The organism is Lysinibacillus sp. FSL P2-0066, from assembly GCF_037969495.1.
GTDB classification, from domain to species: domain Bacteria; phylum Bacillota; class Bacilli; order Bacillales_A; family Planococcaceae; genus Lysinibacillus; species Lysinibacillus boronitolerans.
In genome coordinates, this window is record NZ_CP150202.1 from 3,750,814 (window position 1) to 3,866,156 (window position 115,343).

At 37.8% G+C, this 115,343-nt stretch carries 114 protein-coding genes, 16 tRNA genes, 3 rRNA genes and 1 riboswitch (1 of these 134 running past the window's edge); of the genes, 39 read left to right on the forward strand and 94 right to left on the reverse strand.

Going from position 1 to position 115,343, the window contains the following annotated elements; genetic code table 11:
• The 3 genes from MKZ14_RS18610 to MKZ14_RS18620 all read right to left on the reverse strand — a co-directional run.
• On the reverse strand, positions 1 to 497 hold the 5' portion of the coding sequence (locus MKZ14_RS18610) for a ribonuclease H family protein (protein WP_036075878.1). Its footprint begins 166 nt before the window's first position; only the first 497 of its 663 coding nucleotides appear in the window; it begins with the start codon at positions 495 to 497; its stop codon lies beyond the left edge, outside the window.
• Positions 498 to 638: 141 nt separating this feature from the next.
• Positions 639 to 986 carry a YlbF family regulator gene (locus MKZ14_RS18615; RefSeq protein ID WP_004230811.1) on the reverse strand — a complete coding sequence of 116 codons (348 nt, stop codon included), beginning with the start codon at positions 984 to 986 and terminating at the stop codon, positions 639 to 641.
• A gap of 15 nt (positions 987 to 1,001) precedes the next feature.
• Positions 1,002 to 2,144 carry a DUF445 family protein gene (locus tag MKZ14_RS18620; RefSeq protein WP_333006809.1) on the reverse strand — a complete coding sequence of 381 codons (1,143 nt, stop codon included), beginning with the start codon at positions 2,142 to 2,144 and terminating at the stop codon, positions 1,002 to 1,004.
• Positions 2,145 to 2,351: 207 nt separating this feature from the next.
• Here MKZ14_RS18620 and MKZ14_RS18625 point away from each other — a divergent pair, with 207 nt between their 5' ends.
• The 4 genes from MKZ14_RS18625 to MKZ14_RS18640 all read left to right on the forward strand — a co-directional run bounded on the left by MKZ14_RS18625 (position 2,352) and on the right by MKZ14_RS18640 (position 5,957).
• The gene (locus MKZ14_RS18625; protein ID WP_016992127.1) at positions 2,352 to 2,555 is read left to right on the forward strand and encodes a YheE family protein; all 204 of its coding nucleotides are present in this window, start codon (positions 2,352 to 2,354) and stop codon (positions 2,553 to 2,555) included.
• A 171-nt stretch (positions 2,556 to 2,726) separates the two neighbouring features.
• Positions 2,727 to 3,143 carry a hypothetical protein gene (locus tag MKZ14_RS18630; RefSeq protein ID WP_016992128.1) on the forward strand — a complete coding sequence of 139 codons (417 nt, stop codon included), beginning with the start codon at positions 2,727 to 2,729 and terminating at the stop codon, positions 3,141 to 3,143.
• Positions 3,144 to 3,571: 428 nt separating this feature from the next.
• Entirely contained in the window at positions 3,572 to 4,891 is a 1,320-nt protein-coding gene (locus MKZ14_RS18635) for a hemolysin family protein (RefSeq protein ID WP_016992129.1), read from the forward strand.
• Between the two features lie 190 nt (positions 4,892 to 5,081).
• On the forward strand, positions 5,082 to 5,957 hold the full coding sequence (locus MKZ14_RS18640) for a cation diffusion facilitator family transporter (RefSeq protein ID WP_312124346.1): 876 nt from the start codon (positions 5,082 to 5,084) through the stop codon (positions 5,955 to 5,957).
• A gap of 44 nt (positions 5,958 to 6,001) precedes the next feature.
• Here the strand turns inward: MKZ14_RS18640 and MKZ14_RS18645 are convergent, their stop codons facing one another.
• Both MKZ14_RS18645 and MKZ14_RS18650 read right to left on the reverse strand, forming a co-directional pair.
• A complete protein-coding gene (locus tag MKZ14_RS18645) occupies positions 6,002 to 6,739 on the reverse strand; it encodes an effector binding domain-containing protein (protein ID WP_312124345.1) in 738 nt (245 codons plus the stop codon).
• 65 nt (positions 6,740 to 6,804) lie between these two features.
• A complete protein-coding gene (locus MKZ14_RS18650; RefSeq protein ID WP_333006806.1) occupies positions 6,805 to 7,731 on the reverse strand; it encodes a YafY family protein in 927 nt (308 codons plus the stop codon).
• A 556-nt stretch (positions 7,732 to 8,287) separates the two neighbouring features.
• Here MKZ14_RS18650 and MKZ14_RS18655 point away from each other — a divergent pair.
• Positions 8,288 to 9,409, forward strand: a complete 1,122-nt coding sequence (locus MKZ14_RS18655; RefSeq protein ID WP_016992132.1) for a response regulator — start codon at positions 8,288 to 8,290, stop codon at positions 9,407 to 9,409.
• Positions 9,410 to 9,457: 48 nt separating this feature from the next.
• Here MKZ14_RS18655 and MKZ14_RS18660 read toward each other — a convergent pair whose 3' ends face one another.
• Both MKZ14_RS18660 and MKZ14_RS18665 read right to left on the reverse strand, forming a co-directional pair.
• On the reverse strand, positions 9,458 to 10,105 hold the full coding sequence (locus tag MKZ14_RS18660; protein ID WP_016992133.1) for a response regulator transcription factor: 648 nt from the start codon (positions 10,103 to 10,105) through the stop codon (positions 9,458 to 9,460).
• Positions 10,106 to 10,117: 12 nt separating this feature from the next.
• The gene (locus MKZ14_RS18665; protein ID WP_036075884.1) at positions 10,118 to 11,233 is read right to left on the reverse strand and encodes a GAF domain-containing sensor histidine kinase; all 1,116 of its coding nucleotides are present in this window, start codon (positions 11,231 to 11,233) and stop codon (positions 10,118 to 10,120) included.
• Positions 11,234 to 11,421: 188 nt separating this feature from the next.
• On the opposite strand from MKZ14_RS18665, the gene MKZ14_RS18670 reads away from it, so the two are divergent.
• Both MKZ14_RS18670 and MKZ14_RS18675 read left to right on the forward strand, forming a co-directional pair.
• On the forward strand, positions 11,422 to 11,847 hold the full coding sequence (locus tag MKZ14_RS18670; RefSeq protein ID WP_016992134.1) for a disulfide oxidoreductase: 426 nt from the start codon (positions 11,422 to 11,424) through the stop codon (positions 11,845 to 11,847).
• Positions 11,848 to 11,901: 54 nt separating this feature from the next.
• On the forward strand, positions 11,902 to 12,741 hold the full coding sequence (locus tag MKZ14_RS18675) for an RluA family pseudouridine synthase (protein ID WP_339280331.1): 840 nt from the start codon (positions 11,902 to 11,904) through the stop codon (positions 12,739 to 12,741).
• 42 nt (positions 12,742 to 12,783) lie between these two features.
• Here MKZ14_RS18675 and MKZ14_RS18680 read toward each other — a convergent pair whose 3' ends face one another.
• Both MKZ14_RS18680 and MKZ14_RS18685 read right to left on the reverse strand, forming a co-directional pair.
• Entirely contained in the window at positions 12,784 to 13,614 is an 831-nt protein-coding gene (locus MKZ14_RS18680) for an aldo/keto reductase (protein ID WP_016992136.1), read from the reverse strand.
• Between the two features lie 77 nt (positions 13,615 to 13,691).
• Positions 13,692 to 13,862 (reverse strand): hypothetical protein, encoded by a 171-nt coding sequence (locus MKZ14_RS18685; RefSeq protein ID WP_004230831.1) that lies wholly within the window; start codon positions 13,860 to 13,862, stop codon positions 13,692 to 13,694.
• A gap of 391 nt (positions 13,863 to 14,253) precedes the next feature.
• Here MKZ14_RS18685 and MKZ14_RS18690 point away from each other — a divergent pair, with 391 nt between their 5' ends.
• A complete protein-coding gene (locus MKZ14_RS18690; protein WP_339280332.1) occupies positions 14,254 to 15,099 on the forward strand; it encodes a VOC family protein in 846 nt (281 codons plus the stop codon).
• Positions 15,100 to 15,135: 36 nt separating this feature from the next.
• Here MKZ14_RS18690 and trmL read toward each other — a convergent pair whose 3' ends face one another.
• Complete coding sequence (trmL, locus tag MKZ14_RS18695; RefSeq protein ID WP_016993721.1) at positions 15,136 to 15,609, reverse strand: tRNA (uridine(34)/cytosine(34)/5-carboxymethylaminomethyluridine(34)-2'-O)-methyltransferase TrmL; 474 nt, start codon at positions 15,607 to 15,609, stop codon at positions 15,136 to 15,138.
• 156 nt (positions 15,610 to 15,765) lie between these two features.
• Entirely contained in the window at positions 15,766 to 16,896 is a 1,131-nt protein-coding gene (gene queG, locus MKZ14_RS18700; protein ID WP_258859072.1) for a tRNA epoxyqueuosine(34) reductase QueG, read from the reverse strand.
• Between the two features lie 59 nt (positions 16,897 to 16,955).
• Between queG and MKZ14_RS18705 the strand changes: the two genes are divergently transcribed.
• The 3 genes from MKZ14_RS18705 to MKZ14_RS18715 all read left to right on the forward strand — a co-directional run bounded on the left by MKZ14_RS18705 (position 16,956) and on the right by MKZ14_RS18715 (position 20,053).
• On the forward strand, positions 16,956 to 17,645 hold the full coding sequence (locus MKZ14_RS18705) for a phenylalanine--tRNA ligase beta subunit-related protein (protein WP_339280333.1): 690 nt from the start codon (positions 16,956 to 16,958) through the stop codon (positions 17,643 to 17,645).
• Between the two features lie 15 nt (positions 17,646 to 17,660).
• Positions 17,661 to 18,170 carry a hypothetical protein gene (locus tag MKZ14_RS18710; RefSeq protein WP_016993723.1) on the forward strand — a complete coding sequence of 170 codons (510 nt, stop codon included), beginning with the start codon at positions 17,661 to 17,663 and terminating at the stop codon, positions 18,168 to 18,170.
• A gap of 296 nt (positions 18,171 to 18,466) precedes the next feature.
• A complete protein-coding gene (locus MKZ14_RS18715) occupies positions 18,467 to 20,053 on the forward strand; it encodes a catalase (protein WP_339280334.1) in 1,587 nt (528 codons plus the stop codon).
• Between the two features lie 353 nt (positions 20,054 to 20,406).
• Here MKZ14_RS18715 and MKZ14_RS18720 read toward each other — a convergent pair whose 3' ends face one another.
• Both MKZ14_RS18720 and MKZ14_RS18725 read right to left on the reverse strand, forming a co-directional pair.
• A complete protein-coding gene (locus MKZ14_RS18720; RefSeq protein ID WP_339280335.1) occupies positions 20,407 to 20,808 on the reverse strand; it encodes a cytidine deaminase in 402 nt (133 codons plus the stop codon).
• 15 nt (positions 20,809 to 20,823) lie between these two features.
• Complete coding sequence (locus tag MKZ14_RS18725; RefSeq protein WP_036075895.1) at positions 20,824 to 21,732, reverse strand: LD-carboxypeptidase; 909 nt, start codon at positions 21,730 to 21,732, stop codon at positions 20,824 to 20,826.
• A gap of 121 nt (positions 21,733 to 21,853) precedes the next feature.
• On the opposite strand from MKZ14_RS18725, the gene MKZ14_RS18730 reads away from it, so the two are divergent.
• On the forward strand, positions 21,854 to 22,753 hold the full coding sequence (locus MKZ14_RS18730; RefSeq protein WP_339280336.1) for a DMT family transporter: 900 nt from the start codon (positions 21,854 to 21,856) through the stop codon (positions 22,751 to 22,753).
• A gap of 20 nt (positions 22,754 to 22,773) precedes the next feature.
• On the opposite strand, the gene nagB is transcribed toward MKZ14_RS18730, so the two are convergent.
• A complete protein-coding gene (gene nagB, locus MKZ14_RS18735; RefSeq protein WP_333006776.1) occupies positions 22,774 to 23,487 on the reverse strand; it encodes a glucosamine-6-phosphate deaminase in 714 nt (237 codons plus the stop codon).
• A gap of 186 nt (positions 23,488 to 23,673) precedes the next feature.
• Between nagB and MKZ14_RS18740 the strand changes: the two genes are divergently transcribed.
• Positions 23,674 to 24,420 (forward strand): arylamine N-acetyltransferase, encoded by a 747-nt coding sequence (locus MKZ14_RS18740; protein ID WP_016992093.1) that lies wholly within the window; start codon positions 23,674 to 23,676, stop codon positions 24,418 to 24,420.
• A 40-nt stretch (positions 24,421 to 24,460) separates the two neighbouring features.
• Here MKZ14_RS18740 and MKZ14_RS18745 read toward each other — a convergent pair whose 3' ends face one another.
• Complete coding sequence (locus MKZ14_RS18745; protein ID WP_036075897.1) at positions 24,461 to 25,546, reverse strand: S-layer homology domain-containing protein; 1,086 nt, start codon at positions 25,544 to 25,546, stop codon at positions 24,461 to 24,463.
• Positions 25,547 to 25,628: 82 nt separating this feature from the next.
• Positions 25,629 to 25,988 carry a VOC family protein gene (locus tag MKZ14_RS18750; RefSeq protein ID WP_016992092.1) on the reverse strand — a complete coding sequence of 120 codons (360 nt, stop codon included), beginning with the start codon at positions 25,986 to 25,988 and terminating at the stop codon, positions 25,629 to 25,631.
• 181 nt (positions 25,989 to 26,169) lie between these two features.
• On the opposite strand from MKZ14_RS18750, the gene MKZ14_RS18755 reads away from it, so the two are divergent.
• Genes MKZ14_RS18755 through MKZ14_RS18765 form a run of 3 tightly spaced genes read left to right on the forward strand, consistent with a single transcriptional unit; the run spans position 26,170 to position 28,289 of the window.
• Entirely contained in the window at positions 26,170 to 26,766 is a 597-nt protein-coding gene (locus tag MKZ14_RS18755) for a TetR family transcriptional regulator C-terminal domain-containing protein (RefSeq protein WP_339280337.1), read from the forward strand.
• A complete protein-coding gene (locus MKZ14_RS18760; protein WP_339280338.1) occupies positions 26,767 to 27,477 on the forward strand; it encodes an SGNH/GDSL hydrolase family protein in 711 nt (236 codons plus the stop codon).
• 2 nt (positions 27,478 to 27,479) lie between these two features.
• Entirely contained in the window at positions 27,480 to 28,289 is an 810-nt protein-coding gene (locus MKZ14_RS18765) for an SDR family oxidoreductase (RefSeq protein ID WP_016992089.1), read from the forward strand.
• A 40-nt stretch (positions 28,290 to 28,329) separates the two neighbouring features.
• Here the strand turns inward: MKZ14_RS18765 and MKZ14_RS18770 are convergent, their stop codons facing one another.
• The 3 genes from MKZ14_RS18770 to MKZ14_RS18780 form a co-directional block, all read right to left on the reverse strand.
• On the reverse strand, positions 28,330 to 29,004 hold the full coding sequence (locus MKZ14_RS18770; protein ID WP_339280339.1) for an ABC transporter ATP-binding protein: 675 nt from the start codon (positions 29,002 to 29,004) through the stop codon (positions 28,330 to 28,332).
• 2 nt (positions 29,005 to 29,006) lie between these two features.
• On the reverse strand, positions 29,007 to 30,038 hold the full coding sequence (locus tag MKZ14_RS18775; protein WP_339280340.1) for an ABC transporter permease: 1,032 nt from the start codon (positions 30,036 to 30,038) through the stop codon (positions 29,007 to 29,009).
• A gap of 743 nt (positions 30,039 to 30,781) precedes the next feature.
• Positions 30,782 to 31,225 carry a hypothetical protein gene (locus MKZ14_RS18780; protein ID WP_333006782.1) on the reverse strand — a complete coding sequence of 148 codons (444 nt, stop codon included), beginning with the start codon at positions 31,223 to 31,225 and terminating at the stop codon, positions 30,782 to 30,784.
• Positions 31,226 to 31,519: 294 nt separating this feature from the next.
• Between MKZ14_RS18780 and MKZ14_RS18785 the strand changes: the two genes are divergently transcribed.
• Positions 31,520 to 31,816, forward strand: a complete 297-nt coding sequence (locus tag MKZ14_RS18785; RefSeq protein ID WP_333006784.1) for a hypothetical protein — start codon at positions 31,520 to 31,522, stop codon at positions 31,814 to 31,816.
• A 446-nt stretch (positions 31,817 to 32,262) separates the two neighbouring features.
• Here MKZ14_RS18785 and MKZ14_RS18790 read toward each other — a convergent pair whose 3' ends face one another.
• The 6 genes from MKZ14_RS18790 to MKZ14_RS18815 all read right to left on the reverse strand — a co-directional run bounded on the left by MKZ14_RS18790 (position 32,263) and on the right by MKZ14_RS18815 (position 34,820).
• The gene (locus MKZ14_RS18790; protein ID WP_333006786.1) at positions 32,263 to 32,553 is read right to left on the reverse strand and encodes a hypothetical protein; all 291 of its coding nucleotides are present in this window, start codon (positions 32,551 to 32,553) and stop codon (positions 32,263 to 32,265) included.
• A 216-nt stretch (positions 32,554 to 32,769) separates the two neighbouring features.
• Positions 32,770 to 33,429, reverse strand: a complete 660-nt coding sequence (locus MKZ14_RS18795) for a hypothetical protein (RefSeq protein ID WP_333006788.1) — start codon at positions 33,427 to 33,429, stop codon at positions 32,770 to 32,772.
• A complete protein-coding gene (locus MKZ14_RS18800) occupies positions 33,429 to 33,659 on the reverse strand; it encodes a hypothetical protein (protein ID WP_333006789.1) in 231 nt (76 codons plus the stop codon). The genes MKZ14_RS18795 and MKZ14_RS18800 overlap by 1 nt, the downstream gene beginning before the upstream one ends.
• Positions 33,660 to 33,712: 53 nt before the next feature.
• Positions 33,713 to 34,168, reverse strand: a complete 456-nt coding sequence (locus tag MKZ14_RS18805; protein ID WP_333006790.1) for a phBC6A51 family helix-turn-helix protein — start codon at positions 34,166 to 34,168, stop codon at positions 33,713 to 33,715.
• Between the two features lie 15 nt (positions 34,169 to 34,183).
• The gene (locus MKZ14_RS18810) at positions 34,184 to 34,573 is read right to left on the reverse strand and encodes a hypothetical protein (RefSeq protein WP_333006791.1); all 390 of its coding nucleotides are present in this window, start codon (positions 34,571 to 34,573) and stop codon (positions 34,184 to 34,186) included.
• Positions 34,542 to 34,820 (reverse strand): helix-turn-helix transcriptional regulator, encoded by a 279-nt coding sequence (locus MKZ14_RS18815; protein ID WP_333006792.1) that lies wholly within the window; start codon positions 34,818 to 34,820, stop codon positions 34,542 to 34,544. Before MKZ14_RS18815 ends, MKZ14_RS18810 begins: the two co-directional genes overlap by 32 nt.
• 323 nt (positions 34,821 to 35,143) lie before the next feature.
• Here MKZ14_RS18815 and MKZ14_RS18820 point away from each other — a divergent pair, with 323 nt between their 5' ends.
• Positions 35,144 to 35,590 carry a hypothetical protein gene (locus MKZ14_RS18820; RefSeq protein ID WP_333006793.1) on the forward strand — a complete coding sequence of 149 codons (447 nt, stop codon included), beginning with the start codon at positions 35,144 to 35,146 and terminating at the stop codon, positions 35,588 to 35,590.
• A gap of 505 nt (positions 35,591 to 36,095) precedes the next feature.
• Here MKZ14_RS18820 and MKZ14_RS18825 read toward each other — a convergent pair.
• Together MKZ14_RS18825 and MKZ14_RS18830 are read right to left on the reverse strand one after the other, a co-directional pair.
• Entirely contained in the window at positions 36,096 to 36,599 is a 504-nt protein-coding gene (locus tag MKZ14_RS18825) for a hypothetical protein (RefSeq protein WP_333006795.1), read from the reverse strand.
• 240 nt (positions 36,600 to 36,839) lie between these two features.
• A complete protein-coding gene (locus tag MKZ14_RS18830; RefSeq protein WP_333006796.1) occupies positions 36,840 to 37,127 on the reverse strand; it encodes a hypothetical protein in 288 nt (95 codons plus the stop codon).
• Positions 37,128 to 37,374: 247 nt separating this feature from the next.
• Between MKZ14_RS18830 and MKZ14_RS18835 the strand changes: the two genes are divergently transcribed.
• The 3 genes from MKZ14_RS18835 (at position 37,375) to MKZ14_RS18845 (ending at position 40,127) form a co-directional block, all read left to right on the forward strand.
• On the forward strand, positions 37,375 to 37,941 hold the full coding sequence (locus MKZ14_RS18835; RefSeq protein ID WP_333006797.1) for a site-specific integrase: 567 nt from the start codon (positions 37,375 to 37,377) through the stop codon (positions 37,939 to 37,941).
• A gap of 682 nt (positions 37,942 to 38,623) precedes the next feature.
• Positions 38,624 to 39,889: a hypothetical protein gene (locus MKZ14_RS18840; protein WP_333006798.1), complete on the forward strand. Its 1,266-nt coding sequence runs from the start codon at positions 38,624 to 38,626 to the stop codon at positions 39,887 to 39,889.
• Between the two features lies 1 nt (position 39,890).
• Positions 39,891 to 40,127 (forward strand): hypothetical protein, encoded by a 237-nt coding sequence (locus MKZ14_RS18845; RefSeq protein ID WP_333006800.1) that lies wholly within the window; start codon positions 39,891 to 39,893, stop codon positions 40,125 to 40,127.
• Positions 40,128 to 40,311: 184 nt separating this feature from the next.
• Here the strand turns inward: MKZ14_RS18845 and MKZ14_RS18850 are convergent, their stop codons facing one another.
• The 22 genes from MKZ14_RS18850 to MKZ14_RS18955 form a co-directional block, all read right to left on the reverse strand.
• Positions 40,312 to 40,539, reverse strand: a complete 228-nt coding sequence (locus MKZ14_RS18850; RefSeq protein WP_339280341.1) for a hypothetical protein — start codon at positions 40,537 to 40,539, stop codon at positions 40,312 to 40,314.
• 856 nt (positions 40,540 to 41,395) lie between these two features.
• Entirely contained in the window at positions 41,396 to 42,382 is a 987-nt protein-coding gene (locus MKZ14_RS18855; protein WP_333006998.1) for a tyrosine-type recombinase/integrase, read from the reverse strand.
• A gap of 168 nt (positions 42,383 to 42,550) precedes the next feature.
• Positions 42,551 to 42,631: transfer RNA gene (locus MKZ14_RS18860), tRNA-Leu, on the reverse strand.
• Between the two features lie 47 nt (positions 42,632 to 42,678).
• Positions 42,679 to 42,752, reverse strand: a tRNA-Cys gene (locus tag MKZ14_RS18865).
• Between the two features lie 8 nt (positions 42,753 to 42,760).
• Positions 42,761 to 42,835, reverse strand: a tRNA-Gly gene (locus tag MKZ14_RS18870).
• A 5-nt stretch (positions 42,836 to 42,840) separates the two neighbouring features.
• A tRNA-Gln gene (locus MKZ14_RS18875) sits at positions 42,841 to 42,915 on the reverse strand.
• A 4-nt stretch (positions 42,916 to 42,919) separates the two neighbouring features.
• Positions 42,920 to 42,995: transfer RNA gene (locus MKZ14_RS18880), tRNA-His, on the reverse strand.
• Between the two features lie 35 nt (positions 42,996 to 43,030).
• Positions 43,031 to 43,106, reverse strand: a tRNA-His gene (locus tag MKZ14_RS18885).
• Positions 43,107 to 43,118: 12 nt separating this feature from the next.
• A tRNA-Trp gene (locus MKZ14_RS18890) sits at positions 43,119 to 43,192 on the reverse strand.
• 13 nt (positions 43,193 to 43,205) lie between these two features.
• Positions 43,206 to 43,289: transfer RNA gene (locus tag MKZ14_RS18895), tRNA-Tyr, on the reverse strand.
• A gap of 9 nt (positions 43,290 to 43,298) precedes the next feature.
• Positions 43,299 to 43,374 (reverse strand) — tRNA-Thr (locus tag MKZ14_RS18900).
• Positions 43,375 to 43,386: 12 nt separating this feature from the next.
• A tRNA-Phe gene (locus MKZ14_RS18905) sits at positions 43,387 to 43,459 on the reverse strand.
• A 15-nt stretch (positions 43,460 to 43,474) separates the two neighbouring features.
• Positions 43,475 to 43,550 (reverse strand) — tRNA-Asp (locus tag MKZ14_RS18910).
• Positions 43,551 to 43,553: 3 nt separating this feature from the next.
• Positions 43,554 to 43,628 (reverse strand) — tRNA-Met (locus MKZ14_RS18915).
• A 26-nt stretch (positions 43,629 to 43,654) separates the two neighbouring features.
• A tRNA-Val gene (locus MKZ14_RS18920) sits at positions 43,655 to 43,730 on the reverse strand.
• A 15-nt stretch (positions 43,731 to 43,745) separates the two neighbouring features.
• A tRNA-Glu gene (locus MKZ14_RS18925) sits at positions 43,746 to 43,820 on the reverse strand.
• A 24-nt stretch (positions 43,821 to 43,844) separates the two neighbouring features.
• Positions 43,845 to 43,936: transfer RNA gene (locus tag MKZ14_RS18930), tRNA-Ser, on the reverse strand.
• Positions 43,937 to 43,941: 5 nt separating this feature from the next.
• Positions 43,942 to 44,018: transfer RNA gene (locus MKZ14_RS18935), tRNA-Asn, on the reverse strand.
• A gap of 16 nt (positions 44,019 to 44,034) precedes the next feature.
• Positions 44,035 to 44,150 (reverse strand): 5S ribosomal RNA (gene rrf / locus MKZ14_RS18940).
• Between the two features lie 112 nt (positions 44,151 to 44,262).
• Positions 44,263 to 47,190 (reverse strand): 23S ribosomal RNA (locus tag MKZ14_RS18945).
• Positions 47,191 to 47,372: 182 nt separating this feature from the next.
• Positions 47,373 to 48,925: ribosomal RNA gene (locus tag MKZ14_RS18950) — 16S ribosomal RNA — on the reverse strand.
• The 16S, 23S and 5S rRNA genes sit together here with 16 tRNA genes alongside, the layout of an rRNA operon.
• 351 nt (positions 48,926 to 49,276) lie before the next feature.
• A complete protein-coding gene (locus tag MKZ14_RS18955; protein ID WP_036077012.1) occupies positions 49,277 to 50,164 on the reverse strand; it encodes a nucleotidyltransferase-like protein in 888 nt (295 codons plus the stop codon).
• 148 nt (positions 50,165 to 50,312) lie between these two features.
• On the opposite strand from MKZ14_RS18955, the gene MKZ14_RS18960 reads away from it, so the two are divergent.
• Positions 50,313 to 50,666, forward strand: coding sequence for a YgzB family protein (locus tag MKZ14_RS18960; protein ID WP_036077010.1), 354 nt, complete (start codon positions 50,313 to 50,315; stop codon positions 50,664 to 50,666).
• Between the two features lie 22 nt (positions 50,667 to 50,688).
• On the opposite strand, the gene perR is transcribed toward MKZ14_RS18960, so the two are convergent.
• The 3 genes from perR to bcp form a co-directional block, all read right to left on the reverse strand.
• The gene (gene perR / locus MKZ14_RS18965; RefSeq protein WP_016994016.1) at positions 50,689 to 51,132 is read right to left on the reverse strand and encodes a peroxide-responsive transcriptional repressor PerR; all 444 of its coding nucleotides are present in this window, start codon (positions 51,130 to 51,132) and stop codon (positions 50,689 to 50,691) included.
• A gap of 120 nt (positions 51,133 to 51,252) precedes the next feature.
• Positions 51,253 to 52,197, reverse strand: a complete 945-nt coding sequence (locus MKZ14_RS18970) for a D-2-hydroxyacid dehydrogenase (protein ID WP_036077007.1) — start codon at positions 52,195 to 52,197, stop codon at positions 51,253 to 51,255.
• Positions 52,194 to 52,670: a thioredoxin-dependent thiol peroxidase gene (gene bcp, locus MKZ14_RS18975; protein WP_036077006.1), complete on the reverse strand. Its 477-nt coding sequence runs from the start codon at positions 52,668 to 52,670 to the stop codon at positions 52,194 to 52,196. The genes MKZ14_RS18970 and bcp overlap by 4 nt, the downstream gene beginning before the upstream one ends.
• Positions 52,671 to 52,799: 129 nt before the next feature.
• On the opposite strand from bcp, the gene MKZ14_RS18980 reads away from it, so the two are divergent.
• A complete protein-coding gene (locus tag MKZ14_RS18980; protein WP_036077004.1) occupies positions 52,800 to 54,086 on the forward strand; it encodes a glutamate-1-semialdehyde 2,1-aminomutase in 1,287 nt (428 codons plus the stop codon).
• Between the two features lie 135 nt (positions 54,087 to 54,221).
• Positions 54,222 to 55,310 (forward strand): aromatic acid exporter family protein, encoded by a 1,089-nt coding sequence (locus MKZ14_RS18985; RefSeq protein ID WP_016994014.1) that lies wholly within the window; start codon positions 54,222 to 54,224, stop codon positions 55,308 to 55,310.
• A gap of 126 nt (positions 55,311 to 55,436) precedes the next feature.
• On the opposite strand, the gene MKZ14_RS18990 is transcribed toward MKZ14_RS18985, so the two are convergent.
• The 18 genes from MKZ14_RS18990 to mutY form a co-directional block, all read right to left on the reverse strand.
• On the reverse strand, positions 55,437 to 56,471 hold the full coding sequence (locus MKZ14_RS18990; RefSeq protein WP_333004894.1) for a toxic anion resistance protein: 1,035 nt from the start codon (positions 56,469 to 56,471) through the stop codon (positions 55,437 to 55,439).
• A gap of 22 nt (positions 56,472 to 56,493) precedes the next feature.
• A complete protein-coding gene (locus tag MKZ14_RS18995) occupies positions 56,494 to 58,125 on the reverse strand; it encodes a YceG family protein (RefSeq protein WP_333004896.1) in 1,632 nt (543 codons plus the stop codon).
• Positions 58,126 to 58,221: 96 nt separating this feature from the next.
• Positions 58,222 to 59,034 carry an HAD family hydrolase gene (locus MKZ14_RS19000; RefSeq protein WP_333004897.1) on the reverse strand — a complete coding sequence of 271 codons (813 nt, stop codon included), beginning with the start codon at positions 59,032 to 59,034 and terminating at the stop codon, positions 58,222 to 58,224.
• Positions 59,035 to 59,045: 11 nt separating this feature from the next.
• On the reverse strand, positions 59,046 to 60,146 hold the full coding sequence (locus MKZ14_RS19005) for a cysteine protease StiP family protein (RefSeq protein WP_339280342.1): 1,101 nt from the start codon (positions 60,144 to 60,146) through the stop codon (positions 59,046 to 59,048).
• The gene (locus tag MKZ14_RS19010) at positions 60,143 to 61,501 is read right to left on the reverse strand and encodes a phosphoribosyltransferase family protein (protein ID WP_333004900.1); all 1,359 of its coding nucleotides are present in this window, start codon (positions 61,499 to 61,501) and stop codon (positions 60,143 to 60,145) included. Before MKZ14_RS19010 ends, MKZ14_RS19005 begins: the two co-directional genes overlap by 4 nt.
• Positions 61,482 to 62,675: an HpcH/HpaI aldolase/citrate lyase family protein gene (locus MKZ14_RS19015; protein ID WP_333004901.1), complete on the reverse strand. Its 1,194-nt coding sequence runs from the start codon at positions 62,673 to 62,675 to the stop codon at positions 61,482 to 61,484. Before MKZ14_RS19015 ends, MKZ14_RS19010 begins: the two co-directional genes overlap by 20 nt.
• A gap of 334 nt (positions 62,676 to 63,009) precedes the next feature.
• A complete protein-coding gene (locus tag MKZ14_RS19020) occupies positions 63,010 to 63,585 on the reverse strand; it encodes a TerD family protein (RefSeq protein ID WP_016994007.1) in 576 nt (191 codons plus the stop codon).
• Positions 63,586 to 63,619: 34 nt separating this feature from the next.
• The gene (locus MKZ14_RS19025) at positions 63,620 to 64,201 is read right to left on the reverse strand and encodes a TerD family protein (protein ID WP_016994006.1); all 582 of its coding nucleotides are present in this window, start codon (positions 64,199 to 64,201) and stop codon (positions 63,620 to 63,622) included.
• Positions 64,202 to 64,231: 30 nt separating this feature from the next.
• The gene (locus MKZ14_RS19030) at positions 64,232 to 64,849 is read right to left on the reverse strand and encodes a TerD family protein (protein WP_016994005.1); all 618 of its coding nucleotides are present in this window, start codon (positions 64,847 to 64,849) and stop codon (positions 64,232 to 64,234) included.
• A 278-nt stretch (positions 64,850 to 65,127) separates the two neighbouring features.
• Entirely contained in the window at positions 65,128 to 66,024 is an 897-nt protein-coding gene (gene nikC, locus MKZ14_RS19035; RefSeq protein WP_258860939.1) for a nickel transporter permease, read from the reverse strand.
• Between the two features lie 12 nt (positions 66,025 to 66,036).
• Positions 66,037 to 67,041, reverse strand: coding sequence for an ABC transporter permease (locus tag MKZ14_RS19040; RefSeq protein WP_004230491.1), 1,005 nt, complete (start codon positions 67,039 to 67,041; stop codon positions 66,037 to 66,039).
• A gap of 230 nt (positions 67,042 to 67,271) precedes the next feature.
• A complete protein-coding gene (locus tag MKZ14_RS19045; RefSeq protein WP_016995059.1) occupies positions 67,272 to 68,888 on the reverse strand; it encodes an ABC transporter substrate-binding protein in 1,617 nt (538 codons plus the stop codon).
• Between the two features lie 30 nt (positions 68,889 to 68,918).
• On the reverse strand, positions 68,919 to 69,899 hold the full coding sequence (locus tag MKZ14_RS19050; RefSeq protein WP_112116672.1) for a dipeptide ABC transporter ATP-binding protein: 981 nt from the start codon (positions 69,897 to 69,899) through the stop codon (positions 68,919 to 68,921).
• Complete coding sequence (locus MKZ14_RS19055; RefSeq protein WP_333004906.1) at positions 69,874 to 70,887, reverse strand: ABC transporter ATP-binding protein; 1,014 nt, start codon at positions 70,885 to 70,887, stop codon at positions 69,874 to 69,876. The genes MKZ14_RS19050 and MKZ14_RS19055 overlap by 26 nt, the downstream gene beginning before the upstream one ends.
• Before the next feature lie 297 nt (positions 70,888 to 71,184).
• The gene (locus MKZ14_RS19060) at positions 71,185 to 72,930 is read right to left on the reverse strand and encodes an ABC transporter ATP-binding protein (RefSeq protein ID WP_036076981.1); all 1,746 of its coding nucleotides are present in this window, start codon (positions 72,928 to 72,930) and stop codon (positions 71,185 to 71,187) included.
• A gap of 179 nt (positions 72,931 to 73,109) precedes the next feature.
• Entirely contained in the window at positions 73,110 to 73,661 is a 552-nt protein-coding gene (locus tag MKZ14_RS19065) for a DUF402 domain-containing protein (RefSeq protein ID WP_016995055.1), read from the reverse strand.
• A gap of 318 nt (positions 73,662 to 73,979) precedes the next feature.
• Positions 73,980 to 74,156, reverse strand: a complete 177-nt coding sequence (locus MKZ14_RS19070; protein ID WP_008173504.1) for a gamma-type small acid-soluble spore protein — start codon at positions 74,154 to 74,156, stop codon at positions 73,980 to 73,982.
• An 80-nt stretch (positions 74,157 to 74,236) separates the two neighbouring features.
• Positions 74,237 to 75,286 (reverse strand): A/G-specific adenine glycosylase, encoded by a 1,050-nt coding sequence (mutY, locus tag MKZ14_RS19075; protein WP_258860024.1) that lies wholly within the window; start codon positions 75,284 to 75,286, stop codon positions 74,237 to 74,239.
• Between the two features lie 199 nt (positions 75,287 to 75,485).
• On the opposite strand from mutY, the gene MKZ14_RS19080 reads away from it, so the two are divergent.
• A complete protein-coding gene (locus tag MKZ14_RS19080; RefSeq protein WP_016995053.1) occupies positions 75,486 to 76,472 on the forward strand; it encodes a metal-dependent hydrolase in 987 nt (328 codons plus the stop codon).
• A gap of 35 nt (positions 76,473 to 76,507) precedes the next feature.
• Here MKZ14_RS19080 and MKZ14_RS19085 read toward each other — a convergent pair whose 3' ends face one another.
• The 3 genes from MKZ14_RS19085 to recX are packed head-to-tail and all read right to left on the reverse strand — an operon-like array spanning position 76,508 to position 77,907.
• Positions 76,508 to 76,777 (reverse strand): YfhJ family protein, encoded by a 270-nt coding sequence (locus MKZ14_RS19085; protein WP_016995383.1) that lies wholly within the window; start codon positions 76,775 to 76,777, stop codon positions 76,508 to 76,510.
• Positions 76,778 to 77,107 (reverse strand): YfhH family protein, encoded by a 330-nt coding sequence (locus MKZ14_RS19090; RefSeq protein ID WP_036076977.1) that lies wholly within the window; start codon positions 77,105 to 77,107, stop codon positions 76,778 to 76,780.
• On the reverse strand, positions 77,104 to 77,907 hold the full coding sequence (gene recX, locus MKZ14_RS19095) for a recombination regulator RecX (protein ID WP_036076974.1): 804 nt from the start codon (positions 77,905 to 77,907) through the stop codon (positions 77,104 to 77,106). Before recX ends, MKZ14_RS19090 begins: the two co-directional genes overlap by 4 nt.
• A 205-nt stretch (positions 77,908 to 78,112) precedes the next feature.
• Here recX and MKZ14_RS19100 point away from each other — a divergent pair, with 205 nt between their 5' ends.
• The 3 genes from MKZ14_RS19100 to rlmD all read left to right on the forward strand — a co-directional run bounded on the left by MKZ14_RS19100 (position 78,113) and on the right by rlmD (position 81,331).
• The gene (locus tag MKZ14_RS19100) at positions 78,113 to 79,021 is read left to right on the forward strand and encodes a TIGR01777 family oxidoreductase (protein ID WP_258860026.1); all 909 of its coding nucleotides are present in this window, start codon (positions 78,113 to 78,115) and stop codon (positions 79,019 to 79,021) included.
• 68 nt (positions 79,022 to 79,089) lie between these two features.
• Positions 79,090 to 79,914, forward strand: a complete 825-nt coding sequence (locus tag MKZ14_RS19105) for a polysaccharide deacetylase family protein (RefSeq protein WP_016995377.1) — start codon at positions 79,090 to 79,092, stop codon at positions 79,912 to 79,914.
• Between the two features lie 37 nt (positions 79,915 to 79,951).
• Complete coding sequence (gene rlmD, locus MKZ14_RS19110) at positions 79,952 to 81,331, forward strand: 23S rRNA (uracil(1939)-C(5))-methyltransferase RlmD (RefSeq protein ID WP_016995376.1); 1,380 nt, start codon at positions 79,952 to 79,954, stop codon at positions 81,329 to 81,331.
• Between the two features lie 325 nt (positions 81,332 to 81,656).
• On the opposite strand, the gene MKZ14_RS19115 is transcribed toward rlmD, so the two are convergent.
• Entirely contained in the window at positions 81,657 to 82,292 is a 636-nt protein-coding gene (locus tag MKZ14_RS19115; RefSeq protein WP_036076970.1) for a hypothetical protein, read from the reverse strand.
• A 238-nt stretch (positions 82,293 to 82,530) separates the two neighbouring features.
• Positions 82,531 to 83,715 (reverse strand): MFS transporter, encoded by a 1,185-nt coding sequence (locus tag MKZ14_RS19120; protein WP_258860028.1) that lies wholly within the window; start codon positions 83,713 to 83,715, stop codon positions 82,531 to 82,533.
• Between the two features lie 373 nt (positions 83,716 to 84,088).
• On the opposite strand from MKZ14_RS19120, the gene MKZ14_RS19125 reads away from it, so the two are divergent.
• Positions 84,089 to 84,274, forward strand: a complete 186-nt coding sequence (locus MKZ14_RS19125) for an SE1561 family protein (RefSeq protein ID WP_016995373.1) — start codon at positions 84,089 to 84,091, stop codon at positions 84,272 to 84,274.
• A gap of 40 nt (positions 84,275 to 84,314) precedes the next feature.
• Here MKZ14_RS19125 and MKZ14_RS19130 read toward each other — a convergent pair whose 3' ends face one another.
• Entirely contained in the window at positions 84,315 to 85,115 is an 801-nt protein-coding gene (locus MKZ14_RS19130) for a YwqG family protein (protein WP_333004919.1), read from the reverse strand.
• 187 nt (positions 85,116 to 85,302) lie between these two features.
• Between MKZ14_RS19130 and MKZ14_RS19135 the strand changes: the two genes are divergently transcribed.
• Together MKZ14_RS19135 and MKZ14_RS19140 are read left to right on the forward strand one after the other, a co-directional pair.
• Positions 85,303 to 86,841 carry a fumarate hydratase gene (locus tag MKZ14_RS19135; protein ID WP_016995371.1) on the forward strand — a complete coding sequence of 513 codons (1,539 nt, stop codon included), beginning with the start codon at positions 85,303 to 85,305 and terminating at the stop codon, positions 86,839 to 86,841.
• Between the two features lie 272 nt (positions 86,842 to 87,113).
• Complete coding sequence (locus MKZ14_RS19140) at positions 87,114 to 89,018, forward strand: heavy metal translocating P-type ATPase (protein ID WP_016995370.1); 1,905 nt, start codon at positions 87,114 to 87,116, stop codon at positions 89,016 to 89,018.
• A gap of 246 nt (positions 89,019 to 89,264) precedes the next feature.
• On the opposite strand, the gene MKZ14_RS19145 is transcribed toward MKZ14_RS19140, so the two are convergent.
• On the reverse strand, positions 89,265 to 90,182 hold the full coding sequence (locus MKZ14_RS19145; protein WP_016995369.1) for a YihY/virulence factor BrkB family protein: 918 nt from the start codon (positions 90,180 to 90,182) through the stop codon (positions 89,265 to 89,267).
• A 22-nt stretch (positions 90,183 to 90,204) separates the two neighbouring features.
• On the reverse strand, positions 90,205 to 90,531 hold the full coding sequence (locus MKZ14_RS19150; protein ID WP_339280343.1) for a YtxH domain-containing protein: 327 nt from the start codon (positions 90,529 to 90,531) through the stop codon (positions 90,205 to 90,207).
• Positions 90,532 to 90,708: 177 nt separating this feature from the next.
• Here MKZ14_RS19150 and MKZ14_RS19155 point away from each other — a divergent pair, with 177 nt between their 5' ends.
• Positions 90,709 to 90,930 carry a DUF1128 domain-containing protein gene (locus MKZ14_RS19155; RefSeq protein WP_016995366.1) on the forward strand — a complete coding sequence of 74 codons (222 nt, stop codon included), beginning with the start codon at positions 90,709 to 90,711 and terminating at the stop codon, positions 90,928 to 90,930.
• Between the two features lie 67 nt (positions 90,931 to 90,997).
• On the opposite strand, the gene motB is transcribed toward MKZ14_RS19155, so the two are convergent.
• Positions 90,998 to 91,750, reverse strand: a complete 753-nt coding sequence (motB, locus tag MKZ14_RS19160) for a flagellar motor protein MotB (RefSeq protein WP_131521945.1) — start codon at positions 91,748 to 91,750, stop codon at positions 90,998 to 91,000.
• On the reverse strand, positions 91,734 to 92,537 hold the full coding sequence (motA, locus tag MKZ14_RS19165; RefSeq protein WP_004225583.1) for a flagellar motor stator protein MotA: 804 nt from the start codon (positions 92,535 to 92,537) through the stop codon (positions 91,734 to 91,736). Before motA ends, motB begins: the two co-directional genes overlap by 17 nt.
• A gap of 193 nt (positions 92,538 to 92,730) precedes the next feature.
• Here motA and MKZ14_RS19170 point away from each other — a divergent pair, with 193 nt between their 5' ends.
• From MKZ14_RS19170 to MKZ14_RS19180, 3 genes are all read left to right on the forward strand, one after another.
• Positions 92,731 to 93,972 carry an aminopeptidase gene (locus MKZ14_RS19170; RefSeq protein ID WP_036076957.1) on the forward strand — a complete coding sequence of 414 codons (1,242 nt, stop codon included), beginning with the start codon at positions 92,731 to 92,733 and terminating at the stop codon, positions 93,970 to 93,972.
• A 140-nt stretch (positions 93,973 to 94,112) separates the two neighbouring features.
• A complete protein-coding gene (locus MKZ14_RS19175) occupies positions 94,113 to 94,247 on the forward strand; it encodes a hypothetical protein (RefSeq protein WP_016995362.1) in 135 nt (44 codons plus the stop codon).
• A gap of 179 nt (positions 94,248 to 94,426) precedes the next feature.
• The gene (locus MKZ14_RS19180) at positions 94,427 to 94,990 is read left to right on the forward strand and encodes a carbonic anhydrase (protein WP_004225593.1); all 564 of its coding nucleotides are present in this window, start codon (positions 94,427 to 94,429) and stop codon (positions 94,988 to 94,990) included.
• A 72-nt stretch (positions 94,991 to 95,062) separates the two neighbouring features.
• On the opposite strand, the gene MKZ14_RS19185 is transcribed toward MKZ14_RS19180, so the two are convergent.
• Both MKZ14_RS19185 and MKZ14_RS19190 read right to left on the reverse strand, forming a co-directional pair.
• Entirely contained in the window at positions 95,063 to 95,650 is a 588-nt protein-coding gene (locus tag MKZ14_RS19185) for a GNAT family protein (RefSeq protein WP_016995361.1), read from the reverse strand.
• Positions 95,651 to 95,808: 158 nt separating this feature from the next.
• Complete coding sequence (locus MKZ14_RS19190; protein ID WP_036076955.1) at positions 95,809 to 96,633, reverse strand: polyphosphate kinase; 825 nt, start codon at positions 96,631 to 96,633, stop codon at positions 95,809 to 95,811.
• Positions 96,634 to 96,832: 199 nt separating this feature from the next.
• On the opposite strand from MKZ14_RS19190, the gene MKZ14_RS19195 reads away from it, so the two are divergent.
• On the forward strand, positions 96,833 to 97,546 hold the full coding sequence (locus MKZ14_RS19195; protein ID WP_333004933.1) for a hypothetical protein: 714 nt from the start codon (positions 96,833 to 96,835) through the stop codon (positions 97,544 to 97,546).
• 28 nt (positions 97,547 to 97,574) lie between these two features.
• Here the strand turns inward: MKZ14_RS19195 and map are convergent, their stop codons facing one another.
• Both map and thiT read right to left on the reverse strand, forming a co-directional pair.
• Positions 97,575 to 98,330, reverse strand: coding sequence for a type I methionyl aminopeptidase (gene map / locus MKZ14_RS19200; protein ID WP_004225600.1), 756 nt, complete (start codon positions 98,328 to 98,330; stop codon positions 97,575 to 97,577).
• A gap of 162 nt (positions 98,331 to 98,492) precedes the next feature.
• The gene (thiT, locus tag MKZ14_RS19205; protein WP_036076950.1) at positions 98,493 to 99,053 is read right to left on the reverse strand and encodes an energy-coupled thiamine transporter ThiT; all 561 of its coding nucleotides are present in this window, start codon (positions 99,051 to 99,053) and stop codon (positions 98,493 to 98,495) included.
• A 133-nt stretch (positions 99,054 to 99,186) separates the two neighbouring features.
• Positions 99,187 to 99,294, reverse strand: a riboswitch (TPP riboswitch).
• 126 nt (positions 99,295 to 99,420) lie between these two features.
• Here thiT and MKZ14_RS19210 point away from each other — a divergent pair.
• A complete protein-coding gene (locus tag MKZ14_RS19210; RefSeq protein ID WP_036076947.1) occupies positions 99,421 to 99,744 on the forward strand; it encodes a DUF4870 domain-containing protein in 324 nt (107 codons plus the stop codon).
• A gap of 55 nt (positions 99,745 to 99,799) precedes the next feature.
• A complete protein-coding gene (locus tag MKZ14_RS19215) occupies positions 99,800 to 99,922 on the forward strand; it encodes a hypothetical protein (protein ID WP_280522773.1) in 123 nt (40 codons plus the stop codon).
• 41 nt (positions 99,923 to 99,963) lie between these two features.
• Here the strand turns inward: MKZ14_RS19215 and MKZ14_RS19220 are convergent, their stop codons facing one another.
• From MKZ14_RS19220 to MKZ14_RS19260, 9 genes are all read right to left on the reverse strand, one after another.
• Entirely contained in the window at positions 99,964 to 103,044 is a 3,081-nt protein-coding gene (locus MKZ14_RS19220; protein WP_339280344.1) for an SMC family ATPase, read from the reverse strand.
• Complete coding sequence (locus MKZ14_RS19225; protein ID WP_339280345.1) at positions 103,041 to 104,198, reverse strand: exonuclease SbcCD subunit D; 1,158 nt, start codon at positions 104,196 to 104,198, stop codon at positions 103,041 to 103,043. The genes MKZ14_RS19220 and MKZ14_RS19225 overlap by 4 nt, the downstream gene beginning before the upstream one ends.
• Positions 104,199 to 104,337: 139 nt before the next feature.
• Positions 104,338 to 105,240 carry a GDSL-type esterase/lipase family protein gene (locus tag MKZ14_RS19230; protein WP_339280346.1) on the reverse strand — a complete coding sequence of 301 codons (903 nt, stop codon included), beginning with the start codon at positions 105,238 to 105,240 and terminating at the stop codon, positions 104,338 to 104,340.
• A gap of 29 nt (positions 105,241 to 105,269) precedes the next feature.
• Positions 105,270 to 106,499: an aminopeptidase gene (locus MKZ14_RS19235; protein WP_339280347.1), complete on the reverse strand. Its 1,230-nt coding sequence runs from the start codon at positions 106,497 to 106,499 to the stop codon at positions 105,270 to 105,272.
• Position 106,500: 1 nt separating this feature from the next.
• Positions 106,501 to 107,649 carry a DEAD/DEAH box helicase gene (locus MKZ14_RS19240; RefSeq protein WP_258860037.1) on the reverse strand — a complete coding sequence of 383 codons (1,149 nt, stop codon included), beginning with the start codon at positions 107,647 to 107,649 and terminating at the stop codon, positions 106,501 to 106,503.
• A gap of 213 nt (positions 107,650 to 107,862) precedes the next feature.
• Positions 107,863 to 108,564, reverse strand: a complete 702-nt coding sequence (locus tag MKZ14_RS19245) for an amino acid racemase (protein ID WP_016993481.1) — start codon at positions 108,562 to 108,564, stop codon at positions 107,863 to 107,865.
• On the reverse strand, positions 108,561 to 109,793 hold the full coding sequence (locus MKZ14_RS19250; RefSeq protein ID WP_036076939.1) for a hypothetical protein: 1,233 nt from the start codon (positions 109,791 to 109,793) through the stop codon (positions 108,561 to 108,563). The genes MKZ14_RS19245 and MKZ14_RS19250 overlap by 4 nt, the downstream gene beginning before the upstream one ends.
• A 55-nt stretch (positions 109,794 to 109,848) precedes the next feature.
• A complete protein-coding gene (locus MKZ14_RS19255) occupies positions 109,849 to 110,838 on the reverse strand; it encodes a C39 family peptidase (RefSeq protein ID WP_016993478.1) in 990 nt (329 codons plus the stop codon).
• A gap of 232 nt (positions 110,839 to 111,070) precedes the next feature.
• A complete protein-coding gene (locus MKZ14_RS19260; RefSeq protein WP_339280348.1) occupies positions 111,071 to 112,567 on the reverse strand; it encodes a long-chain fatty acid--CoA ligase in 1,497 nt (498 codons plus the stop codon).
• A gap of 244 nt (positions 112,568 to 112,811) precedes the next feature.
• Here MKZ14_RS19260 and MKZ14_RS19265 point away from each other — a divergent pair, with 244 nt between their 5' ends.
• Positions 112,812 to 113,405: a metallophosphoesterase family protein gene (locus tag MKZ14_RS19265; protein WP_048394823.1), complete on the forward strand. Its 594-nt coding sequence runs from the start codon at positions 112,812 to 112,814 to the stop codon at positions 113,403 to 113,405.
• 40 nt (positions 113,406 to 113,445) lie between these two features.
• Here the strand turns inward: MKZ14_RS19265 and MKZ14_RS19270 are convergent, their stop codons facing one another.
• On the reverse strand, positions 113,446 to 115,197 hold the full coding sequence (locus MKZ14_RS19270) for a methyl-accepting chemotaxis protein (protein ID WP_004225627.1): 1,752 nt from the start codon (positions 115,195 to 115,197) through the stop codon (positions 113,446 to 113,448).
• Positions 115,198 to 115,343 lie beyond the last annotated feature (146 nt).

The window sequence follows — 115,343 nt, forward strand, 5'->3', positions numbered from 1 at the left end:
TCCTTTTCCAATGCTGGCCATTCCCCATTTAGCTGATTGATGACCACTTGTGAATCTCCTATAATACGCACAGGCAAATGGTGGACATTTAAAAGTTCAAGCTCTACTAAGCCTAAATAAAGCGCTGCATACTCTGCCTCATTATTTGATTTCAATTCAGACGAAAAGGCATTTCTTCTTAATCGTAAAGGCTTACCATTTTGTTCGTAATAAATGGCGCAGCCTAGCCCTGCTTGCCTTGTCCCACGATCAAAACCTCCATCAAAATAGACCGTAATATTATGTGGCTCAGTATCAATTTCCTTTAAATAGGCTTTTAGCTCTTTAAGTGACCAATTTGTATCTTGCCGATCAATGCAATGTAGCGATTTTACTCTTCCCGTTCTTTCCATATCCTCTGCAAGTAATAGTGCTTGAGCTGCAGGCATTTCAGCGGAACGTAAAACGGTTGTTGCTCCTTTTGGTGTTTTATAGATCCATTCAATGATGACATGCATAGTCATAACCTCCAATACTCTTTAACTGGTACATAAAGCAAAAACGTGTACCGACCAATAGCGGATACACGTTTTCCTCTCACTTGTTATATGTGCAATTCCTAGAAAAATTATTCCCTTTTAAATTGCGATTATCACCTTTTATTGAATTCCTTCATATAAACCTTGGATAGGTTTTATTAAAATGCGATTTACTTCTTCGATTACTTTGCTTACCTTCATTTCTGCCTCAAGCATCGTTGAAATTTTTTCATTTTGCTGTGCAAGCTGTGCCGCTTTTTGTGCATAGACAAGCTCATCTTCCAAAATATCCTCACCAGCTAATTGCTTTTTCTGTAATTCGATTTGGATTTTACGGAAGTTTTTAAAGACATTTAATGCCTCTTCATCATTTTTAACAACTTCAACAGCAGCTTTTAACGCTTCAAATTCTGGAATCTTACGGAAAGTTGCTTCTAGCGCATTAATGTCATTATAAATATTAATCATTCATACAATCTCCTTTTAAATAAAGTAAACAATCAAGCCTTGCACAATCCCAATCAATCCACCAAGCACTGCACCTAATACAGTAATCATTTTAAACTCACGTTTAGAAATGCCTAATACAAGTTCCTCTAATTTCTCTACTGGGAATGAGTCTACCTGCTCTCGCACTACTTCTTGTAAGTTTAAACGTTTTAGTACATCCTCAAGTTTTTCCTCTGCCTTCACAAAAGCCTTTTCTATAACCTGTGGAATCACGGTATACTTTGCCCACTCATTTCCTTCAGGCCAATAATAAGAAATCGGTTGATTTAAACGTTCAGAGATTGCTAATTGTTCTTTCACGTACACTTGTAATTTCGATAAAATGGGGTCAAATTGAACATCTTGCAAAAAGTCCATAGCTGGTCGATCTTTGAATTTTTCCCATTCCTGTGAAAATATTTTTGTTAGTAATGTTGTTGTTCCTGGTGCTTGTAAAAACTTCACAAGCTCACGTTGAACTTTCCCAACTAGTGAAGTGGAATCACCTAAGAACATATTGATCATGCCGCCTAGAGATCCTTTGGATGATAAAAAGTCATCAATCATTGCCTTAATCGTCATTTCGCCTTCAGGTGATAAAAAATAATCCTCGCCTTTTTCTAAGATATGCTGAACCGCTACTGGAATTTTAGCATCAATCGTATTTTGGATATCCTCAGATAGCAATGTACGAATTGATTTTGTTGATAGTGTATTCTTTACTGACGAAAATTGTCCCTCTACAATTGCTTCAACCTTCTGCTCAATGGTAGCAGGCATATGTGAAAACCCGGCTAAGTTTAGCCAATCCTGAATTGTTTTGTCGTTTGTAAAGATTGTTTCTTCAACTTTTGATTGTACAAAGTGTTCTACTTTGTCTTGAATATCCTTTGAGAAAAACTTTTTTCTAAATGTTTCGGGAGTTAGTAAATAATTTACTACTGTAAGACCCAGCTGTTTCGCTAATTCATCACGTCGTTTGGGTATAAGACCGGGTGTAAACGGTAATCGCCAATTTTTAATATATATCGCTTTATATGGGCGAAAAAGCATTTTAATGGCTAAGTGATTTGTAACGCCCCCAATTGCAGCCCCAATGAAAGCCATGAAAAGTAATGTCACTATAAAATTATCCATTAGTATCCTCTCATTTCAATTGTATTCAAGATTGGCGTTTTTTGTCGCCTTCTGCACCCATTATAGCAGAGCAATGATTTTCAACGAAAGAAATACCTCTTTAGAATTTCAATGTCATCCTATTTACTTCTATGAAAAGTGAATAGTTGCAAAAATACCGTTATACTTGAATAATATGACTACATACTATAGAAACGAGGTTTGATGATGATTCAACATTTCAGTTTTAAACCACTATTTGAAAACACGCAACTACCTGGTTGGACTATTTCATTTTTTTATCAACGAGAACGATACCAAGCGGAGTATTTAAAGGACGGTACGATTGAGTGGATAGGGGCCATTCCGTCAGACGAGGAGGCTGTTAAAAAAATGATACATGAGCTTATGCTGTTTCATGTATACGATTAAAATCCGTAGTCAATTTTTCATTCTGAACCCGTATAAAAATACCTATATTTACTATAAATAGCACATCATTTAAGCTAATTATGTTGAATCATGTTGAAATTTGTATATTTTTCTTATACATTTATGATATCAGCTTAAGAGTAAATGTTTTTTATGCAGGGGGCCATTTCAATGAGTAAAGTCACACTTTCGGATGACTTAAATAGCTATAATTCAAAAGCGTTAATTCGTGTAAAAGTAAAAGAATTTTTTTCAGAATTTTCCGCTAAAATATTCGAATTAGCGGATGAAGCGGGAGCTGTTAATAGTAAGAAATTCGAGGAACTTTCTGGCTATAAAAGCGACTTTTACAATGAGTATTGCAGTCAATTAAAGGGCTTTTTTGATTCTTCTACTAGCTCTTTCGGCAAGAAATCGATTAAAACGTTCTATTTAACGTATAATAATAAGAACTATGTTCTAACACAGCAAGGCATAACTGAAAAAGCACCTGTTTCTATCGCACCGTTTACAGGTGTGATACCTTTCAAGGAAACGGTCCATGATGTTGAAAAAGCGTGTTTAAAATTACGCTTCCAGCAAGAATAAATAGGGTAAACGTTTAGAAAGGGGGAGTCTCAATGAGCATTTGAGACTCCCCCTTTACTATAAAAAATAATTCATTTAAAAAAATCCGCAAGCTAAAGCACTCTTGAGATTTTTGACGTGTCGTATTATATGAGATGCAAAATGCTTCTTTCCCTAAACAAACTATCTTTGATCTTTTTAAAGTTAGCATATAGTACTGGTAAATACAATCTTTTGGTAGTTGAATCTAGCGACTTTTTTCGCAATGCCTCTTAATAAACAAACGAAAAAATCGTTGTCAATATTTGTGTTTTTCTTTTAAATAATTTATGATTGAAACATCCAACAATTTTTTAAATCATAGGAGGTGTACACTTTGTTTACTTCCCTCATTCGGGCGGGAACAAAGGAATTATTTGGACGGAGACATATTGGAGATAACCATTAGGTTGGCGGCATTCGCCCTACTAATTATAATGACTGGATTTTTCGTTGCAACTGAATTTGCAATCGTAAAAGTGAGATCTACCCGCATTGATCAATTGCTCGCGGAAGGGCATAAAAAAGCGAAAAATGCAAAACGTGTTGTTTCAGATTTAGATGAGTACTTATCTGCCTGTCAGCTAGGTATTACCATCACTGCACTTGGTTTAGGTTGGTTAGGTGAACCTACATTTGAAATCATTTTGCACCCAGTGTTTGAATTTCTAAATTTGAATGGTAGTATTACATCTATCCTTTCATTCATACTTGCATTCTCAATCGTTACGTTTATGCATGTTGTTATTGGGGAATTGGCGCCAAAAACATTAGCCATCCAAAAAGCAGAATTTGTCACATTAAACTTTTCTGGCCCATTAATTATCTTCCACAATATTACGTATCCTATCATTAAGCTATTAAACGGCTCTGCCCGTGGTTTAACAGGTCTTTTCGGCTTAAAAATGATGTCAGAATCAGAAGTAGCTCACACAGAGGAAGAGTTGCGTATGATTTTGTCGGATAGTTTAAAAGGTGGAGAAATTAATAACTCAGAATATGAATATGTTAACAGTATTTTCGAGTTCTCAGATCGTCTTGCAAAAGAAATTATGGTTCCTCGAACTGAAATTGTCGGCATTGAAAAAGAGCTAACGATTAAAGAAGTTTTTGATTTAATGGGTGTTGAGCAATATACTCGTTATCCAATTCTGGATGGAGATAAAGATCATATTATTGGCTTAGTTAACATGAAGCATTTATTAACCGCTTACATTAAGGATTCTAAAAATGGTGATAAGCCAGTCATTGATTATATGCAACCTATTATTCGAGTGATGGAAACAACGCAAATTAACGATCTATTATTAAAAATTCAACGTGAGCGTATTCATATGGCCATTTTAATGGATGAATATGGCGGAACATCTGGTTTAGTGACGATTGAAGATATTATTGAGGAAATTGTCGGCGATATTCAAGATGAATTTGATGAAGACGAAATCCCGGAAGTACAAGAAATTGCAGAAAATCATTTTATTTTAGATGCGAAGATGCTTCTTGAAAATGTAAATGATATGCTTGGTACTGACATAGAAGATGATGATATTGATACTATCGGTGGTTGGTTCATGACGAAGCGTTTTGATGCGGTCGAAGGAGACAGTATTCAAGAGCAAGGTTTTGAATTTATCGCAAAAGAATTAGATGGTCACCATATTTTATACTTAGAAGTTCTGAAATTACCTAACAGTGATTTATCAAATGAATATGACGCAGTCATTGATTAAAATTGAATTGAATTGCCATACTCGTCGTGGTACTATTAGAAGCACGCTTGTAATCTAGGCTATAAATATGGTCTTTTCTTCACACCTTATAGAGGTGGGAGCAACGTCCGTAATAAATAGATGAAAACGACTCCCTTTTTAAAAGGGGGTCGTTTTCTAATGTCCGAAAGTTTTGCGAGGAGGAAACAAAATGGAGCTCTATACAAATTTACGTCAAGGGGAAAAAGGTGCATGGCTATCCATTGGTACATATCTAATCCTAAGCTCTGCTAAGCTTACAATAGGCTATATTGGTACATCAGAGGCACTGAAGGCAGATGGTTTAAACAACACCACTGATATCATTGCATCCATCGCGGTACTGATTGGTTTACGCATTGCCCAAAGACCACCTGATTCCAACCACCAATACGGACATTTACGTGCTGAGACTGTTGCTTCTTTAGTAGCATCGTTCATTATGCTTGTTGTTGGTCTCCAAGTATTAGTTAGTTCACTAAAAAGCTTGTGGGAGCCCACTGGTACAACACCTTCACTGTTAACTGCCTATGTAGCAATAGGTAGTGCAGTTGTGATGTATGTGGTTTACCGCTATAATTTAGCACTATCTAAAAAAATAAAAAGTGCCGCTGTTAAAGCAGCTGCCTTTGACAATCGCTCTGATGCACTTGTCAGTATAGGTACAGCCATTGGTATTTTTGGAGCCATTTTCGGCTTTCCGATCATTGATTCACTTACAGCTCTCATTGTTGCCTTTTTAATTATTAAAACAGCAGTAGAAATTTTTTGGGAAGCTGTTCAAAATCTTACAGATGCATTTGATATTGATGAAGTTGAAACGTTATCGGTGTTAATCCGTAACGTGGACGGAGTGATAGAGCTTTTAGATTTTAAAGGACGTGCACATGGCAATATGTACTTCATCGACGTAACTGTTACAGTGGATCCTTATTTAAATGTCTTTGAAAGTCATCGCATAACCGAAGAAATCGAACATACCATTATGCGTGAAAATCGCTTTTGTCAGGTTCTTGTGCATATTGAGCCACATATAATTTCTCAATAAAACGAAGATAAGTCTCCTACCAATTGAATGGTAAGAGACTTTTTTTATTTAATAGCTATATAAATATCCACTTGCGATTCATGTGGATTAGCGCATCGTTCATCATACAGTTCAAAGTCGCCTGTATATGTTCGTTCAACTTTAGAATTTGCAAACCATGCCCAAATCTCTTGCCAGGTTTGGATGACAACTTCAGGCATCGTGCCTTTATCTGATGTAAATACTAGATACTTAGCTGCTGGAATCATTTTAACTACTAAATCAGTTGGAATGTCATCATTATTTACCTCTACTCCTAGTGTAAGAGTATAATTACCATTCATATCCGTCTCATAGTCTGAATACAAACCAAAGACATGACCATTTTTTCGTTCGGCTATTTGGCCCGCAATATTTTGCTGATAAAAGTGATCCCATAATTGTGGAATTTTAGCATGCTCTGTTATTTCATTTGCATTACTTGTTTGAGTTGAAATACCTACGATGTTAAATGCGGTTAATTCAACTACTTTTGGTTCCTTCCCCTCACTTTTTCTCCATCGCTTCAAACTTGGTAAAAAGGAAGTCAACATATTACGTGCTTCGTTTTCCGGCATACCGCCGTCCTTAAGATGTGGTACACAAATTTCGATCATTCCTTCTACTGTTAACTGGGGTTGTTTAAACTTGCCTCCCTCGTAACAATATATACAATACTCCAGACTTTTGTCTCCTTCTTTTTCAGTACCCAATAATGCCTCTTCTACTAAAGGCATACCACAGCTTTGACAATAGCTTTGCATCGTCATTCCACCTTTCACTTTATTTGTACTTACTATAGCAAAGGAAACCTGACAACTGTCTGTCATCAATTATCTAGATTTTTATATAATTGAACAATTTCTAAAGCTCGATTTTGGATTATATCTCTTATATAAGGTGGTTCCATAATTTTAATGCGATGCCCAAAGCTTAACAAGAAGCCATAAAGCCATTCATCTTCGGGTATAGATATATAAATCATGGATCGTTCATGGTCTATATGCTCTGCACCAAAGGATTCCTCCACCAATGTTGTAATGTCTTTATCAAAAGAAATGACTAAATCGACTACGTTTTGCGGTTGATGCCATTCTTTACCCCAAGGGAGTTCACTTAAATTCACTTCCTTACGCTCAAAGGTAGAATCAACTTGAAGCAAATGTTTCATTCTCGCAAGCTTAAATAAACGAAAGTCCTTTCTTAATGTACAATAGCCATACAAATACCATATCTTCCCTTTTTGAACAATTGTATGTGGTTCGACTATTCTGCTTGTTTGCTCACCATAAGTAGTAGAATAATGAAACCTTATACAACGCTTACTCTGTATTGCTGTCTTGAGCGTCGTAATATGCTCTTTAAAGAGAGCGTTTGGTCCCCATGGACTAAGATCCACGAATAGATGGTCCATCGATTGTTTTACATGATCATCCGCAATACTCGTTATTTTCTCAAGCACTGCTTCAGCGTGGGAATCTTCATAGGTAGTCAAAGCACTTTTAATCGCGATAGAAAGTGATGTGAGCTCATCCTTCGTCAACACTTGTTTATCAACACGATAGCCATCGATTAAACTAATGCCACCGTTTACGCCTTGCTGACTAATAACAGGTACACCAGCACAGCTCAGTGTTTCAATATCTCGATAAATTGTACGAATTGACACATTAAATAGCTCTGCTAATTCTTGTGCCTTAACTTTTTTTCGGTTGATTAAAGTCATTGTCATTGTGAGAAGACGCTCTAATTTCATGGTAAAATCTCCTTTCATGCTATCCCATTATTCCTATATATACCTTCTATTTTAATTAACAACCTATCTTTTTAAGTATTTTTTAAGTACTTTTTGAGTATTTTTTAAGACAAATGTACTATAATAACGCCTAATTATTGTTACAACAATTATACTATTTTAACAATAAAAGAAAAAACAAGGCTTTTACTCCTATACATCTTATATTCCCAATACTATGTTGTTTCATTTTTGTATAAGAATAGTTTGATTTTAACGCCTAAACAATTATTTCAATTCTCTTAACACAACATAAAAAACTTTTATCTTCTATATAATGAACGGCGAACTTTCTTTGAATGGATTTGACAAGATATGACAACACATATCAGGATTCATTGACTCTCACCCGTGAAAGAACTACCACATAAATTGCTTTTTTCTAGTATCAAATTTTTAATAGAAAAGTTGAGTGATTTTCACTTTTCTTGCCCTTCACTATATATAGGAAGCCTCTTCACCCAAAATGAACTAGAGTTTAATGTTTTTAATTTAATTGTATAAAGGAGAGTTTGATGTGATTCGAGCCGTTTTAATAGACAATGAACCTTTAGCTTTACACTATTTTCAAAATAAACTACATGCCTTTCAACAAATACAGGTGATTCAAACCTTTACAAGCGTAGAAGTATTTCTGAATGAACTGCCATCTATGGAGTTTGAGGCTATCTTTTTAGAGGTAAAACTTCAAGAATTATCAGGACTTGAGGTTGCTGATATTATCAAAACCGAGCGTCCACAAGTCAGTGTTATTTTCATTACCGCCTATCATGAATTTGCATTACAAGCCTATGAAATTGGCAGTCTCGACTATGTATTAAAGCCTATTAGTCATGCACGTTTAGAAAAAACAGTAGCACGTATTGAGCATGAATTTTCTATTCAGCAAATGCTTCAACAGGCTTCACAAACTGTATTAAATGTCCAATGCTTCAATCAATTTGCCGTCTATAGTAACAATAGTTTAGTGGCGTTTAAAACAGAAAAGACGAAAGAATTGTTTGCTTATTTTATTTTGCATCCAAATATACCAATTCATCGAGATTATTTAATTGAAATTCTATGGCCAGATTTAGATTATGTACGAGCCAAATCAAATCTTCATACAGCTCTATCTTATTTAAGGAAAACGCTAAATACAATTGGCTATGAAAACTGTATTGTCTTTTCAAATAAATACTATATCTTCGAAAAGCCAAATATTGTATGTGATTTATACGACTTTCAAAAACTTCATGAAGATTTTTCACGACTCGAAATTCCCTCTATTTCTTTGATTAATCAATGTCTTTCAATTTATAAGAATGGCTTATTTGTTTTTGATGATTATGAATGGGCAACTGCCTATAAAGATAAATTAATGAAATCATACATAGAGCTATTAGAAAAAGGGTTTCAAACAACGATTTTTTCAGATACGGAAAGAGCTATGGAATTTTTACATGCATTAATAGAATATGATCCCTATAATGAACAAAAGCTTGAGCACTATTTATATACGTTAATACAGGCAGGACTTCATGAACAGGCGCTCAAAATTTTCCAAACATATAAGCAAAAACTAGAGGAAGATTTAGCACTATCACCAAGCTCTACATTATTAGAGATATCCAAAAAATTATTTGCTCAACATAAATAATGTAAAAAACGGCGAGTGCTACTATGTGAGTAGAAGCTCGCCGTTTTTTTACATACCGCTACCCTCAGTTAGCCCGTGCTTAACAGCATACAGCGCTGCCTGGGTACGGTCTTGGACTTGTAGCTTTGTAAAAATATTTGAAATATGGGTTTTCACCGTTTTTTCTGTGACAAAGAGTGAGGATGCAATTTCCCGATTACTCTTTCCTTTTGTAAGTTCTGCTAGCACATCCTGTTCACGAGGTGTCAGCGGATTTAATAAATGAGGTGCATTCTGTGACTCCTGGCGATCCATTTCAAGCGTGGTCGTTGCTTCAGGATGCAAGGTGTTTTCGCCACGCATAATACGACGAATGGATAAAACCAATTCATCTGGCTCAATATCTTTTAACTGATAGCCTGCCGCTCCTGCCTCCATAGCTGGAATCACATGATCTCGATCAGAAAAGCTAGTAAGCATTAAAATTTCTATTTGCGGAAACTTCGCTTTGATGCGTCTCGTCGCCTGTATGCCATCCATTTCAGGCATTACTAAATCCATTAAGATAATATCTGGTTGGATGCTTTCAGCTAGTGCTACAGCCTCGTGCCCATTTTTTGCCTCTCCAACAACTTCAATATCCTTTTGTGTCTTTAAGAAAAACAGTAGTCCTCTACGCACCACGTGATGATCGTCTGCAATTAATACACGTATCATGTCCTCTCCCCCTTAATATGGCAAGCGGATTAGCAACTCCGTACCTTTACCAATTTCACTTACCCAGTCGGCAGTTCCACCCACTGATTTTGCACGATCCTTAATAGATTGTAAGCCCATTGAAAGCAACTTTGTATTGTTGTCAATGACAAAGCCTCGTCCCTCATCACGAATAACCAACAAAATATCTGTCGATGTAACAGTAATATACAATGCTGCCTCTAATACACCTGCATGGCGACGTACATTATTTAACGCCTCTTGAGCTACACGAAATAATGTTTCTTCAATGCGTGAGGGAAATTGCAATACGCCTGAAACTGTTACATGTAGTTTTAAGCCAAGCATTTCGGCATATACTTTAATGGCCTCAAGCAAACCATTTTCTAACCCTTTAGGCCGCAATTGCCAAATTAGCGCACGCATCTCTGTAAGTGCGTCTTGTGTTAAATGCTGAATCTCTTTAAACGTTTCTTTCACTTCACAATCATCCGTCATTTCAATACCAGCTCTGGCAGTTAACGTAACTGAGAATAGTAGTTGATTGACTGAATCGTGTAAATCACGAGCTAGACGATTACGCTCCTTCACAAGTGCCATTTCCTGCTCCTGTTTTGTCAGTAAAATTCGCTTAATAGCTGAACCCATCTGAAAGGCAACTGATTCTAATAAAGCAAGCTCCTCCTCTGAAAAGCGCACTGTATCCTTAGATGCGACATTTAATACCCCAAAACGTTCTTGTCCAGATTGAAGAGGTACTGTCGCATGATGTGTGATTCCTTCATGATCCCCAACATTAGCGGCTATGGCACTTTCAATACGCTGACACTCGATAATATTAGAGGCTTTTTTTAGCTCTTCATTACGATAACGCGATACACACCAACAACCACCCTTTTTTAAATAATGGCAATTGTTATATTCCAATGCCTCTGGTAAATTTTCATGGACAACAAGTTCTGAGCGCCCCTTTGCATCAATAAAAAAAATCCAGCCTGTTTCAAAATTTGTGCCATTTAAAAATTTAATGAGTGCACCCTTTAGCATTGTGACAATTTCAGTTTCTTCATTTAATAGTTCAGCAATTTCTTTTAAAATACTGATATTGGAATGCTCATTCTCCCTCACGAAAACACCTCTTCTTTAGCATTACTATTGTTAATGATACCATTAAGCTATTGAAGGCGTCTGCTTCCACCGTTCATACTTTAGACTGAAATTCATCGCATACCTTATTTTGTGTAAGTTGATTTACATATAAAACTAGAACCACTATAATCGAACAAGGACATGGTTTTATGAAGGGAAGATTGGATATGTCTAAAAAAGAGGAAAATGGCTTATTATTTATTTGGATTGTTTCTGCTATAGCAACATTAGGTTCATTATATTTTTCTGAAATTCGTCATTATGAACCTTGTAAATTATGTTGGATTCAACGTATTTTTATGTATCCAATTGTTATTATGACGACAGTAGCATTTATTCAAAAAAATGCGCGTATTGCTGTCACAACAGCTGTCTTTTCTGTGATTGGCGGCTGTATTTCACTTTACCATTATGGAATTCAAAAGCTTAGCTTTTTAGCTGAAAATGCTCCTTCCTGTGGCGCAGTTTCCTGTACAGGACAATACATTAACTGGTTAGGCTTTATTACTATTCCGTTTTTAGCATTAACTGCATTTATTTTAATCGCAGGGGCAAGCTTTTATTTAATTAAAGCTGCTAAAGCTGCAAAATAATCGAAAGACCGTGTTCTACCTTTGGAATACGGTTTTTTCTACGGAGGAAGATCTATGTTTCATTATGAAATCGCTGAAGATAACTTAAGTGTGGAAGAATTGCTACGTAACCAGTGGCGACTTGGTAAAAAGCTCGTACATGAATTGCGTATGGCCAAAGCCATCACATTGGCAAATGATGAGCTGATTCAATGGAATACACCTTTACAAGCTGGAACAATAATCAAATTTACGTTTCCTGTTCCAACATCTAGCTACAAACCAACACCTGTATGTGCTATTGATGTAGTCTATGAGGACGACCATTGTTTAATCGTATCAAAGCCAAAAGGTATGGCAACACATCCTAATGATGCTCGAGATACACATACATGTATGAACCATGTCATGGCACATATCAAAGAACAAGGTGGCATTTATGCTGAACATGTTCATCGTCTTGATAAAGGGACACAGGGCTTATTACTAGTAGCAAAGCACCCTTTAGCAAAGTCCATTTTCGATCGAATGATTGAGGAAAAAACCATTATTCGTACGTATGCAGCAGAGGTGCAAGGTAACTTACGAACGTCTTCTGGAACGATTGCTGAACCAATTGGCAAAGACCGACACCATGCCACAAGACGTGTTGTGTCCAAAACTGGACAGCATGCTGTAACACACTATGAAGTGGTGGCGCGTTACAAAAATTCCTGTGTCGTTCATCTCATACTTGAGACTGGGCGAACACATCAGATCCGTGTGCATTTAGCCTATATTGGCCATCCAATTATTGGGGATACAATGTATGGTGCACGAGAAACAGTAAGTGATGACTACGAACTACATGCCATTCAATTAGAATTTGACCATCCTTTTTTAAATAAACGTATTATCGTCAAGGACGAGCAATAAGAAAAATCCCGCCTCTATTGGAGAGCGGGATTTAATCATTTTTTAAAAATCAAATTTAAAATGATCAGGATCTTGTCCAAATCGTTGGTTACGATTTAATGTTGCCATTTTCTTCATTTGTTCTTGTGTTAATTCAAAATCAAAAATTTGTGCATTTTCCTCAATCCGGCTCGGTGTTACAGATTTTGGAATAACGAGTGTATCATTTTGTAAATGCCAACGCAGCACTACTTGAGCAGGGGTTTTATTGATTTCTTTCCCAATTTCAATAATAGTAGGATCGGCAAGTACGCCACCACGCCCTAGTGGAGACCATGCAGTAACAGCAATTTGGTGTTCACTACAAAATTCGCTTAATGGCTGCTGCTGTAAATAGGGATGTATCTCCACTTGATTGACCATTGGCGCAGTATTTGCCTTTGCCAATATTTTTTCTAAATGATGCTCATGATGATTCGATACTCCTGTTGCGCGAATTAACTTTTCATCGTAAAGGCGTTCAATAGCTCGATATGTTTCTTCAAATGTTTCAGGGACAGCCCAATGAGTTAAATATAAATCTAAGTAATCCATATTTAAATTTTTTAGCGAAACCTCAAAGGCACGTAATGTTGCATCATATCCTTGGTCATTATTCCATACTTTTGTTGTAACAAAAATATCTTCACGACGAATGCCTGAATGCCGAATAGCTTCTCCTACTTCTACCTCATTACCATATAAGGAAGCTGTATCAATAGCTCGATAACCGTATTGAAGGGCTTTATCAATAGCCTGTAATGTTTCCTCACGTTCTGTCATTTTGTAAACACCTAAGCCAAAACGAGGCATTTCTACACCATTTGATAATGTTTTCGTTGATTGTAAATTCAAAAAGCACAACCCCTTTCTTTTCCTAGTACCATTATACAAAAAATTGGATTTAAGAAAAATAAAGCGGCTAGTTAATACTATTTTTTCTTCTGTTCAACATCTTCCAATTGAATTGGATCAGCGATGCGCTCATCCTCTGCAAGCTCTAGCCCATCACGTAAATGCTCCATCTGCTTGCCCAAATCTTTTAATTCCTTCATATCTCTCACCATTGTCCCATTTTCAATATTTGGCACCTTTTTTTCCATACTGATCACCTCACTTTTAGTTTTCCCGATATCAAGCTGTTTGAACCATTTCTGACATATTTTATTCTGCTATGTCGTTTCATTTTTTAAGTAGATAGGCTATACTAAAAAGAGATTTCTTTATAACATGAGGAGGGTTACTTCCATGAAATTATTATTAATCATTGGTGTAACAGTTGCTTTCTTAACAGCTATTTTCACTGCTGGATACGAAGGCGACTACAAAGCTGACAAATAATATCTCAAGAAAATCACTAAGCTTTTAGAAAAGCTTAGTGATTTTCTTTTTTTGTGGAACAATAGAAATACTTGACTTTCCTTTATTTTTAAAATAAACTAACTTACATAAAGTAACTTAATGAAAAAAGATAACTATCTGGAGGAATTCTAAATGCATTTTCATGAAAAACCTAACACGTATGTAACGAATGTTGAGATTAAAGTGAGTGATTTACAACGCTCTCTAACCTTTTATCAAGAAATTATTGGCTTTAACGTGTTACACCAAGATTCACATAAAGCTATGTTAACTGCCGATGGTGAAACAGCTCTATTAACTATTGTTCAGCCTAAAACCGTGGAAGATAAGCTTAGCATGACGACAGGACTTTATCATTTCGCCCTATTATTACCTAGTCGACGTGACTTAGCTAATGTCATTTCTCATTTTCAAGAAAAAGGTGTGTACCTTGGGGCTTCTGACCATGCTGTAAGTGAAGCACTCTATTTAAATGATCCTGATCATAATGGAATCGAGATTTATGCCGATCGTCCTGAAAGTGAATGGGCATGGCATAACAATCAGGTGCATATGGTGACAGAACCACTCAATATTCGTTCTATTTTAGAAGAGGGAGATGGAAACTGGCTTGGTCTACCTGCTGGCACAGTAATGGGCCATATTCATTTATCGGTCTCTAACTTGGCTGAAGCAGAGCAATTTTATACAAAGGGATTAGGATATGATATTGTCACACGCTACGGGTCCCAAGCATTATTTATTTCTACAGGCCGTTACCATCATCATATCGGTTTAAATACTTGGCACTCAGAGAATGCACCAAGGCTTGGAAAAAATCAAGTTGGCTTAAAAACGTTCTCATTGCGTTTAGATAACGAAGAACAAGCGGCAACGATGAAAAATAATCTTCGTGGTATAGGCGCACCAGTTACAGAAATCGTCGGAGGGTTTCAAACAGAGGATCCTGCGGGGAATGTTGTGTTATTAAAGTTTTAGTATAAAAAAGCAGTTCTCTCAGCGGAGAACTGCTTTTTAATGTAAACCTGGATATCCTTGTTGACGTAATGCCTCATAAATAACAATCGCAGCCGTATTGGACAGATTAAGTGAACGCACATGATCACTTTGTGGAATACGTAAACACATATCTCGGCGTTCATAAGCAAAGTCCTTCGGCAGACCCGTAGTTTCTTTTCCAAACATAAAATAAATATCACGATCTTGATCACTAAAATCATTTTTCGTAAATGGCTCATCACTGTATGTTTCGATTAAATAAACATCTCCATTTTTAGAGTACGCTATAAAATCCTCAAGTGAATCATGATAGACAATATTTACACTATGCCAATAATCTAAGCCCGCCCGTTTCAGCATTTTATCATCCGTTGAAAAACCTAGCGGACGAATTAAATGGAGCGATGTATTAGTACCCGCACAGGTACGGGCAATATTCCCCGTATTAGCTGGTATTTCTGGTTGATATAAAACGATATGCAATGGCATAACGACACACTTCCCTTATTAAAAAATTCTTTAAGTTGGCTCTTTAAAAAATTAACGAAGGCTTATTCTTTTGGAGCGGCTCCGCTCTCAATCAAGGAACTCCAAGCAATTGATTTCATCCCTACATTAGTTAGTCATTTGCTTCTACATCCAATGTTACTTAAAAAACTGCAAACCTTTATAAATTTCACTTAGCACCTCTTCGTCCTGCTCTGTAGCTTCTGCTTCATGTAAGGCAGTTTGTGCTGTATCCCCGCCAATCTTACCTAAAGCCCATGCTGCTGTGCCTCGAATGACAGGACGGTCATCTTTATGAAGTAGAGCAATCAAATCTGGTATGGCGGCTTCCTCTTTAAAATGAGCTAGTGCCAAGATGGCATTACGCTGAATAGGCTTTTTCCCACGCCATGAGCCTGAAACATGTCCAAACTTTGCCTTAAATTCTCGATTAGAAATCGTTAAAAGCGGTGTCAATAATGGTTTGGCTAGCTCTGGATCTGGCACAAATTCTTCATGTATCCAATTAATTTTCCCTTTATTTTTAGGACATACTGTCTGGCATGTATCACAGCCATAGAGTCGATTACCGATATGACTACGAAACTCATCTGGTAATGTTCCCTTCGTTTGAGTTAGAAAAGCAATACAGCGCTGTGCATCCAATTGTCCACCTTGAATTAATGCTCCTGTTGGACAAACATCCAAGCACAGGCGACAATCTCCACATTCATCCTCCATTGGCTTATCTGGCGCAAATGGAATATTTGTAATAAGCTCTCCTAAATACACATAGGAACCAAATTCAGGCGTTATAATTGAGCAATTTTTTCCGCTCCACCCAATGCCTGCTCGTTCAGCTACCGCACGATCTACCAGTGCTCCTGTATCAACCATTGATTCAATACGTACACCTTCGACATGTTTCTCAAGCCAAGCAGATAATAGCTTTAATCGCTCACGTAATGCTGTATGATAATCGACACCCCATGAAGCACGGCAGAAAATTCCACGTCGCGCACCCTTTTTACCAATTGGTGCATTTTGCATACGTGAAGGGTAAGCAACAGCTATTGCTATAATGCTCTCTGCTTCATCTAGTAATTGAAGGGGTTCTGTACGCTTTTCAATATCACTTTCTTCAAATCCTGATTGATAGCCGAGCTCCTGCTGGCGACGCAATCTGTTTTTTAATTCTGTAAAGGGAGCTGCAGTTGTAAAACCTATTTTATCAACACCAATGGACATCGCATATGCCACAAAATCACGTTGTAGGTCGTGTATGTTCATTTTATTTCCAACTCCTTACATGGTACAATATTAGAAATAGATAAAGTAGGTGATGTTCATTGGAAATTTCCATTAACCAAACTCTATTAACGCAACATCCCGAGCTAAAAATCGGCATTATTCATTATACCAAAATTGTTGTAGCGGAATCCCCTCAAATGATTAAAGGGCGTATGCAATTGTATCAAGAAAATCTCTTTCTTGAAATGCAGGAACTTCCTGTCACACAGCGTGAGGGTATTGCGGAATGGCGCCAAGTCTGGAAAAAGCTTGGTGCTGATCCAAATCGTTATCGCCACTCAGCAGAAAGCTTAATGCGTCGAATTAGTAAGCAAAACTATTTAACACCAATTCATTCGGGTGTTGATTTAAATAATTTCTTTTCTCTTCAATATGAAATGCCAATTGGGCTATATGATGTCGCTCAAATCAAAGGTTTTGTAGAAATTGATCTTGGTCATGATGAAATTGGTTATGAAGGTTTGAATGGGCGCTTTAACACATTAGAAAATATTCTGTATAGTCGTGATGAGGTAGGAGCATTTGGCTCACCTTTTGTTGATTCTAAACGCACAGCTGTCACAGAGGAAACAACTGATGCGTTACATATTTTTTATTTCCGCCCTTCCTTAACAAATGATGCAGCGAATGAACTGCTAGCGTCAGCTGGGAAAATGTTTAATCAAATTCATGGCGGACATTATCAAATAGCCCTTTTATCAAATGATGTACCATCTATAACACTATAAAAAGGACGTGTTTTCGTGATTAATCTTGCAGAAGCTGTTAAACTAAAAAGTATTTTAGGAAAGAAAACTCAAGAGCTAGTAAACGAACTACATCGCAGTGCCTTTGTAACAGTTGAAAAGGGACAAGCCCCTAAAACAAGTAATCGAGCACTCCCCCTTATTGAAGCTGACTTAGCCCAAGTTCGTCTAGATACTCGTACATTAGACCGCCTCGTTTACGAAGCAAACATCCAAAACACAGTAGACTTTAAAGGGCAAAAGCTAGCACTAGTAGAAGCCATCGAACTAGCAACACAACTCCGTGCCGAGGCTGATTTGTGTAAAGATTTCAGTATGCGAGAAAAAGAGAGTGTAAGATTTGGCTATGGCGAAAATACAATGTTATATGAAATCGCTTTGTATGAGCCAGATGAATACCGAGAACGAGCAACGCAACTCGAAAAGGATGCACATAAACTATCCAATCTTATCAATTCAAAAAATTACAGTATTCAAATTAATTTTGACGATTCCCGCTATTTCTAGACTCGGGGCGGTGAGACTCCAAACCGAGTTGGATGTGCTGTTTTCAAATCTAGCTTTTTTGGCTAATTAGTTAAAAACCAATAACAAGTTACCTGTTACTGTATGACCGATGACTAATGACCAACTATAAGCAATGGCCATACTCAAAACAACTTGATTCCATTTGAAAACGCCATCCAAGGCTCTCCTACATTTATGTATGGAGAGCTTTTTTATTTACTCAAAGAATAATTTGGATGACTAGTTTGCCCCATTCAAGGACAAAATGGAAGTATCTATAGGAAAGGGGTCATACTATGACACAGCAAAATGATTCAACACATGAGCAAGATATGACATTGACCAATCGACAGGGACATCCCATTACAAACAATCAAAATTTAAGAACAGTTGGTAATCGCGGTCCTGCAACACTTGAAAATTATGATTTTCTAGAGAAGATGAGCCACTTTGACAGAGAGAGAGTTCCAGAACGGGTTGTGCATGCTCGTGGTGCTGGAGCACATGGGTATTTTGAATCCTACGGTGTTGTTGGCAAAGAACCCATTTCTAAATATACACGCGCAAAAGTCTTTCAGGAAAAAGGGAAGAAAACGCCTGTCTTTGTGCGCTTTTCAACTGTTATCCATGGTGGGCACTCTCCAGAAACATTACGTGATCCCCGTGGTTTTGCAGTAAAGTTTTATACAGAGGATGGCAACTGGGATTTGGTGGGCAATAATTTAAAAATCTTCTTTATCCGCGATGCGCTGAAATTTCCAGACATGATTCATGCTTTTAAGCCTGATCCCATTACTAATATTCAAAACGTTGAACGTTTCTTTGATTTTTGTGCTAGCTCACCAGAAACCTTCCATATGGTAACATTTGTGTACTCTCCATGGGGAATTCCTGCAAATTATCGTATGATGCAGGGTTCTGGGGTTAATACGTACAAGTGGGTGAATAGTGAAGGCAAGGCAGTCCTTGTCAAATATCATTGGGAACCGCTTCAAGGAATTAAAAATTTAACACAAAAAGAAGCAGAAGAAATCCAACAGAAGAATTTCAATCATGCTACACAAGATTTATATGATGCCATCGAACGTAAAGACTTCCCTGAATGGGAGCTACATGTTCAAATTATGGAGGATGGTCCACACCCTGAGCTTGATTTTGATCCATTGGATGATACAAAGCTTTGGCCTAACGATCAATTCCCATGGTATCCAGTGGGCAAAATGGTATTAAACAAAAACCCTGAAGATTATTTTGCTGAGGTAGAACAGGCTACTTTCGGCACAGGGGTACTTGTTGATGGCTTAGACTTCTCTGATGATAAAATGTTGCAAGGTCGTACTTTCTCTTATTCTGATACACAACGCCATCGTGTAGGAGCCAACTACTTACAGCTTCCAATTAATGCACCGAAAAAACGTGTAGCAACCAATCAACATGGTGGGCAGATGATGTATAAGCGTGATTTGGCACCTGGCCAAAATCCACATATTAATTATGAGCCATCCATGTTGAATGGATTAAGGGAAGCAACACAGGCTGGTAAAGAATATACACCATTCGTTGAAGGAAACCTTGTTCGTGAATCAATTGATCGTCAAAGTAATACCAAACAGGCTGGTGAAACTTATCGTAACTTTGAACAGTGGGAGCGCGATGAACTTCTTGAAAATTTAATACGTGATCTATCGGTCTGTCATGAGGACATTCAAAACGCCATGATTGCTTTGGCAGAAGAAGCCGATGAAGAATATGGTCGCTTACTGAAGGAAGGTTTGCACAACGCTCAAAAAGACTCCTCAGCATCAAAACCACTTGGCAATATCAATGGTGATCAAGCACCTCAAGATGCAGTGAAGAAAGGACACGATGCCGAACCTTATTAACGAAGCTAAAAAAAATGATCCAGGGGGCGTCCGCTGAGCCGCTTCACTCACTTCCGTTCGCTCCAGGGTCTCATCTGCGACGCTAAATCTCCTAGGAGTGAAGCTGGCTCCGCTCCAATCAACCATTCTGCAAAGGTCTTTACTTTTTCATAGATCAAATAGCCCATTATCGGTATTTAGACCTCTCGTGGGATACGAGACAGGCAAGCCTCTAAACGGAGCGGTAGCGGAGGAAGCGGCTCGGCGCTCACACAGGAAAGCAAGTAGCCTGCAACGGAAATCCATTTCTACCTTTCAATTGACTGTTTTGCAACATTAAGAAAAGACATTACATTTTTTGTAATGTCTTTTGCTTATTGTTCATATGCCTTATACCAATGATAAGGTTGAATTTCCTTTAATGATTTAAATACCAATTCACCATCTGCATTCGTAATCGCCGCCTTTACATTCTCTCCCCAATAGAAAAGTCTTTCCTGGCAGACTCCACAGGGTGTCAGCACTACAAATTTAGATGTTTCGTCTTCCCTAGCAACACAAATCGAATGCGTAACCTTTGTATTCAATTTATGTGCCTCTAGGATGGCACCTGTTTCCATACATAATTCAGTAGCAGCATTCATGACCTCTGGTGCGACACTTGTTAAAATTTGCCCATCTGCGGTATATAAAGCTGCGGCTCCTCCCCATCCAGAGGGGTATCTTTTTTCTGCTAATGCTACCGCTGCTTCATAAAGTTTTCTTTCTATATTCATCTTACTTACGTCTCCTTATTCCTCATGCACGCCTGGTAATAGCCTCAACATCTTTTCCTGTGCATCTAAAATAGCCTCTGTTCCTAATGGAATGGCAATATTCGTTGTTTCATGTCCAATTTTAAATCCTGCCACGACTGGAATCCCTAAATCTGCAAAATACTCCTTCATTAACGAATGAAGTGCCGCTTCATCAGATCCTGTCTGTGTAAATGAACCAATGACGACTCCTGCTAATTGCTCAAGTTTCCTTGCTTGTTTTAAATGCTGAAGCATCGAATCAATAACTGGAATTGTTTCATTTACATCCTCTATTAATAAAATCCTGCCTTCAGTCCTCACTTCAAATTTGGTACCAAGTGTGCTGACAAGACGATAGAGATTTCCTCCAATTACTTCACCACGTGCGATACCTCCAGCAATCGTTGTTAACGGAGAAATCGCCTCTGTATACTGAATTTCCATCGGAGAGAATAGCTGTAAAAACATTTTCTTTGATAAATCATCCATCTTATTAGCTGACATAAGCATTGGCCCATGAAATGTTACCATATTGGCATATTCATTAATCGCACAATGTAAATATGTAACATCAGAAAAGCCCCAGAAAATTTTAGGATTTTCTTCTATTAAGGCATAATCAATTTTTTCAGCTAATCTGGCAGAGCCATAGCCTCCCTTTACACAAAAAATGGCTTTGACTTCTGGGTTTTTTACCATCTCATGAAAATCAGCTAATCTGATTTCATCACTCCCTGCTAAATATTCATGTTTTGCATGAATCGTTTCACCCACAATATAGCGAAGTCCCAATTCGTCTAAAAAGGCTACTGCTTCTCCTAGTTTTTCAGGCTCAACAAGACTTGAAAGCGCAACAACACCAACTAAATCTCCCTCTTGTAAACATGGTACGGTACTTTTCACAGTTATTCCTCCTCTTGTTTTCCTTATTTTAGCATAGCAAAACTTTAGAGGCATTGATTATTACTATGCTAGATGCCTATAATTAACCTTAATATTCGAACAATAAAGGAGTTATCGCATCATGAAAATTCCACCATTTATATTATTAGTACTGGCAACTCTTTTATGGGGTGGTAATTTTGTTATTGGACGTGCCGTTAGTGGAGCTATCCCTCCCCTAACACTGGCCTTTTTACGCTGGTGTGTCGCATTTATTATCTTTTTTCCCATTGCATTCCGCCAATTAAAGCGCGAATGGCCGATACTAAAAAATCATTGGTTCATTGTTATCATTCTATCGTTAACAGGTGTTACAGCATTTAACACGCTTGTTTACATTGGATTGCATTACACAACATCCATTAATGCATCGTTGATGAACTCTTCTACGCCCATAATGATTTACTTACTCTCCTTTATTTTTTTAAAGGAAAAACTATCAAAATTTCAGTTAATAGGGACCGTTTTATCTCTGAGTGGAGTTGCCTTTATTATAATGGGTGGCTCTTTTACAAGGATTGTCAATTTTACTTTCAACAAAGGGGACTTAATTGTAATCGCAGCGGTATTTTGTTGGAGCGTGTATTCATTGCTCATTAAACTGTATGCAACTCGATTACCAGGGCAGTCTACCTTTCTAGTGACGATTGGAATTGGAGCTACTGTGTTATTCCCTTTTTCTCTCTATGAAACACTGTCTAGTACTACAGCAATTCATTGGGAATGGTCAACCATTGCTGCTATTTTATATGTTGGTATTTTTGCCTCTATCATTGCTTTTCTCTGCTGGAACAGTGGTGTTATACAGCTTGGAGCGAACAAGGCAAGTATTTATTTAAATTTCATTCCTGTTTTCTCCTCCATTTTTGCCGTCCTTTTTCTTGATGAGCAATTGCATTCATTTCAGCTTATAGGTGGACTAGCGGTTGTTGCAGGAGTTATTCTATCAGGAAAAACAAATAAGCAAAGACTTCAATCCTAAGAAGTCTTCGCTTATTTTTCCTAATTCGTACCGCCATAAATTATTGTAACATTAGGATGGTTTAATAATTGGCTAGCTGGAAATTCTTCTGTAATATGACCACTTTTCAATTTTTCAATCGCTGGGAGTTTTTTTTCACCAAAGGAAATGAGGATGATTTCCTTTGCCTTCATTATGGATTGAATGCCCATTGTAATCGCATGTGTTGGTACTTCAGATGGATCATCAAAGTAAATAGCATTTTCTGTTCTTGTGGACTCTGTTAACTCCACGATATTCGTCTTGGAATCAAACGATGTGCCTGGTTCATTAAAAGCGATGTGTCCATTTACACCAATGCCAAGAAGCTGTAAATCAATGCCTCCTGCTTCTTCAATGCGCTTATCATATGCAGCACATTCTTCTGCTAAATTGGCTGCCTTCCCATTTGGCAAATGGATATTTTCCGGCTGTATATCCACAAAATTAAATAAATTCTCATGCATAAATGTAAAGTAGCTTGCTGGACTTGTTTGCTCAAGACCTACATACTCATCTAAGTTAAAGGTTTGTACTTTTTTAAAAGATAAATGGCCAGCCTGATGTCGAGCCACTAATTTCTTATACATACCTACAGGTGATCCACCAGTTGCTAAACCTAAAACACTATCAGGTTTCTCTTGTATTTGTTTGGAGAAAATAGTAGCTGCCACTTCACTAAGTTCCTCGTATGTATTCACTTCTATCCATTTCATTCTTTATACGATACCTACCTTACTATCAATATTATTAACTAATATGTATAATATTTCACTTTATAGTAGCTAATATATTAATCTTACTAGTTATTTATCTATTTTTCTATCATTTCCTACTTCATTTTATGCGTGTAATCCTAGACTATTTCGGTTATGTTATTAATAAGGAAGTGAGGCGATTGTATGAATGAACAGATTCAGCACTATTTACAGCATATTCAATTTCAAGGAACGTTAGAGCCATCTATACAGCTACTTGGACAATTACAAACTAAACATCTATTAAACATTCCCTATGAAAATTTAGATGTTGCCTTGAACCGTGGGATCTCCTTCGCTATTCCTGATTTATTTCAAAAAATAATTATTGATAAACGTGGTGGCAATTGTTTTGAACTAAATATCTTATTCAGCTGGCTCTTACGGGAGCTTGGCTTTTCTGTCACCAATCGCTATGCACAGTTTTGGCGCAACATAACGGAAAATACTCCTCCAGAGGAAATCCCCATGCATCAATTATTGTTAGTGAATGATGGTGGTCAATTCTATATCTCGGATGTAGGTGTCGGTGCCTTAGCGCCCTGTAAACCAGTGCCACTGATTGCTGGCCATCAACATCGTGAAGGTAAAGAATTATATAAAATAGATTATGATGAAGCGAATGGTTGGATGCTGTTGGAACAAGCTAAACATAGTTGGCGTTTGCTTTATAGTTTTCACGATAATGCCAATGATGCAAAATTTGCACCGCGACTTTCCAAGCAAATAAATAAAATTGCTATGATTCGAACCACTCGTGGTCGTCATACCATGATGAACAACGAATTTAGAATTTATGAAGGTCAATCCTTAACTACCTATACAACAAACACTGAGAAGGAATGGCTGCAAGCTCTACAGCGTTTTTTTCATATCTCATTACAACAATAAAGGAAAGCAAGTCCATCGGTGGCTTGCTTTCCTTTTCAGATTATTTCATTGTCCGATTGAGCAATTCAAACACAACTATGTCATTGTGTAGCTCTTTGACTAATCCTATATCATCTACAAAATAATAAGTTTTCACCACATCACTAAATTCTGACCTTTTCTCTACTATAACCACGCCCGTATATTGCACTTCACCAGCTTGTACTGTGCCATCAGTAGATTTTACAGTTACTCGTTCCCCGGCAGAAATCCCTGGATCATCTTCATGTAAAACAACACCTATTCTAAGTGGCAGTTCTATATATAAATCATAATGTGTGTTAGCTTCACTAGCAACGGCTTGACCGTATGCTCGATCATGACCATATAAAAGCTCATCAGAAATAGTTTGTCCTGTAGTTACATTTTTGACTGTCCATACATCATTTTTACCGTCGTGTTGCTGATATTGATAGTTTAAAGTATAACGCTTATTGTCACTTAAAGAATAATAGGCATACGTATATTCAAATGCGGGGTCCTTTAGCAAGTTAGGCTTTGATAGCGTCATTGCTCTTGCTAAAAACGCTGAGAAATGGGCGCGTGTAACAGGGTCATTAGGTTTAAACGAACCATTCTCATAGCCCCTTACTAAATGATTATGGGCCAGAGTTAAAATTTCTTTATAACCCGGTGTCTGCTTACTCACATCTGTAAAATAATAAGGATCTGAACCTTTTAATTGAAAGGCCCTACTTAGCACAATCGCCATTTCCCCCCTTGTAAGCGGTGCATCTGGTTGAAATTTATGGGCTGTATCAAATATACCTTTATTTTGCACAGCCGCAATTTCTTTATAAAATTTATGGGTGGTTGTTACATCTTGATAGTTTGGATTTTGTACATGGATCGTGTTTAATCCTAAAGCACGTGTTAGCATTACAGCTACCTGTGCTTTCGTAATATAATCATTCGGCTTGAACAAGTTATTCGAATACCCTTTCGCAATATCCTGTTCTACTAAATAATGAATTTCCGTCGTCAATGTATCATCCGTTAGATCGATAAAGTTGGCTGCCTGCACTTCCTTTGGTAAAATACCAATCGTTATCAGGATCAAACATACTAGCTTCAATATGTTCTTCACATTATCCCTCCTCCTTCGATTCTTTACCCATAAAGGCGTATTCATATGCTTAAAATGAAAAAAGCCTCTATTAAAAGAGACTTTATTCGTTATTTTTATATTGAATTAATCCAATCCCTATTCCAGTCGGATCGACCAAATAAGCAAGATAGAAATCATCAAACGCCATTTTGTCACGCAAAATAGTAGCACCGTTGTGTTTTGCCTGTGCAATGACTTCGTCAATTGCATCGACTTCAATTTGAATTCTTGTACCATGTGGAAAATCGCTTGGTCCTTTACCAATGCCACCATTTATTCCAGCTTTGTCTTCATTTCCAGTCATAACTGCCCAATAATCCCAATTTGGAGCTGCCACCTCCCAGCCAAACACTTTACTATAAAAAGCTGCCGCTTTCTCCGGTTCCTGACTATTTAATTCAAAGCCAATCACTCTTCCCATCCATATGCCTCCTCTTTATTTTTAGCATAAGCAAATAATTCAACAATTAATTGGAATTCCCTTCCTAAAGGCTTTAGAAATTTGACAATATTCCGAATAAAAAATTTATGTATTTAATTAGTTAGAAAATTATGTATAATTAAATTAGAACGACTGTTCAAATCATTAAAGGAGTACAACATTGAGTAAAAGACGCTATGACAGTGATAAGGCAAAGATTGAAATTATCAAACACGCCATCCAATTATTTTCTCAACATGGCTATAATCAGACATCTGTTGGTGATATTGCGAAAGCCTCTGGTTATAGTAAAGGACATATTTATTATCATTTCGAAAATAAAGAAAAGTTATTTGTGCTTTTGGCGCAGCAATCGATGAAAAATTGGCATGACAAATGGTTGCAACAAGAATCTTCATACACCACATCAACAGATAAATTGTATGGTATGGCCATGCATGTCCTCTATGAGTATCAAACACCTTTACTAAAGTCAGGTCAGGAGCTGGCATCTAATCCAAAATCAAGTCCTGATTCTATACAACAGTTATTTAATTTAGCTATTACGCCAATGAATACTTATCGAGCAATTCTTCAAGAGGGCATCGACAAAAACGAATTTATTAATGGCAATGTTGATACATGGACCATCTTACTTGGTACATGGCTAGGTGGATTATGTCAGCTCACCAATACTCAAAATTTAAAATCATTAGAACCACTCTTTCAACAGGCAATAACGATTTTCTTAAAAGAAATTAAAAAAGGTGGGATTTAAATGAAAGTAGGTTTAATAGGTGATAGCTTAACAGAAGGTCGTCCAGGCGTTTCATTTTATAATGTCTTGAAACTTCAATATCCTCATATTTCATTCGATAATCTTGGCAATCCAGGCGAGACGATTAAAAGTTTATTTACTCGCTTGGAAAAAGCACCACTCCAATCTTCCTATGATCTCCTTATTATTTGGATAGGCGTCAATGACGTCTATTCAAAATTATTAAAGATGCAAGCACAACCAGTGGCGAAGGGTCATATTGAATTCGAAGAGTACTGCCTCAAAGTAGTAGAGAAGGCACATGCCTCTTCTAAAAATGTAGTGTTAGTATCTCCAGCATTAGTAGGAGAAGATCTTCAAAATCACTCTAACAAAGAATTAAAAGACCTAACGTCCGTTATGGAGTCCATTGCATTGAAATCTGGCAACATTTATTTTGTGAATATGCAAAATATCTTTAAAGAGCATTTAGAGCATTTAGAGCATTTGGAGTGCTCAGGCTTTATTAATACGAATGTAATAAGAGTCCTACTGGATGTTTTATTTTACAAAAATCCTTTACGTATCGATAAATTATCTCAAAAAAGAGGGCTACATTTAACTTTGGATGGTGTTCATTTAAATAGTAAAGGTGCTGATTTAGTGGCACAGCAATATAGCTCTATCATTGAACTTTATAAAGACGAAGGAGACAAAATCAGGAGGTTCTAAAGATGAGAAAGGTTGCAGTTGTTACAGGTGGTGTATCAGGGATAGGAAAGGCTATTTGCCAGGAATTAATTGCTCGCCATATATTTGTCATTATTGCTGATATTCAAGAACATGAGGGTCGTATATTAGAAGCAGAGTTAAATAAGGATGCTGTTCATGCAAAATTTGTACCTTTAAATGTAACCGATTACAAAAATGTAGCTTCTGTCATTCATGATGTCTTTGAAGAATTTCACCGTATAGATTATCTGTTTAATAATGCTGGTATCGCTATGTATGGAGAGATGGGTGAAATGACTATTGAGGATTGGAAGGAAATTATGGCCATTAATTTATGGGGTGTCATTTATGGGACTCAAATAGGCTACCCACTTATGAAAAAACAAGGTTTTGGACATATCGTCAACACCTCCTCTGCTGCAGGGTTAGGGCCTTCTCCTTTTTCTACTGCATACGCCACTACCAAACATGCTGTTATAGGGCTAACAACCTCTCTACACTATGAGGCTGAGGAATTTGGGATTAAGGTGAGTACCTTATGTCCAACCTTTGTGGATACACCAATATTCGATAATGCAAAGGCGATTCATATGGATAAATCCATTATCACCCAACAATTAAAGCAGCAAAAAATGATCTCACCTCAGCGAATTGCAAAAATGGCTATAGAAGGTGTTCATCAAAATAAGCCTATCATTTGTCCAATGCCCATGCGCAAAACTCTGGATGTTGTTTTTACTATTTTTCCTTTTCTACACAAAGCGTTAATGAGAATGGTTTGTAAAGTGAGTCGTAATGCACGTTTAACCTAATATTACACAAGGCTCCCTGCTAATGGGAGCCTTGCTTATTTTATAATACGACACCATCGCTCATTTTAATAATACGATCTGTATAAGCCAACATTTCTTCGTCATGCGTCACTAATAATGTTGTTATATTTAAAGTTTTTGTTAATGTTCTTAATAACAACATAATCTCTTTTGAGCGCTGTGAATCTAAACTTGCTGTTGGCTCATCTGCAAACAATACTTTTGGTTGATGAATAATGGCACGAGCAATCGCTACACGTTGCTTCTCTCCCCCTGACAAGGAAGAAGGATAGGCAGTTTTACGATGTTCCATTCCAACTAACTCCAATAGCCGATTGACTTCATATTTCTGTTCATTCTTTTTTAATGAAGATTCAGCAACATCTAACATTAATAACAATTGCTCCTCCACTGTCAAAAATGGGACGAGATGTGCAAATTGAAAAACAAAGCCGAATTTACTTGCACGTAATTTTCGTATCTGTTCAGTGCTCATCCTAGTTAGATTTTGTTCGTCAAATAGCACTTGCCCATCTGTTGCTGGTTGTAATCCTGCTGCTATCGTTAATAATGTACTTTTCCCAGAGCCAGAAGCACCTACCAATGCTGTAATCTCTCCCTCTTTTAAAGAAAGATTGATGCCCTTTAAGATTTCCTCCTCGACTTCTCCATTCTTAAACGTTTTTCGTACTTCATCCATTGTAAATACCGTCATGATTAAGCCTCCCCTTGCTGTATTGCTTGTAACGGTTCAATTTTTTTAATTTGTATTCCTGATAATGTAGCACCGATAAAGCCTATGAGTAGGAACACAATGGATAACTGTGTTGTAGTACCCATTGATAAGGTGAATGGCATCCCCTTAGGAGCAACGACGTTGAAAAGCTGGCTAAGGCTGACTGATACAATAAGTGAAAAAATTGTAATAATAGCCATCTGTGTCCAAATCATTTTAAATAGCTTACTTGTTTTTAATCCAATCGCTTTTAAAATGCCATACAAGCCAATTTTTTGTACATTCATCATATAGAAGAAAATAGCAAACAACATCCCACTAATCACCACTAAAAACCAGATAATCATATTTAAAGATAACTGTTCCGCATTATAACTAGGGATAGTATTGAGAAATTCTTTATTGCTATAAGCTTGCAATCCCTTAATATCATTTGACTCACTATTTGGTACAAAAATTAACTGCTTATCATCTACTCGATACATCTCCTGATAAGCCTTTTCACTAATATAAGCAACGGGAGCATGGCTATATTTTTTTTGCTCTACAAAACCTTTTACAATAAACTTTCCACCGTACTGATTATTCGTTAATATATCTCCAACTTGAATTCCTTTATCTTGCAGCGAACGATCCAAAAGCACCTCGTTTTGTTGCACATTGCTAAAAAGTTTAGATTCCGTTGATGTCACAAAGGCTACACTTTGCTGTTTATCATCCTGATCGTTTAAAAAGCCCATCTGGATCGAAAATGCTACTGCCTCTTTTTCTTTACTAAAGACTTCCTGCTGGAGATTGCTATCGATTCTTGAAAGATTAAACGTGCCATCCACATCCTCAGCCATATAAAATTGTCCCTTCGGCAAATCCTTAATTAAAGCTGCATTATCCTGTGACAGACCATTTGCTAAACCCGAGATAATAAACGTTAAAAAACTAACTAGGAAGATAATGGAGCCCAAGATTAAAAACCGTACTTTATTCTTCTTCATTTCTTTCCAGGCAAGATTCATCACTAACCCCTCCATTTCTTTGATTACTCATAGCTTATAATTGTTAAATGAACAGAGCATGAACTAATCGTTAAAATGTAGGGATGATATAGAAAGCCACTCTATAAAGGCATTTTTATCCCATAGAGTGGTTTCTTTTGTGAATTTTATTTATCTTTACTTGCTAAAATCTTATTTTGTTATAGAACCTCGCCTTGAATGAATTGCTATTTTTTGATTTCTAATCACGGTCTTACTATTTTATACGAACTGTGAACTTCAATTGTTGTATGAATATAGTACCTATAATAGAAGACAAGTACACATTTATCTATTAGTTAACGTTACCACGATCATCGTGATTACATATAATATAGCTGTTGTATAGGCAACAATAAGACCCATTCAGTCTACCTCTTTTTTATCTATGTTTATATACATTCTATAATTTTTTACAATAAAAAAAGAATCCCTAATAAATCAAGGATTCTTCGTTGTAATTGATACCGGTGGTCGGGGTCGAACCGACACTCCAAAGGAACACGATTTTGAGTCGTGCCTCAAAATTATTTAATCTGTATTTAAACGTTGAGATACCGTGATATTTACGTTAATTCAACAGTAAATTGTGGTTATTACTGAAACACTTCATACGATTACTGAACTTTTTCATTATATTAATTTTCACCTTATTTTGCAAGATAATCATCAAATCCGTTTAAACTAAAGTAAAAACACCAGTTTTTCAACCAGTGCTTTTTTGACTACTTCAATTCTTTTAAACTACTATCTAAACTTTTCTGTCTTTCTAACTCTATAACCCACCAAATCAAATGTTCTTTTAACTTATCAATATCCCAAAATATATCTGCTGACATACAATATCCTTCAATAATATCTCTAGATAATCTATCATTTTCTAATTTTAAATACTCCAATAGTTCATTTAATATTAATTCACTTATTCCTGAATTTCTGTAAGTATCAATAAAGTCTATATATAGTTCATCAAAACTTCCTTTTACTTGTTTTTTATGACGTTTATGTTTCAAGTTTTTAGTCGATTCGACTTTATATTGTTCCACCTTGTCTACAAATTTAGTTTCCACTTTCGAAATCATTCTTAATAGATTTATTAGCACTACTGGTAGTTTATCAGAATCCAAAGTATTAATCTTTTTTATCCGTTCCTTAGTTATCATTTCCATATAAATTAATCACCTCACTAAAATATTATATAGGAAAAATTAGTAAACAAATTTGCTTAGTTTTATAAAGTAATTAAAATAAATGTTTACCAATACAAAATATTTAGCCTATTCAACATCACCGTAATACTTAAAAATTTTTTTCATTATTGAAAACGGCGATAAACCTTTATATATCAACACTCCAAACATTAAATTTACTATTTTTGAATATTAATATTCAAGTTTTTCCCACTTATTTATGTCATAATAGTGCATGTACTAACGAACTAAAATTCTAAAGAGGTGTATATTATGGATGAGAAACACTATGAGTTATTACTTACCATTCAGAAGGACATTGAAAAAATAAGTAATAATATTGTTGAACTAAAAGACGCTGAAGAAGTGAAGTTAAATTCAATCCAAGAAGCTGTATTTAAACGTGTTCAAGTTGAAATTGGAGAAGTTGCGGATAAATTAAAGGCTGATATTGGCTATGCAACTAAAAAATTTAATGATTTGGATATCAGTATGTTTAAAGCCACATGCTACTTAGATGAAATAGGGAAAAAGATTTTAGATTTGGAGAAAATGTTAAAAGGAGAGTAATCCACGAAGAGAAAGGCTTTACAAACTTATAGCAATATAAATCATCAGAAGCTTTCACAAATAGGGAAATGTTTTTTAGCTTAATTACGATTGAAATTTCAAAAGAAATCCACCCATCTAATTCTATATAAGAATTGGGTGGGGTGTTCAGAAATTTTGTACTTTTTTAAGTTCATCTTGTTCAACATTTAACCAAGACTATCAATTTTCTTTTCAACTTTTTCCACTTCAGCTATCTCGACTCTCACTGTCTACTCAATTAAAGCGTTTGTTCATTTTTTGTTTCATTTCTGCCATTTCAGCTTTAAATTAGGCTTTCATGTCGTCCATGCCTCCAGTAGCATGTCCATAAACGCTTTTTTAGCTTCATTATCATTCATATCAACCATTGTTAAATTCCGCCTTTCAATTAGAAGAAAAAAAGCACTCTTTCGAGTGCCTTGTTTTTACTGCTTGTCTATTACATTTAATATCATGCTGTGCTTGCCTACTTCACCAGCTAGGTAATTAATATACCCTGCATGTTTAGCTGTTTTCTGTGTGATAGTGTCAACATTTTCAACTACTCTATTGTATTCTTCCATAGAAACCTGTTTGAACTCATTTACTTCAATTTGTAGTTCTTTGATTTCCTTTTCCAAACCATCAAAGCGTTGGTGCATGTCTTGCTTCAGTTCTTTCATTTCAGCTTGCATACCTTGAAGCATTTCCATAATCTGCTTAAGTTCGTTTTCCAATACAGTTCACCCCAAATTCAATAATATCATTTTAATCTGTAAGCAAGATTGCTTAATTTTAATTATGGGATATTTTTAAATTAGAGATTTCGGTTAAAGGAAATTATCTAACTTGGGTAGTAGGAACACAACAAGGAAAAGAATACAAAAAAATCCCCTACCAGTTCATATAGCGAACTAATAGGGGTGCTTGTTTATTAATATTCAACTAGACAGTCAGCCTTGTTTCTTTCCCTTTTCTACAATGGTTTTAACATCATAGGGAACTCTACCGTAAGCTAACGCTTCATATACGGCATGTGATTCTACAAGAAGATTTACATAGCCACCGTTTGGTACAGACACCATGCTTAAAGCACCATGTGCATCTGACATATAAACTCCACGTTTTTTACCAAACTTCACTAATATACTTTGAAATTTATGTTCGGGTTCTGCAATAGCTTTATACTTATTTGACACCTCTACTAGTTTTTCAAAGTATGCAAGTTTAGCTTCCATTAATTCAAAACGTAGGTTTGAAACTGCGTCACTTTCATCAGCAACATATGCAGACTTTGCCTTTGAAAGTTCAGCAAGTACCTTTTCTATATCGTCAGTTTTGTATTCTTGGATAAGCTGAATCTCCTTTGTCAATTTCGCTTCTTTCTCTTGTAGGTTTTCAAGTGCAGACCGTTCTTTATCGAAAGTGCTTTCTGATACTTCGCCTAATAAAACCATCTTCTCTAATTCCTTGTATTCAACTTCTTTCGTTTGTCGGTCCAGCTGTGTTTCTACCAATTCAGTATGCTTTTTTTCAAGTGCTTTTTCGTAGTTTGATTCAACTGTACCTACCTTGCCTATTAATGAAAGGAAATTTTCTTTTAAAGTCGCCATTATTTAGCACCAGCCTTTTTTAGTTTTTCAGTAACTTCAGCAGTAGCCTTTTCTAGTACCTTTAGTTGTTCTTTCAATTCTTCAACTGTTTCAGTAACTACTTCAGCTTTAGCTTTTTTCTCCTTAGTAAATGCTTCTTTTTCACGTTGATTTAAAATATCTGCTTCTCTTTCTGCACGCTTTCTTGCTTGTTCTGTTACCCCAGCTAATATGTTCATGTACGCACTCATAGTCTCTATTCCCCTTTTTGAATATTAATTTTCAATCGTTCAATAGTTAGTCATTACTTCATAGTTGGACTTTGCAACCTTTCCAGTAAGCTAGCCTTGCGTTCTTCAACTGTTTTAGAATCAGAAGTTCCGTTTGTATTGATACCTAGCTGTTGCATTCTCTTATGGTTTTCTGCTTCAACTACATGGTTAAAATGCTTTAAAAACATTTCCACGTGCTTGTCGCTTGGATTATCTTTAGAGACCATTTTGAGAATATATTGTCTAACTTTGTCGTATGCTTCTACCTCGTCAGCATTCACGTAAGTAGCTTCCAACGCCTTCAGGTATTCGTTAAAGGCATCTATCTTATCCCACTTGTAAAAAGTTTGTGTGGAAACTTTCAACTCTTTGCAGATGTCGCCAATGCTTAAACCATCAACTATACGAAGCTTCACGTACTTCTTAGCAAAGCTGACCATTTTCTCGGAAAGTGTTAGCGGTACTGGTATTTCATTAATTTTATCCATGGCTATTCGTCCCCTTTAAATCGTTAATTCTGTGTACTGCATCTTGCCCACGGTTAACTTAAATCCAGCTAGCTTCCTTTGTGCATTGGTACTGTAGAGGTTAGTTACAATTAATGTAGTGATAAGTTGATTTACTCGGTTGAAGTTGGCATAACGGCTTCTCAATTCACACATTATTTCTTGAATAGCAGCGAGTGCTTTCGCTTTATGCTTCATAGCGTATTTTTTATAGGTTTCTATATGATTTTGAATGTTTGGAAGTTTGTAGCCCATTTGATATGTAAAAGTTGTATCTGCAACTTCCTGATAAATTTCAGACAACCAGTGAATTAACAATGGTTTGCTTTCATGTAAGTTTTCACTTAGCATCTTTTTACACTTTTTCAGCTTGTCGATTAAGTCCATTCAATAGTTCCTCCAAGTCCTTTTCATCACCGTCTACAATGATTTTTAACATCGCAAATTGCCAATCTTGTAGTCCAGCACGTTTACATGCCTGTAGAATATGCCACTGTACAATTGACGAAGGTTGTACTGTGCCCTGTTCAATTTTGCTTATATAACTGCGACTGTAATTCGTAGCTTTCGCTAAGTCTTGCTGGGAATAGCCCACAAACATCCGCATTTGTTTTAATAATTTAACTGAAAACATTTTTTTATTTCACTTCCTTTACTGTTCAAATTGGCAGTACAACTTAAAAAGAAAAGGTGCAGCCAATAATGACCACACCAACCCACTAGCTGACGGCTATACAGTTCCTTATATATAGGGGTCTTTAAAGAACTCCGAAGTAAGACACATTATGAAAAAATTTTTTAGAACCTGTATATCAGCCTTTTATCCTTCTGCTAGTGAAAGAATTCCATTCCATATATCTAGATTTTCAAAAATTATAAAAACTCGCTATCTTTGTTTGTCAAAACTATTTACTATAGGTGTAATTTATTCTATATTTTACCTAAAGGAGGGGTAATATGAGAAAAATAACGAAAACTTTCATAACTTTATTTGCAACATTTATCGTATTTGGGTTTGTAAATAAGGCATCAGCAACAGGGTTCACACAAGAACAAAAAGAATTATGCTACAAAGAGTATGTTTCCATTATTGAAGAAACAAATTCTAATTATGACAAAGATTTAAAACTTGGACCAATCGAAGACTTTACATTCGCAGATTGGAAAACTCCTGAAGAATTTAAAAATATCGTAACAGATATGGCTACTCAAGAATGGGTTCCAGTTGAAGAAGCAAGTACATATTTCGCTTTAACTGCTGGTAAAAAAATCATTTCTAGATATCTATCAGGGTCTTTTAAAACTTCAAGCTTAATTGACAGTTATTATTTGAATAATCAGGTGTCCGATACAAAAAATACTTCTATACCATTCAACTGTACTCTACCTGGTGCTGTGAATTAAGCAAAGATAATTGGTATTTATTTTCCAAATATTAAAAATTGGGTGGCTATTTTGTGTAACTGGTAAGTTATAGGGAACAGCCCCCCTTCCCCCCATATCCCCACTACCAGCTTTGGAAAATTAATAATCAATTACAAATTAAATTATAAATTATTTATCTATCTGCAAAAGGGAACACGAAACAAATATATTCTGTTTCAGAATGGGAACACGAAAGAATTAAACGGTGCAATAAGGGTTTGAATAAGTGGATATATTATATTGTTGCGTGTTCCCTAATGGAATACGTAATTATAATAAGAGGTGGTGTTCAGTGGGTAGTATAATATTAAGCAGTATCTTATGTGGTTGCTGGTAGGTTCTGGATAATAGGAAAGTGACTGGGGTATGGGGTAATATAGAATCAGTGCCCCTTTTAAATATTAAGCTATAAGAAAAACCCACCAGTAGAAATTGGCGGGCTTTCAAATTGATTGAAAAGGGGTTTAGTTGGATTGGAATAACCCTATTTCTTAGAATATCCCTTCAGTACTTTATCTATACCATCTTTCCCACCTCTAAAGTATCCGTTCCCATAGGCTATATTCATAATAAGCATCTCTTCTTCCGTTAAATCACGGTCTAAATTATCTTCAATTTGATTTAAGGTTGCTAAGTCATAATCATCTGTAGTCCTCGAATCAAAATGGGCATGGAAAAGGTATTCTAAAAATTTATTACGTTCTCCATTCTCCATATCTTTAACTAATGAAATCATTTGTTCAGCTGTCTTAGACGTTTTTGTCTTAGACACTTCTATCTGCTTCCCTTGTCTAATACCGAAAACATTCTTTAAAAAGTTGTTAACAAGGTCACTCTTTGCACCCTTTCCCTTTTGCTTACCGAACTGTTTCAAAGAATCGATAACGTCAATGTCTAAGTAGATAGACACCTGTTTCTTTTCAACTTGTTTTTCCTTTTGATAGAACTGGTCTAACTCGATTTTATTTGTAGATTCTATGTCAGTCATGATGTACCTCCAAAAAATTATAAAGATAATTTCGCAAAATTTTTATGTAAATTGCTTTCCTATTATAGCAAAAAAACATCAAAATCGATGTGGGAATAATTGAGACTATGCCTTCCCCACTTAACTGCACTTCGATTGGTCTCAAGCAAGTTTAAAGGTTAATATTTCTACTGATAATTAAACTTTGTAGCTTTATAGTAGTGTAATAAAAAAGAGGTGCAATTAATGCACCTCCACGTATCAAGTGTTATCAGTTCTGTCGCTACTGCCTGCGTTATGACCCCAACCCAATTCGTTGGCTTTTTCCATAAGAGTTGTAGCAATACCTAAATCAGGTATTCTTGCTTGCCCCCTTGCTGCTTGTAGAGTTCCGTCTGGTCGTCTCCAGATAAATCGAAAGCCCATTTGCATAGTGCCATCATCATAAATATAACGACACCACTGTAAACAAAGAACCCAATCATTTCCTACCTTGCTTTCATCGTAAGCAATCTCATTTATCACCTGTACTCTAGCAGAAGTTGCCATAAAATTTACACCCCCATTAATTTTTACGCATCAGACTAATATGACTGATGTGTACTATGATGCTAATGTAACACATCAGTCATATTGTGTAAATGAATAAACAGATTATTTTTCCAATGTAACAAAATACATAAAAAGTTACATTCATTTTACCTAAAATACTGGATTATCATGATAATAAGTGGTATTCTAACTTTAATAAAAAATATGTTACATTCAAAACATTGATTTTAAAGGGGCTACAGTAATGGCAAGTAAAAAAGATGAAATTAAAGATGTGCAACCGATACGGTCATTAGAAAAGTTAGAGGACATGAAATGGTCATTGAAGAAGTGGTGTGGAGAACGTGATTACATACTTTTCCTTTTAGGAATCAATACTGGTTTACGTGTAAGTGATTTATTGGCGTTAAAAATTAGTGACGTGAAGAAGAAGAAGGATTTTGTCATTAAGGAAGGGAAAACGAAGAAGCAACGAACTATTCAATTAAATAACGTTTATGAAGAATTGAATGCCTATATCGACACCCTACAGGGCACTGAATGGCTTTTCCCTTCTCGTAAAGGTGATAAGCCTATAAGTAGAATTCAAGCGTACAGACAGCTAAATAAAGCGTCTGACATGGTAGATATACCTGACGGAATCGGTACTCATACAATGAGGAAAACATTCGGCTACTGGTACTATAAACAATCAAAAGATGTAGCTAAATTGCAGATGATACTCAACCACTCACACCCTGACATAACATTGAAGTATATCGGCATCACTGAAGAAGAAATTGAAAACAGCTTGTTGAATTTTAAACTATAGAGAATCGGCTTTTGCTGGTTCTCTTTCTCTTTGTTTTCTATTAGCTTTCAGCACCTCGTATAACGTCACCAGCGGTACTCAAAGCTGTTCGTGATACTTTTATCTTATTTAAAATTGCCCCCCACACGGCTTTCTATAGCTTTTAAATATCAAGGGAAAACACTTTACACATTATTTCCTTGTCCACAAGCAAGGCACGATACATGGGGGGTTCACCACGATATTCACTGTCCACGTAGACACACATCAGACACAATTGGTACACACGTTAAATATTTCTATACTTACGACACCATATAGTCACTCTACTTTGTGTCTGAACAATCCTCCACCTTTAAAAGCGTAATAGTGCAAAACATTCTTCTCGAACAATGTTCTCGAAGCATCTTCAAACTAAAACATTGAATTGCTTGTTCTGAACAATGCATGTTTTGCTTTGCAGATTACTACTTTATTTTTGGGAAGTGCTTTTCTTTCCAATGCGAAGCATAGAGAACGGCATAACCCTTTTCCTATATATCTTCTTTAAGGGTGGACGCTATAACCCTTGATATATCAACGTTTCTAGATAAATTAAGAACTTTTGATGTGTTTATACTTTGTAATATCACAAATTTCACCTGTCTGAATGTACACCTTTTCTTGTTTAAGGGTTGTAGCCAAAATAGAGAGGAAATTGTACATGAATAATTTAGTAAAAGAAACAAATTACACAAAGGTTAAACCACAAACAGTAGTAAACATTGTTGATAGTATTATGGGTTCAGGTAAAACCAGTTGGGCAATTCAATATATGAATGAAGCTGATTCTGACAAGAATTTTCTTTACATCACACCATTCTTGTCAGAAACACGACGCATTAAAGAATGTGTAACAAGTCGAAAGTTCGTAACACCAGAACCAAGTGGCAAAAATAAGGGTAAATTAGCAAATCTAAAAGAACTATTATTGAATGAACGAGACATTGCAGCAACACATAAACTATTCCAGAAAGCTGATGATGAATTGATTGAATTAATTAAAGCTGGAAACTACACGTTGATTCTTGATGAAGTAATGAATGTTGTTGAACATCATGATTTAAACAAAGATGATTTTCAGTGGTTGCTTGATGGTGGGATGGTTAAAGTAGATAAAGAAACTGATTTAATCAGTTGGAATAGTGAAGGTAAATATCAAAAAACACGATACAAAGATATTAAATTACTTGCTGAATCGGAAAACTTGTATTTCTTTGAAAACACAGTGCTGTTTTGGACATTCCCAATTTCAGTATTTCAAGCCTTTAAAGAGGTGTATATCATGACATACCTTTTTCAGTGCCAACAGCAAAAATATTATTACGATATGTATAACCTTGAATACAGTTATAAAGCCGTTCAAAAGCTACCAACTGGTGAATATAAATTGATAAACCATGCGGATAAAGAATCCTATGATAAAACCCATCTGAAGTCGCTAATATACATTTATGAAGGTAAATTGAATAATGTCGGTGATAATAAATTTGCTTTTTCAAAGTCTTGGTTCGGTAAAGAACAGAACCAGCATTTAACTGAAAAACTAAAGAAGAATATCACCACTTACTTCAAAAATAATGTTAAAACACCTACAGAATCAAATATGTGGACTTGCTATGAAGCTGATGTATCAAAGCTAAAGGGAAAAGGATACACAAAAGGTTTTGTTGCTTGTAATGCCCGTGCTACTAATGAGTTTAAAGGAAAAGAATCCCTGGCATATGCAGTAAATCGCTTTATGAACCCTTATGAAAAGAAATTCTTTACTTCAAAGGGTGTTAAAGTAAAAGAAGATATGTATGCACTATCTGAACTTATCCAGTGGATATGGAGAAGTCGTATACGTGATAAACAGCCCATAAACCTGTATATCCCATCAAAGCGTATGAGAACACTTCTGACTGACTATTTGGAAGGGGACTTGTAGCATGTCAAATAACATATATAACGTAAAACTTACTGATAAGGATGTTTACAAAATCTTATATCTAAACAAGGTTAAAAAGCTTCTTCCATATCAGATAGAAAAACAATTTCCAGTATCAAGAACCACCATTAAAAACATTGTAAATGGGAAAAGCAGAAAAGACTGTTACTATTCATTTATGGACTACATGGAACGTGAACCGAAAAAAGTATTGGCTTTGTTCCCTGAACTTATCTGATTTAAGTATAGATAGAAACACATATGTAATAACTCTCAAGAGTTCATGCAATAATCATAAAAAACAAAGTCGAATTCCAGTATGTTAAGGAATCGACTTTTCTTATTGAATCTTATTGAATTAAAGCACCTGTTAGTTGCAGAAGCACCTTCTCTTTTATTACACATTATATACATACTACACATTATTCTGTCACTTGTACTAATTTATCATCAACTACTTTCAATACAGGACTTTCAAATGCTTTACGCATATACTCGTAATCATCTTTTAATTCATCCAATGATTCAGCAGGCATTATTTCACCCCACGCATAAGGCTTATCGTTTTCATCATAATGAACTTCACATATCTCAAAGTATGGTTTGTTCTGTTTACTAGTGAATTCAACAACTCTATAATTCCAGTACATAAAAAGCCTTCTCCTTCATAAATAAAAATATATACATCTAGCTTAATTCAATTCCTTTATGAAAGTAATAATTTATTTTCAAGCACTACTTTATAAAGTATAACGATAGTACATGAGACGAATCGACTGCACAACCTTGTCACAATTATAAATACACTTCATTGAATCTCACTTTCAGTAATATAGTTCTTTACTGTTTAAGCAGTTCCCTTCACCATGAAGCCAGAGTTGAGGACAACGGCTTGGTGCAAAAATGACTGCCTACATTTCAGAAACTAATAAACAAGAATCTAAAACGTAGACAGCCATTGCATTATGTATGTACATGAATCCGTCATTTGAGGTATTCCGTGTATGTATGCCCTTGTTAAATGCGTTCTCTCGAACAATACACATAGTTTCTACTTCTGCCCCCGAAACGTCTTGTAATCCGTCTACATGCCTTCTGCGTGTATCGTAAATGCTTATTCTACTGTTGTGAGAAACTCGGCAACAATTACAATGTATTATGTATTCTGCATAGCCGTAACTAATCAGACCTTCCACTCCTGACCTTTCAAATTGGTTGTCAGCACCTTTCAGACACTATAGTAAACAAGGGTACTATTTATTTGTGTCCTAGACTTAATTATTGCATCGGCTAAGTCATAACCTATCAAGGTTTGATTTACAACGTATTATTTGGCGTTCCACGTTGGATATACCTAAAAAAGGGTGCACTTAATAAACCTTGCTAATCTTAATTTTTTTCGGTAAAATTAAAGCAAGATAAGGTATATCGTATTCAGTTTATTTGCGTGAACTAGAAGTTCGATTTACTGTTAAGTCACCTATTGCGAGTAGGTGGCTTTTCTTTTTATCTTTTTTCTAACACTTTTAATGGTGAAAATTTCTTGTGACTTTCACGTACATCTGTGCCAAAAAGATTCACATAAATTTTTACAACTTCCATACTGGTGTGACCAAGAATGGATTGTAACTCAAAGATGTTTGCACCTTGCTGAACGCTTATCTTTGCAAAGGTATGTCTAAAGGTATGACAACTACAACGAACCCCTTTAACACCAGCAAGTACACCATACTTTTCTATTCGGTTCTGTATCCCGCGTCTTGTTAAAGCCGTTCCATCCATTGTGACAAATAAAGCGTCACTTTCAACATAACCACGAATAGAAACATACTTTTTAAGTTGGCTTTTCATTTCATTTTGGATTGGAACTAATCTTTCTCTATATGTTTTTGCGTTTCTAATACAAATAAGGTTATCTTCCCAACGAATATCAGCAAGAGTTATTCCTATAAGTTCATTTACTCGTATACCAGTTTCCAAAAACAACAACATTATCGTATAATCCCTAACACCAATAAATGTTGTTAAATCAGGTTGTCTAAATAACTTGTTTAATTGTTCTTTTGTAAACGTAGCTATAACACGCTTTCTATCTTTTAAAAGCTTTATATTCTCCATTGGATTTTTTGGAATGTACTTTTGTTTATACAGAAAGTTAAAAAATGCACGCAAGCCACGTAAACGAGTGTTTACCGATACTACCTTTGAACCCTTGTAATTACGCATATAAAGAATCACTTTTTCCTTAATATACTCTTCGGTTACATCAGAAGGTTTTAGTGTTGTTAAATCAATTCCTTGTTCGGATAAGTGAGTAAGGAATGCTGATATTTCATTGCGATAAAATTTAATAGTGTACGGTCTTAAATTTCTTATATCACAATCCTTCTCAAATAAATCAAAAGCTTCTTTAAACGTTTCCAAGTACGATTGTTTTTCATGACTGACAATACTTAGTTCAGCTTCATTCAGAACGTTTTTACGTCTTGCCAATATGGTATCCTCCTATACGTACGATTAGTTCACACGATTTGAAGATGTTCAGTAAAGACAAAATAACTGAAGATGAACACGAAAAAACCGTTCCCCACACTGTGAGAAACGGTTGATATTACGGTATTATTCACGATTAAATTACAGAATAAATAGCTTCTTTTTAGATACCGGTGGTCGGGGTCGAACCGACACTCCAAAGGAACACGATTTTGAGTCGTGCGCGTCTGCCAATTCCGCCACACCGGCATAATGGAGATAAAAAAAATCGGATAAACCGATTAACAGTTAAAATATGGAGGCGGCAACCGGATTTGAACCGGTGATAAGGGTGTTGCAGACCCGTGCCTTACCACTTGGCTATGCCGCCGTCATACATGGAGCGGAAGACGAGGTTCGAACTCGCGACCCCCACCTTGGCAAGGTGGTGTTCTACCACTGAACTACTTCCGCAAAAATGGCTGGGGTACTAGGATTCGAACCTAGGCATGACGGAATCAAAATCCGTTGCCTTACCGCTTGGCTATACCCCAACAATGGGGCGACTGATGGGAATCGAACCCACGAATGCCGGAACCACAATCCGGTGCGTTAACCACTTCGCCACAATCGCCATTGTATTATGATGTTTATTAATTTTATATTAGATGGGGCGACTGATGGGAATCGAACCCACGAATGCCGGAACCACAATCCGGTGCGTTAACCACTTCGCCACAATCGCCATAAAATTAATTGGCAGGGGCAGTAGGAATCGAACCCACACCAAAGGTTTTGGAGACCTCTATTCTACCGTTGAACTATGCCCCTAAAATAATAAAACTGGTGGAGGGGGACGGATTCGAACCGCCGAACCCTAAGGAGCGGATTTACAGTCCGCCGCGTTTAGCCACTTCGCTACCCCTCCGGGAAAATCTGGTGCCGGCTATAGGAATCGAACCCACGACCTACTGATTACAAGTCAGTTGCTCTACCTGCTGAGCTAAACCGGCAAAAAAACAAGATGGGTCAGGACGGAATCGAACCGCCGACACTTAGAGCTTCAATCTAATGCTCTACCAACTGAGCTACTGACCCATATTTTAAAATAAATGGCGGTCCCGACCGGGATCGAACCGGCGATCTCCTGCGTGACAGGCAGGCATGTTAACCGCTACACCACGGGACCATTTGGTTGCGGGGGCTGGATTTGAACCAACGACCTTCGGGTTATGAGCCCGACGAGCTACCACTGCTCCACCCCGCGATAATACTATAATGTTGTAAAAATAATGGTGGAGGATGACGGGCTCGAACCGCCGACCCTCTGCTTGTAAGGCAGATGCTCTCCCAGCTGAGCTAATCCTCCATCTGGGTATTGAATTGGTGACCCCTACGGGATTCGAACCCGTGTTACCGCCGTGAAAGGGCGGTGTCTTAACCACTTGACCAAGGGGCCATCGTTTGGAACACATCAAAGTGCTGGCGGAGAGTAAGGGATTTGAACCCTTGAGACAGTGTTAACCGCCTACACGATTTCCAATCGTGCTCCTTCGGCCACTCGGACAACTCTCCAAGAATGGCTCCGAAGGCAGGACTCGAACCTGCGACAACCTGATTAACAGTCAGGTGCTACTACCAACTGAGCTACTTCGGAATAATTTTAGTATATAGCCTAGCGACGTCCTACTCTCACAGGGGGAAGCCCCCAACTACCATCGGCGCTAAAGAGCTTAACTTCCGTGTTCGGTATGGGAACGGGTGTGACCTCTTTGCCATCATCACTAGACTATTTGAAAGACAATACTTATTATAACATATCTTATAAAAATTACAAGTATATTCTAATATTTTATTCTTTCAAAACTGGATAAACGGTGCATTGAATGTTTCAAACTTTTTTGGTTAAGTCCTCGATCGATTAGTATTCGTCAGCTCCATGTGTCACCACACTTCCACCTCGAACCTATCTACCTCATCGTCTTTGAGGGATCTTACTTACTTGCGTAATGGGAAATCTCATCTTGAGGGGGGCTTCATGCTTAGATGCTTTCAGCACTTATCCCGTCCACACATAGCTACCCAGCGATGCCTTTGGCAAGACAACTGGTACACCAGCGGTGTGTCCATCCCGGTCCTCTCGTACTAAGGACAGCTCCTCTCAAATTTCCTACGCCCACGACGGATAGGGACCGAACTGTCTCACGACGTTCTGAACCCAGCTCGCGTACCGCTTTAATGGGCGAACAGCCCAACCCTTGGGACCGACTACAGCCCCAGGATGCGATGAGCCGACATCGAGGTGCCAAACCTCCCCGTCGATGTGGACTCTTGGGGGAGATAAGCCTGTTATCCCCGGGGTAGCTTTTATCCGTTGAGCGATGGCCCTTCCATGCGGAACCACCGGATCACTAAGCCCGTCTTTCGACCCTGCTCGACTTGTAGGTCTCGCAGTCAAGCTCCCTTGTGCCTTTACACTCTACGAATGATTTCCAACCATTCTGAGGGAACCTTTGGGCGCCTCCGTTACCTTTTAGGAGGCGACCGCCCCAGTCAAACTGTCCGCCTGACACTGTCTCCTGCCCCGCTAAGGGGCATGGGTTAGAATTTCAATACAACCAGGGTAGTATCCCACCGACGCCTCCTTCGAAGCTGGCGCTCCGAGATCTCTGGCTCCTACCTATCCTGTACAAGTTGTACCAAAATTCAATATCAGGCTACAGTAAAGCTCCACGGGGTCTTTCCGTCCTGTCGCGGGTAACCTGCATCTTCACAGGTACTATAATTTCACCGAGTCTCTCGTTGAGACAGTGCCCAGATCGTTACGCCTTTCGTGCGGGTCGGAACTTACCCGACAAGGAATTTCGCTACCTTAGGACCGTTATAGTTACGGCCGCCGTTTACTGGGGCTTCAATTCGCAGCTTCGCTTGCGCTAACCACTCCTCTTAACCTTCCAGCACCGGGCAGGCGTCAGCCCCTATACGTCACCTTACGGTTTTGCAGAGACCTGTGTTTTTGCTAAACAGTCGCCTGGGCCTATTCACTGCGGCTCTCATGCGCTTGCACGCTCAAGAGCACCCCTTCTCCCGAAGTTACGGGGTCATTTTGCCGAGTTCCTTAACGAGAGTTCTCTCGCACACCTTAGGATTCTCTCCTCGACTACCTGTGTCGGTTTGCGGTACGGGCACCTCTCACCTCGATAGAGGCTTTTCTTGGCAGTGTGAAATCAGGAACTTCGTCCATACGGACTCGCCATCACAGCTCAACGTTACAGTGTGCGGATTTGCCTACACACACGCCTTACTGCTTGGACGCGCACAACCAACGGCGCGCTTACCCTATCCTACTGCGTCCCCCCATTTCTCAAACGGTGAGGAGGTGGTACAGGAATATCAACCTGTTGTCCATCGCCTACGCCTATCGGCCTCGGCTTAGGTCCCGACTAACCCTGAGCGGACGAGCCTTCCTCAGGAAACCTTAGTCATACGGTGGACGGGATTCTCACCCGTCTTTCGCTACTCATACCGGCATTCTCACTTCTAAGCGCTCCACCAGTCCTTCCGGTCTGACTTCAACGCACTTAGAACGCTCTCCTACCACTGACATCGTAGATGTCAATCCACAGCTTCGGTGAATCGTTTAGCCCCGATACATTTTCGGCGCAGCGTCACTCGACCAGTGAGCTATTACGCACTCTTTAAATGATGGCTGCTTCTAAGCCAACATCCTGGTTGTCTGTGCAACGCCACATCCTTTTCCACTTAACGATTACTTTGGGACCTTAGCTGGTGGTCTGGGCTGTTTCCCTTTTGACTACGGATCTTATCACTCGCAGTCTGACTCCCGTGTATAAATATCTGGCATTCGGAGTTTGTCTGAATTCGGTAAACCGGGATGGCCCCCTAGTCCAAACAGTGCTCTACCTCCAGTATTCTCATCACGAGGCTAGCCCTAAAGCTATTTCGGAGAGAACCAGCTATCTCCAAGTTCGATTGGAATTTCTCCGCTACCCACACCTCATCCCCGCACTTTTCAACGTGCGTGGGTTCGGGCCTCCAGTAAGTGTTACCTCACCTTCACCCTGGACATGGGTAGATCACCTGGTTTCGGGTCTACGACCACGTACTATTTCGCCCTATTCAGACTCGCTTTCGCTGCGGCTCCGCCTTCTAAAGCTTAACCTCGCACGTAATCGTAACTCGCCGGTTCATTCTACAAAAGGCACGCTATCACCCATTAACGGGCTCTAACTACTTGTAGGCACACGGTTTCAGGATCTCTTTCACTCCCCTTCCGGGGTGCTTTTCACCTTTCCCTCACGGTACTGGTTCACTATCGGTCACTAGGTAGTATTTAGCCTTGGGAGATGGTCCTCCCGGATTCCGACGGAATTTCACGTGTTCCGCCGTACTCAGGATCCACTCAGGAGAGAACGAACTTTCGACTACAGGGCTTTTACCTGCTCTGGCGGACCTTTCCAAGTCGCTTCATCTAACTCGCTCTTTTGTAACTCCGTATAGAGTGTCCTACAACCCCAAGAGGCAAGCCTCTTGGTTTGGGCTCTTCCCGTTTCGCTCGCCGCTACTCAGGGAATCGATTTTTCTTTCTCTTCCTCCAGGTACTTAGATGTTTCAGTTCCCTGGGTCTGCCTTCAAGACGCTATGTATTCACGTCAAGATACTACGCGATTAAACGTAGTGGGTTCCCCCATTCGGAAATCTCCGGATCAAAGCTCACTTACAGCTCCCCGAAGCATATCGGTGTTAGTGCCGTCCTTCTTCGGCTCCTAGTGCCAAGGCATTCGCCGTGCGCCCTTAATAACTTAACCAAGTTATTAAGCCTATAAAAAAACTTAAAAAATAAATGTGTTTGTTACAATTTCAATGTCGTTTTATCCAGTTTTCAAAGAACAAGTTTTGAAGTATTTCATTCAGAAAGAATGAACCTTCAAAACTGAACGCAAAACGTAATCTTACAAACCCAAGGTTTGTATTCCGAAATAATCCTTAGAAAGGAGGTGATCCAGCCGCACCTTCCGATACGGCTACCTTGTTACGACTTCACCCCAATCATCTATCCCACCTTCGGCGGCTGGCTCCAAAAGGTTACCTCACCGACTTCGGGTGTTACAAACTCTCGTGGTGTGACGGGCGGTGTGTACAAGGCCCGGGAACGTATTCACCGCGGCATGCTGATCCGCGATTACTAGCGATTCCGGCTTCATGTAGGCGAGTTGCAGCCTACAATCCGAACTGAGAACGACTTTATCGGATTAGCTCCCTCTCGCGAGTTGGCAACCGTTTGTATCGTCCATTGTAGCACGTGTGTAGCCCAGGTCATAAGGGGCATGATGATTTGACGTCATCCCCACCTTCCTCCGGTTTGTCACCGGCAGTCACCTTAGAGTGCCCAACTAAATGATGGCAACTAAGATCAAGGGTTGCGCTCGTTGCGGGACTTAACCCAACATCTCACGACACGAGCTGACGACAACCATGCACCACCTGTCACCGTTGCCCCCGAAGGGGAAACTATATCTCTACAGTGGTCAACGGGATGTCAAGACCTGGTAAGGTTCTTCGCGTTGCTTCGAATTAAACCACATGCTCCACCGCTTGTGCGGGCCCCCGTCAATTCCTTTGAGTTTCAGTCTTGCGACCGTACTCCCCAGGCGGAGTGCTTAATGCGTTAGCTGCAGCACTAAGGGGCGGAAACCCCCTAACACTTAGCACTCATCGTTTACGGCGTGGACTACCAGGGTATCTAATCCTGTTTGCTCCCCACGCTTTCGCGCCTCAGCGTCAGTTACAGACCAGAAAGTCGCCTTCGCCACTGGTGTTCCTCCAAATCTCTACGCATTTCACCGCTACACTTGGAATTCCACTTTCCTCTTCTGCACTCAAGTCCCCCAGTTTCCAATGACCCTCCACGGTTGAGCCGTGGGCTTTCACATCAGACTTAAAGGACCGCCTGCGCGCGCTTTACGCCCAATAATTCCGGACAACGCTTGCCACCTACGTATTACCGCGGCTGCTGGCACGTAGTTAGCCGTGGCTTTCTAATAAGGTACCGTCAAGGTACAGCCAGTTACTACTGTACTTGTTCTTCCCTTACAACAGAGTTTTACGATCCGAAAACCTTCTTCACTCACGCGGCGTTGCTCCATCAGGCTTTCGCCCATTGTGGAAGATTCCCTACTGCTGCCTCCCGTAGGAGTCTGGGCCGTGTCTCAGTCCCAGTGTGGCCGATCACCCTCTCAGGTCGGCTACGCATCGTCGCCTTGGTGAGCCGTTACCTCACCAACTAGCTAATGCGCCGCGGGCCCATCCTATAGCGACAGCGAGATGCCGTCTTTCAGTCTCTTGCCATGAAGCAAAAGAGATTATTCGGTATTAGCCCCGGTTTCCCGGAGTTATCCCAAACTATAGGGTAGGTTGCCCACGTGTTACTCACCCGTCCGCCGCTAACGTCAAAGGAGCAAGCTCCTTTTCTGTTCGCTCGACTTGCATGTATTAGGCACGCCGCCAGCGTTCGTCCTGAGCCAGGATCAAACTCTCCATAAAAGAAATTTGATTAGCTCAAATTGTTTTGCTGGCATCATGTTTGATGTCCAAAATTGTGCTTTGTTCACTAGCAAAGCTAGCTACTTAAAACTTTATTGATTACGTTTTGCTTGTTCAGTTTTCAAGGTTCATTTTTATTCAAGTCGTTTTTTCAGCGACTTCTTTATATTAACATCTTATTCAAAACATGTCAACAACTTTTTAAGAGAAGTTTTTTATGCTTTTATCTGAGTTAATCGTTATGTCTTAGCGACAATTAATATAATACAATACTAAGATATTATTCGTCAACAACTTTTTTTAAAAAATATCGAGGTATTTTTAGATACCTCGATTACAAGCATACTACAGTCATTGCCCCATTTCTAGAGCATCTTTATTTACCTTGTAATGACGGTGAAATATCCTTTCATTTTTCGCTGCAATTGGTTCAATTTGAATATAGCCTTTATCCACTAAATACTCCACAAACACTTCTAAATCCACTGAGTAATTCACGAGCTCATGATGATCATGTAATTCCTGAATGGTCCACATTTCTTTTGTTTGCATGACTTCTAGTATATGCTGTGCCCCATCTCGTGTACGAGAGTGGATTAAAAACTCACTTGCTAAAAACAACAATTCTAAGCGCTTTTCTATTGGCTCATTACTTGTCACTAGCTCTTCATACAGCTTATAGATGGCTGGCTCAATTTTTTTCACCTGAGCCCAAACAGTTACTTCAGGATACAGGCCACTATCGATAATAGATAAACGACCTAAATGATGTAGGGAATCCACAACGTGATTATAAGCATCCAAGTAACTTCCTTTATCGAAGTATTCTTTCCCTTCCAAATAGCGACGAATTAACTTTGAAAATTGAATACCTGTTTTAATTTTACGTCCGCTATACGGAAATTCCTGCAATTCTATTTTTAATTTATGCAGAAATTCATTCCGATCAAATAATACTCTACCGAAGAATATCCAATCGACGACCTTCCGATTTGAACCAATGAGTAACCATTTTCGAATTAATTTTTCCGTAACAGTATGTAGAGCGATTTTATTTCCTTCATATAAGTAATGTTTTGAAAAGACTGGTTGCTCTGCTTCTTTTACGATAATGAGTAAAACCGTATCAAATGTATCTGTAACGTTACTTTGTTCTTCACGCTTTTCCACTAAAATTACGCCTAATGTATTCGACTGACTCGCACGTTCTTGATAGATTGGACGCAGTACTTGCTCCATGTTCAGCCCTCCTTTATTCATATAGGTTCTTTATTCCGTTAAAAATTCGACATACTCTAAAAGTATTCCTTCTTTCATTCAGTTCAAAGCTAAAATACTTTGTCCTTATATGTTATAGTAGATTTTAGATTGGGAGGCAAGATGAAATATGAAACCTTATAAAAGTAAAATTAATAAAATTCGTTCATTCGCACTAGCACTAATCTTTTTTGGTTTTATTGTCATGTACGGAGGCATTTTCTTTAAAAATAGCCCGATATTAGTTTTAATTTTCATGTCACTAGGTGTTCTTTGTATTATCGGTAGTACAGTTGTATACGCTTGGATCGGATTACTGTCAACAAGAGCTGTTCAAGTTGAGTGTCCAAATTGCCATAAGCATACAAAGGTTTTAGGACGAGTAGATATGTGCATGTACTGCAATGAGCCATTAACACTTGATCCTACTCTAGAAGGTAAAGAGTTCGATCAATCCTATAATAATAAAACAAAAAAATCCTAGCCCTTTCTAAGAGCTAGGATTTTTATTGAACTTTTGCAGTAGCAACTTTACATGTTGGACAAGTGCCGTATATCTCTAAGCGATGCGAATGCACATCAAAGCCTGTTACCTGTGATGCAAAATGCTCTATTTCGTCGAGTCCAGGATAATGGAAATCGACGATCTTACCACAGCATTCACAAATCATATGGTAATGATCGTTTGTCACGAAATCAAAGCGACTTGAAGCATCCCCGTAAGTTAGCTCTTTCACAAGACCTACTTCACGAAATACACGCAGGTTGTTATAAACAGTCGCTACACTCATATTAGGGAACTTGCCCTCAAGTGCTTTATAAATTTCATCGGCAGTAGGATGTGCCATTGATTGAATTAGATATTCCAAAATAGCATGACGCTGAGGAGTAATACGTACACCAGTTGTTTTCAACGTGTCCAGTGCATCTTGTAAATGCGTTGTAGACATCGTCATGCACCTCTTCCATAAGTATTATTAATTTATAATTGTTATAAATAGTGTATCCAATTCGTACTACTTCGTCAACAATCACACATTGCTTATCCTCAATAAATCAATGGCTGTTCCTTAATATCCTCTTGATAGATCCATGACATTTTCTAAATCAGTATCACCTTTTAGCCATTTTGTTAGGCTTGGCTTGAAGATTTCTAAGCTACGCTCGACATATCGAGAAGAATGACTGGATACATGGGGTGATACTATGACATTTGGTAATGTCCATAATGGATTGTCAGATGTCAGAGGCTCTTCTTCGAATACATCTAAAACTGCGTGTCCTATTTGCTTTGTTTCGATCGCTTGAATGAGTACCTTTTCATCCACTAAATTACCTCGACCAAAATTCATGAAGATCGCATTATTTTTCATCGCAGCAAAATGCTCTTCTTCTAATAAATGGGTCGTTTCTGTTGTTTTTGGTAATACAGAAATAACAATATCCGCTTGAGGTAGAGCCTCTTTTAATTGAGCAAAGCTAATCATCGTATTCATATAGGCCGCTTCTTTACCAGAGCGGTTACAGCCAATCGTCGTAACACCAAAAGCTTGCAATAAACGCCCAACTTCCGAACCAATGGCACCCGGTCCCAAAATAAGTGCCGTACTATCTCGTAATTCCGTTTGTTGTGCTTTTTTCGACCATTCACTTTTCTTTTGCTGCTCATACATCCAAGGCAAAGCTCGTTTAATGGCTAAAATATGAGCAAGCATGGATTCAGCCATAGGCGTTTTATGAATGCCCCGAACATTTGAAACTAGAATGCCGCGTTCGATAATAGCCTGAGCCGGCATTTTTTCTATACCTGCCGATGCAACAAAAATCCATTTTAGCTTCGTCGCATATTGAATACTCTCTTCTGTTAAATCTTCACCATATGTAACTAAGACATCCGCTTGTTGAAGCTCTTCATTTGATAAGCTCTTTTCAAAGATAAATTCAACCTGTGGAAATTCTGCTAATAATGGCTCTCGTAAATCTGGTCTAGGTTCAAATGTAAAATAGATTCTCATTGTTTTGCCTCCTGTTCTGCTAAATAAGCGTAAACTTCTTCAATATGATTTTTTACTCGAACCTTGCGCCAAGCTTTTACAAGCTTCCCCTCAGTATCAATTAAAAACGTTGAACGCTCTATGCCCATATATTCACGTCCATACATTTTCTTTAAAGTCCATACATCATATGCTTCAGCAATAGCATGATCCTCATCCACTAATAATGAAAATGGCAAGCCATGCTTATCAATAAATTTTGCATGTTTTTTCTCGTTATCTGGACTAACACCAAGAACAACAGCATTTAAATGACTGAAGTCCTCAAACTTATCGCGAAAATCACATGCCTCTGTCGTACAGCCTGGTGTCATATCCTTTGGGTAAAAATATAAAATAACATTCTTCCCTTTAAAATCAGCTAAATGCACCATCTCGCCCTTTTCGTTCATTAGAGAAAAATCTGGCGCCTTTTGTCCTTCTAGTAAAGTCATACAATCTCCTCCTCTGTAGGTTCTATTTTACTCTAAGTAACAAATCAAGTCATATCCCTTAATTTCTTTGGATTTCTTACAGTGATAGGTCTACAATAGATTACGTATAAAAAGTTAGGAGGCAATTCTATGAATCATGCAAAATCTGAAGCAATACATGCAGAGGCTTTACAGCATATTGTTGGTGGTGTAAACAGCCCTTCTCGTTCATATAAAGCAGTAGGTGGCGGTTCTCCTGTAGCCATGGCGCGAGGAAAAGGCGCCTATTTTTGGGATGTAGATGGCAATCGCTATATCGACTACCTAGCAGCATATGGTCCAATCGTTACTGGCCATGGCCATCCACATATTGCAAAGGCCATAGCGCACGCAGCTGAAAATGGTACACTGTTTGGGACACCGACTGAATATGAAGTTACTTTTGCAAAAATGTTAAAGGAAGCCATCCCTTCGATGGATAAAGTACGCTTTAACAACTCTGGCACAGAAGCTGTTATGACAACGATTCGTGTGGCACGTGCCTATACAGGCCGTACAAAAATCATGAAATTTGCTGGCTGCTACCACGGGCACTTCGATTTAGTATTAGTGGCTGCTGGATCAGGTCCAGCAACATTAGGAACACCTGATTCAGCAGGTGTTACAACTTCGACTGCTGAAGAAGTTATTACTGTACCTTTTAATAACCCTGAAGCCTTTACAGAAGCCATGGATAAATGGGGCGAGGAGATTGCAGCTATTTTAATCGAGCCAATAGTAGGAAACTTCGGTATTGTTGAACCGAAGCCAGGTTTCCTTGAATTAGTACATGCTACAGCAAAGGAAAAAGGGGCCCTAACGATTTACGATGAAGTCATCACGGCCTTCCGCTTCCACTATGGTGGCGCTCAAAATTTACTTGGCCTAACACCTGATCTAACTGCACTTGGTAAAGTTATTGGTGGTGGTTTACCAATCGGTGCATATGGCGGACGCAAAGAGATTATGGATACTGTTGCACCACTCGGCCCAGCATACCAAGCGGGTACGATGGCTGGAAATCCTGCATCTATGCAAGCTGGTATTGCTTGCCTAGAAGTGCTACAAACACCAGGTATATATGAGGAAATGGATAGATTAGGCGCAATTTTAGAAGAAGGTATTTTAGCTGCCGCTAAAAAACATGGCGTAACCATCACGTTAAATCGTCTTAAAGGAGCGCTTACTATTTACTTTACAGATGTGAAGGTAGAAAACTATGAACAAGCTGAAAGCTCTGATGGTGAAATTTTTGGACGCTTCTTTAAACACATGCTTGAGCAAGGTATTAATCTAGCTCCTTCTAAATATGAAGCATGGTTCTTAACAACTGAGCATACAGAAGCAGACATTCAGGAAACAATTAAAGCAGTAGATATTGCGTTTTCTCAATTGTAATCTTGACAAGAAAAAGGCGACTTGCAAGTAGAAGTCGCCTTTTTCTTATTCATCCATGCAAATCTATGTATTTTATGAGTACTTCCTTCTATAATGTAAAGAAGCTAAAAAATATTAGACAGAAAGGACATCTTTATGAAATTAGGTGCCCGTGTATTTAAAACTGGTGTAGCTATCGTATTTGCATTATTTATTGCAGAGTTGTTAAAACTACCTTCACCTGTTTTTGCTGGAATTGCAGCTATTTTTGCTATTCAGCCTTCTATTTATCGTTCTTACCAAACCATTGTGGAGCAAGTACAAGCGAATATTATAGGTGCGACAATTGCCGTCATTTTCGGCTTACTTTTTGGCCATCATGTCGTTGCCATTGGTATAGCCGTCATAATAGCTATTGGTTTAATGTTAAAGTTTAAACTCGAAAAATCACTTTCGCTAGCGTTGGTATCAGTTGTAGCTATTATGGAATTTCAAGGGGATGACTTTTTAACGTTTGGTTTGATACGCTTTGTTACGATATTAGTTGGGGTATTAGCAGCATTTGTCGTAAATCTTGTGTTCTTACCACCTAAATACGAGGTAAAACTATTTCGCAAAATTTATATTTTACAAGATGATATTATTCGTTGGACACGACTGGCTGTACGGCAAGCTTCTGAGCATACATCCACAAAAACAGCATTAAGTAAGTTTAAAAACCGTATGCTACGAGTGGATACGCTGTATGATTTTTATAAGGAAGAGCGTAATTACTTAAAAAATAAAAAATATGTGAAAGCACGCAAACTAGTAGTCTATCGTCAAATGATTTTAACTTCCAAGAAAAGCTTGGAATTGCTACAGCGTTTGCATAATCACGAAAATGAATTAGCTCAGCTCCCTACACAATTTCATTTAATGATTCAGGAGAGACTTGATTCCTTGTTAACATACCATGAGCAATTGCTCTTAAAATATACAGGAAAGCTAAAGCCTGAGCATTCGGAGTGGAGTAAAAGCATTGACTATGTCCAACGTAATGAGCTGATGGAAATTTTTATCAAGCAAATCAACTTTGCTCGTGAAGAGGGCGATACGGAGTTTTCTAGCTATCACCTACTCTATATATTATCGCGTATTTTAGATTATGAGGAAAACCTAGAACATCTCGATACACTCATTGTGTCCTACCAAAGCTATCATGGACATGAAATCAATGTAGAATTTGAAGAAGAATTCATTTAGCTAGCATTTTATGGCAACAGATTACCTTGATTCTAGGGGCTTTTGATCACCCTTTGAATGAAGAAAAGTCTGTTGCTTTTTCTATACAAAAAACCTCCAAGTAGTAATCTACTTAGAGGAAAGGAGCTAAGAACGTAATGTTAGCAGTTGTTGCTCTGCTTGTTGGCGTTTGACCGTTTGTACATCACGTAATTGCTGATAATTGGCAATGCCTGATACAATAGTATCCCACATTTCTTCAAGAGTCTGGGTAGTGCTGGATTGTTGAGCCATGGCAGTACTTAATTGCACCGCTTCCTTGCTAGCTCCCCCAAATTGCTTCATACGGTCTTCAAAGGCAGAGGCTGATTGACTTTGTAATTGTTGACGTCTTTCATTAACTGCATTCATCAAACCCATTTTAAAAACAGGAATGGTTTTAACAAAAGCCCCATTAATTTGTTCAATCAATTCACTGTTACCATTACGTAGCATATCGATTTGGGGAGCTGTGATAATAGCCACCATACGCGATTTTTCTAAATCATCTATTTTTTGCTGGAGCATCTCTGCAATAGCTTGCAAACGATTTAGCTCCATTTTCGCCAGCTGATTACCTGCTTCACTCTGTTTTTCATACATCGGAATCAATGTTGTTTGGACCTCATGAAGTTTCATATCAGTTGCTACGATATACTTTTCTAGCTCAAGATAGTACATGAGGTCCTCTTGATATAAGCGTGCAAGTACTCGATTATCCTTCGCTAATTCTTCTTCCATCAGCACAAATTGATAATGGATTTTCTCAATCTCTCTCCCCAGTCCATTGTATTTCGTAAATAAATCACCATCATTTTTGGTCTTCCGTGCAAATAGCTTTTTAAAAAAGCCCTTTTGTTCTGTAAAATCTTGTTTGTCGAATGTTTGCATAAGGGCTTCAAGCTGCTTAAATAATTCATTTGATTCGAAAGTTGTTGACTGGGTGATGATTGCTAAAATTTGATCTGCAAATGTAGCTAATTTTGTAGCCGGCTCTTTTCCCAAAGCTAATAGCTCTAACTGATTTTTTATATCAATTTGATTGGCAATTTGCTTTACCTGTGCATGATCCCGTAACTGTTCTTTGAAGGCTTCTGCTGTTTCCAGCGTTAGCTGCTTCAGCGTCAACGAGTTATTTGACATTTGTGCCGCCTCCTTCCTATCATCAGAAAAAACGATTAAAGAGTTTTTTTATGATTTTGTCGGGTGCAGTTTTCTGTGGCTTTGGTTCTTCATAGTGCAAGTCAAATAGCATATGCTCTAAACGATGTACATCGTAACTATCTTCTCGTAAATGTTTTTCTAAATCTAGTTGTCCTGTCGGGTTATAAAAAACAATATCCACACCAAATCGATTTAAAAAGGCCAATAATACCATGTCCTCACGTGATAAAGCTGGTTGTTGAGGTGCTTGGAATAATACCAGCTTCGGTACCTCTTGTGAATAATCAAAGCTTTGTAGTAATCGCAGTACCTCCGGAGGAATCATCGTCATTTGTTTAAATAAAAATAACTGTAAATCATATAAGGACTCATTCGGCTGTTGTTTCAACATGGGCTGCTCACAGGAAGTTTTTATCGTATGTGCAATTGCACGCTGTAGCTCCAATGTTAACTCCCCATATTGCCACCAATCACTTTGCATAATACGCTCTACTGACAGCTCTCCATTTACTAGGCAATGCTTATAGTGAAAGTGGAAATTGGCTCTGCTCGTTGATGCATAGGGGAATTTCTGGACAAAAACAGTTTGCGGATTTGCTAATAACTGATGCATATAATGCCAGTATTCTTCACGTTGGCTCGAAACCCCACTAATTTTTGCAAATATGACTGGTATGACAACCTCATCTCCAACCACTTCAAACTGTGGTCGAACCAAAGCTTTCTCTTTTGCATAAATAAAAATATCGTCATATGTCATCCGTAATGTTAAGGAGCGTGGCATAAAATCTTTAAACTGCCAAGGCTTATAGACACCTGATTGCTGATCATGCATTAATTGTTCAAAATGCTGACTCGATCGATATCCGACCGTTGCCTGCCGATCACGCAACTTATCAGGAAATGGCTGTAAAGCTGTTTGATTGGAATATGCATATGTGATGGAGAAAGAATCATTAGGATCAATCTCAGCAAATTCATCCGTTTTAGCTGGATGAAAAATTAATACGTCACAACCTAGCTCCATTAATAATAATAAGAAATAGCGCTGACTAAGTGTTGCTTCCCCGTACCAAACTACTTTAGGAAAATCATCTGTTGGTTTCATGGATTTTGTCCATAGAATCCAATGATTTTTTAACCATTTCACCATATCAATTAAAAAACGGCGAAAGTCATTTGCTAGCAAACCTAACGATTGCTGTTTTTGAAAGAGCTCTACTACTTTAATGGTTGCTAACTGTAAATGGCGATTCATTACACTATCATCATGTTTAGGAATTAATTGATAACCATACATCATTGCCACTAAACGATTAATAGATAGACCTTGTGGAGTTTGTTGATGCTGTGAAAGGATTGCTTGTATTGCCTGAAAGTCTTTTGGTTCAATATGTTTATTTAATTCTTCACTTAAAATATGGATGTTAGCGTTTTGTGACAATGTAAATAATGAATTGAAGTAATCATCTTCTTCGATTGGTACGCCCAATACACGTACAGCAATTCTACTAAAACTCACTTGTTGCTCTGTTTTTTCATAAAATGCACGATTCTTTGGTGAATCTTGAAACGCCTGTAGCCAATCATCAGGATGACGCTCCAACACTGATTTAATTGTGATTGTTTGCATACAAACGCACCTCCTAAAAATCATCCTCAGCCTATGTGGAAGCATTCATTTGTCATAGGGCGCCTCACCTAATGACAACAAAAAATATTTGAACTTTTATATGACCGTATGTTGTGATGCCATCTTTAAAACCGCTTCCAATAAATCTTTTGTAAATGCTTCGCCGTAGAGAGGCGAGTAAGTTGTATTTTGTAAAACTTTTGGCTGTTTATCCTTTAAATCTCCATGATTTGGTGTAAAAGCTAAATCAGCCATTGCAAGCATGCCATAATCCATAATAGAATCACCTGCTGCGATATGCATATCGTATGTACAGAATTCCTTTATATATTCTATAGCCGCTTCCTTTGTCAGCACCTTAGGCATAAAATACAATTTTTTCCCTTGTAATAGAACATACCAACCATGCACATCAAACTCTCGAATCATCGCTTGTAATTCATCGGATGGTAAAACGTTGATATCTACATGATGTACGTAAAAAAGCTCATCAATATACAAAGAACGTTGTAGCCATGTATCAGATTTAATCGTCTGAAAAAGCTTTAGCATATCCATACGAGGAATTGAAGAATCTTCAATGCGTCTAGATAATGTTTGTGTCCATTTTTCATATGGCTGACCCTTTTCTACTATTGTACCCCCATTGCTTGTAATTGCAAAAGCAGGGCATAAATCATGAATAAAATGGATTCTTTTATATTGATGTAATGCTCTTGTTGTAACAGGTACAAATAGAGCTTGTTGGTGCACCTGTTGCAATAGGGGTGCTGTTGCCTGCGTCATCATACTCATTGCAGTTTCAATCTTGTGTTCAACGACGATTGTCTCTGTAGCTGGCGGAAACATCTCCATCATGCGTTTAGAATAAATAAGGGTTCTATCTAAATCAGATGTAAATAATATCATCATATTCTCCTCTATAATTCTTTGATCAAACCACAACATGCATAGGACATATTCGAATACTCTTCAACCAATACATTTTTCTCCTGTGCTAATAATAAAATATGTTTCAATTCATGCATGTACTGTGGATTAATTAAAATCTTCCAAGGTATCCTTCGCAGCAAAACTCTTGTCGTTTCCCCAACACCTGGCTTAATGAAATGAATATTATCAATACCAAAATCTCGTTGAATTGTTTGTACGGACTTCATACCCTCCCAAGTAATTGGAGAGATTTCTTGCTCTTGAATTTGTTGCACAATTTTACTCTGTACTTGTTCAAAACATGTGACGATACGTTCTATGTACAGCTTGGAGACATCTACGGCCTCTAATTCTTTGTAGTATTTTGCACCATGAAAATCGTTTGCATCCATAAACTGCAAATTTAATACCGTTCTACTCACTAAACCAGATACAGTTGAATTTAAACAAGCAGAAGGTATTAAAAAATCCTCACGAGTTCCATAAATAGCGGCACAATGGCCAGGATCAGCCAGAACAGCTAATTTGGCGCTTAACTGTGCTTGATATTGTAAGTTAAACTTTTGGCAGGATTGAATTAATTCATTGGTAATTGCCCCTTTTCCTGTCCAACCATCAATAAATTGAAGACTTCCTAGAGGGTGCTGTGTCAAAATATAACGAATTGCCGTTTCATCAAAACCACGACCTCGTAGTATAGAAATGGAGTAATGTGGAACATTCACATGATAACGTATGGCTATATACCGTTTGATTAAAATACCAATGGGTGTACCTGCACGAGCTAAACTCACAAGAATTAAATTTTCTAACCCTCTATTTTCAATGATTTGCTCTGCCACTACGCCAACTGCGATTGCTATTCTTTCTGCATAAGCATCTAGCGCTTTATAAAAAAGATTCATGTAGGTATCAGATGGTTGCTGCTCTACTGGCAGCATTTCCGAATAATGTATGCCCGATTGAATGAGCTGTTCACGTTTCTCATTATCCATTTCAAGGAATGCACTTCCAATATCACGCAATAAAAAAATAACGTCCTCTGGTGCATAACTCCCCATTTTATCTGGCTGCAAAGTCGATATCATCGTTCTCCCTCCAATTCATGCATACTAATTACGTATACTTTGGCTTTAGTGGCTTCTTGTAATGCCTTCACCACACGAGCAACTACCGCTTTACTTGCTATACGTTCCACAATGAAGAAAAGTTCCGTGTAAGACTGGCTTTGAAGATTATATAAATAATTAGTAACCCCGTTATTTTCTGGACTTTCAAAGGCTATTTTTTCGTTAATCGTATATCCCAAATCATCCGTACAATAGATTGGACTACGAGTAGTTGATTGAAAGTAAACATCATTTCCTAAATAAGAGGCAATTTGCATAGGAACATACATGAACTCACCCGTGCCAATAACAAGCGCTGGCCCGATTGTTCTTAGCTCTTGTAATTGCTTAGCGATAGCTTGTAACGATTTCTTTTGTGCAACATGCTGTTTTGAAGTGAGCAAAAACCTCCCTGTCGCTACTAGATAAGGCTGATTATTTACTAAACCATTCTCCGCAACAGATTGATAGAATTTGCGATCAACAGGCGCCTGAATTGGCCATAGTTCTATATCCTCTGTAGCCTGTGTTTGTAAATTTGGTTGCGTGCTTGTTAAGCTTGGCATACCTGAACAGCTAAAATTCCCACTCAAAATGGAGATGAATTCTATAGAGATATCCCATTGTACTTCTAATTGCTTAAAGATGGATTGCTGCTGTTTTGAACGCCAATCTAAAATAGATAGTACCGCATACTGTCTCACTAAAGGAAATTTCTGTCTTAATGTCTCAATAATATTAATGACCGTATTCCCCGTCGTAATCTCATCATCAATTAACACAATGCGCTTAGCTTGCAGTAAAAATTCTGGTTCCTCCGTATAAATTCTATGGCTTGTCGCATGAGAATGTTCTTCCTCAAACGTAACAAATGGCTCAAAATCAGGCAGCACTTCACGTGTTGTGTGGATATACATAGCATTCGAGTGAAAGGCATTAAATACTGCGTGTCCAAGTGCTGTTGCCGTCTCTGCAAAGCCAATAAATAATGTTTCATCCGTTAATTCTAGGGTTCCTTCTATGGATTTTTGTACTACATCCAAATTAGCCCCGTCTTTTAAAGCTTTTACGACAGACTTAGCCATTACCTTTTGTCCAGTAAGATGCTGCTGATACAGCATAGCTAAAAGAGTTCCTGTCAGTAAAGGGATTTGCGGACGGACAGCCAAATGTTTGCCTAGTACTGTGCTTACAAACAAAAATTGTCTTTTCTTATTAATCCGAGCCGCCATTTTAAACAAATTGGATAGCGCAAAATTATGTGGATTGTAGGTAATTTCAATATCTATTGAATAATTCGGTAAAATGCTTAATTTACTCATTTGTTGTTGCATATAGACTACCACCTATTTCAGACTGTAATAAAAGTGAGGCAAAATCGACAGATTCATGATAGACACCATAGACATGAGCCTGTTTTAAAATCCGCTGTGCCCATCTCATATGTGGCTTAATTTCATTCATTTTATTAGCATAGTGACTTTTCATAACACCTTTTTGTCCATCATTATTTTCTATAATACTTAGTGCATCTAAGTATTCCTCATACGAAATAGCATAGAGGGCATGCACAACACGGATATGGCTCGGATGAATAATAGTTTTTCCCACTATGCCGTTTTGTTTATCCATTAAAACTTCTTTCATTAATCCATCTAAACAATCGTCTAACAACGCTTTCCTTGTATCGAGCGCACCTTTCTCACTAAATGGTGTCACTCTAAGTGCGGGCTTTAATACACGTTGATTATTAAAATACTCCCACACAGGCCCTGAGATAATAAAACCATCTTCCTCACGACCTAAGATATTGACAATATCTGCAATACAATCTCGAATGACACTAATATCATAAATGGTAGAATCCATACGGCGGCGAATTCCGTAAATACCACAAAAATCAGTGGCACCTATTCGCACATTTAATACACGGGCTCTGTATTGATGTAGAACTGCTTTAATGTCTAATAATGCTTCTAAGCGAGATTCCTTATATAGTACCTCACGGCTCTCCAAAATCGGCATACCATATAAAATTAAATCATTTTCTAAAATGGTTTGTTCAAGCAGTTCAAAATAGCATGAACCCTGTTCTGCTGTAAACTTTGGAAAGACATAGCCTGTTAATATTTCTTGCTTTTTCCCTAAAGCAGTCGTTAACTTTTGAAATTGCTCAACATGTCGGACTCGAACAAAAAGTAATGGGAGCTCCTGAAGCAATAGCTGTTTTTGCTGATAGAGTGCGTATAGTTCACTAATATCTTCTATCAGCTTAGCTTCACAATCTACTAACTCTGCATCTCCTACTGCATCCTCCAAATCAATGACGAGGGATGTGAGTTGCTTATATTTTTGTGATCGAATCAAGCTCACAATTGTAGGCATGGAAGCTGGCATGTACAATGTCGCACCTAGAGCATACGACAAAATATCTGGTGATTCCCATTTTGTAAACGGCTGTGGCTTCTTATAAAAAATCGTCTCTGCTTCTGTTGCAAAGTGTTGCATCTAATCCTCTCCCCAGTAACTATACCTTTTGTGAAAAAGGCACTGTATCAGCCTGTTCCATACAGACCAATACAGTGCCTTGTTTACACTGCTGTTTTCTTCTTCAACTTGTAAATAACAAATGTCAATAAGAATGCAGCAATTAAAATAATAACGATAATTTCATGTGAAAGATGGTAGCCCGAAAAACTAGCAAATATTTTTAGTGCATTACGATTGGCGCCCTGATACTGAATCTATTAAAACAAGTCCACACATCTGCCAGTGAGCATATGTATTTAATACATCCAAACAAAATCAAGATCCTTCGTCATGTACCTATTTCTCAAACTAGTTACTGTAAGCCATATGCATTGATTAATGCAGCTAGTCCACCCTGGTAACCTGAGCCTACTGCAGCAAATTTCCACTCACCATTATGTCGGTACAGCTCGCAAAATACTACAGCCGTTTCAATACTGAAATCTTCGCCTAGATCGTAACGCAATACCTCTGATCCCGACTCTTCGTTCGTCAATCGTACATAGGCATTTAAAACTTGCCCGAAGTTTTGATGACGTCCCTCGGCATCGTAAATAGTAACCGTCACTACAATTTTTTCAATTTGAGGTGATACTTGCTTTAGGTTGACAAGAATTTTTTCATCATCCCCATCCCCTGCACCTGTACGATTATCTCCCGTATGGACAACAGACTGGTCTGGGCTCGCTAAATTATTATAGAAAATAAAGTCCTGTTCATTACGACATTTACCTGAAGCATCTAGTAAAAATACAGATGCATCCAGGTCAAAGTCTTGCCCACCGTCAAATTGCTTTACATCCCAGCCTAAACCAATGCCAATGCTATTTAAGCCTGGATCTTGCTTTGTTAAATCAATACGTTGCCCTTTACTTAATTGTATAGCCATTCAAAAATCTCCCTTTCTGTCCAAAGATGAAATTTTAGTTTACACTTAAGCCATAATCATTACATAAAGCAGCTAAGCCACCTTGATAGCCTGCACCAATCGCATTAAATTTCCATTCTCCGTTATGGCGATATAATTCCCCTACAACAATCGCTGTTTCGATACTGAAATCCTCGCCTAAATCATAGCGAATAATTTCTTCGTTGGAAGCAGCATTTATAATACGAATATAGGCATTAGACACCATACCGAAGTTCTGACTGCGAGACTCTGCATCATGGATTGTTACAGTGAAGGCTAGTCGCTGAACATGTGCAGGTACTTGAGTTAATGCCACTTTCACCACTTCATCGTCACCTTCGCCTACACCTGTTAAATTATCGCCTGAATGCTCAACTGAGCCATTGCCACCTGTAGTGTTGTTATAGAAAATAAAATCATTTTGATCTGCAACTTTGCCTGTATCAGCAAGTAAAAATACAGAGGAGTCTAAGTCAAAATCATGACCACCATCATATTTATTTGTATCCCAGCCTAAACCTACAACAACATTCGTTAATCCTGGATTTGTTTTAGTTAAATCTACCTTTTGACCTTTTTGTAGTGAAATGCCCATAATTTTTATTCCTCCTATTTAGTCAATTATTTATTGATATCTTCGAACAACGTCGCCAAGCTTTATGTCATTTGTTCCCGTACCAACCGCAGCAAATTTCCATTCATTATTATGACGGTAAATTTCTCCACATACTAACGTCGTTAAATTCGAATAATTATCAGTTAAATTATAGCGAATTAGTTCGCTTCCTGTCCTATCATCATACACACGAATATATGCATTTTGAATCATACCGAAGTGTTGATTGCGACCTGCCGCATCATAAATGTTTACAACAAACACAAGCTTGTTATATTGCGTAGGTACAGATGATAGCTCAATTGTAATTACCTCATCATCACCATCGCCGTCACCTGTTAAATTATCACCTGAATGTCGAACAGAACCGCAGCTACTTGTTAATTTCCCGAAATAAACAACATCGTCACCCGCAACAACCTTATCATCCTGTAACATCAATACCGAAGCATCACAGTCGATACTTCTGCCACTGCCACTATTTCTGCTGGAAAATAAACCACCTAAAAAGCCGCCACTTTTCTCTTGACCTACAGGGTCCCACCCTAAACCTACTTTTATTTTATTTAATCCTGCGTTACCCTTTGTTAAATCAACTCTTTGTCCTTTTTGTAAATTAATCCCCAATTTTAACACCCTCCTAAAATATGTATTTCAGTCGAAAGATTTTATGGTAAGCAATAATCTACTAAGCTAAAAGATTTCTACTTAAATTAAGTCTAAAATAACGTGACAAAAAATTCAATTAATGGCTCCGAAAAGGTTTTTTCACTTATTTTAGAAAGCCCCTTATGCCTTTTTCTATAGCATAGAACGTTTTTGTAGTAAAAATGTTCCTTTTATATCCATTGGTCCAAGTAGCTAAAAAAACCTTCTAACTTGTAGAAGGTTATTGTTCCTATTTACTAACTTTTCATTTTTGGATCAAGTGCATCTCGTAGTCCATCACCCATTAGATTAAAGCCAAGAACTGTTAACATAATAGCTAAACCAGGGAAAATCATCGTCCACGGAGCATTTAATAAAAACTTACGTGCATCCGCTAGCATTTTTCCCCATTCTGGTGCTGGAGCTTGAGCCCCTAGCCCAAGGAAGCCTAATGCTGCCGCTTCAATAATGGCTGTCGCAATTGCTAGTGTTCCCTGTACAATTATTGGGGTTATGGAATTCGGCAAAATATGTGAAAATAGAATTCGCGCATCACGCATACCAATTGCTTTTGCCGCTACTATATACTCTTCTTCCTTGACACTTAAAACTTTAGAACGGATTAAGCGCCCAAAATTCGGTACGTTAATAATAGCAATAGCGATTAATGCATTTTGTAAAGATGGACCTAACACTGACACTACTGCAATCGCTAGTAGCATACTAGGGAAAGCTAGCATAATATCAAAAATACGTGAAATTATCGTATCAACCCATTTACCATAATAACCTGCAATGATGCCAAGTAAACTACCAATTATCACGGACAAAATAACAGAGAAAAAGCCTACCCATAGCGAAATCCTTGCACCGTGAATGATCCTCGAAAAAATATCCCGTCCAAAATCATCCGTTCCAAACCAATGATCAGCGGATGGTGCCAGTAAACGCTTCGTTAAATCTTGTTCATTGATGCCCTGTGGTGCAATGAACGGACCAATGACAGCCAGTAAAATAAAAAATATAACAATTCCTGCTCCTACAAGGGATACTTTGCTCTTTTTAAAACTACGCCAGCCTTCGAGCCATGGGCCTACTGCCTTTTCTCGAACTGGTGCTGCTTCTTTTTTTATATCGATTGCTCCAGTCATCATTGCAACTCCCTTCTATTTGTATTTAATACGTGGGTCGACTACTGTATACAGTAAATCCACGATTAAGTTAATCATGATGAAAATAAATGCAACGATTAGAATACCTGATTGAATCACAGGATAATCCCTGAAGCCAATCGCATCATAAATATAACGACCAATTCCTGGCCAACTAAAAATTGTCTCTGTTAAAATGGCCCCACCTAACAGTAATCCTGTTTGTAGACCAATTACCGTTAGCACAGGAATAACCGCATTCTTTAATGCATGTTTATAAACAACAATAAACATTTTTTGTCCTTTTGCTCTTGCAGTCCGCACATAATCTGAGCGCATAACTTCCAGCATGGAAGACCTTGTGATTCTGGCAATGATAGCCATTGGAATCGTTGCAAGTGCTACTCCTGGTAATATTAAGCGCTTTATGACTTCGATGAATTGATCAAAGCGGCCTTGAATGAGCGTATCCAATAAATAAAAATGGGTTATGGCGGTAATTGGATTTCGCACATCTTCTCGACCAGAAGTAGGCAGCCAACCAAGCTTACTACTAAATGTCCACTGCTCCATCAATCCAAGCCAGAACACGGGTACAGATACACCGATTAACGCTATAATCATTGCTGTATAATCAAACCAAGAATTTTGGAACCATGCAGAAATAATGCCCGCATTCACACCAATAACAATTGCAATAATCATCGCAAATAGTGCAAGTTCAGCCGTTGCTGCTAAGTATGGGAAAATTTCTTCTGATACAGGTAGTTTCGTACGTAGGGAAACCCCTAAATCTCCCTGAAAAATACCTGCTAAGTAACTAAAATATTGTGTATACCAGGGCTTATCTAATCCTAAACTTGCGTTTAACGCCTCGACCGCCTCTTTTGTTGCCTGTTGTCCTAAAATAACTTGTGCTGGATTTCCAGGAATTGCTCGTATCAACATAAAGACGATAAAAGTCATTCCAAGCAAAACTGGGATTAGTTGAAGTAAACGTCTCCCCATATAGTGAAGCATTTTCATCACCTCTCTATGATTTTCATAATCTACTGTGAAGTCTTTATATACTGTTGAAAGGTTGAGCCTTCACTAAACGGTTTTGAATGTTTAGTTGAGATCTTTCATACAGGAAATAATCATTATCTTTACTTGAAAAGAATCTGCGAGATTTCCACGGCTTACCCGCAGAAAAGCAAGCAGATTCTTCACATTACATTTATTTGTTCAATTAAAAATGGTGAAATTTACTATTGAATATCTACTGCATCTAAACGGTCAGAGCCAGTAGGATGCGCAATGTAATTTGTAACTTTCTTGTTAGCAGCTAAAATTGGAATAGAGTGAGCAAGTGGAACCCATGGAGCATCCTCAGAAATAATTACTTGAGCTTGCTTATAAAGTTCATTACGCTTGTCTTCATCGATCTCAGTTTGAGCAGCTGTTAAGATCTTGTGTAATTCTGGATTATCATAGAACGTATAGTTATTAGAGCCAATATTATCGCCGTCTAATAACGTGTATAGGAAGTTATCCGCATCCCCATTATCGCCTGTCCAGCCAAGTAGGAATGCATCTGCTTCACCGTTTTGAGCTTTTTCTAAATACGTAGCCCATTCAAATGACACAATTTTAGATTTAATACCCACGTCTTCTAAGTTCTTTTGAATCGCTTCAGCCACTTTTTGTCCGTCTGGCATGTATGGACGTGGTACTGGCATTGCCCATAGCTCAATTTCCTTGCCATCGTAGCCTGCTTCAGCAAGTAATGCTTTCGCTTTTTCAGGATCATACGTATAGCCTGTCACTTCATCGTTATAACCAGAAATTACTGGTGGCATTGGGTTTTTCGCTGGCTCAGCTAGCCCTTCATAAAATGCATCTACTAATGCTTGTTTATCAATTGCATAGTTGACTGCTTGACGCACTTTTACATTATCAAAAGGAGGACGTGTAACAGTTAAACCAAGGTAACCAACGTTCATAGATGGACGTTCGATTAACTGTAAATTAGCATCGCCTTCGATTGTTGCTTTATCAGATGGGCTTAAGCCATCAGCTACATCAATATTGCCTGCTAATAAATCATTTAAACGTGCTGAGTTTTCTGGAATAGAACGATAAATTACTTTATCTAATTTAGGATAGCCATCAATATAGTAATCTGGGTTTTTCTCAATTGTGATTGAATCATTACGTACCCAGCTAACAAATTTGAATGGACCTGTTCCTACAGGATTTGCAGATAAACCTTCTTCATCTGCTTCAAATGCTGTTGGAGAAGCAATCGCAAATGGAGACATTGCTAAATTTTTCAGGAATGGTGCTTGAGGTTGGCTTAACTTAAAGACAACTGTGTAGTCTCCCTCTGCAGTTACTGATTCAATTACTTGCTTGTCACCAACGACAAATTGCGAACTAAAGTAAGGGTGTTTATCTGCACCTGTTTTCCAACGTTCAATATTTTTAACAACAGCCTCAGCATTGAAATCTGTGCCATCATGGAATTTCACACCTTCTTGTAGCTGGAAAGTATACGTTAAACCATCCTCTGATGCCTCCCATGATTTAGCTAAGCCTGGTTGAATTGTGACATCTCGCTCTCCAAAGTTTACAAGTGTTTCATAAATATTAGCTGTCACCGTGAAGGATTCACCGTCTGTAACAACAGCAGGGTCAAGTGCTACAGAATCTCCACCACGACCATACACTAAAATTTTTGGTTCTCCACTGCTAGCAGTATCGCCACCAGTTGAAGTATCTTTACTACCCGTATCCTTAGTATCTGAGCCGCCACATGCTGCTAAGATTGTCGAGAGAATAAGGAGTAGCATTACACCTAAAGTCCAAAACTTCTTTTTCTTCATCGAATTTCCCCCTATGAGTTTTTATATCATTTAATGTTGTAGCGCCTCGTAAAGATGGCAAGCAACATAATGACCTGGTTTCACTTCTTGCATTTTAGGTACTACCTGTGAGCACTGATCCTTTTTAAATGGACATCTCGTATGGAATGTACAACCGCTTGGCGGATTTGATGCACTTGGAATATCTCCAGAAATGATGATCTGTTCCCGTTCAAACGTAGGATCTGGAACAGGAACCGAAGATAAAAGTGCTTGTGTATATGGATGAAGCGGTTCAGCATATAAGTCCTCACTCGCTGTCAGCTCAACTAATTTACCTAAATACATAACGCCAACTCGATTACTAATATGACGCACAACCCCTAAATCATGGGAAATAAAAATATAAGTTAGCCTTAAATCCTTTTGCAGCTTTTGCAATAAATTCAAAACCTGTGCCTGGATGGATACATCAAGTGCAGATACTGGCTCGTCCGCAATAATTAAGCGTGGATTGGTCATCAGGGCTCTAGCAATGCCAATACGTTGCCTTTGCCCTCCACTAAATTGATGCGGATAGCGTTTGATATGATATTCATTCAATCCAACAATCTCAAGTAGCTCCAACACTTTTTGTTTTCGCTCTTTGGCATTACCTATCCCATGAACAATAAGAGGCTCCTCTAAAATTTTGCCGATGTTATGGCGAGGATTTAGTGAGGCATAGGGATCCTGAAAAATCATTTGAATATCTCTACGTGCCTTCCTCATTTCATTATTGGATAATTCTGAAATCATTTTGCCTGCGAATTCTATCTTGCCTCCAGTGGGCTCTAGTAAACGCATTAATAAGCGACCCGTTGTGGATTTACCACAGCCTGATTCGCCAACAATTCCTAATGTTTCTCCTTCAAATACTTCAAAGGAAACATCATCTACAGCCTTTACATCCCCGGCATGTGAATTAAGGACTCCTTTTCGAATCGGAAAATATTTTTTTAACCCCTCAACCTTTAATAACGCTTTCGACACGTTGCTCCACCTCCTGCTTTTCTAGTAAAAAACATCTCGATTTATGATTCTCTGCTGCTTCAAATAAAGGTGGTGTTTCCTGTAAACAACGTTCCATTGCATATTCACAGCGTGCCGCAAAACGACAGCCTACCTGAATACTTCCTGGTTTCGGTACACTTCCAGGAATGGAGTATAAATTTTCCTTTTTATAACGCATGTCAGGTACTGATTGAATAAGTCCTTGTGTATAGGGATGTTTAGGATTAGTGAAAATTTCATGAATCGGCGCCTCTTCCACTATTTGTCCTGCATACATAACAATCACTCGCTCACAGGTTTCCGCGACAACCCCCAGATCATGTGTAATTAACAACACAGCTGTATTCAATCGTTTATTTAAGTCTTTCATAAGCTGTAAAATTTGGGCTTGTATTGTAACATCCAATGCAGTTGTAGGCTCATCTGCAATCAATACTTGAGGGTCACAGACAAGTGCCATGGCAATCATCACACGTTGACGCATACCGCCAGACAGCTGATGTGGGTAGTCCTTTAGCAAATCCTCAGCACGTGGTAGACCTACCAATTTCATAATTTCAACCGCTCTTGCAAACGCTTCCTTTTTCGACCATTTTGGATTATGTATTAATATAGCCTCCTTTAACTGGTCACCAATCGTGAACAAAGGGTTTAGCGAAGTCATTGGCTCTTGGAAAATCATTGCAATGTCTTTTCCACGTATTTTTTGCATTTGTTTATCCGTATATTTAGCAATATTTTTGCCATCTAGCAAAATTTCTCCACCCGTTATTTTACCTGGTGGTGATGGAATTAATCCCATGATGGACAGCGACGTAACACTTTTACCACTTCCCGATTCTCCTACAATCCCTAAAATTTCTCCTTCATGGACAGAAAAATCGATATCGTCTACAGCAGGAATTTGCCCATTATCTGTGAAAAAGGTTGTTTTCAAACCTTTTATTTCTAGTAGTTTTTTCCTCATGTGTAACGCCCCACCCTACCTATATTTTACTTAAATGTATAATAATATTAATAGAATACTATAACTTTCGTTAAATTCCTTATTTTCAGATAATTCTAACTAAAAATCCTTACTCTTTCAATCATTAATATTCTGCAAATTACATAGAAATTCTACAATAATCGCCTTCGATAATAATAAAATCTTATAAAGAGATAATTTTTTACACTTTTCAAAAAAAAATAGCCTTCCATTTTCAAATAAATGAAAGACTTTTTTTTGAAAAAAATTCTTAAACCGTGTAATTTACGGAAAATTTTAATCTAAATGCTGTACTTGGAATAAATTATAATAGGTCCCCTGACTGTCCATTAACTGTTCATGTGTTCCACTTTCGATTAATTGACCATGATCGATAACGAAAATCTTGTCAGCATGTGTAATTGTAGAAAGACGGTGCGCAATAATAATAGTTGTTCGTTCATGAGCTAGCTTGTCTAATGATTCTTGAATCAGTGCCTCACTTTCCAAATCTAATGCAGAAGTAGCCTCATCCAGGATTAGAATCGGTGGATTTTTTAAAAACACACGCGCAATAGCAACTCGTTGTTTTTGTCCGCCAGAGAGCTTTACTCCTCTTTCTCCAACCTTTGTGTCATAACCATTAGGTAGACTCATAATAAAGTCATGGGCATTTGCCGCTTTCGCTGCTTCGATGACTTGTGCATCTGTTGCATCTGGTCTCCCCATTAAGATATTCTCTTTGACAGAATCACTAAAAAGTATATTATCTTGCAGGACAATACCAATTTGAGATCGTAAGGAATGTAAAGTGACATCCCGTACATCGTTTCCATCAATGGTCACTTGCCCGCTTGTTGTATCGTAAAAGCGAGGAATTAGGCTGATAATCGTTGACTTACCACCACCACTCATCCCTACAAAGGCAACAGTCTCTCCAGGATTTATCGTTAAATCGATAGCATCTATAATAGGGGAGCCAGTTTCTTCATATTGGAAGGATACATTGTGAAAGCGAACCTGCCCATTTGCACGTGGGAGTTCACGAGCATAGTCCTTATCCTTCACTTCATAAGGCTCATCTATTAAATCGAACATTCGATCCATTGAAGCGATTGACTGCGTTAAAGTTGTGGAAGAGCTAACAAGTCGACGAAGTGGGCCATACAGACGTTCAATATAAGCAATAAAAGCAACCATTGTTCCAACTGAAAGTGACCCATTTATTACTTGATAGCCCGCATAGGCGATAACGAGCAATGGCGCTACATCTGTAATAGTATTCACGACAGCAAATGATTTTGCATTCCACTTTGTTTGATCAAGTGCTTTTTCTAAAAACTCACCGTTTGCTGAATCGAACAATTTTTGTTCATGCTTTTCTAAAGTAAAGCTTTTAATAATGCTCATACCAGCTACACGTTCATGTAAATAGCTTTGTACACCCGCAAGTGCTTGAGAACGTTTCCGTGTCAAATCTCTCAATTTGCCAAAAAAGTACTTCACACTGAAGGCATAAAATGGAAATGCGATCAATGCGACTAGCGTTAGCTTCACATCCATGGTTAACATAATGGCAATCGCAATTACAATCGTCGCCAGATCTAACCAAACATTCATTAACCCCGTCATGACAAAGGTTTTTGTTTGCTCAACATCATTAATTACCCTTGAAATAACATCACCTGCACGTGTATTGGCATAGTACCTTAAACTTAAACGCTGTAAATGTGCATAAATTTCCTTACGGATATCAAAAAGCACCTTGTTGCTTACGTGTTGTGCAAAATATTGTCGATAGTACTCAATAGGTGGACGAATAATAAAGAACACAATAATAGTTCCACCTAGCCAGTAAAATAATTCTTTTGTTTTTTCTACATCTGTTAAGTCATCTGCTGCAATAATGTCATCCAATACAATCTTAATGAGCAGTGGAATAAATAGTGGAATAGCAAATTTTACTATACCAATGATAATCGTTAAAATAATTTCCCATGTATATGGTTTAACAAAGCGCATATATCGCTTAATGCTTCCCAATTTATCATCACATCCTTACAAAAAGAAACAGACATTCGAAGATGAATGCCCTAAGTATTATAGCAATATTTTGATTAAAATACAGTTATAGTGACTTTATAGCGAACTATTTCGATTTTGCCTTTACAGCTCTCTGTTCCCCACCAATAAAAAACACCTATTAGTTAAACTAATAGGTGTCATGAACGATCATCTGACTGCATATCAAGCTGGAATTTGTAACGATTTGTCCAGACATCGATGAAATCGGGTGCAAAAGGTCCTCTTTTTTGTTGAATCCAGCTTATCAATTTATCGACATTGCGCTTTAAAATCTTATCTATGACATCAGGATAAGACATTTCCTTACGATGGAGCTCATATTCATCCTCGTCTAAAAGGGTATAAGACATGTCAGGAAAAACTTTAATATCTAAATCATAGTCGATATATTTAATGGCATTATTATCGAAAACAAATGGTGAGCTTAGATTGCAATAATAATACACACCGTCTTCACGTAGCATACAGATGATGTTAAACCAGTGTTCCGCATGGAAGTAGCAAATAGAGGGCTCTCTCGTTAGCCATGTACGACCATCGGATTCTGTCACAAGTGTCCGTTCATTTGCACCGATTACGATATTTTTCGTTCCTTTTAAAACCATCGTTTCTTGCCAAACACGGTGGATACGGCCATTGTGCTTATAACTATGTATTTGTATCGTTTCTCCTTCTACCGGTAATGCCATTTTGTTAGCCCACCTTTTCGTCTATGCTACCTAAATCTAGCAGTCTCTAGTATATTATAGCAATGTGTACGCGAAAGGTGTAGTTAGAAAACCACAAATTTCACTACGCTATTTTGAATTTGTATAAAATTTAGTCAATTATAAGCGAATTTTATTATAATGTCAGCTTTGATGGGATTTTTTAGTTAATTACTTAGAGGATTTCCTTTACAGCTGACGATTTACTTACCTAAACAATTTAAAAGGGGCTGTCTTTTTCATCTTTTCGGATTTAAGACAGCCCCTTAGAGGTAAATGCAATTATGCAGTTACAAAGTGTTACTCACCTAAATCTTGGTTAGTTTTTGAGAAACGACCAGAAGCTGGAGCTTTCTTTTGCTCTGCTTTCGCATTTTGCTTTTGCACTTCATTTACGTCTGTTTCATAACCAAATTCTTCACTTTGACGTTGCATGTTTTTATTCGGTTGGAAATTTTGGTTGTTTTGTTTTTTCATCCTTCATTCACCTCCACGCTAGTTATTGTGTACGGAGGTGATTACTTTTATGCTCATGATTTGATGATTTTAAGAAGGATTTATTTTCCTGCGGTTTGCTTTTTTACTTCCTCCCAAATTTTTAGCATAGGAACAGGCATCGGTAATAATTCTATTTGCTCACGGCTTAGCCAATCACCTAGCTCAGTGGACTCGGATTTTATATAATAGCTATTTAAATGCCAAGTTAAATGTGAAAAAACATGTTTAAATGTAAGTAGCTCTTGTTTGGCCTGTGCATTGACTGTATATTCCTTTGTAAAGTTTTCTGCTGAAGATTGACTTGTATCAATCATTGGAAATTGCCATAGGTTAGCTAGCAGACCTTCCTCAGGACGTTGCTGCATTAAAAATTGACCTTTGTCATTTTCATATACGAGCACATCATATGTGAGATGCTTCATTTTTATCTTTTTTGATTTGACAGGTAATTTTTCTGGCTCTCCTTCATTAAAAGCGGTGCAATACTCTCTGACTGGGCATAATAAACATTTTGGAGAGGTAGGTGTACAAATAAGTGCACCTAGTTCCATTAAGCCTTGGTTAAACGATGAAGCATGATGAGGATCAATTAGTTCCTCAACCGCCACTTCAAAAATTTTCTTCGTTTTCGGAAGGGCTATATCATCATGTATATCAAGCACTCTACTAAGAACCCGCATAACATTACCGTCAACTGCATGTTCAGGCTTATTATAGGCAATACTTAAAATAGCGCCTGCAGTATAGGGACCAACACCTTTTAATTTAGATATTTCATGGCGATTGTCAGGTACTATACCGCCGTAATTTTCTAAAACCTCACGAGCACCTGCTTGTAAATTGCGAGCACGGGAATAATAGCCAAGACCTTCCCAATGCTTTAATAAGTATTCTTGGGGTGCTTCCGCAAGCAAATCTAATGTTGGAAAACTTTCCATAAAGCGATTGTAATAAGGAATAACTGTGTCGACACGTGTCTGTTGTAGCATCACTTCAGATACCCAAATTTTATAAGGGTCTGTTGTGTGTCTCCACGGTAAATCACGCTTCTCTGTGTTAAACCAGTCAACTAATGATTGTCGAAATTCTGTTACATATGGGTAATTCACAGTGACCTCCGTTGTTTTTACGATTTAATTTATGATGAAAAGGGTATACAATAATGAAGTAAAGAATATTCGTGAAAGATCGACAATAATCGTCTCTTTCACATGAATGTCAAAATATTTAAATATACCTTTTATTATTTTTGAAATAAGTTGTATGCACATTGTACTCGATTTTAATGCATACTAGGAGTGGATATTTTTGGATTCAGGTACACATTTCGTTATGGGTATTGCCCTTGGCGGTCTTGCATTAGCCGACCCTGTAGTAGCCGATCATTCAATGACTTTTACAGCAGTAATGGCAGGTACAATTATTGGCTCACAAGCTCCAGATGTTGACACTGTGTTAAAACTACGTAATAACGCCATCTATATTCGACATCATCGAGGAATTACACACTCACTACCAGCTGTAGCTATTTGGCCTATTTTAATTACCATTGTTTTATCACTAATTTTGCAAGACGTGAATGTGTTACATTTATGGCTTTGGACATTTTTAGCTGTGGCGCTTCATGTTTTTGTCGATATTTTTAACGCATATGGTACACAAGCAATTCGACCCTTCTCTCGAAAATGGGTTGCATTAGGTGTCATTAATACATTCGATCCCATAATCTTTTCCTTACATTGTGTCGGAATTGTGTTATGGGCATTTGGTACAAATCCAGTATGGACATTCAGTATCATGTATATCGTTATCGTGATTTACTATATTTTACGATTTGCCGTGCAAAAAGCAGTAAAAAATGCGGTGCATCATACCATTCAAGATGAAGAATATGTCATTGTAGCACCTACTATGCGCTTTTTTCACTGGCGAATCGCAGCCAAGTCCAAAACTCATTATTATGTTGGGCGTGCATATGGAAGGACTGTTAATATTTATGATAAATTCGAAATTAAGCCTTTGCCTAAAACGGCCCTTGTAGATGCTGCAATGAAAGATCCTAACTTAGCTGCATTTGTGTCCTTCTCCCCTATGTACCGATGGGAGATTTCAGAGCTTGAAAACGGCCTAATAGAAGTACGGTTAATCGATCTGCGTTACCGTAGTGACAATCGTTATCCTTTCGTGGCCGTAGCACATTTAAATGAGGCGAATGACATCATTACGTCTTACACAGGCTGGATCTTTACAGAAGATAAGCTCCAGAAAAAACTTCAAATTGGTGCAAGTAATTAAGCAGTAAACCCTGACCAATATTGGTCAGGGTTTTATTATTGTACCATATCATCACTAGCATCTAGTAAATGTATATATTTCGGATTACGCCCGGCAAATGCGTGTAGTTTATCACCGTAGCTAGCAATTAATTGACGAACAAGATTTTCTGTATACTCTGCTCCACGATAATCATACCCTGCTTTCGCGGCAGTTGATTCAAAATCACTCCATAACAACTCTACCCAAACCTGCGCCCGTCCAACAGACATCTGAGGATTCTTTGCAAGTAACTCTGCTGTTAGTTTCTCAATTTTTTCATCCATTTATTTGCCCACCTTTACTGGAGAAAGGATAGATACTGGTAGTGCCTCTTGGTATTTGTCCCCGCCTAAACGGTGACCCCAAGCAAAGCGTCCCTTTAAATAATCTACTTGGAAAAACTCATTATCTGAACCATCAATACGATACATTTCTCCTGGAACGATCGTATCAAGATCCACTAAATAAGCCGCAGCCATTAAAGCTTTGCGTTCATAAACAGCAAATTCATTGATGATTCCTAGCTGTTCTGCCTTTCGAGCTTTCTCTTTTAGAAAAGCAATTTCCTCTCGCAATTCATGTTCAGACATAGCTGCATAATTTTTTTCACTCATTCTTCATTCTCCTTCTCTTCTATAAAACGGTCTATTACTTCTATAGGGAACCCTTTTTGATAGAGCGCCTGTTTAACCTTCATCTTTAGCTCATAACCAGTATACTTCGATACGTACTTTTTCCAAACTTTTTCGCCTTGAGCATCGAGTAACTGCTGCCAGTTGTCATCATCCTGCCCTATCTCAACTTGGCTAAGCACCTCTTCCACTATCGAAAAAGCATAACCTTTTCTTAATAAGTAATCTTGAATTTTGGTCTTAATTTGTGTTGGCGTCCTCTTGCTCTCCGCACGAACAATTTTCTCAGCAAGTTGCTTAGCAAGTTTTACTTGTTCCTCAAAACTATAAGTAGCAAGCACCTCATCCTGCAAGTTTTTCTCAATGCCTTTTTTGATCAGGTCTTGTCTAATGGCTCTCGGCCCTTTTTTCATAGTGGCTTTCTTTGTATCAAGCAATGCCTTTGAATAGTTTTCATCATTAATAAAGCCATAGGATTTTAACTTTTGGATCGCCTCTAACACTACAGCTTCTCCAAATTCTAAGGCGAGTAGTTTTTTCTTAACCTCATGCTCACTTCGCATTTGATAAGATAAGAAGTTTAGCCCCTTATTAAATGCCTTACGTATCTCATCTTCATAGGCAATTTCTTGGATTTCAAATTCATCGAGCACCTTTCCCTTTGTTAAACCAAACTGAATAAGAATGGCTTCATCAACCGGAAAAGCATACTCTTCATTTAAATAGATATTGTAGCGTTCAGGATTGTTTTTTTGACGTGCAATTTTCGTGATCATACGCATAGCAAACACCTCACTATTGTCATTATAGCATTTCTTTATAGGGAATCTGACAATTAGCGCGGTTAATTCCCCTCTGTTTGCGGGTATTCTCTTCCCTTCCACGGGTAAACTTCCTGCTCGCAATGAATGCCTAAAGATGTTTACTTTCTGGTTACATGATAAACTTATTAGTAAGCTTTTTTATTCGAGAAAAGAGGTGCTTGTTATGAAAATTGTGATTGCAGGTGGTACTGGCTTTGTTGGAAAAGCTCTTATACAGCTATTGCAGGACAACGGACATGACCTTTTTGTCTTAACACGTCATAAGTCTAGGCTAGAAAACGGCGTTCACTATGTTCAATGGCTACAGCAGCAGGAGCAACCTTTGGAAATCTTTGAAGGTGTGGATGCCTTTGTGAATTTAGCAGGTGTTTCATTAAATAATGGTCGATGGACAAAAAAGCAAAAGAAAGCAATCTATTGGAGCCGAATGAATGCCACATTAGAAATAGTACGAATAATGGACATGCTCACAATAAAGCCAAAAGTCCTTATCAATGCTAGTGCCGTTGGTATTTACCCAACTTCCACAGAAACCATCTATGATGAAGATTTTACGGATTACGCAACTGATTTTTTAGGCACCACAGTCCACGATTGGGAGCGACATGCGAAACGAGCAGAAGCATTAGGCATTCGTGTAGCACTTGCACGCTTTGGTGTCATCTTAGGTAGAAATGGTGGCGCACTTCCACCAATGCTATTGCCCTATCAAATGCATGTGGGTGGAACGATTGGCTCTGGAGAGCAGTGGCTTTCATGGGTACATATTGAAGATGTAGCACGTGCGATTTATTTCGCTATTACAAATGAAAATATACATGGTCCATTTAATATAACAGCACCGCATCCAATGAGAATGAAGGAATTTGGTCAAATGATTGCAAAAGTTATGGACAGACGTCATTGGCTAGCTGTTCCTAGCTTTGCGATGCGTTTAGCTCTCGGCGAACAAAGCAAACTTGTGTTAGAAGGACAACAAGTGCTACCAACCCTTTTAGAACAACAACATTTTATATTTAAATTCCCTTATTTAAAGCAAGCACTTGAAAATTTGTTAAAGACTCAAGATTAGAAAAAATTAAGTTGGATAATTTTTTTAGAAATTACGCATTCTAATGAAAAAGAAAGGATGCGTTTTTTATGTGGAAACAACATATTGTAGGCGCGGTAATTGCTACTTTTATTATTGCCGCAGGAATTAGCTTTAATCCATTTTTTGCTGCCGGTTCTGATGAACACCATTGGGGCTTTAAACGCGCTCAAAACGGAGAGCAGGCAGAAGCAGGCGCACAGCTCGATCAGTTACTCGACAAATATGGTGCGATTTATAAAGGGAAGGCAGATAAAAAAATTGCCTATTTAACATTTGATAATGGCTATGAAAACGGCTTTACTGAAAGTATCTTGGATACATTGAAAAAAGAAAATGTACCTGCAACTTTCTTTTTAACTGGCCATTACTTAGACAGTGCTAGCGATTTGGTGAAACGCATGGTGAAGGATGGTCATACTATCGGGAATCACTCATATGGACACCCTAATATGGCTCGACTTTCGCCGGATGGCATGCGTGCAGAATGGCAAAAGTTTGATGGCAAATTACGTGAATTGACAGGCATCGATCGTACAACATATGCTCGTCCACCTGAAGGTATTTTTAATGCAAAAGTGCTAGAAGTGGGCAATGCTGAAGGTTATCGCCATATTTTTTGGTCTGTGGCCTTTAAGGATTGGTTGAAAGATGAACGTCGTGGTGCAGATTATGCTTATAATGCACTTATGGAACAATTGCATCCTGGTGCTGTTATTTTAATGCATACAGTAGCACAGGATAACGCAGAAGCATTACCAATGTTTATTGCAGAAGCTAAAAAGCAAGGTTATACTTTCTTATCACTTGACGATTTAGTATTAGAATACGAAGATTTCCCTGTTGCTTTGCAATCGCCTGCTCCTTCGCTATAATGGGGAGATGACATTATAGAGCAGGGACGTGGAACGTTTGACGCAGCAAACAACAATGACCGTGGGACAAAAATTCCCACTAACAATAAAAAGGCTAGGTATTAATGGTGAAGGTGTAGGATTTTATAAACGCAATGTAGTATTTGTAAAAGGAGCTATTCCTGGAGAAGAGATCACAGCACAAGTAACAAAAACACAACGTAATTTTGCTGAAGCAGAGATTTTAGCCATTCGTAAAGCTTCAAAACATCGTCAGGAAGCACCTTGTCCAGTGTACAATGAGTGCGGCGGCTGCCAGCTTCAGCATATGACCTATGAAAAACAGCTAATAGAAAAGCGAGACATTGTTATACAAGCATTAGAGCGTTATGCCAAACCTTTACTCGAAACAATTGAAGTACGAAAAACTCTTGGTATGGATGATCCTTGGCATTATCGTAATAAAAGCCAATTCCAAGTGCGTAAAGAAGGCAAGCGTGTTTATGCGGGTTTATTCGCTGAAGGAAGTAATAAGCTATTAAACATTAATGATTGCCTCGTTCAGCACCCAATTACTTCCAAAATTACCGTCGCCACTCGAAAAATCTTACAAAAGCTAAATATTACTATTTACGATGGTCGTACACTAGATGGTTTAGTGCGTACGATTGTTGTACGTACCGGGATTCGTACCGGTGAGACACAAGTTGTTCTTGTCACAACACGAAAAGAAATCCCTCATTTAGCTGAATTAATTTCACGTATTAAAAAAATTGATCCAAGTATTGTATCCATTGCACAAAATATTAACCGTGAAAAAACATCATTAATCTTCGGTGATGAAACCATTGTACTTGATGGCAAAGAAACAATTCATGAAGAGCTTGGCGAATTGGCTTTTGATTTATCTGCCCGCGCCTTCTTCCAACTAAATCCAACACAAACAGTTCATCTTTATAATGAAATTAAAAAGGCTGCTGCTTTAACAGGAAAAGAAACAGTCGTTGATGCATACTGTGGCGTTGGCACAATTGGATTATGGTTAGCAGATAAAGCAAAGGAAGTTCGTGGAATGGATGTCATCCCTGAAAGCATTCAGGATGCCCGTAAAAATGCTCGCAACCATGGCTTCAAGCATACAAAATATGCGGTGGGTACAGCGGAAAGTGTCCTAGCAAAATGGCGCAAGGAAGGATTTACACCAGATGTAATTACGGTAGATCCGCCACGCACAGGACTAGCACCTGAGTTTATTCGAACAGTCCTTAAACTAAAACCTAAACGTTTTGTTTATACCTCCTGTAACCCATCCACTTTGGCAAAGGACTTACAACAATTAGCGAAGCTTTATGACGTTGAGTATATTCAGCCCGTCGATATGTTTGCACAGACTGCGCAAGTGGAATGCGTGGCAAAACTTGTTTTAAAAAACAAATGATATGAAAAGGACGTATCCCTTTGGAAACGTCCTTTTTCTAATGCACAGCACAAGCTGCCTGGTGGATGATGGATGGTCCAGAAAAGTCGATACCTTAACCAATAGCCCAGGATTTAAATGACTATTAAATGTTAAATTTTCAGCTTTTATCTAAAGAACTTTAAAACGTAAGCTTTGTACTTTCACCTTTTACCTTTGAGCTTTCAAATCAGTTTAGTTGAAAGTTACATTGGAGTAAGGCATGTTTTACGTTTTAACTCGCACACATGCCTTGAAGCGCGAGCGACTTTTCGTTTTCCATTTTCGCTAGGCCATGCAAATTTTGTTAAACTTGTACTTCAATAAAGGTTGTGGCATTCGACTCTGATAAGACAGCGTCAACCTCTGATTCAAATTCTTCAATCCGATTGCTCAATTTCTCAATTTGTTGTTTAACATTTAGGGGATCAATGATTTCAAACTCATTTCTTTTCATAAATGTTTCGGTATGTAATTTGACTTCCTCTGGTGATTGTTTATCTTTATTGCCCAGTATGTTAATTAAATAGGTTTCCAGCTTTGCAGGTAACGCATCATTTTCTTTGGCAACTGTATTAATAGCTGAACGATGCTGATGTTGTATAACTTCTAGCAAATTCTTTTCGTATTGAATGGATTGTTTCCGTTCAATTGCCTCTGCTACAGTCATTTCCTCTTTGCCCACCATCACCTTTGTGTTTGCATTGGACTGCACAACTAACGCTTTTATTTTATTTCGATAGGAAATTAAACCTACCACTTTATCATAGGATGCTTGCATTTGTTTTTCATATTCAGGAATGTCTACACCATTAATTTTACGATTGCTTTTTCGATTAGCTACGACTGCGCTAACCTCATTTGTTGCTGCTTCAATTCGTAGAGTCAGCATTTTTAATTCTGTTAAAGCACGGTGGATAGATAGTTTTTTCATTTCTGTCATGATTAAAACCTCCTTTTTAAGCAAGTGTTCTTTTATTATAAATAGAAGGATTGATAATGTCCAAAAATCTCCATTTTCTTTTTTATTGCTTTCATTAGAACATGTCTGTATAATAACTTTCTAGGTGCCAAACCTATGTAACATGGACGGAACATCCTTGTTACGCAAAAAACGCCATAACAGCACGGATTTGCTGGGCGTTTTTTGTTTTTTGAGCGGGAGATGAGCCCCGCTCTTTTTATTTTGCCATCGTTGGTTGTTGATGCTTGCGGCGTCCAAATATAAATAAAACGATTGCAACGGCTAGCAAAAGCATAGCCACAAGTAAAAGGAAGCTATAATTTTTTACATATTCTAAATAAACTCCACCTAAAAATGGACCTGTTAAGCTACCAATACTTAGAGCAATTCCGCAAAGTAAATTCCCCGTAGGCAGTAGCTCCTTTGGTGTCAAATCAGCCATAAATGTAATCCCTAAAGAAAACATCGAGCCAACCAGTGTACCCGTTAAGAAAAATGCGACAGCTACAGCGAATTGTGAATGCTCTAAAAAGCTTGCAATCGCAAAAATAATTGCGCCACCAAATGAACCAATCATCAAAATATTCCTTCTCCCTACTTTATCTCCTAGTGCACCGAGCGGCACTTGCGTTAAAATACCACCAAATGTAAACACAGATAAAATGATAGGAATCATGCCGACTTCAAAGCCCTTGCGTAATGCATAGACAGGAAACAAGGCATTTAGTGAAGACTCCAGAAAACCATAAACAAATGGACCTAAAAAGGCAATCCACCCAAATAAAATAGCCATTTTATACCGTTGCCATCCTCTGGCATTTAAATCACCTGTTAAACGCTCAGGCTTTTCATTTTGTAAGAGAAATACAAAAGACCATGCAAAGAGGCACATTATTGAAGATACGATAAACGGTAGCGCTTCAGCAATTTCAATGAGCTTCACCATAAGTGGCCCAACAGCAAAACCTATGCTAAATGATAAGCCATAAATGGCCATCCCCTTCCCTAAGCTTTTATGATCTGCTGTACTTGTAATCCATGTTTGAGTGGCATAATGCAAGGCATGATCGCCTACACCAATTAATAAACGAAGGACAAACCAAAAGGTCACACTTTTCCATAAAGGAAATGTAAGTAAAGACGCAAAAACTAGTGCTCCACCAATTAAAATAATCGGTTTATAGCCCCATCTGCGTAAGGGCTGCTCGATAAATGGTGAAATTAGTAATGTCCCTATGTATAAGCCAGTTGCATTCAAGCCATTCAATGCAGAGGATACCCCATCTCGTTCAAATATTATCGAAATAAGCGGTAAAAGCATCCCTTGAGAAAAGCCTGATATGGATACAATTAATACTAGAATGGTAAATCTTTTTTTGCTGTAATCTGAGAAGTACGTCATTTTTTCCTCCAATATCAAGTCATTCTTCCAAAGAACAGCATACCAAAAAGCCTTAGCGCTCACCACATGTGATTTTACGCTAAGGCTTAACTAATACTTATCCTCATTTAATTGTATAAACACGAATTTCGGCTTTTGAATATTACCGATTACTTGTTTAAACTCCCTCCTTTTCGAGTTAGCGTTGGCAAATGACTTTTTTTCAATCAGCTCCTTTACTTTATCTTAAAACAACTTTAACATACATCCTCAATATTGTAAATATTCTGTCTATTGTTTTTTAAAATTAATCTCTTAGTCCTAGGTGTTTACCTAAACATTGAAATTTAAGCTCAAATCCGCTACGATGAAAGGGATGAAATGAGGTGTACGAATGTCAAAGCCAATCACTGATAAAGAGCAACAAGTAACCTATTTAAAAGAGCGTCTAGAGATGTTTTTAGAAGTATTAGATGCCCTTGATCCTGAAACAGCTGAGTTAGAAGATATTGATCGCTTAATCCAAATGATGGATGATTTAGAGGACAAAATGGAGCAATTTCATGCTCGTGAACAATAATGAATAAAAAACAAGCGAGCATCGTGTGCTCGCTTGTTTTTTAATGGCAATCCCAATTATAAAGCACCTTGCTAAAATCTTTATTCATTAACTCTTCCTCTGTGATAAAGAAATTGCCAACGCCACAATCGCCCCAAAGAATATTGTCGCCGACACTATCAATCTGTAACAGCATAATGATTGAATCTTTATAATCTCCATAAGCTCGAGGATCCTCTTGCGTAAAGAATGGATACCCTCCAATTTTATGACCATCACCAGTCATAGTATCATAGAAGCTGTCTTCTAATGCTTCATCATTCTCCAAAGCTGTTAAGATGCTAGCATACTTGTCATTGCTTCTAAAATCATCAATCGACATCGGCTCAACGCCTGTAGTAAAGGATAATGCCATTTCACGCTCGACAGGAAAATATAATTCCTCATCATCTATTTCTATAAAAGAAAAATCTTGAATAAGCTGTGCTTCCTCTTGCGTAACCTGTTCATGAAATATTACACGAAAGCCTTCTTGATTTTGCCCATTATCAAAATCCATTCCTAAAACATCGTCATAACCATCAATATAAAATTGCAATATCCCCTCTTTTGGGAAATTGGGTAAATGCTTTGGAACCTCTGCAAAGTTAATTTGAGCTAATAGCTTTAACGGTTGTCCCTTTTTGTTTTTTGGATAGTCCATTGCCAACGGGAAATAAGGATCTCCTGCAAACTTACTTTGAAATAAAGTTGTTTTACTTATCTCCGTATCAATCAATACTACAGGCTTCAATGTTCCTTCTATTAAAGGTCTATATTGTTCGAAAGCTTCTGGTAATTCAAGTAAAGTTTTAGCAGTCATGCAAGTTCCTCCTAATAATGGATTTATTCTATTTTAGAACAAACGTTCTACAAAATCAATCCCCTCTTCCATACTATTAAAATATGCTTTAATTTAGGGCTCTTAGATAACGGCTCTTTTTTTCATTAGTTGAAAAGAGTATAATGTAACGTGGAAATAATCAATTTTTCTATGGGGGGCAATACCAATGAATCTACAAACTTTGGAGAAGAGTCTTTACGATTTAATTACTGAAACATCTACGAATCTACCTAAGGATGTACGTCGTGCTATTAAAAAAGCAAAAGAAGCTGAGAATGCTGGTACTCGTGCAGCAATGAGCTTAGACACAATCGCAAATAATATTATTATGGCAGAAGATAACGTGTCACCAATTTGTCAGGATACAGGACTACCAACTTTCAAAATTTATACTCCTGTTGGCGTAAACCAATTAGAAATTAAAGCTGCAATCAAAAAAGCAATCAACGATACAACTGCAGATGCTAAATTACGTCCGAATGCGGTGGATTCATTATCTGGTGCAAACAGTGGTAATAATCTTGGTGATGGTCTGCCAGTGATGAAATTTGAACAATGGGAAAAAGATTACATTACAATTAAGTTAATTCTAAAAGGTGGCGGCTGTGAAAATAAAAACATTCAATACAGTCTACCATGCGAATTAGAAGGTCTTGGTCGTGCAGGACGTGACTTAGATGGTATTCGTAAATGTATTTTACACTCCGTATACCAAGCACAAGGTCAAGGCTGTTCTGCTGGTTTCATTGGTGTAGGTATTGGTGGAGACCGTTCTTCTGGCTATGATTTAGCAAAAGAGCAATTATTCCGTCATGTTGAAGATACAAATCCAAATGCAGATCTTGCAAAATTAGAAGAGTATGTTGTTAAAACAGCTAACACATTTGGTATCGGTACAATGGGCTTCGGTGGTGAAGCAACATTATTAGGCTGTAAAATTGGCGTCATGCACCGTATTCCAGCTTCTTTCTATGTATCAGTAGCATATAATTGTTGGGCTTACCGTCGCATGGCTGTGGACATCGATCCTCAAACTGGCGAAATTTTGAATTGGCACTACCAAGAAGGTGAAAAAATTACCTTCAAGGAGAATGAAGTAGCTGCTACAACAGAAGATACAACTACAGATGTAGTAGAACTTACTGCGCCAATTACTGAAGAACAAATTCGTTCATTAAAAGTTGGCGATGTTGTTTCTATTACTGGTCGTATGTATACTGGTCGTGACGCCATCCACCACCATTTAATGAGCCACGATGCACCAGTTGACTTAAATGGACAAGTTATTTATCACTGTGGACCTGTAATGGCTAAGGATGAAGAAGGCAATTGGACAGTAAAAGCGGCTGGTCCAACTACTTCAATTCGTGAGGAGCCTTATCAAGGCGATATCATGAAAAAATTCGGTATCCGTGCTGTTATTGGTAAAGGTGGAATGGGACCAAAAACATTAAAAGCGCTTAATGAGCATGGTGGCGTTTACTTGAATGCAATCGGTGGAGCAGCACAATACTATGCGGACTGTATTAAAGGCGTTGATGGTGTTGATTTAATGGAATTTGGTATTCCTGAAGCTATGTGGCACTTAAATGTTGAAAACTTTACAGCAGTTGTAACAATGGATTCACATGGTAACTCACTACATGCAGATGTGGATAAATCATCATTAGAAAAACTTGCTTTGCATGCAGAAAGAGTTTTCTAATTAAATAGTAAGTAGCGGTAACTCGTTTTATTGCACAATTTTGTAAGGCACAGAATATTCCTAGTGAATAAACTGTGCCTTTTTCAATTTACAATCTTTGTCTAATTGTTTAAAATTCATCAAACTTCCTACTTTATTTTTATAAATTCCTTTGTTATAATAATTCTAAATAATACAGATAGTAATTGAAATCCATTTTCAATTGAATAGCTCGAAATAATGTTATTTTACAAAGGTTTTGATATTGATTTTCATTATCAGGAGGGATATAGATGGAATACTCTAATCGAGAAAATATAAACTTAATTGAGAAAGTAAAAGAGCATGCAGAATTAATCGCTGCATTAATGGCTGGAATTTTCATCTTACTTGCATGGCGTTTAGACTCAAGTGGACAAACAACAGCTTCTGTTCTATTATATTTAATTGCCTTTTGTGTAGGTGGATTCGCTAAAGCAAAAGAAGGCATTGAAGAAACCATAGAAGAGCGAAAGTTAAATGTTGAGCTATTAATGGTATTAGCAGCAATTGGCTCAGCAGCAATTGGCTATTGGACTGAGGGTGCCATCCTAATATTTATTTTTGCAGTAAGTGGTGCACTTGAAACATATGCGATGAATAAAAGTCATCGTGAAATTTCAGCCCTTATGAATTTACAGCCAGAAGAAGCATGGTTAGTGCGTGGTGGATTTGAGCCGATGAAGGTGTCCGTTTCCACATTACAAATCGGGGATCATTTATTGATTAAACCTGGTGAACGCATTCCTGCAGATGGCATTATTTTCAAGGGTCAATCTTCCATTGATGAATCAGCTATAAGCGGGGAGCCCCTGCCTATCTCAAAAGGTGAAGGTGACGAAGTATTTGCAGGCACAGTAAACTTAAATGGTGCTATTACAATGGAAATGACAAAGGCGAATTCAGAGACACTTTTCCAAAAAATTATACAGCTCGTCCAAAGTGCTCAAAGTGAAAAATCTCCCTCTCAGCAATTCATTGAAAAATTTGAAGGGACTTATGTAAAATTTGTTTTACTTGGTGTTGCCGTCATGATGTTTCTTCCCCACTTCTTGCTCGGCTGGGACTGGACAACAACCTTTTACCGAGCAATGGTGTTATTAGTAGTTGCTTCTCCTTGTGCACTCGTTGCGTCTATTATGCCTGCAACACTTGCTACGATATCAAATGGTGCAAAAAATGGTGTGCTATTTAAAGGTGGTTTACACTTAGAGCATCTTAGTGTATTACGTGCATTGGCTGTCGATAAAACAGGTACTTTAACTCAAGGAAAACCAGTTGTGACAGATTTTATTGTTCGTGATGGCGTAGAACGTGATACGGCTTTAGCAATTCTCGCAGGAATTGAATCTCAATCCAATCATCCCCTTGCCCAAGCTATTACCTCATATGCTAAGGCTGAAGGAATCGACGTATTGCCACAGGCAACAATTGAAGATATTCCAGGCTGGGGTATTAAAGGAACGATTCAAAACAAGGAGTATCAAGTAGGCAAACCAGAGTTTGTTGATGCGCAACTTGCCAACAATTTTGCAAATAGTGCTGTAACTAAACTTGCAGCAGAGGGAAAAACAGTTATTTTCATTCGAGATCAACATGGTATTGTTGCATTAACAGCATTAAAAGATACTGTGCGCTCTGAAGCTAAGAAAGCTGTTACATTATTAAAAGAGCTTGGTATTCAAGTGGTGATGCTTACAGGTGACAACGAAAAAACAGCGAAAGTTATCGCGAAGGAAGCTGGCGTTACGGAATATGTTGCGGAGTGTCTGCCCGAAACAAAGGTAACTGAAATGAAACGATTACTTACCCAACATCAATTCGTAGGTATGGTCGGCGATGGTATTAATGATGCCCCTGCACTGGCTACTGCAACTACTGGCATTGCTATGGGTGAAGGCACAGATGTTGCGCTTGAAACAGCGGATGTTGTGCTGATGAAAAATGACTTATCAAAAATTGCCTATGCTGTTCGTTTATCACGTAAAATGCAACGTATTGTGAAACAAAATATTTTCTTCTCTATCGGGGTAATTGTCTTATTAATCGCCTCTAACTTTTTACAAGTAGTCGACTTGCCTTTAGGCGTAATCGGACATGAAGGTAGTACAATTCTAGTTATTCTAAATGGTTTACGTATGCTCAATAAAAATGTTTAACATCAATCAAGCCTCAGCGTAATTACGTCCAGATTGTTTTCAAGCTTGCTTGAAAGCTCCTCTTCAAAATCTGTGATATCCGCTGGGGCTTTTATCTTGTTTCAGGCGTTTTCTGGACACCCATTGAACAATTGGTGCATTTACCTCACCACTTATAGAGGTGGACGTTTTCAGCTGAATCAAGATAAAATAGCCTCGCTACTCATTAAGAGTATAGCGAGGCTTTTGCTAAAGCTTATTATTTCCTTATCGACGAATTTCCTTTTGAAGCGCTCTTTTCTGCATTGTAGCGTTTAATACGCCACCAAAGATTAAAATGATTCCCGTAAAGTATAGCCAGAGCATTAAAATAATGACGCCACCAATACTACCATATGTAGCAGAATAATTTGCAAAATTATTAATATAAAAAGAGAAACCATATGTGACTGCTAACCAAGCAAGTGTGGCAAATAGCGCCCCTGGCCATACGCCCATTATTTTCAAACGTGGACTTGTATTTGGCACAAACCAGTAGATGCCCATTAATACGATAAAAATCAATAATGGCGGTATTGACCATCTTAATCTATGCCAAACTGATTCAAACTGCTCCTCTATTCCGACGATTGAGAAGAGGAAATGGCCAATTTGCTGACCAAAGACTGGCAATAAGAGAGCAACGGCAATAACAATAACGAGGGCGATTGTAAAAACTAGTGATAGGCCCCTATCTAATATACCTGCTCTCCCTTCTGTATCATAGGCTTTATTTAAGGCACGAATTAGTGCATTAATGCCTTTAGATGCAGACCAAATTGTACCTAAAACCCCAATGGAAAGTAAACTACTATTTCGATTTGTTAAAATCTCATTCAGTGTATTTTCAATAAGCTTATACACTTCATCGGGTAATATATTCACTAAAAATGAATAGACCTGAGTTGTTTGCAAGTTAAGATATGGTAGTAGTGTTACCAAGAAAATAAGTAAGGGGAAGAACGATAGTAAAAAGAAATAAGCCAATTGTGCAGCAAGCGCAGATATTTCAACTCGCTTGAGTCGACCTATTAAATCTTGGATAAAGCCCTTGGATGTCATAATATCAATCGCTCCCTCATCTGGAGAGACAAACGTTTTTACAAATCCAAAAGTATTATGCAATGTTGCTTTTTTCTTTTCCATACAATTCCTCCTAAAACGCCCTTCACTCCTTATGAGGTAACGTAAAGGCTGTTTTCGTATCTTCAATCATTCCCTGTATCGTGGTAGGTAAATCCTTAAATTCATCCACCTTTTCAGCAATTGTGTTGACATTATCTGACACACTTTCACAAAGCACCTTTGCTGCTAGTACTTTTTCCTCTACCAAAACCTGCAATTCTTCTCGATTTGCAGCATAGTATGAGATGGCTTCCTTCATCTTTTTTGTTGAGGCAATTGTTTTTTCTCGTGTAGCGTGATCTAACATACTTAATGCTGCTCCTACAGCTGCTCCTGCTACAATAGATACTAATAATTTACTTTGACCCATAATAAAACCCCCTGCTTGTATAGTTGCATATTCCCTATTATTTCATAAATAAACAGTCTTCTGCCCTTATTCTACCCAATAACAGTCTATTTTTAAAGCAATGCCTAAATACAGAGTTGACATTTTTTTTATTCAATGAAATGATATGTGCGAGGATGACGAAAGGTAGGGTAAAAAATGGATTTATCAGTTCCATCTAAAGAAAACGTTGTGTATATGGTTGATCAAATGAAGGACAAGCTTCGTATGGTGAATGTCGATGCAATGAAATCTGAAAACTTCGATGAAGCAAATTATGAAGATTTAGTGTATCTATATGAAATGGTTATGAAGAGAGAAACTTTTAGTCCAAGCGAAATGCAAGCGATTGTTGCTGAATTAGGATCTTTGCGTAAATAGGTAAAATGAAAAGCTATTAGCTTAAGACATTTGTCTGCTGCTAATAGCTCTTTTATTACTGTGTACTCTAAGTTTCTGAACCATCCTCAGTAACTAATGGTTGAATTAATACTTCCACACGACGATTCTTCGCACGTCCTTCGGCTGTGTCATTTGGTGCAATTGCACGATACTCACCGTTTCCTTTTGCACTAAAGCGCGTAGGATCTAATTTGTCATTACTTTCAATAAGCAGTTCTAAAAATTTAGTTGCACGCATTACAGATAACTGAAAATTCGATGTGAAATTCGGACCTGCTGGCACATTATCTGTATGACCTGTGATGACAATATTTCGAGCTGGATCAGATTCCAGCATAGTTGATAGCTCTTTGGCAATAGGGACATACTCAGGTTTAACTGTTGCCTGCCCTGGATCGAATAAAATACTATCACGGATTGTCACTAGCAACCCTTCATCCGTCATTTCTGTGGCAAATTGACCTTCCATTTCATTGACTGCAATAAAATTATCCACACTATCTTTTATTTCAGCTAACTCCTGTTGATCCTTTAAATAGGCAGAGTTTTGCTGTGGCGTTTGGTCGCTATCTGCATTCGGAGTAGGGACTGGTGCAGGTTGCTCTAGAAAACTAGTTCCACCATCAAAGACTTGATTAAAAACTGCCGACATTCTTTCTAGCTTTTCTTGATCGACTGAACTTGAGGCAAACAAAATAATGAACACGGCTAGCAGCAAAGTTAAAATATCTGCGTATGGCACTAACCAAGATTCATCAATATGTTCATCATGCTTTTTTTTCTTAGCTTTCTTTGCCAAGGCCACCCGCCCCGCTTTCACCAGAAATTTGACGACGTTCTTCCATTGTTAAGTATGATGATAGTTTCTGTTCAATAACACGTGGTGCCTCCCCTTCTAATACTGAAAGGATACCCTCAATCATCATTCTCTTTTGTTTTACCTCTAAAGCAGATTTACGCTTTAGCTTGTTCGCAAATGGATGCCATAAAACATACCCTGTAAAGATACCGAGTAGTGTAGCCATGAAGGCAGCTGAAATAGCATGTCCTAGCTTTTCGATATCATTCATATCAGCCAATGCGGCGATTAACCCTACTACTGCACCAAGAACCCCTAAAGTAGGTGCATATGTACCTGCTTGCGTAAAAATAGCTGCTCCACTAGTATGTCGCTCTTCCATCGCTTCTACTTCTTCTGTTAGGACATCACGTATGTAGTCAGCATTTTGACCATCAATTGCTAATGTAAGGCCATTTTTTAAAAATGGATCTTCAATCTCTGAAGCCTTACTTTCAAGTGCTAATAGCCCTTCGCGACGAGCTAAGTCAGCCCATTGTGAAAACATTTTAATAATCTCTATATCATTTGCTAATTTTGTTTCTTTAAAAAGAATTTTAAATAGCTTTGGCACACGCTTTAACTCCTGCATAGGAAAGGCAATTGTTACTGCGGAAATAGTACCAAAAATGATAATTAGGATAGCTGCAGGGTTATAAAATGCAGATAAACTTACACCCTTCATTACCATCCCTGTTAATAATGCTACTAAAGCAAGTATTAACCCTATAATCGACGACTTATCCATTCTAGAACCTCCAAATCTCTACTATCTAATGTTATTTCGTCTTTTTTTCCATATTTTAAATATATATATTTCTAGTATAAATGTATTTCATATATTTTTCGATGTAATTAATGCTTTTTATTCACATTTCGACCATTTTTGATTATATTGAATTAAGAATAATACACTTAACTGTCTTAAATTGAAGGGGGATATGATTTTGTTATTATCGTTTGACACAAAATTACTAAAATATGCAGAGTTAGCGGTGAAAGTAGGAGTAAATATCCAAAAAGATCAGTATCTTTATATAAGCTGTTCGACTGATAATCTAAAACTCGCACAAATAATTACTAAAATAGCCTATAAAAATGGTGCAAAACAAGTTTTTGTCGATATATCCGATGATGAACTTGTACGTGCTCGCTATGAAGGAGCACCAAAAGACTCATTTGATTTTTTCCCACCATGGAAAGTGCAGGAACGTGAATGGTTAGCTGAACACGGTGCTGCCTTCTTAAGTATTAGCTCACAAAATCCAGATTTATTAAAAGGTATTGAGCGTGATCGAATCATGGCATTCCAAAAAGCATCTGGCCAAGCACTTGCAAACTATTATCATTGGTTGCAAGCAGATAAATTTAGCTGGTCGGTCATTGCTGCTCCTTCTAAAGCTTGGGCAGCAAAGGTCTTCCCTCACCTACCAGAAGAACAGCAAATAGATGCATTATGGCAAGCTATCTTTGCAGCCACACGTATAGACGTTGAAAATCCTGTTGAAGCTTGGCATGCCCATGATCAGGAACTACATAGCAAAGCTGATTACTTAAATGCAAAGCAATTTAAGTCACTGCACTATACGGCACCAGGCACGGATCTAACAATTGAACTGCCTCCACATCATGTGTGGACAGGAGGTAGTAGTAAAAGTACACAAGGCCAAACATTTATGGCCAATATGCCAACTGAAGAAATTTTTACAGCACCGTTAAAAACAGGTGTTAATGGTTATGTATCAAGCACTAAGCCTTTAAGCTATGGCGGCAATATTATAGATAATTTCACCTTAACATTTAAAGATGGTCGAATCATTGACGTCAAGGCGGAGCAAGGCCAAGAAATTTTAGCTTCTCTTATTGAAACGGATGAAGGTGCTCATTACCTTGGTGAAATAGCATTAGTGCCACACAAATCACCTATTTCACAATCCAACCTATTATTTTACAATACATTGTTTGATGAAAATGCATCCAATCATTTAGCCATTGGTAGTGCCTATGCATTTTGCATTGAGGGCGGCAAAGAAATGACTTCTGAGGAACTAAGTGCGCATGGTCTTAATCAAAGCTTGACACATGTAGACTTTATGATTGGCTCGAATAAAATGAATATAAACGGAATAACACATGATGATCAAATAGACCCAATATTCCGTGATGGAAATTGGGCATTCTAAATAATCCATTCCTACTAATAGTATTCTAGGCTAAGTATGTTAAGGTTGTCATAAATTATCCTTAGATTTTCCTAGTAACCTATTGTATAATTGTTTTAGGGAGTTTTAGTAGATCATTTAAGTAGAGAGGAGCTCTAATAATGTTCGTTACAACTGTTCTTGGCTTTTCAGTAGTTTTATTAATTTCAATGGGATTCTTCATCCACTACCTACAAGTTGGTTTAGATAGCAAGTCTTCAGTAACTGTAGATCCAAAGCCAAACGAAAAATTTTAATGTGTAAAAAACAGCTACTATTATAGGTAGCTGTTTTTTTATAGCTTATAAGTTATTTCATCTACTAAAGCGTATGAAACTGCTTCTTTATTGTAAAAATTATCTGAATACAGTCTTTATTGTTTGCATATTGAAAATTTTGCTCTACAATATTTTTTGTAAGGAAGGGAGCAATATTCATGACAATGTTACAAGATATTCTAGAATTTAACAAAGAGTTTGTACAAGAAAAAAAATATGAGCCATTCATCACTACGAAATATCCTGATAAACGTATTGTTGTTTTATCTTGTATGGATACTCGTCTTGTAGAGCTTTTACCAAAAGCGATGAATTTGCGTAATGGCGATGTAAAAATAGTGAAAAGTGCTGGTGCGTTAGTAAGCCATCCTTTCGGTGCAGTTATGCGTAGTTTATTAGTTGCTGTCTACGGCCTACAAGCTGATGAGGTGTATGTCGTTGGACATTATGACTGTGGTATGAGTGCGGTTGATCCTGATGCCATGCTTAGCGAAATGGTACAACGAGGCATCGATCCAGAAACAATCAAAATGTTGGAATATTCCGGTTTTGATTTAAAAGAATTTTTACGAGGTTTCGGTGATGTAGCAACAAGTGTTAAGAAAAGTGTCGATACAATTCGTAATCACCCACTAATGGTTAAAGACGTACCTGTTCATGGTTTAATAATTGATCCAAATACAGGTCATCTAGATTTAATTGAAGATGGTAATAAACAATAAAATTATTTCTTGATACATTCATAAAAGAACAAGTGCCTATCCTCACTATGTGGAAGATAGGCACTTATTATTCTATTCATCCTCTAAACGTGCATACATATAGTGATCTACCCAATGACCATTGATATACAGTAGCTTTCTTAGCAGACCCTCCTGCTGGAATCCAGCCTTCTCTAATACACGCATGGAGGCATTATTTTGTGTTGATACATAGGCCTCTACACGATGTAGACCAATTTGTTCAAATGCAAATCGAACCACCATATTCACAGCTTCTGTGACAATGCCCTTTCCAACATAAATCTCATCCATCGCATAGCCAACAAATGCACTCGAGTACGGTAAGCGTTTGACAGCATAAAGTGCAATATGCCCTATTAGATTGTTTGTACCATGCTCAAAAATACCAAACGTAAATTCACGCTTTGACTCCATTAAATAGAGACTTTCTTGGATTTTTTTGTATTGAGCATCGACTGTATAGTATTCAGGTCTTTGCAGTGGCTCGTATATAGACCAAAAATATTTATTACGGCTTACGAGACCCGTTAAACTTCGTGCATCTTTTTCTTGGAATGTGCGGATGTAGCATTTTTCCCCCTTTATCGTTACCACATTCCCACCCTTTTTTCTTAATAGATTCCAAATTTTAAGCACCATTTCTCCACACTAGCCTTCCAATAAAAATCAATACATTTCTCTTTGTTACATTGGTCAATCCGTCATTCCAAACCCTATTTTTATATTATTGTATGTAAAAAAAGAGGCTGCTACAACCAAAACAGCTCATGTCTTATTGTCATAACAGCACAATTCAATTATTTAGTTTTTTGTTCTTTCTTTTTCTCGTTTACTATTTCTAAACTGGAGGAATCAGCATCCTCTAGTTGTGTATTGTCTAACACATTTGTTAAATGAAGACCACGTTTTTGAGCCTCTCGTTCAATGTGTGCAATGGTTTCTTGTAGCACCTGTACACGGGCATACTTTTTGTCATCTCCAGCTACTAAGATCCATGGCGCATCTTTTTTATCTGTCTTTTCAAACATCGCATTTGCTGCTTCAATATACTGAGGTGTTTTATCTCGATTGCGCCAATCCTCGGCTGTTAACTTCCAAGATTTATAAGGGTTTTGTTCACGTTCTTTAAAGCGTTTTAATTGCTCCTCATCTGATACATGAAGCCAGAACTTAATAATTATGTAATCTCCTGCAGTTAAAATCTTCTCGAAATTATTAATTTCTTCATAAGCACGAGACCATTCATCCTTTGTTGCAAATCCTTCGATGCGTTCTACTAATACGCGACCATACCACGAGCGATCAAAAATAGCGATTTGCCCATGCTGAGGCAATTTTCTCCAAAATCGTTGTAAATAATTGTAGCGTAATTCATGAGCTTGAGGGGCAGATATAGGATGTACAACATAACCGCGAGGATCGACACGTTCGATTAATCGTTTAATAGCGCCACCTTTACCAGCTGCATCCATTCCTTCGAATACCAAAATCAAGCCAATCTTGTTTTTTAATAAAAATTGTTGTGCGTTCAACATTTCATATTGGAGTACTTTTAATTTCTTTTTATACATTTTTTTGTCTAGTTCAACAGTTAGATCTAGATTTTTCAAATTTTGTGTCATGAAACTTCACTCCTTTTATTTGGATATTCTTATTGTACTAAAGAAAGATATGGATGCCTATCAGACATGGTAAATTGTAGGTATAAATAGTAAAACAACACAATACATTGTTGGAAATTTCCGTTATAATAAAAAAAGTGACAGTACTATACTTATTTGTCTTTTCCCTATACAATCTAACACGAAGGGAGAGGAAAACATGCCTCGGTTTATTATGATGACAATCTCTTATCTTGTCTCAATCATCCTAACCTTTTCATCCTTTTTCGTGAACATCAACGGTCAATCTTCGCTAGAAATCGCTAATCGTTTTTCTGTTGTATTTGCACCAGTTAGTGTAAGTCATGTAATTTGGATTATCATTTATTTTTTACTCGGTTATTGGTTAGTTATGAACATGAAAAAGACAACTTTGAAACAGTCTGCGCTTTTTAGTTGCATAAATATATTACAAGCATTGACGTTATACGTCTGGCATCATGAGTTATTTATTGTTTCTCTTGGCATTACATTACTCTTAGTCTTGTATTTATTTATGTTGTATAATACGTACCCTCTTCAGGACAAAGCCTTGTCTGGTCGTATTCCTTTCTCCATTTATTTGGCATGGATGACATTTATTTTTATAACAAATACAAGCTTTACGTTAACGGCTTATGGTTGGAATGGCTTTGGTCTCAGTACGCCTCTTTGGGCAGTGATTTTACTGACATTAGGAGGAGTAATTGCACTACATATCCGTTTCCATCACTTTGATGTTATGTTTCCGAGTGTTTTTATTTGGGCTTATATTGGAATCGCCATACATAATGGTTTTGATGAGCTACTTGTCACTACAGCTGCTTTATTTTTATGTGGTGTTCTCTTTGTTGGCATTTTATTTATTAAAAAAAATCCTGCCTACCAAAAATAAATTGGTTAGCAGGATTTTTCATTGCATCCTATTCTTCGTCTAATGACGTTAAGATAATCGGTTTATCTTTTGTCACAATGACTGAATGTTCGATTTGAGCTACAAGTGATTTATCCGGTGTCACGAATGTCCAGCCATCACCAGCTTCTACGATATGCTCTGCATTTGCTGAGATAAATGGCTCAACCGCAAGTACCATACCTTCTTTCATAATGGTAGAATCCCATGCATCGTAATAATTTAAAATATGGTTGGGTTCATCATGTAAAGATTGACCTAAGCCATGACCTGTTAAATTCATAATAACAGTTAGGCCATTAGCATTTGCCTCGCGTTCAACTGCTTTACCAATTTGATTTAATTTAGATCCAGCCTTTACCTTTGTCATTGCTCGATCAAAGGCGCTTTTGGCAACACGACAAAGCTTTTCTTTGTCCTCATAGCCATCACCAACAACAAATGAAATTCCTGTGTCAGCAAAATAACCATTTAAAGAGCCAGAAACATCAATATTTACGATATCCCCTTCTTGAATAACACGCTTTCCTGGAATACCATGTGCTACTTCTTCATTAACACTAATACATGTATACCCTGGGAAATCATATTCTCCCTTTGGTCCAGAAATAGCGCCTGCCTCTGCAAACATGCGGCCAGCAATTTCATCAAGCTCAAGTGTTGTAACACCTGGTTTTGTAGCAGCTTTCATCGCTTCACGAATTTCAGCACAAATGCGTCCTATTTTTTTAAAAGCTTCAATCTCTTCTTGCGTTTTTACAATCATGTATAACGTCCCTTTCATCTAATATCTATTCTTTAATATAACATAACTTTTTATGCGTATAACGATAAACGCTTTAAATATTGTATGCTTTCCTACTTTGCAAAGTGCTAAAAGAGCTATTCACGACAAAAAAGTCCCTCCACTCATGTGAAGGGACTTGCATTAAGCTTTTCTTTGCATTAATTGTGGAGCGGCTGTGAATAAAAGAACACCAACGATTGCCGTTAATATAGTTGCTGGTAGCATATATGTACCATTGTAGATGATGGAATAGATCCATGCATTTTGGTCGCCCGCATATTCGGCAAAAAATACAGCACCAGCAATTGTATGTGCTGTGTATCGTAAGAAGCCTGCGAAAACGGTACCTATTATTATATAAAGTGCCATTTTTGTTTTATTCATATGTTTAGCAGCGTCTAACACTGGTCCACGTACAACCGCCGCTAAACCTACAACTGTAAAAGCAACTCCATAATCCAATAATCCTTGTAGCCAGTGCACTATATAGGAACCAAACATTGTTTGCATAACACCCACAAGTAGTCCCGTTGTTAACCCAGCTACTAAGCCCCAGCGAAATGCTATTAACATAATTGGTACCATAACAAGACTAACTGAACCGCCTTGTGCCCATACTTTAAAGGAAACTTGATCCAGTACGAGACCAATCGCTGCAAAAATCGCAATCTCCACTAGCATTAATAGTCTTTTTTTGTCCATACATATTCTCTCCTTTGTTCCGATGTAGGATACAAGAGCAGGAATAGAAAAGCGCTGATATGTCTCTTTCTGACACCTTTTTCCTTTAAGAATGAAAAAACGATGTCAGGACAGAGCCTCACATCGTACAAGTGTCGGTTTCTATCCACATCCCTACGCAAGCGTTAACTTACAGGTTCGAAGAGTCAAGGCATTACGTGCCCAGTCTCAGCTGACATCATCAGCTCCCCTTGTGGTCGTTACATCTGAATTTATTTGAACAATCTCATTGTACGCAATGGATAGGAGGATTACAACCTTCTATACAATATATTTTTTGAAACTTTGCTGTTTTTCATGCGTAAATATTTAAAAAGGAGGTACAACTATGGAGAATCAAAAAATTTTAGCTGCCTTTAGTTATCTTAGTATTTTCTTCGCCCCTTTTATCGTTCCATTAATTGTTTATTTTGTGACAAAAGACAGTGATGTAAAAAGACATTCGATTCGTGCACTTGTCTCTCATTTAATACCTTTTGTTTTTGGCATTCTATTCTTTATTGTCTTTGTTTTTTCTACATTTAGTTTAGATCCAACCTCCAGCAACAAGACCATGATGATTATTTGGTTTACTTCATTCGCCATCTATGCGCTCGTCTCACTAGGTATTGTGATTTGGAATATAATTCAGGCTGTTCGTGTTATCCGTTAATGTTTTATTTTTAAGTGAAACAGGTAGTAGTAATTGTAAAAGGAGCTGTTTTAGGATGAAAGTATCAAACGTTGTAAAAACTGCCGTCAAGTTAGCACCTATTGTTATTCCTATCGTAAAAAAAGTAATGGCTGCAAAAAAGGGAACAACGCCTACAACCCCAGCTAGAAAAAAATAAAACGAAGGCGTATTCCTTTTTTCTGGAAATACACCTTCATTTTATTTCACTTCAAAATGGGTTTGACTATGGCCATTCAATGTTTTTTCCACATGTAAAACCGCTGGCATCGCAGATTTCAATTCAGGTACATGCGAAATTACACCAATCATGCGACCAGAATCCTGTAAATCAATTAATGTATCAATTGCTTTATTTAGTGATTCCTCATCAAGTGAGCCAAAGCCCTCATCAATAAACATCGTTTCAATATGAATGTTACCTTGGAAGCTTTGAATCACATCTGCCATCCCCAATGCAAGGCTTAACGAAGCATTAAATTTCTCGCCACCTGATAATGTTTTGACATCTCGTAATTGATCCGTATAGGCATCATAAACATCAAGACCAAGTCCACTTTGCTTCGCATGCTTTTCTAACCTATCTGAGCGCCTAAGCTCAAATTGACCGTTTGATAAATGATATAGCCGTATATTGGCAGCAACTGTAATTTGATCTAAGTAATTAATTTGGATATAACGCTCAAAGGATAGCTTTTTCGAGTTTTGTCCATTTAATAATCCATAGAGCTCCTTTACTCGCCCTGCTTCTTGTTCAAGTAAATGAAGCTCTTTCGCTATTTCTTTCACCTTTTCACTAAAGCCTTGGCATGCTTGTGCAAATCCATTCAACTGTTGCAAACGTTTAAATGCTTCCTCATAAGAAATACGATGCTGTTCTACCCTTGCTTCCATCGCCACTAAATCTTGCTTCTCTTTCCCTTGAAGATATGTAGCCCCTTCGGTAATCTGGATTTGCAACGTGTGTACTTGTAAAGCATAGTCGCTACATGCTTTTCGAAGTGCATCTAATTGTATGACACTCCGTTTAGCAGTAGCATAAGCCTCATAGCTTTCGAAACCTATTTCTTGCATATTTGCTGTAAATTGCTGAAGCTTTTCATTTATTTTAAGCTGTAATTCCTCAAAGGACTGTTTGGCAATTTCTACAGTTAGTGTTGCATTGCTAGCCGCTTCCTTTGCTGCATGCAAATTTTCTTGACTTGCTTGCCAACTTTTTTGAAGCGCTTCTTTCTGTTTGCTAACATCCATAAGTTGTTGCTTTAATTGCTGTAAAGTTGGTAAATTAGCAGGCATCTGCTTAAGCTGTTCTTCTACAACTGCTTCTAATCTTGTCCATTCTTTTATCTGCTCCGCTAAATATTGCTCTAGCTTTGTTTGCTTATTCCGTAGTTGCTCTATTCGATCATGCTGATGCTTTATTTTTAATCGCACATCAGCTAGTTGATGATGAATGGCTTTTAATGCAGCAATCTCCTGTTCCACTTCATGTAAGGTAACGATGATTTGTGATTGGTTTTCTTGTTTAATATTTTGTGCCTCAAGTTGTTGCCAGGTATCTTGAAGTAGTTGCTGCGTAGATGCTAAAAATGCCTCTTTCTCTAGATACTTACGTTCGTCTGCGGATGCCTTCGCTCTTAATGCTTCCACTTGAGTAAGCTCAATCACTTCCAGTTGCTCATTGTGTGCTTTCTGATGTGTCATACTACCACAAACAGGACAAGGCTCTCCTTCCTTCAGCTGTTTGGCTAAAATACTAGCCTGACTCGTCAGCCACCGTTGCTGCAAAAGTTGAAGAGCCTCTTTACTTTCTTGATAGAGACTTTCTGAAGCAACTACATCCTGCCTAGCTAACTCTACGGCATGTTTATATTTCTCCGCTTGCTTGATTAAAGCAACCTGTTCCCGTAGTTTCGGTAATTGTTCTAAATAGCTTTCATAGGGTTCAACCTGTTTTTCATAGCCTTCTAATGATTGAGAAAAATGCTGTAATTGCTCTTGTTCATTTTCCAAAAGTTTGAGGTTATCATGTACTGCTCGTTTTGCATTTTCAGCATACTGCTCTGCTATTTGCAGCTGTTGTACATTGTGTTCATACGCTTCAAATTTCGGTAATAGCGCTAGCATCTCTATTTCCTGCTGTAAGATTTGCTGTCGTTCAGATTCTTTAGCCTCTTCTATCTCATAATTTTCTTGTGCTTCTTGCAACTGTTCTTGTGATTGCTGTTGCTTAACCTTTGCTTGTTGAAAAGCTAGTTCTTTTACATTCAGTTCAGCACGTAAATCCTTGCATTGTTGTTCTTGCAGCGTAAGTCGCTCTGCTTGTTCTGCTAAAGCAATCTCCTGCTCCTTTGCTCGGTATGAATCCTGCTGTTGTAAAAGTGTTTGCAACCGCTGCTGTCGATTAGCTTGCTCATCGAATTGCTCATTAAGCGTTTTTGCTAAGCGATAATATTCCTGCTCTTTTTGATGAAGGCTATACGCTTCTTCATAGTGTAGCAGTTCACTTTCTCCACATTTCTTATAGTAGCTAAGCTCCTCATCAAGCGCCTCTGTCAGTTGATGTAGATTCTCTGTATTATCAGCAATCAATGTGAATAAAGCGGATGAACGCTGTGGTAAGGCACCCACAATTTGACCAAGTAAATGTTCTTTTAATTGTTTGGCACGCTCAACATCACTTTCAGCCTCTTTACGCTTGGCATCAAGCTTTTTTGCCATGACACCGAAACGATCTGTTTTAAAGATTTTCCGTAAAATTACTTCCTTATTTGTTGAATCAGAGGTTAATAGTTTTCTAAATTCACCTTGAGGTAACATCACTATTTGGCTAAATTGATCTTTTGTGAGACCAATAATTTCCTGTAACTTCTTATCGACTTCAAGCGTTTGCTGTTTCTCTACAATGCTATAATCCAGCTTTCCCTCTTTTACTTCTGCTAGCTCTATTTTCTTCCCAGTAACCGTTTTATTTTTTTCTTTAATATGACCTGGCTGTCGTACTATTTGATAGACTTTCCCATGCATTTCAAAGACGAGCTCTACAGCTGTATATACATCATCATGCGCAAAGCCGCTTCTCAGTAAAGCTGTATCCTGCCGATCCTCCCCACTACCTGATCCGTAAAGAGCATAGCAAATAGCATCGAAAATAGTTGTTTTACCTGCACCCGTTTTTCCAGAAATGGCAAACAATCGATGCTCCCCTAGCTCTTGAAAATCAATTACTTCCGTGTCTTTATATGGACCAAACGCAGTAATTGTTAACTTTAATGGCTTCATTTTACAGTCTCTCGCTCCTCATCTAATAATTCCTGTAACATCTCTGTGAATAAGCGTTCCGTATCTTCATCAGGCTGAACGCCAATAATATTAGTGAAGAATGAACGGAATAAATCTATATCCTCTAGTTTTTCAGCCTCTACCACTTGTAGTTCACGTGATGTATCTTGCCTTAGTACCTTCCGTTCCACATGCATAGCGTGGGGATATACACTACGAATACGTTCCATCGGTGAAGTCACAGATATTGTATCCGTCAATCTAACAAATACATAATCCTCACTTGGTGTGTGCGTTAATAACTCCTCTAATTGACCTTCTACTACTCGCAGATCTCTTCTTGGCACAAGCTTTCTTTTACTTACTGTTGTATTACCTTGTTCATCTAATTCGATGATTAAAAAGCCTTTTTCATGTGAATGCTCAGATAACGAATATTTTAAGATAGAACCTGCATAGCGAATGGTTTCATTTAAGACAAAATGTGCCTTATGTAAGTGCCCAAGTGCCGTATAGTGAAAAGACTTAAATAAAGCTGCATTCACACAATCTGAGCCTCCAATGGAAAGTGGCCGCTCGGAATCACTAGTATTGGCTTCTTCCTCACCATACTTCGTCACAAAGGCATGTCCAACAAATACATGACGCTTACTTGTGTCCATGTCTTCCGTGATATGCTCAATAATTTTTTGCATGGCGTCTTGATGAGAACGGATTGATTCTTCTTCAAAGATGTTGCGAATAGCTACTGGCTCCGCATAGGGCACTAAATGGAAATGCACTTCTCCATGTTGATCATTCAAAACAATAGGTACATGATTTTTTGTAAATTGGCCCTTAATATATAAACCACTATCACTCATTAAACGACTACCAAAATTTAAACGACCTGCACTATCATGATTTCCCGCCACTGCTAGAACAGGAATCTTCTTCTCTAATACTATTTTCGCTAATACATCATTTAATAAATTAACTGCCTCAATAGGAGGCATCGAACGATCATATAAATCACCTGCGATGATAATTACATCTGGTTTTTCCTCATCTATTGCTTGTATAAATTGTTGAAGAATATAATGTTGATCTTCTGTCATATAGACGCCTTGAACAAGCTTTCCTAAATGCCAGTCTGCTGTATGAAATATTTTCATTCTAGTACCTCCTAGTCTTCTCTATATTTTAGCATGACTATTCCCCATCTAGTGCTCTCTAAAGGTTTAGTAGTTCTAGCCAAAATTGGTTTTCATAGAAAAAAGCATCTTATTAGGTAAGATGCCTTATATCAATTATTTAGATGTATTTGATAAATGCCTTATATCCTGGGAATCCCTGAATCACGTAAGTCGTACGTGGAGATTGATGTTGTACCACTTTTTGCTGCTGAGGCTTCACTGAGGATTGTTGCTTGAGGATATCCTCAAATGACATAGGATTTGGCTCTGGCAATTCTGATGAAGAGATGTTTAATGCACCACTACCACTATAAACCTGTAAAAATGAGTTAGCCATTTGTCGATAGCCTTCAAAATTTGGATGGACATCTGCACTATTTGGTAAGTAGTTAGTTGCATTCAATCCAAAGGCATCATAGACATTTATATAAGCCGCTTCAGCTTGCTCTGCTTGTTGTTGTAATATCGAATTTAATCTAACTAGCTGGGCATTGGTTCCTTCTTTTTGCGTCGGATGAACTGTTGGATAAGCAAAATAATAGCCTATAACATAGATTTTTGCTTTAGGCGCACGTTCTTCTAATTCATCCAAAATCGATATCATATTTTTTCTTGCCAAATTTAAAGCGTAATCTGCCTGAAGCTGTGAAAAAGCTAAGGTCCCTGCATTTGGGTTTACCTGGACAAGACGTAATAAATCATTAGCCCCTGCCGAAACTGTAATAAGTGTCGCATTTGCTAATAAATTTTGTGCTTCCTCAGTTCGTATTCGTTCTAATACATCCGCCGTAGTAAAGCCAGGAAAAGCCAGTTCTTTTGTATAAAATGATAATTGACCAATCGAACTTAATTTCATGGCAATCAAATCACTATACCCTACATCAATTTCTTTGTAGGGTGTTTGACCCGCTGCTAAGGAATCACCAATCGCCACATAGCTTTCTGTTTGAGCAAAAGCAGATGAAACCCAAAAAGTTATGAATAATATTGTCATACCTAGCAAGCTACATATTCGTTTCATCTGCTTCCCTCTTTTCTTTTTACTAAAGGTTAAAAAGCCCAGCTACCCTTGCGGAAAATTGGCTCAACTGTACCATCAGGTAAAATACCATCAATGTCCATTTCACCACTGCCAATCATGAAGTCTTCATGCGTCACAGAAATATTGGCACCCAAAGCTTCAAGTTGACCGTTTTCTAGGTCTCTACCGCCTTCTAAGCAAGTCGGATATGCCTCACCAATGGCTAAATGGTTTGAAGCATTCTCATCAAACAGCGTATTGAAATATAAAATCTCCGACGCTGAAATAGGTGATTCGTGTGGGACAAGTGCTACTTCACCTAAGTAGCATGAGCCTTCATCCACTTGAATAAGCTCTTGCAATAAATCATGCCCTACTTCAGCCTCTGCCTTAATAATTTTGCCCTCTTCAAATGTTAATTTAAAGCCATCGATGATATTGCCCTGATAGACTAATGGCTTCGTATTACTAACATAACCGTTTACACCTTGTTTCATTGGCAGTGTATAAACTTCTTCTGTTGGCATATTAGCCACAAAAACATTATCTTCTGGTGTTTTACTACCACCAGTTAGCCATTTATGCTGTGGTGCTAAAGCAATTGTTAAATCTGTACCTGGAGCTGTATAGTGAAGCTTTGCATACTTTTTATTATTCAAAAGCTGTGCACGAGATTCTAAATTAGCTACATGCTGACGCCAATTATCAACTGCATTGCCTTCCCCAATATGCACCGTTTTAAAGATAGCTTCCCACAATGCAGGCACCTGCTGCTCTTCTGGTAATTGAGGGAATACCTTTGCTGCCCATTTAACTGAAGGAACGGCTACAATGGACCAAGCAATTAAATCCTTCATGACTGCATTGCGATAGTTTTTCAATGCTGCCCCTGATACTTTTTGATGTGTTGCTAGTCTGTCTGCTGGAATTCCTGTTAGCTTATCAGGATCTGCTGCATCAATCCATAATAGAGCTCCTTTACGTTCAATCAGTTCATCACGCATTTTCACAACCCATTCAGGGAAGCGATTAAATTCCTCATCGGAAGCATGCTCAAAATAAGCACGATCCAATTCATCATCGGAAAAGTTTACATGAACACGGCCTGCCCCAGCCTTGTAAGCCTCTTTTACAACTAAACGGGCAAAATCTAAAGCATCCACAGATGTATTGACTAATAAGTACTGACCTGGTTGGATGTTCACACCCACTTTTACTGCAAGCTCTGCATATGCCTGTAATTTCTCTTCAAATGTCATACTATTTCCCTCGCTTCTGTCCAATTGTTTTAGAATTACCTTCAATCAGCTCGCCATCATGCCATATTTTTTGCACAGGCTTGCCTGGAAGTTCCCTTGTCCATTTTTTATAGGTTTTTTCATCACGATAAGATAATAAGGTTAATACTTCACCATCTGCTCCAGCACGGCCAGTACGACCAGAACGATGCAAATACTGTTCAATTGTTCGTGGGACATCAACATGAATAACATGTGTTAAACCAGCAATATCTAAACCACGAGCTGCAATATCTGTTGCAATTAAAATACGTGCGTCCCCTTTACGGAATGCATCTAACGCTTTTTTACGTTCTTCTTTCTTCATATCAGAATGGAGCGTAACAATCGGTGCTGAACGGTATTGTAGTTTTGTTTCCTTCATTAATAATTGATCGATATTATTAACAAAAGCCAGCGCTCTTAAACCCTCTGTATGGGAAAGTCGGCGCAGGAAATCCGTTTTATCACGCTCTTCTACCTTTACAAAAGAATGGACAACTTTACCGACCTTTAACATGTCCTCAGGCTTAATTTTAAAACGCAGTGGCTCAAACATCATACGACTTGCCACTAATTCAATTTCCTCTGTAATCGTAGCCGAAACAACAACTACTTGTCGGCCATAGGCAGAACCTTCGATAAAGGATTTAATAACAACACGGTATTCACGACTTAGTAATTGATCACATTCATCTAAAATAACCGTTTCGACTTCTTTGAGTTTTAATTTTCCTGCTCGTGCTAATTCGTTTAAACGTCCAGGTGTGCCAACAACAATTGTTGGCTTTTTCTTCAACTTTTCAATTTGACGAGCAGAATTGGCACCACCAATCAGCTGCTGAACAGTAATGTCTGTTCCAGCTGTCCACTCACGAATGACTTCTACGATTTGCATAGCAAGCTCTTGTGAGGGAGCTACGATCAGTCCTTGTGTTTGCTTTTTTGCCCCATTCACTTTATTTAATAATGGTAAGACATATGCTAACGTTTTACCTGATCCTGTTGGTGACTCCGCTACAATATCTTTGCCTTCAAGCATAGCTGGTATCATTTCATCTTGAATTTTCATGGGTGTTTCAAAGTTCCATTTTGCTTGTAGTTCTTCTTTTAATAAATTAATGACTGACATGTTATTTCCCACCTTCTATCTACTTGACACTAGTTTAACACACTCCGCAGGTTCCTACTTTATATGTACGTAAGCAATTGTCTAATCGTTTCAAGAAAACATTGCTTGCTTTCATAAAAAATCTGCTTCACTCAACACGGCTGACCACAACTCTTTCAAGAATTGTAGCTTACCCGTAAAAAGCAAGCAGATTCTTTTCAATTCATTTAACGACTAATCGACTAATTCATAACCACAAGCTAAAATGGCACATTCAGCTAAAACGATTAATGAATCAATATAAATGTTACTTAGCTTCAAATCTCTGTTAACAATAGAAAGCTCTGTACAACCTAATACAATTCGATCGCAATTTAATGCTAGCATCGCCTCTTCTATCGGTTGCCAATCTTCTAGCGTAACATCCTTCCCAGCCTTGACGTAATCATAAATGATCGACATCACATAGGATCTCATTTCATTATCTGGAACAACTGGTGTAATACCAAATTCCTCAAGTGCATCCTGATACATCCGTGACGTTAACGTGCCTGTTGTTGCTAAAATCCCTACACGCTTCGCTCCTAAATCAGCAGCACGCTTCGCTGTTTCGCGAATCATATGCAATACAGGTATAGGAGAACCTTCTTCAATTTCATGATAAAACGTATGTGCCGTATTACATGGGATAGCAATTACGTCTGCTCCTACCGAAGCTAGTTTTTTTGCATCCTCAATAATGACAGGAACTGGATTATCCTTTGTATTATCTAAAATAAAAGCCGTACGGTCAGGAATATTTGTATCATTATCAATGATGGTATGTAAATGCTCCTGATCCTTTTGTGCCTTCGTACGTCTTACAATCATTTCACCAATAAACATTGTTGCAAGTGGACCAACGCCACCAATTATACCTAAAGTTTGTTTTTTCATGTGTTAGACAGACCTTTGTTATTAAAATATTTCTTATAGCTGCGATAAAAGCTTAAATTATCTAGCGTGACATTCAACCAACGTTTTGCATTCATATCCTTATAATTAAAAATAGAATCTGTAGCCATACCTTGACGAATTAAACTTTTCGCTTCCATTACTAGTTGTTCATTTTGAACATATTTGAACAGCACACCATTCGGTACAATTGTCCAAAGATGCTTGTTCTTCACGTATGTTAGTTGTTGTTTACTTCCGCGAACATAATCGTCCGCTACATACTGCATTAAATTGAAGCCACTGGCCGTCACATAATAATTGGAAAGTTCATTATGTAATTCAATACTCAACAATTTATATTGACCATCACGATCATCATATTTCATATCAAATGTGGCAAAGCCATGGAATTGTATCGCTTCAAGAAATGACTTAACATTATCCATTAATTCCTGATGATAGGTTGTCATAATCGCTACATAACGCCCTATCCCTTCTGGAGAATGCTCTTCTAAAATAGGATTTCCTACCGCAAGAAGTTTTGCCTTTCCATCTTGTCCTATATATGCATTAACAACACGCATGTTAGCGTCTTCACCTGGTATATATTGTTGAATCATCAGATCATCACGATAAGCTGATTCTTTATAGATAGCACGTAATATACTGTCCTTTTCGTCCTTATCATATGCAATATATACTTTTTTCTTACCAGGAAAAATACAAGTAGCATATTTTGTCATATTCATCGGCTTAATGACAACTGGATAATCAAATGGCATGTCGTAGTCTTCATAATCATTCACCGTGCAAACATGTGAGGCAGGGTATTGAAAACCAAATTGTGCGCATAGTTCATACATGCTTTCACGAGTTAAAAGTTGATGCGCAAGTGGTGCGTCTACATAAGGAACTAGAAAATTCTCTACTAACTCCTCTTTATGTTCAACGATTTTTTTGACATAAAACTCATCACAGGCTAATAGCAGTAATTTTTTTTCTTTGAACTCCTCCGCAATAGCTTTTAAAGCGGTCACAAATCTTTCTTCGATATGAAGTCGTGGTATCTCACGAAAAGTCCATAAATCACTTTGTTGAATTTTTTCCATGTTCGTATGGTTTAGTGCAAGCGGCTTCACTCCATAGGCTTCGTAAAATGCTCTGGCCATGCCATAAGCATTCATTTCATCTCCAAGTAAAACCGGTAAAAAAACGTGCTCAATGGCCATTCTACTCAACTCACTTTTGCTTTTTTATTAGTGTAACATACTAACGATTTGTAGCTTATTTATGAACAGCTACAGCCTGTTTACCTAATTCCTGATAACTTTTGAAAAATTGTTCGACATTGTACGTAACATACCCTTTTAAAGGATCCATTACGACTACCTTATCACCTAAATGTCCCGTCAAGACAACTGCATGTAAGTTCATAAAAGCATCATGCGGAGTTGTTTCCCCTGTATAAATCCAGCCTCTTTCTGCTTTTCGTTTAGGCTTTGATAAATCTAGCGTTACCCATGTCACGACAGGAATACCTTCACGCACAAGCTGTAAAATATCATCCTGTGAGGCGTTACTCATATTTTTGACATGTAAGTCAGCTTGTTTATCTGTAATAACTGCCTCAGCCGCTTTGACAATTGGAGCAGCAAAAACATACATGCCACGAGCTTTATCACGAGGATTACCTGCAAAAGCTTCATTTGGATTTGGTCCAAAACGTTGATTGCCTACTGTTCGTATTTCTTGCTTTGGTAAATATTTGTCAGTCATTTCAAGTTTTGACACGTTCATTCCAAAATAATTTAATACAGCTGTGAGTGATGTAATTTCACAACCATGTGGCAGCTCAGGATTTTGCATGACAACAGGGACATCTAACTCCTGATCGTCTCTTAAAAAATGTGTTTCCAATCGATAATAGGGCTTTGTTGTATCGTAAGTGAAATTCTCGATTGTTGTATACCCATCGTTTGTCGAACTATTTTCAAGTGTGGTTGCAGCAATTGCATATTCTCGCCCTGCCTTTAGCTTTGAAAATACAGCCTCTCCCTCTTCTGAGCCAATTGCTTCTTCCACTACATCACCTGTTTGTACATCTGTAACCGTAAGGAAAAGATTTGGAATAGGTGCCCCGCTATTAAATTCTACTGTTAAAACCGTTAATTGACTTTTTTGTTCAGCATCTTGCCGTGAAAATGGCTGACAGCCTGAAAGTAACATAATAATCAAAATGCCAATAAGTAAAAGGCGTTTATACCACGTCCACAAGACAAATTCCGCTCCTATTCTAAGGCGAAGAGCACCCCCTTCGCCATTCTAATTATTCAATTTGTCGTAGTAGACTCTATTATACGATACTTTCATAGCCGTTCCTATTTTATCTTGATTTAGTAGCTATTTTTTGTACCAAAGTGAGCGGCAAAATTACACAAATCTCCTTCTTTACGAGTAAGCTTAAAAAATCTGAACAGTAATTATACTAAGAGATAATTGAAGTGACTCACATCGTTGTCACTTTCGGCCGTAATGTATGCTTTAGTACCTTACCAGAGGCATTACGTGGCAATTCTATTAAAAACTCAATTTCATATGGTACTTTATATTTAGCAAGTCGTGTTTGACAATAGGATAGTATCGAATTTTCATCAAGAGATTTTCCATCCTTTAACACTACAAATGCTTTTGGTACTTCTCCGTATACTTCATGAGGCAACCCAACCACTGCTGCTTCTAAAATTTCTGGCATTTGATATAGAACTTCTTCTACTTCAATTGGGTAAATATTTTCTCCACCACGAATAATCATATCTTTTTTTCGATCTACAATATATAAATAGCCTTCCTCATCAAAGCGTCCTAAATCGCCTGAGTACAACCAGCCATCCCTAATCGCTCTTGCTGTTTCCTCTGGATTGCGTAAATAGCCCTTCATTACTTGTGGTCCTCTTACGCATATTTCGCCCACCTCTCCAGCTGGTACGGTCTTTCCTTCACTATCAACTACACAAACCTCTGTCTGTGCTAATGGTTTTCCAACTGAGCCAATTTTCGTCAATGCATCCGTATCTAATAAAGAGGTAGCTGCAGGTGAATTTTCAGTTTGACCATAAAGATTTTGAACCTTTACATTTGGAAATGCTTCTTTCACTTGCTTTACAAGCTCATAAGGCATCGGGGCAGCACCGTAACATAGTAAACGTAAATGATTAAAGCTATGTTCCTTGAATCCAGGAGTATTTAATATAATGGTATACATAGATGGAACACCAAAGAAAATTGTCGCCTCAGTAGCTACAATTTGAGCTAACGTTTTAGTTGGTGAAAATGCTTCTTCAATGACCACTGTTCCCCCTCTATAAAACATAGGCATAGCAAATACATGAAGACCTGCACAATGAAACAAAGGCGTACAAATAAACATTTTGTCCCTGCTAGACATATTCATAGAAGACGACCAAATATCTGCTGTAGCCACGATATTCTGATGCGTTAGCATGACGCCTTTGGGTTTACCTGTTGTTCCCGACGTATACATGACCACTGCCGTATCGTCAGCCTCTAATTGCACAATTTTTCTAGCACGATTATCATATTCAATTATGTTTTTCATTTCTTGAAATCCGATTGTATGTTGGAATGAATAAGAAACGTCCTCTAATACCTCTGTTAATCTTTCATCAAAAATTAAGCCCCTTGCTTGAGAATGATTAAAAATAAAATCAACCTCAGGAGCAGCTAATTTAGTGTTAATTGGCATCACAATAAATCCAGCTAATTGGACACCTAAATATGCGATTAAAAATAAATCTGAATTGAGCGTATATAGGGCAATCACATCATCCTTTTTAAAATCTTGTTCCTGCAAGTAAGTCGCAAATCTTTCTACACGTTGGTAAAAATCATGATAGCTTATTGCCTTTCCATTATACAATGTTGCAATTGCATTTGGTTGCTGCCCTGCATAGTCTTCAAGAATATCTGTCATAAACTTCGTCATTATAAGCCCTCCATACTTTCATTTTATTATTATTGAATAAACAAGAATGGGAAACTATTAAACTTCTTAAAATTCTGAAAATTACGATTATATTTTATCAAGCAATGTATTTCTTGGCAATTTTTCCACACATTCAAAATATGTAGCTGAAGTAACGAAATATTCATAGACATTTTACTTTTCTAGTAATTTCTATTAGGTGTATGATACTTGTACGATTATTATTAGGAAAGGCCGGGTTTAAATGCTTTATGCACTTTTAGGAGATTTACATTCTAATATAGAAGACACTAAAGCTGTTCTAGCTCATATTCAACAAACAGCAGAGGAAGCAACAATCATTGGGTTAGGGGATTTATATGAATGCACTGTTAGTAAGAAAAAGGCACAAACCATATCTGGCTTACCTTTGCAAAAAGCGGCCATAGTAGAAAGTGAATTTGAAAAACTGCTAACCTTCCCCTCTATTCGAGGCAATCAAGAAGAACGTATTACTCAGGTCACTGGCATTGAACGTTTTAAAGCTTTACCAGAGACGATAGAGATTGATGGAGCCACGCTTATGCACGGACATCAATTTAGGTGGAATGTAAGCTGGCAACCGACTTTCCCACACTTTCAAAAACCATTATTTTTCTTCGGGCATAGTCACGAATCAGGTCTTTATCATCAACAAAAAAAGCTGCCGATTCGTATTCGCTACGGGCAACCAATTGCGTTACAAGACAAACAATATGGTGTGAATGTAGGCTCTGTTATCAATCACCGTGAATGGTGTCTTTATGATAGCCAAAAGCGTACAGTGACATTTATGTGTGTTCCACCTATTAATCTATAAAAGAGCAAGCTAGTATGTAGACTAGCTTGCTTTCCATTTTTTAATGAATATATTGCTTTTTCTCACTCAATAAAATTTCCTTTAACTCTTTTAATTTTTCAATTACAACATACGATTCATCCGTAATTTCTTTCAGGTATTTTTCAGCGCCCGTTTTATTGCCTACATTGTACTCACGCACTGCTTTTTTTGCTATATCATGCACGTGAATAAATGGTTGTTCTAACTCTGCGTAGACACGCTCATCACCTAACAGTTTCTTTCCTGTGCCGTAGTACCATTCGCCAAGGCGTGATTCTTTTGGAGACCCTACATCCTGCTCCGTCATCGTTTCAAAGCCTAGTAGCAAATTGTAGATTTTCCATCTCCACAATAGGTGATCGGTAATAGCTAATTCAATAATATCCTCTTGGCTAATAATAAAGTTTTTAGAAATTGTTGTGGATCGGTATCCATCAATCATTTTACTTAATTTATAAATGGCGGAGCCCATATCAAAAACGATTACCTTACTTTTTTGCATGCTCTCTGTAATTGTATGGTTACGTTCAGAAATAGTAGTAGCAGATTGTGCCTGAACCTTTGTCGTTGTAGCTATTTCCTCAAAGCGCGCCCCCTGCTGCTGTAAGTTTTTATTTAGCTCAGCTAGCGTCTGTGATATATATAAGGTATCTGTAACACCTTGATGTAAATCTTGGGAAAATTGAGTCGTCAATGAACTAATATTATGGGTAATATGAAGTAGCTCCTGTATATCTGTATGTATAGATTTGACAGATGTACTTGTATCATCAGCAAGTTTCCGAACTTCCTCTGCAACAACCGCAAAACCTTTTCCTGCTTCTCCAGCACGAGCGGCCTCTATTGATGCATTTAAAGCCAACAAATTTGTTTGATCTGCTATTTTTTTTATTAATTCCATTAATTTCGCTACACTATTTACACGCTCAACTAAACGCCTAATATCTTCCTGCATTGATTTATGGCCTTCATCGGTTGTCTGTAAAATAGATGATACTTGTTGTAATGATTCCAAATCCTGATTTAATTTTTTAAAGGCATGCTTTGTTTGCTCTGAAATATCACCCACTGATGTGGCAATTTCTTCAATACTTTCGTCTAACTCATGCATTAATTGATCTGCTGCAACAATCTCCTGTTGCTGAATCTCCTGAAATTCAATCAGTTCCTTAATGGTGTCTAACTGTGTATTATAAGTAATTATTTCACCTAATCCATTTACTACAGATCCTGCTTGAATTTCAATATAGGTCTCCAAAATAATTTGTTGATCAATTGTTACTAAGCTATCGTAAGACAATAAAACATCCAGCATTTTTTCTTCATCACGAGATAGTTCTTTGACAATAAGTGGAATGATTAATTGATTAATCAGTGTATAGGCAGATATCATCCAATTCGGTAGTACACCAATTCTTGCATGAACATAAGCAATTTTACGACGCTTAAAGACATAATCTAAATCTAATTCATCATCAAATAAGCTAATAAAATGTGTATCAAATAATCCTTTTAAGCGCTCTACTGTCGAATGTGTATTGATGACATGATTAAACTCTGGGATTTCCAGTAGACGAGCATAAAAATTATCGAGTATATGCTGTCGATTATTCTCATAAATTTTACGTAAAAACCCAACAGATTCTCTTCTAATTCTAGATAAAGCAAGGAAATCCAATTTTTCTTTAAAGCGTTCATTTGTTTCGATGTCTGAATTTTTCGTAGCCGAAAAATAATCATAACTTTGATTAATCTTCTTCCTTTTGAACATAGCTCCCACTCCTAGTTGTATTCAAGTAAATTAAAATTACCAATATTTTAAAGCCAATTATAGATTTCTCTTCATTACCTTCAACTAATAAAACATATATATTTTACCAACAATAGAATGACAAAAATAGATTCTCATTTAATTCT

What these genes read in the sequence shown, in the direction of transcription:
- MKZ14_RS18615 (WP_004230811.1), bottom strand. Translation starts at nt 986, where the DNA reads ATGATTAATATTTATAATGACATTAATGCGCTAGAAGCAACTTTCCGT.
- MKZ14_RS18620 (WP_333006809.1), bottom strand. Translation starts at nt 2,144, where the DNA reads ATGGATAATTTTATAGTGACATTACTTTTCATGGCTTTCATTGGGGCT.
- MKZ14_RS18625 (WP_016992127.1), top strand. Translation starts at nt 2,352, where the DNA reads ATGATTCAACATTTCAGTTTTAAACCACTATTTGAAAACACGCAACTA.
- MKZ14_RS18630 (WP_016992128.1), top strand. Translation starts at nt 2,727, where the DNA reads ATGAGTAAAGTCACACTTTCGGATGACTTAAATAGCTATAATTCAAAA.
- MKZ14_RS18640 (WP_312124346.1), top strand. Translation starts at nt 5,082, where the DNA reads ATGGAGCTCTATACAAATTTACGTCAAGGGGAAAAAGGTGCATGGCTA.
- MKZ14_RS18645 (WP_312124345.1), bottom strand. Translation starts at nt 6,739, where the DNA reads ATGCAAAGCTATTGTCAAAGCTGTGGTATGCCTTTAGTAGAAGAGGCA.
- MKZ14_RS18650 (WP_333006806.1), bottom strand. Translation starts at nt 7,731, where the DNA reads ATGAAATTAGAGCGTCTTCTCACAATGACAATGACTTTAATCAACCGA.
- MKZ14_RS18660 (WP_016992133.1), bottom strand. Translation starts at nt 10,105, where the DNA reads ATGATACGTGTATTAATTGCAGACGATCATCACGTGGTGCGTAGAGGA.
- MKZ14_RS18670 (WP_016992134.1), top strand. Translation starts at nt 11,422, where the DNA reads ATGTCTAAAAAAGAGGAAAATGGCTTATTATTTATTTGGATTGTTTCT.
- MKZ14_RS18675 (WP_339280331.1), top strand. Translation starts at nt 11,902, where the DNA reads ATGTTTCATTATGAAATCGCTGAAGATAACTTAAGTGTGGAAGAATTG.
- MKZ14_RS18685 (WP_004230831.1), bottom strand. Translation starts at nt 13,862, where the DNA reads ATGGAAAAAAAGGTGCCAAATATTGAAAATGGGACAATGGTGAGAGAT.
- MKZ14_RS18690 (WP_339280332.1), top strand. Translation starts at nt 14,254, where the DNA reads ATGCATTTTCATGAAAAACCTAACACGTATGTAACGAATGTTGAGATT.
- trmL (WP_016993721.1), bottom strand. Translation starts at nt 15,609, where the DNA reads ATGCCATTGCATATCGTTTTATATCAACCAGAAATACCAGCTAATACG.
- queG (WP_258859072.1), bottom strand. Translation starts at nt 16,896, where the DNA reads ATGAACATACACGACCTACAACGTGATTTTGTGGCATATGCGATGTCC.
- MKZ14_RS18715 (WP_339280334.1), top strand. Translation starts at nt 18,467, where the DNA reads ATGACACAGCAAAATGATTCAACACATGAGCAAGATATGACATTGACC.
- MKZ14_RS18720 (WP_339280335.1), bottom strand. Translation starts at nt 20,808, where the DNA reads ATGAATATAGAAAGAAAACTTTATGAAGCAGCGGTAGCATTAGCAGAA.
- MKZ14_RS18730 (WP_339280336.1), top strand. Translation starts at nt 21,854, where the DNA reads ATGAAAATTCCACCATTTATATTATTAGTACTGGCAACTCTTTTATGG.
- nagB (WP_333006776.1), bottom strand. Translation starts at nt 23,487, where the DNA reads ATGAAATGGATAGAAGTGAATACATACGAGGAACTTAGTGAAGTGGCA.
- MKZ14_RS18740 (WP_016992093.1), top strand. Translation starts at nt 23,674, where the DNA reads ATGAATGAACAGATTCAGCACTATTTACAGCATATTCAATTTCAAGGA.
- MKZ14_RS18750 (WP_016992092.1), bottom strand. Translation starts at nt 25,988, where the DNA reads ATGGGAAGAGTGATTGGCTTTGAATTAAATAGTCAGGAACCGGAGAAA.
- MKZ14_RS18760 (WP_339280338.1), top strand. Translation starts at nt 26,767, where the DNA reads ATGAAAGTAGGTTTAATAGGTGATAGCTTAACAGAAGGTCGTCCAGGC.
- MKZ14_RS18765 (WP_016992089.1), top strand. Translation starts at nt 27,480, where the DNA reads ATGAGAAAGGTTGCAGTTGTTACAGGTGGTGTATCAGGGATAGGAAAG.
- MKZ14_RS18770 (WP_339280339.1), bottom strand. Translation starts at nt 29,004, where the DNA reads ATGACGGTATTTACAATGGATGAAGTACGAAAAACGTTTAAGAATGGA.
- MKZ14_RS18775 (WP_339280340.1), bottom strand. Translation starts at nt 30,038, where the DNA reads ATGAATCTTGCCTGGAAAGAAATGAAGAAGAATAAAGTACGGTTTTTA.
- MKZ14_RS18780 (WP_333006782.1), bottom strand. Translation starts at nt 31,225, where the DNA reads ATGGAAATGATAACTAAGGAACGGATAAAAAAGATTAATACTTTGGAT.
- MKZ14_RS18785 (WP_333006784.1), top strand. Translation starts at nt 31,520, where the DNA reads ATGGATGAGAAACACTATGAGTTATTACTTACCATTCAGAAGGACATT.
- MKZ14_RS18795 (WP_333006788.1), bottom strand. Translation starts at nt 33,429, where the DNA reads ATGGCGACTTTAAAAGAAAATTTCCTTTCATTAATAGGCAAGGTAGGT.
- MKZ14_RS18800 (WP_333006789.1), bottom strand. Translation starts at nt 33,659, where the DNA reads ATGAGTGCGTACATGAACATATTAGCTGGGGTAACAGAACAAGCAAGA.
- MKZ14_RS18805 (WP_333006790.1), bottom strand. Translation starts at nt 34,168, where the DNA reads ATGGATAAAATTAATGAAATACCAGTACCGCTAACACTTTCCGAGAAA.
- MKZ14_RS18810 (WP_333006791.1), bottom strand. Translation starts at nt 34,573, where the DNA reads ATGGACTTAATCGACAAGCTGAAAAAGTGTAAAAAGATGCTAAGTGAA.
- MKZ14_RS18815 (WP_333006792.1), bottom strand. Translation starts at nt 34,820, where the DNA reads ATGTTTTCAGTTAAATTATTAAAACAAATGCGGATGTTTGTGGGCTAT.
- MKZ14_RS18820 (WP_333006793.1), top strand. Translation starts at nt 35,144, where the DNA reads ATGAGAAAAATAACGAAAACTTTCATAACTTTATTTGCAACATTTATC.
- MKZ14_RS18825 (WP_333006795.1), bottom strand. Translation starts at nt 36,599, where the DNA reads ATGACTGACATAGAATCTACAAATAAAATCGAGTTAGACCAGTTCTAT.
- MKZ14_RS18830 (WP_333006796.1), bottom strand. Translation starts at nt 37,127, where the DNA reads ATGGCAACTTCTGCTAGAGTACAGGTGATAAATGAGATTGCTTACGAT.
- MKZ14_RS18835 (WP_333006797.1), top strand. Translation starts at nt 37,375, where the DNA reads ATGGCAAGTAAAAAAGATGAAATTAAAGATGTGCAACCGATACGGTCA.
- MKZ14_RS18840 (WP_333006798.1), top strand. Translation starts at nt 38,624, where the DNA reads ATGAATAATTTAGTAAAAGAAACAAATTACACAAAGGTTAAACCACAA.
- MKZ14_RS18845 (WP_333006800.1), top strand. Translation starts at nt 39,891, where the DNA reads ATGTCAAATAACATATATAACGTAAAACTTACTGATAAGGATGTTTAC.
- MKZ14_RS18850 (WP_339280341.1), bottom strand. Translation starts at nt 40,539, where the DNA reads ATGTACTGGAATTATAGAGTTGTTGAATTCACTAGTAAACAGAACAAA.
- MKZ14_RS18955 (WP_036077012.1), bottom strand. Translation starts at nt 50,164, where the DNA reads ATGGAGCAAGTACTGCGTCCAATCTATCAAGAACGTGCGAGTCAGTCG.
- MKZ14_RS18960 (WP_036077010.1), top strand. Translation starts at nt 50,313, where the DNA reads ATGAAACCTTATAAAAGTAAAATTAATAAAATTCGTTCATTCGCACTA.
- perR (WP_016994016.1), bottom strand. Translation starts at nt 51,132, where the DNA reads ATGTCTACAACGCATTTACAAGATGCACTGGACACGTTGAAAACAACT.
- MKZ14_RS18970 (WP_036077007.1), bottom strand. Translation starts at nt 52,197, where the DNA reads ATGAGAATCTATTTTACATTTGAACCTAGACCAGATTTACGAGAGCCA.
- bcp (WP_036077006.1), bottom strand. Translation starts at nt 52,670, where the DNA reads ATGACTTTACTAGAAGGACAAAAGGCGCCAGATTTTTCTCTAATGAAC.
- MKZ14_RS18980 (WP_036077004.1), top strand. Translation starts at nt 52,800, where the DNA reads ATGAATCATGCAAAATCTGAAGCAATACATGCAGAGGCTTTACAGCAT.
- MKZ14_RS18985 (WP_016994014.1), top strand. Translation starts at nt 54,222, where the DNA reads ATGAAATTAGGTGCCCGTGTATTTAAAACTGGTGTAGCTATCGTATTT.
- MKZ14_RS18990 (WP_333004894.1), bottom strand. Translation starts at nt 56,471, where the DNA reads ATGTCAAATAACTCGTTGACGCTGAAGCAGCTAACGCTGGAAACAGCA.
- MKZ14_RS18995 (WP_333004896.1), bottom strand. Translation starts at nt 58,125, where the DNA reads ATGCAAACAATCACAATTAAATCAGTGTTGGAGCGTCATCCTGATGAT.
- MKZ14_RS19000 (WP_333004897.1), bottom strand. Translation starts at nt 59,034, where the DNA reads ATGATATTATTTACATCTGATTTAGATAGAACCCTTATTTATTCTAAA.
- MKZ14_RS19005 (WP_339280342.1), bottom strand. Translation starts at nt 60,146, where the DNA reads ATGATATCGACTTTGCAGCCAGATAAAATGGGGAGTTATGCACCAGAG.
- MKZ14_RS19010 (WP_333004900.1), bottom strand. Translation starts at nt 61,501, where the DNA reads ATGCAACAACAAATGAGTAAATTAAGCATTTTACCGAATTATTCAATA.
- MKZ14_RS19015 (WP_333004901.1), bottom strand. Translation starts at nt 62,675, where the DNA reads ATGCAACACTTTGCAACAGAAGCAGAGACGATTTTTTATAAGAAGCCA.
- MKZ14_RS19020 (WP_016994007.1), bottom strand. Translation starts at nt 63,585, where the DNA reads ATGGCTATACAATTAAGTAAAGGGCAACGTATTGATTTAACAAAGCAA.
- MKZ14_RS19025 (WP_016994006.1), bottom strand. Translation starts at nt 64,201, where the DNA reads ATGGGCATTTCACTACAAAAAGGTCAAAAGGTAGATTTAACTAAAACA.
- nikC (WP_258860939.1), bottom strand. Translation starts at nt 66,024, where the DNA reads ATGATGACTGGAGCAATCGATATAAAAAAAGAAGCAGCACCAGTTCGA.
- MKZ14_RS19040 (WP_004230491.1), bottom strand. Translation starts at nt 67,041, where the DNA reads ATGCTTCACTATATGGGGAGACGTTTACTTCAACTAATCCCAGTTTTG.
- MKZ14_RS19045 (WP_016995059.1), bottom strand. Translation starts at nt 68,888, where the DNA reads ATGAAGAAAAAGAAGTTTTGGACTTTAGGTGTAATGCTACTCCTTATT.
- MKZ14_RS19055 (WP_333004906.1), bottom strand. Translation starts at nt 70,887, where the DNA reads ATGAGGAAAAAACTACTAGAAATAAAAGGTTTGAAAACAACCTTTTTC.
- MKZ14_RS19065 (WP_016995055.1), bottom strand. Translation starts at nt 73,661, where the DNA reads ATGGCATTACCGGTAGAAGGAGAAACGATACAAATACATAGTTATAAG.
- MKZ14_RS19070 (WP_008173504.1), bottom strand. Translation starts at nt 74,156, where the DNA reads ATGAAAAAACAAAACAACCAAAATTTCCAACCGAATAAAAACATGCAA.
- MKZ14_RS19085 (WP_016995383.1), bottom strand. Translation starts at nt 76,777, where the DNA reads ATGGATGAAAAAATTGAGAAACTAACAGCAGAGTTACTTGCAAAGAAT.
- MKZ14_RS19090 (WP_036076977.1), bottom strand. Translation starts at nt 77,107, where the DNA reads ATGAGTGAAAAAAATTATGCAGCTATGTCTGAACATGAATTGCGAGAG.
- recX (WP_036076974.1), bottom strand. Translation starts at nt 77,907, where the DNA reads ATGCGTATGATCACGAAAATTGCACGTCAAAAAAACAATCCTGAACGC.
- MKZ14_RS19100 (WP_258860026.1), top strand. Translation starts at nt 78,113, where the DNA reads ATGAAAATTGTGATTGCAGGTGGTACTGGCTTTGTTGGAAAAGCTCTT.
- MKZ14_RS19105 (WP_016995377.1), top strand. Translation starts at nt 79,090, where the DNA reads ATGTGGAAACAACATATTGTAGGCGCGGTAATTGCTACTTTTATTATT.
- MKZ14_RS19115 (WP_036076970.1), bottom strand. Translation starts at nt 82,292, where the DNA reads ATGACAGAAATGAAAAAACTATCTATCCACCGTGCTTTAACAGAATTA.
- MKZ14_RS19120 (WP_258860028.1), bottom strand. Translation starts at nt 83,715, where the DNA reads ATGACGTACTTCTCAGATTACAGCAAAAAAAGATTTACCATTCTAGTA.
- MKZ14_RS19125 (WP_016995373.1), top strand. Translation starts at nt 84,089, where the DNA reads ATGTCAAAGCCAATCACTGATAAAGAGCAACAAGTAACCTATTTAAAA.
- MKZ14_RS19130 (WP_333004919.1), bottom strand. Translation starts at nt 85,115, where the DNA reads ATGACTGCTAAAACTTTACTTGAATTACCAGAAGCTTTCGAACAATAT.
- MKZ14_RS19135 (WP_016995371.1), top strand. Translation starts at nt 85,303, where the DNA reads ATGAATCTACAAACTTTGGAGAAGAGTCTTTACGATTTAATTACTGAA.
- MKZ14_RS19140 (WP_016995370.1), top strand. Translation starts at nt 87,114, where the DNA reads ATGGAATACTCTAATCGAGAAAATATAAACTTAATTGAGAAAGTAAAA.
- MKZ14_RS19145 (WP_016995369.1), bottom strand. Translation starts at nt 90,182, where the DNA reads ATGGAAAAGAAAAAAGCAACATTGCATAATACTTTTGGATTTGTAAAA.
- MKZ14_RS19150 (WP_339280343.1), bottom strand. Translation starts at nt 90,531, where the DNA reads ATGGGTCAAAGTAAATTATTAGTATCTATTGTAGCAGGAGCAGCTGTA.
- MKZ14_RS19155 (WP_016995366.1), top strand. Translation starts at nt 90,709, where the DNA reads ATGGATTTATCAGTTCCATCTAAAGAAAACGTTGTGTATATGGTTGAT.
- motA (WP_004225583.1), bottom strand. Translation starts at nt 92,537, where the DNA reads ATGGATAAGTCGTCGATTATAGGGTTAATACTTGCTTTAGTAGCATTA.
- MKZ14_RS19170 (WP_036076957.1), top strand. Translation starts at nt 92,731, where the DNA reads ATGATTTTGTTATTATCGTTTGACACAAAATTACTAAAATATGCAGAG.
- MKZ14_RS19175 (WP_016995362.1), top strand. Translation starts at nt 94,113, where the DNA reads ATGTTCGTTACAACTGTTCTTGGCTTTTCAGTAGTTTTATTAATTTCA.
- MKZ14_RS19180 (WP_004225593.1), top strand. Translation starts at nt 94,427, where the DNA reads ATGACAATGTTACAAGATATTCTAGAATTTAACAAAGAGTTTGTACAA.
- MKZ14_RS19185 (WP_016995361.1), bottom strand. Translation starts at nt 95,650, where the DNA reads ATGGTGCTTAAAATTTGGAATCTATTAAGAAAAAAGGGTGGGAATGTG.
- MKZ14_RS19190 (WP_036076955.1), bottom strand. Translation starts at nt 96,633, where the DNA reads ATGACACAAAATTTGAAAAATCTAGATCTAACTGTTGAACTAGACAAA.
- MKZ14_RS19195 (WP_333004933.1), top strand. Translation starts at nt 96,833, where the DNA reads ATGCCTCGGTTTATTATGATGACAATCTCTTATCTTGTCTCAATCATC.
- map (WP_004225600.1), bottom strand. Translation starts at nt 98,330, where the DNA reads ATGATTGTAAAAACGCAAGAAGAGATTGAAGCTTTTAAAAAAATAGGA.
- thiT (WP_036076950.1), bottom strand. Translation starts at nt 99,053, where the DNA reads ATGGACAAAAAAAGACTATTAATGCTAGTGGAGATTGCGATTTTTGCA.
- MKZ14_RS19210 (WP_036076947.1), top strand. Translation starts at nt 99,421, where the DNA reads ATGGAGAATCAAAAAATTTTAGCTGCCTTTAGTTATCTTAGTATTTTC.
- MKZ14_RS19215 (WP_280522773.1), top strand. Translation starts at nt 99,800, where the DNA reads ATGAAAGTATCAAACGTTGTAAAAACTGCCGTCAAGTTAGCACCTATT.
- MKZ14_RS19220 (WP_339280344.1), bottom strand. Translation starts at nt 103,044, where the DNA reads ATGAAGCCATTAAAGTTAACAATTACTGCGTTTGGTCCATATAAAGAC.
- MKZ14_RS19225 (WP_339280345.1), bottom strand. Translation starts at nt 104,198, where the DNA reads ATGAAAATATTTCATACAGCAGACTGGCATTTAGGAAAGCTTGTTCAA.
- MKZ14_RS19230 (WP_339280346.1), bottom strand. Translation starts at nt 105,240, where the DNA reads ATGAAACGAATATGTAGCTTGCTAGGTATGACAATATTATTCATAACT.
- MKZ14_RS19235 (WP_339280347.1), bottom strand. Translation starts at nt 106,499, where the DNA reads ATGACATTTGAAGAGAAATTACAGGCATATGCAGAGCTTGCAGTAAAA.
- MKZ14_RS19240 (WP_258860037.1), bottom strand. Translation starts at nt 107,649, where the DNA reads ATGTCAGTCATTAATTTATTAAAAGAAGAACTACAAGCAAAATGGAAC.
- MKZ14_RS19245 (WP_016993481.1), bottom strand. Translation starts at nt 108,564, where the DNA reads ATGAAAAAACAAACTTTAGGTATAATTGGTGGCGTTGGTCCACTTGCA.
- MKZ14_RS19250 (WP_036076939.1), bottom strand. Translation starts at nt 109,793, where the DNA reads ATGGCCATTGAGCACGTTTTTTTACCGGTTTTACTTGGAGATGAAATG.
- MKZ14_RS19260 (WP_339280348.1), bottom strand. Translation starts at nt 112,567, where the DNA reads ATGACGAAGTTTATGACAGATATTCTTGAAGACTATGCAGGGCAGCAA.
- MKZ14_RS19265 (WP_048394823.1), top strand. Translation starts at nt 112,812, where the DNA reads ATGCTTTATGCACTTTTAGGAGATTTACATTCTAATATAGAAGACACT.
- MKZ14_RS19270 (WP_004225627.1), bottom strand. Translation starts at nt 115,197, where the DNA reads ATGTTCAAAAGGAAGAAGATTAATCAAAGTTATGATTATTTTTCGGCT.